Origin of the sequence: Neisseria sp. HMSC067G12, assembly GCF_001812725.1 — a bacterium.
GTDB lineage: Bacteria > Pseudomonadota > Gammaproteobacteria > Burkholderiales > Neisseriaceae > Neisseria > Neisseria perflava.
In genome coordinates this window covers 1-84,756 of sequence record NZ_KV810215.1, presented here as the reverse complement: position 1 = coordinate 84,756, position 84,756 = coordinate 1, and the positions used below count along the sequence as shown (strand labels likewise).

The following is an 84,756-nucleotide window of genomic DNA, read 5'->3' as shown; positions in this document are numbered from 1 at the left end:
AGACGATTGGGTTTTCAGGCTGTACAGATGTTGAGAGGGGGCTGAATTTATATTTTTGAAGTTTGGTTTTCAGACGGCCTGTTGTCGAGTTGAGTGTGGCCGTCTGAAAAAATCAGCTTTATTGTTTTGCTGCTTTGATATTGTCAATGAATTTGTCGAATAGATAGCCGACGTCTTGCGGGCCCGGGCTGGCTTCGGGGTGGCCTTGGAAGCAGAATACAGGTTTGTCTGTCAGTTCGATGCCTTGCAAGGTGTTGTCGAACAAGGATTTGTGGGTAATGCGTGCGTTGGTGGGCAGGGTGTCGGCATCGACGGCGAAACCGTGGTTTTGGCTGGTAATGACGACTTTGCCGCTGTCCAAATCTTGTACCGGGTGGTTGGCGCCGTGATGGCTGAAGCGCATTTTCAGAGTTTTCGCACCGATGGCGAGGCTGATCAGCTGGTGTCCCAAACAAATGCCGAAAATCGGTTTGCCGCTTTCCATCAGTTTTTGTACGGCTTTGATGGCGTAGTCGCAAGGCTCGGGGTCGCCGGGGCCGTTGGACAGGAATACGCCGTCAGGATTGAGTGCCAATACTTCTTCCGCGCTGGTTTGTGCGGGAACGACGGTCAGGCGGCAGCCGCGTGAGGCGAGCATGCGCAGGATGTTGGTTTTGACGCCGAAATCGTAGGCGACGACGTGGTAAGGCTGTTCGGAAGGGGTAACGAAACCTTTGCCCAATTCCCATTCGCCTTCGGTCCATTCGTAAGTTTCTGTGCAGGAAACTTCTTTTGCCAAATCTTTGCCGACCATGCTGCCGAATGCGGCGATGAGTTCTTGTGCTTTTTCAACGGTAGCATCTGCACCGGTCAAGATTGCACCGCCTTGTGAACCTTTTTCACGCAACAGGGTGGTTAGGCGGCGGGTATCGATGTCGGCGATGGCGACGGTTTTGTTGCGTACCAAATAGTCGTGCAGGCTTTCAGATGCGCGGAAGTTGCTGTGCAAGAGCGGCAGGTCGCGGATAATCAAACCGGCGGCGTAAACGCTGCGACTTTCTTCGTCTTCGGCGTTGGTGCCGGTGTTGCCGATGTGTGGGTAGGTGAGGGTAACGATTTGTTTGCAGTAGGAAGGGTCGGTCAGGATTTCCTGATAGCCGGTCATGGAAGTGTTGAACACGACTTCGCCGGAAGTCGAACCTTCGTAACCGATTGATGTGCCGTGAAATACGCTGCCGTCAGCGAGAACGAGAAGAGCCGGAGTGGTCATGATGGAATCCTGTTTGCCTGATGATGGTCGGTTCGAAAAAAATGGTCAGGCCGTCTGAAAAATAAAAATTGTTTACAAAAAAGACAGCCTTCGGAAATCTCGGCTAAAAAAAAACACGCTCCGCAGCATTGATTTTGCTGTGTAACGTGCTTTTTCAGACATAGCGGTCTATGCCGTAGAAGCAGTGTATTTTAAGTCAAAGTAATAGGAATTTCAAGCGTAGAGCCAATAATCGATAATTTAAAAACGTTTTATCTTTACGGTACAGTCCCTTGCTTTTGGAATGCCTGATGAATAAGGTTGAACTAAATATTCAGTCAGGCCGTCTTAAAACTGAGCAGGCAGATTGTTTCATTTTTGTTGTGTTTGAAATGCAGGTGTCGGGAAATTCAGCCGAATCAAACATGAAACAGGCTGTTTATGCTAGAATCGTAACCTTATAAAAAATAAAAACAACGTCATTTTTAGCTGAGATTATCCGATGAAAAAAGAACACATTATGCAAAACGCTCCATCAGGCCGCCATCGCCTCATTCATGCAAGCGTCGCTTCCGCTTTAGCGCTTATCAGCATTTCCGTTCAGGCAAATACGCAGCAATTTGCCCAAACTCCTTTTTACCTGCAAAACAAAACCGACGTCAGCGGCCAACCCAAAGTCAAACACAATATTATGTTTTTGATTGATGACTCGGGCAGTATGCAATGGAATGTACAAGGTAAGGAAACATCTGTACGGGCTGATAAAAGAATAACGATTACTAAGGAGGCCCTAAAATCGGTATTGAAAGAGTATGGCGAAAAACAACGATTCCAGTGGGGTTTGCAAACTCTGCATAACAATGGTCGTACTGATACTCCAGATGAGGGGGGCTTTACCGATGATTGGAAGGATGTTCAAAGGAGGGTAGATGGCATTGATCCTGGCCATGCTACGCCAATCACGCGCCGCTACTATGAAGTAGTCAAAAACTTTGTGATGCCCAATATCAAATACCGTTGTCAGAAGTCTTATGTGATTGTGATGTCGGACGGCGATGCCAATATGAGTTGTAGTAACCAGATTCCAGGTGAAGATCCTCGTTTATCTCGTAATACTAACTTCAACTACGATAGGGATTATTACTATTCAAACTATTACCGCGATATTGAACGTAGTGCGGGTACGTCTGCATACCAATATTTTGGTCCGTCTGAAGTGAAGGCTAATGATGATAGCTATGGGAAAGGTAAATTCTTTAATGGTGGAGGTCGTATCAAAGGATACTTTGATTTTCTACCTTATCAATATGATAATGATTTTGGCTTGCCTGAGAATGAAAAGAAATTGCTATGTCAATCTAGTAAATATAAGCATGAGTATGATCCTAATTATGGTAGGTATATGTGGGTAGCTGCAGGCGAAATTATTGTTCCTTATTGGGATAGGAACTATAAGGATGAAAAACGCGGTATGCGTTTCTTTAGCCAGACTTTGGCAGAAAAAGACATTAAAACAGCAAAAGACGGTTCAGATGCTGCGGGTAAGAGCTGGGATGGTGATCCAAGCGATCCCAAAGGCATAGATTACAGCAAGCAATTGGTTCAGACTTTTACTGTGGGTTTTGGTGAGGGGATCTCTGAAGTTGGGAGAGAGTATCTGGAAAAGGGTGCGAGCCGTCCAGACTGGTATTTTAATGCTGCGAAAAAAGAAGATTTGCTTGAAGCCTTTAAAACCATTGTCGACAATATTGAAAATGACAGCAAAAATACGAAATTTGAAGGAGTATCCTCTACTGCTCCGGCAACGACCAGTATGGGTATTCCCGATATGGCGGCAACGGTTCATTTGAATACCGGCTCTTGGAGTAGTCAATTGCGGTTTTATAAATTGAACCGTGATGGTACACCTATCAATACGACTGAGTTTGTTCAGCCATCATTTAATAACCGCCTTACTTTGGTTAATGACGGCAGTAAGACCTATTTCATCGATAGAGTTGCAGATAATGAGGCTTCAAATGCCGATTTTGGCATTTCAGACGGTAGTGCGAAAGATAAGTTGGAATGGAAAAATGCATTGCTGAAATGGACTGGCCGAGTAGGTAGTGATGAAACCATCAAAGCGGATGCAGAGACAAAAGGTTATAGCCAGTCTTATCGAATTCGTCCGACAGATTCTGCTGATTCAAGTAAAGATGAACGTAATTTAGGCGATATTTTAGATGGTTCGGTTGCAGCTATTGGCGATAAGCGCGACAACCGTCAAGAGTTTTTGGTCGCGGCTGCCAATGATGGTATGGTACATATTTTCCGTAATGGTACGTCTAGCAACCCTTATGACTTGAAACTCAGCTATATTCCGGCAGGTATGGAGCGCGAGGACGATCAAGGTCAAACGACAACTTTGGGCAAAGTTCTGAAAGATATTGCACGCGATGGTTACGGCTCCGGCACGCCACACCGTTATATGGTCAATGGTGGCTTTGTTCTTCGTCAAACACCTGATAAGCAAACCTTTATGTTTGGTGCGATGGGTCAGGGCGGACGCGGTGCGTATGCGTTGAATATTGGTGCAGTGGCTAATAGTGATCGTAGTGGTTGGAATACGACTGTGCCTCTGTTTGAAACAGAAAAAGGCTCTGGTAATAAGCTGGGTTATACCATTGGTTCGACGCAAATCGGCCGTGTTTCCATCAAGCGCGATACCACTCCGGTCAATCTCAAATCTGATGTGCGTTATGCGGGTTTCTTGGCCAGCGGCTATCGTACTGAAGATGTGAATAGTGCCGATAATGAAACGGCTTTGTATATCTATGATATGACAGGTAAAGAAGCGGGTACGCAAGATACCGGTAAAAGTGTTTCTAGTGCCGGTAATCTCTTGGCCAAAATTTCCGTACCGAATGGCAAAGGTGGCCTCTCTACTCCGACTTTGGTAGACACTGATTTTGACGGTATTGTCGATATTGCTTATGCCGGTGACCGTTACGGCAATATGTTCCGCTTTGACTTGAGTGGTGAAACACCGTCTGAATGGTCGGTGCAAATGATTTTCCAAGGTTCGGGTAATCAACCGATTACGTCTGCGCCTGCGGTATCACGCCGCAGTAAAGACAAGTATGTCGTTATTTTTGGTACGGGTAGCGAGATTTATCAGAATGAATTAGAAGGTACCAACGGCCAAATCAATGCCGTTTACGGTATTTACGACGATGTGTCTACTGATGAATCCAAAAAAGCAGTTTTGGCAAACAGCAGTGAGTTGGAACAGCAAACCAGAGAAAGTGACGGTGAACACATTTATGTCAGCGACAATAAGGTTGGTGAAGGCAAAAAAGGATGGAGCCTTACTTTGGGTTCGAATGAACGTGTGACCGTCAAACCAACGATGATTTTGCGTACTGCTGTTGTGACCATCCGCAAGTATGAAACTAAAACAACTCATACTGATTCTTCCAGTACCGATGTTTGTTTGCCGGACAGTACGTCCACACAAACGACAGCGAAAACGATTATTTTGGGTGTAAATGCTGAAAACGGCGGCCGTTTGGGCTTGCGTGATGCGCGTATTTCCAGCAAGGATCGCACATTTATCAAACGTGAAAATAATGGCCAGATTTATTACGCCAACGGTATGACTTTTGATGGTGTTATTAACTTTACTTATATGAATTCCAGCAAAGCCGACGATTCTCCGGTTACTGCCGATGGCGATAGCGGCGGCACAGGTACGGATAAGGAGTTGAATGCTACGCCGAGCGTGCCAAACAATAAATGTTTTGCAACCAAAGGCGATCGCAGTCTCTTGTCCAATCAATTGGACAGTCTGGAAGTTCAAGGCCGTACATGTGGACTCAAACGCATCAGCTGGCGTGAATTGTTCTTTTAATCTGTAAGGCTTAAGTATCGAGGCCGTCTGAATTTTTCAGACGGCCTTTTCTGTTGAGTGGTAATAATGAGAGATGCTGGATTAAAAAAATGGAAAAGTTTGTTTGTGGATATAACAGGGTTTGATCAAATTGAAAGCTTGGATAGAGTCAAACGGCAAGCTCTGGCCGTTTCTTTTTCTGCTTTCTGTTATTGGTTTGGGAAGTTAAAATGCCGTCTGAAAATATCTTTTCAGACGGCATTTGATTTAAAAAGAGCCAGTCAAGGAATGCATTGTTAGATGCTGTTTTTAATGATTTTCCGCAGGGTGGACAGTTGTCGGCGGCTGACGGGTAACGGGGTCGGAATATCGAGAATTTTAGCGCCCCATGTGGATGCGTATTCGTCGTTTTCGTCATCGTCCAGTCGAATCAGGCTGTCGAGGGTGTGGCGGAAGACGAGGGCATTGCGGTGGATGCGGATGACTTTATCGCCCAGCAATTCTTCCCAGTAAACCAATGTCTTCAGTAATTCGTAGCTGTGGCCGTCGCCGGTAAACAGATAGACGGTTTTGTGTTCCGCCATCAGGTAACGCGCCTGTTGCCATGGGATTTCAACCATACGCTCGCGGTTGTACACTTTGAAATGAGTGAAACTGTCTGCTTTTTCGCGGTTTTTCTCGATGATGCGGTCAAGCGCGGTTTGCAGGCGGGTCATTTTGATCGGTTTGAGCAGATAGTCTGCGGCAGCCAGCTCAAACGCGCGCAGGGCGTGTTCTTCGTAGGCTGTGGTGAATACAATTTCCGGCTGGCGCTTGGCGGTACGCTTAATGCGTTCGACAAATTCGAGACCGTCGATTTCCGGCATGCCGATGTCGGCAAAGACGATGTCGACTTCGTGGACGCTCAGCCACTCCAATGCTGGCATGGCATGGTGAAAGACGTTCAGCAGTACGACATTGCACTCTTCCAATAATACACGTAAGCGTTCTGCTGCTAATACTTCGTCTTCTACAATAATGGCACTTGGCATAGCGGTATTCTTTTTGTTGTATCGTGGGAGATCTGCCGCGTTTTGTCATCCTCAATAACGCGTCAGCCGTATGTTGTTACAACCTTGAAATTATCAGTTTGTGACAATTTTAGGAAATTTTTGGAATATACATGATTTCTTCGCTTCTTGGGCATGGTTTGGGATGAATCGGAAGATTACTTACATAATTTTATGAAATATTGTAATACCTAGAGTAATTTTGTTGTAATCATGCTAATTCAGTCCGTGATAATGGACGATTTTGGGATTTTGTCCATTTGCCAGTGTGTCACCGCCCAATCAAGCAATTCCTGCGGACGGTTCACAGCAGGTGCATCAGGTAGGTTGAGATAGGTTAGGACTTGGCGGAGAAGCTGTTCTTTTTGAGTCAAATCCAAAGCCGGGGCAAGGGTTTGTTTCGACCATTTTTGCCCTTGGCTGTTGGTCAATAGGGGAAGGTGGGCGTAGGCCGGTGTGGGAATGCCGAGGCATTGTTGCAGATAGATTTGGCGCGGCGTGGAAACGAGCAAATCTTGACCACGGACAATATGGGTTATTCCTTGATCGGCATCATCGGCAACCACGGCAAGCTGATATGCCCAATAGCCGTCGGCACGAAGCAGGACAAAATCGCCGATGTCGTGTGCCAGATTTTGTGCGTAATGTCCGACAATGCCGTCTGAAAAACCGATTACGCGATCGGGAACTTGAATGCGCCATGCCGGAGTTTTGTTTTGCGTATCGGGTCTTTGCTGAGGATTGCGGCAACGGCCGTTATATACAAATCCGTCTGCGCCATGTGTTGCCGCCGCCTGCCAGTCTTTGCGGCTGCAATAGCAGGGATACACCAGCCCGGCTGCTTTGAGGCGGTCGAGGGTGTCTTGATATAGGTCGTAACGGCGGCTTTGATAGGCGACTTCGCCGTCCCACTCAAAGCCAAAAGCTTCAAGCGTGTGCAAAATGTCGGCAGCGGCGCCGGGCATTTCGCGCGGGAGGTCAAGATCTTCAATGCGGACCAGCCATTTTCCCTGATGAGCGCGCGCGTCGGCATAGGAGGCGACGGCGGTCAGTAGGGAGCCGATATGAAGCAGGCCGGTAGGGCTGGGGGCGAAACGTCCTATATACATGGCAGGGTGGTTTTGTAGGGCAGGGGCAGTATGCCTGCACGGTATTCAAATCGTGATAGAAAAGGGCGTGCCGTACACGCCCGAATTTGGTTTTCAGACGGCCTGAGACTTTTCAAAATGATTTAAGTTTTTCGGCCGTCCGTTCAATCCGCTTAAGCCAAGGGAGCCAGTAGTTTGGCGAAAGCGTCTTCAAATTGTTTCAAACCGTCTTCCTGCAAACGAGTTGCCAAAGTTTCGACATCAATGCCGAGTTTCGCGGTTTCGGCAAGCTGCGCTTTGGCTTCGTCCACACCTTCGGTCAAAGTAGCTTTGGCGGTGCCGTGGTCGATAAAGGCTTTGAGTGTGGCATCGGGAACGGTGTTGACGGTATGGGCGCCAATCAGGCTATCAACGTACAACGTGTCAGGATAGGCAGGGTTTTTCACGCCGGTAGATGCCCATAAAAGTTGGACGCGGTTGGCACCTTTTTCGGCAAGTGCGGCAAATTCGCTGCTGCCGAAGTATTGCGCCCAATCTTGATAGGCGGCTTTGGCCAGTGCAATGGCGACTTTGCCTTTGAGGTGGTCGGGCAGGGTGGCGTCCAATGCGGCATCGACACGGGAAATAAAGAAGCTGGCGACAACTTGGATATGGGAAACGTCGTGTCCTGCTTCCAAACGTTTGGCAATGCCGCGCGTGTAGGCCGCATAGGCTTTGAGGGTTTGGGCGCGGGAGAAGAGCAGGGTCAGGTTGACGCTGATGCCGTCTGAAACGAGGATTTCAAGCGCTTCGATGCCTTCGTCGGTTGCCGGTACTTTAATCATGACATTTTTACGGCCGATGGCGGCGTGCAGGCGGCGCGCTTCTTCAACCGTGCCTTGTGCGTCTTTGGATAATTCAGGCGAAACTTCGAGGCTGACGAAGCCGGTTTTGCCGCCGGTGGATTCATGTTCGGCAAGACATACGTCGCAAGCGGCTTGTACGTCGGCAACCGCCATGGTTTCGTAGCGTTGTTTCGGGGTCAGGTTTTGCTGTTTGAGTGCGGCTACTTTATCGGCGTACAGGGCATCTCCGGCAAAGGCTTTTTGGAAAATGGCAGGATTGGAAGTTACGCCACACACACCTTGCTTCAGCATTTCTGCCAATTCGCCGCTTTGTACCAGCGAACGGGAGAGATTGTCCAACCAGATTTGTTGTCCTAATGCTTTAACGTCCGATAAAATAGTCATCTCTGATTCCTTTTACATAATAGGTTTGTTTGTGAAGTGGCGGTAATGCTACGCCGATTCGATGAATTTGAACAGTTTACAGCCGATTAATTTGGGCAAAACAAACCTAAATTCAAGCACGAAAGGTGGCTTTGATGGCGGAAAACACACTTTATCTCGACTGGGCGCGCGATGTATTGGATACGGAAGCCGAAGGTTTGCGCGAAATTGCGGCGGCTTTGGACCATGATTTTATCCGTGCGGCGGAAGCATTGTTGCACTGCAAGGGCAGGGTCGTCATTACCGGCATGGGTAAGTCCGGACACATCGGCCGCAAAATGGCGGCAACCATGGCTTCTACCGGCACACCTGCGTTTTTCGTCCATCCTGCCGAAGCGGCACACGGCGACTTGGGCATGATTGTGGACCACGATGTCGTGGTTGCCATTTCTAATTCCGGCGAAAGCGATGAAATTGCGGCGATTATTCCGGCGTTGAAACGTAAAAACATCACGCTTATTTGTATCACTGCCCATCCGACTTCGACCATGGCGCGTCATGCCGATATCCATATTACCGCGGCGGTTTCCAAAGAAGCTTGTCCGCTCGGCCTTGCACCGACTTCCAGTACGACCGCCGTGATGGCCTTGGGCGATGCGCTGGCGGTGGTATTGCTGCAGGCGCGAGCGTTTACGCCGGATGATTTTGCTTTGAGCCATCCGGCCGGAAGCTTGGGCAAACGCCTGTTGCTGCGCGTGGCGGATATCATGCACAAAGACGAAGCCCTGCCAGCCGTTTTGTTGGGCACGCCGTTAAAAGAAGCCATTGTCCGCATGAGTGAAAAAGGCTTGGGTATGTTGGCGGTAACCGATGCCGAAGGCCGTCTGAAAGGCGTATTTACCGATGGCGACTTGCGCCGTCTGTTTCAAGAACGCGACAGCTTTGCCGGTTTGAAAGTGGACGACATCATGCACGCCTCTCCGAAAACCATCTCTGCCGATCGTCTCGCCACCGAAGCTTTGAAAGCCATGCAAAGCGGCCATGTGAACGGTTTGCTGGTGGTCGAAGAAAACGGCGTGCTGATTGGCGCGCTGAACATGCACGATTTATTGATGGCACGAATTGTCTGAATCGACGGCAAAAACGTTTTCAGATGGCCTTATGCTAGAATAGGCCGTCTGAAACAAGGAAACCTTATGCAAAACCTCTCTTCCGACCTGCAACAACGCGCTTCAGGCATCAAACTGCTGATACTGGATGTGGACGGTGTTTTGACCGACGGCCGCATTTTTATTCGCGACAACGGCGAAGAAATCAAATCGTTCCACACTTTGGACGGACATGGTTTGAAAATGCTTCAGGCCAGCGGCGTGCAAACGGCGATTATTACCGGCCGCGATGCGCCTTCCGTCGGTATCCGCGTGAAGCAGCTCGGTATCAACTATTACTTCAAAGGCATTCATGACAAACGTGTCGCCTACGCCCAATTACGCGAACAGGCCGGTGTGGAGGAGCATGAGTGCGCCTTTGTCGGCGACGATGTTGTCGATTTGCCCGTGATGGTGCGTTGCGGATTGGCGGTCGCCGTCCCGGAAGCGCATTGGTTTACTTTGCAATACGCCCATTATGTAACCCGACGTTCCGGCGGCGCAGGCGCGGTGCGTGAAGTGTGCGATTTGATTATGCAGGCGCAAGGTACGCTTGAACCTGCTTTGAAAGAGTATGTACGATGAAAATCAGATGGCGTTACGGAATCGCCTTTCCGCTGGTGTTGGCCGTTTCACTCGGCGCACTGGCGGCGTGGCTCGGCCGCATCAGCGAAGTGCAGGTCGAAGAAGTCGTCCTCAATCCGAATGAGCCGCAATATTCGATGAAAGGCATCAACGGCAAACGTTTTGACCAAGAAGGCCGTCTGAAAGAAAACCTGAGCGCGGTCGATGCCGTCCAATATCCGAATAGCGCAGACGTGCATTTGGACAAACCACATCTTTCGTTTTACCGCGACGGCAGCCTGCTGTACGAAGTCGGCAGTGACAAAGCAGCGTACAATATTCAAAACAAGAAAGTCGTTTTTGAACAGAATGTTGTCTTAAACAAAGCGGCAGATGCCAAGCGTTTGGCCGGCATCGTCAAAACCGAACGCTTGAATGTCGATACCGAGGCGCAATACGCCCATACCGACAGCCCCGTTACTTTCCAATACGGACAGTCCAGCGGTCAGGCAAACGGCATGACTTATGATCACAAAACCGGTTTGCTGAATTTCCCTTCCAAAGTGAAAGCCACAATTTATGATACAAAAAATTTGTAAAACTTTAGCCCTTGTTGCCGTTTTTGCCGCCAGCCCGGCCTTTGCCCTGCAAAGCGACAGCAAGCAGCCGATTCAAATCGAAGCCGACCAAGGCTCGCTTGACCAAAACAACCAAAGCACCACCTTTTCCGGCAACGTCATCATCAAACAAGGCACGCTCAATATCCGTGCCGGCAGCGTGACCGTTTCGCGCAACGACAAAAGCGAGCAGTTGATGAAAGCCACCGGCTCGCCCGTCAAATTCAGCCAAGAGTTGGACGGCGGCAAAGGCGTAGTCAACGGCCAAGCCAATACCGTCATGTATTCTTCCGCAGCCAACCTCGTTACTCTGTCCGGCAATGCCAAAGTACAGCGCGGCGGCGATGTGGCCGAAGGTGCGGTCATCACTTACAACACCAAAACCGAGGTTTACACCATCAACGGCAGCGCCAAATCCGGTGTGAAATCCGCCGCCAAATCCGGCCGCGTCAGCGTTGTTATCCAGCCGTCCAGTACGCAGAAAAACAAATAAGAAAACACACAAAAAGGCCGTCTGAAAAAGTTTCAGACGGCCTGAGGTCAATATCGAAAGTCAACAGAATATGAGCGCAAACAACAGCCGTCTTGTGGTTCAAAACCTGCAAAAAAGTTTCAAAAAACGCCAAGTCGTCAAAAGCTTCTCCCTTGAAATCGAAAGCGGCGAAGTCATCGGCCTGCTCGGCCCCAACGGCGCGGGTAAGACCACCAGCTTTTACATGATAGTCGGCCTGATTGCCGCCGATGCAGGCAGCGTAATGTTGGACGGCCAAGAATTGCGCCACCTGCCCATTCACGAACGCGCCCGCCTCGGCGTTGGCTATCTGCCGCAGGAGGCCTCGATTTTCCGCAAAATGACCGTGGAACAAAATATCCGCGCCATTTTGGAAATCAGCATGAAGGACAAAAGCCGCATCGATGCCGAACTTGAAAAACTGTTGGCAGATTTGAATATTGAGCGCCTGCGCAACAACCCTGCGCCGTCCTTGTCCGGTGGCGAACGCCGCCGTGTCGAAATCGCGCGCGTGTTGGCCATGCAGCCGCGTTTCATTTTGTTGGACGAACCTTTTGCCGGCGTTGACCCGATTGCCGTCATCGATATTCAGAAAATCATCGAGTTCCTCAAATCACGCGGTATCGGCGTATTGATTACCGACCACAACGTGCGCGAAACCCTCAGCATCTGCGACCGTGCCTACATCATCAGCGACGGTACGGTATTGGCTTCAGGCAAGCCGGATGATTTAGTCAACAATGAACAAGTCCGTTCGGTTTATTTGGGTGAAAATTTCAAATATTGAATGCATATTTGACGGTATATGAGACCCTCATTTCAATTGAGGGCGGCTATAAATATTGGAATAATCACTAAAAATACAAATATAATACCGATAAACTAATCTTTCAGACGGCCTGCCGTATAAAGGCCGTCTGAAAAACTATCCATACATTTCGAATTAAACACTATGTCTTCACTCGTCCTTAAACTCAAACAGACCCAGCAGCTCAACCAGCGGCTGCAACAGTCTCTGCGCATCTTGCAGATGTCGGGTCTTGAGCTTGAGCGCGAAGTGGAAGACTGGTTGTCAGACAATCCTCTGCTTGAGCGTCCGGAAAGCGATGAATTTGCCGATAGCGGGCTCAACCGTGCGGTAACCATGCCGCGCGCAGGTCAGCAGTTGAGCGGCGACGATGCCGAAGATATTTGGAGCAACATCGCCGAAGAAGAGGATTTCAAACACTATCTGCATGCCCAAGTGTGCGAGCATCCGCTCTCGCAAGTGGAAGCGGCCTATGTTCACGTCTTGATTGATTTTTTGGACGAACAAGGCTACCTCACCGACAGCCTCGAAGAAATTATCGACCACACGCCGTTGGAATGGATGCTGGACGAAGAAGCCCTGCAAAACGCGCTGGATGTATTGCAAACCTTTGAGCCGCCCGGCGTGGCGGCGGCGGATTTGACCGAGTCGCTTATGTTGCAGTTAATGCGTTTGCCGGCTTCTCCTGCCCGACAAATGGCCGCGCATTTGGTGCAAAGTTCGCTTCAAGACTTAGGCAAAAACCGCAAACAAAACGTTCTGCGTTTCCGCAAACTTTATCCCGATACCGACAGCAAAACCATAGAAGCCGCGCTCGATATGATTGCCGGGCTCAATCCCTATCCAGCCTACGGCTTCGCCTCTGCCACGCCTACGCCTTATATTCAGCCTGACGTTTGGGTCAAAGAGGGCAAGGACGGCTGGGAAGTCATCAGCAACGAAGCGGCTTGGCCGAAGCTGCAGCTCAATCAGGAATATTGCGACCTGATGAAATCAGAGGAAGAGGGCGCACCGGAGTGGAAGGAAAAAATCAACGAAGCCAAGCAGCGCATTGATTCTTTGGAGCTGCGTAAAAGCACTGTCCTCCGCCTTGCCGAGTATATCGTCAAAAATCAGGAAGATTTTTTCATCTTCGGAGAAATCGGCCTGTCTCCCATGCTGATGAAAGATGCCGCCGCCGAATTGGGTTTGGCGGAAAGTACCATCTCGCGTGCCGCCAATCAGAAATATTTGTCTTGCCCGCGCGGCCTGTTTGCGTTACGCTATTTCTTCACACAGGCAGTCAATGCCGATGATGATGGCGAAGGGTTCAGCCAAGGCGCAATCAAAGCCGTATTGAGCCAGTTGATTGAAAGTGAAGACAGCAGCAAACCCTATTCGGACGAGACCCTCGTCAAATTATTAAAACAACGCGGCATTGAAATTGCCAGACGTACAGTTGCTAAATATAGAGAATCATTAGACATCCCACCGGCACACAAACGAAAATTTACCGAGTAGATATATTCCGATCCGTTTTGACGGACTAACCAACCGAAGGAGCTGTATCATGAATCTGAAAATCACCGGTCTGAATTTTGATGTTACCGAAGCCATCAAAAACTACGTTTCCGACAAGTTGGCACGAATCAGTCGCCACGCCGACAACATCATTTCCGTGACCATCACGCTCTCGGTGGAAAAAGTCAGCCAGAAAGCCGAAGCCGATGTGCATTTGGCAGGCAAAGATTTGCACGTTGAAGCGATTGAACAGGATATGTATGCCGCGATTGATGTTTTGATGGACAAACTCGACCGCGCTGTTTTGAAACATAAAGAAAAAAGCGGCGATGTCCGCAGTACTGTCAAACCTGCTGCCGAATAAAGTTTTTGTATGATAAAGGCCGTCTGAATATTCAGACGGCCTTTTGTTTTGCTAGATGTTTTAGACTGGCAATCTAGTTACTCACTTTTTCACCATTCCACGGTGCCACTTTAAACAGCAGCAACATGCCCGGTATGCCCAAAGCGAAACACAGCCAGTAGAAATTGAAGTAGCCCATCGCTTCAATCAGATAGCCTGCCGAAGCATTGATAAATGTACGTGGAACGGCTGACAGGCTGGTAAAGAGGGCTAATTGTGTGGCCGTAAATGCAGGATTGGTTTCACGAGCCATGTAGGCAACAAACGCCGCTGTACCCAGACCTACGCCCGCTGCTTCTGCCCCAATCACGGCCGCAAGCATCATTTGCTCTGTCAGTGTGATGGTTTCAAACTTGCCAAAATTTGCCAACCAAGCAAAGCCTAGAATAGTAACCCATTGCGCCACGCCGAAAATCCACAAAGCTCTATTGATACCGAGCTTTATCATCCAAATACCGCCTACAATACCGGCAATGACAGCAGGCCATAAACCGGCATTTTTGGCGATGAGGCCGATGTCGGTTTTGCTGAAGCCTATGTCCAGATAAAAAGGTGTAGCCAAAGAAGTGGCCATGCTGTCGCCCAGTTTGTAGAGAAAGATAAACAGCAATACCAATATGGCCTGTTTGATTCCTTTGCGGGAGAAGAACTCACTGAAAGGGTCAGAGACTGTTTGGGCAAATGTACGCGACACAGATGGTGGAATGTCAGGCTCTTTAGCTAAAAACAAGGTCATCAGCAGACCGGGCAGCATAAATAGTGCAGTAATGATGAATACGTTGTGCCAAGGCATCAAGTCGGCCAAAATCAAGCTGAGCGATCCGGGTACCAAAGCGGCGATACGGTAGGCGTTGACGTGGATAGAGTTGCCTAAGCCTAATTCTTCATCTGACAAAATTTCGCGGCGAAATGCATCCAATACAATATCTTGGCTGGCAGAGAAAAAAGCGACCACCAACGATAAGCCCATAATTACATATAAATGCTGAGCAGGATTTAGGAAGGCATAAATGAGCAAGGTCAGCAGCAAACCAATTTGCGTAACCAGCATCCAACCGCGTCGCCGTCCTAAAAAAGGTAATCTGACCAAATCAATGACGGGAGACCAGATAAATTTCCAAGTGAAAGGCAGCCCGATAAGTGCCATCAGGCCGATGGTTTTCAAATCGACATGTTCGCTGCGCAACCATGCCGGAATCAGGTTGATCAGAAAATAAAGCGGCAACCCCGAAGTGAAGCCTGTGAAAATGCAGATCAGCATTTTGCGCGAGAAAATTCGCTGCATAGTGCTGGTTTGGGGTGCGTTGGTCATAGTGGAATCAATAAAAAAGAAAAGGGATATTGTAGCAAAGATGGGGGATATGGCGAATGAACTTCTGCTATCTTTATTGAATAATAAAAGGCCGTCTGAAACTTTGACAAATTAAGTTTCAGACGGCCTTTTGTTGGAACAAGCCGATAGGTTTTTGAAATGTCCGTAAGACAGGCAGATATGTTTGTTTTACGGATATTTTATTTTCAGACGGCCTTCGATGCTGCGTTGCAGTTGCGGTAGAAGGCAATCAGACCGTTGGTGGAGCTGTCGTGTGCCGGGGTGCCGCGTTCGAGTTCGGGTTCGATGGTTTTGGCCAGCTCTTTACCGTATTCCACGCCCCATTGGTCGAAGGGGTTGATACGCCAAATTACGCCCTGAACGAAGGTGCGGTGTTCGTAGGCTGCCATCAGCATGCCGAGGTTGAAAGGTGTCAGGCTGTCGATGAGCAAGCTGTTACTCGGACGGTTGCCGGGGAATTCTTTTTGCGGCGCAAGACGGTCGCGTTCGTCTTGGGGCAGTGCGGCCAATTCGACTTGTACTTCGTCTAAGGTCTTGCCTTTCATCAGCGCTTCGGCTTGGGCGAAGGCATTGGCAACAGTAAAGCGGTGTTGGCGGTGGTTGCCGTAGATTGTGGTCATGGGGACGATGAAATCAACGGGAATCAGACGCGTACCTTGGTGCAGAAGCTGGAAGTAGGCATGTTGGCAGTTGACGCCTTCATCGCCGAAGACAATGCCGCCGGTGGTGCAGGAAACGGGTTGGCCGTCTGAAGTACGCTGTTTGCCGAGGCTTTCCATATCGAGCTGGTTGAGCCATGGGGTAAAGAGGCGCATATTGTGGCTGTATGGGACAACGGTTTGGCCGTCTGAATGTTGGAAGTTGTTGTACCAAACATTGATGAGTGCCATCAGGACGGGAATGTTGCGGCGGAATGGGGCCTCGAAGAAATGGGTGTCCATCGCGTGTGCACCGGCCAGCATTTTGCGGAATGCTTTTTCGCCGACTGCAACCATCAGCGGCAGGCCGATAGGCGACCAGACGGAATAGCGGCCGCCGACCCAGTCGGACATAGCAAAGACTTTGTCGGGGGAGATACCGAAATTTTGGGCTACGGCCACATCGGCGGAAATGGCGCAGAAGTGGCGGTAGATGCCGGAATCAGGCAAACCTGCATCACGGTACCAAGTACGCGCCGCATAGGCATTGAGCAGGGTTTCTGGTGTGCGGAATGATTTACTGGCAATGCTGAATACGGTGGTTTCGGGGTTGAGACCGAGAAGGGTTTGGGTCAGGTCGGCATCATCGGAGTTGCTGACAAAGTGGACGCGGATGTTCTGCCAATAGGGTTGCAGCGCCTGTGTGGCCATGCGCGGGCCTAAATCGGAGCCGCCGATGCCGATGTGAACCAGGTCGGTAATCGGTTTGCCGGTAATGCCTGCGTGGGTGCCGTCTAAAAGTTGGCGTGCGAACTCGAGTGCGCGGTTGAGTTCGTGATGAACATTGGGCACGATGTTTTCGCCGTCAACGTAAACAGGTTTGGCATTGGCAGGCAGGCGCAGAGCAGTGTGGAGAACGGCGCGGTGTTCGCTGGTGTTGATTTTTTCACCGCTGCTCATGGCCTGCATATATTGTGGCAAATCGGCTGCTTCGGCCAGTTGGCACAATAAATCAAGGGTATTTTCATCCAGACGGTTTTTGCTGTAATCAAATAACAAACCGTGCAGAATTTCGTGCATATTGTTGAAACGTTCGGCATCTGCAGCGAAACGTTCGCGCAGGGTAACGTGTTGCGTATCGGCATGATGGGCTTCCAAGGCCTGCCATGCGTCTGAGTATGCGGTCATCTCGTTTCCTTAGTATGTAACGGTAAAATAAGCAGGATAGATAGGTATTTCCTGCTTTTTTGTAGTGGCTTGTAGTTTAACAAATTTGAACAGGTTTTGGGGGGGGGCGGGGGTGTTTTTGTTTAAGAAATGTATGCAAAATGAAAAAGAAATGATTGATTATCATCAAGTTTCTGTAAAAAAAAGGGGTATGACACCGATGTCTGCTGTGTTATCCTATGTAACATTATTGAAATCTTGTCGGGACGGGTCCGTAAGATGGCTACAATTTATGATGTCGCTGCTTATGCCGGGGTATCTCCCAAGACGGTCAGCCGGGTGATTAACGGCGATGCGCCGGTCAGTGATAAAACCCGTTCTAAAGTAGAAACAGCGATTGCTGCTTTGGGCTATATCCCGTCTTCTGCGGCGCGGATTATGCGGTCACACCGTTCCGGCTTGGTCGGTCTGATTACCGGCGCCATTTCGCGGACAGGCGAGAATACGGGCGGACACGGCATACCGGATATGTTCTTGATTAAGGGCATTCAGCAGCAGATTCGTGCACAAGGCAAGATTTTGATGATTGCCGACATCGACAACAAGCCAGGGCAGCCCGGTCAGATGGAGCCGCTGATCCGTACCTTTATGGAGCATCGTGCCGAGGGGATTTTATATGTGGCCGGTTTCCATCAGGAAGTATTGCTGCCGGAAGTGCCCAACCGTTGCCCGATGGTGTTGGTCAACTGTTTCGATTTGGCAGGTACGCCGTCGGTTTTGCCGGACGATGAAGCAGGGCAGTATGGCTTGGTGCGCCGGATTATCCAAAGCGGACACAAACGGATTGCTTATGTGACTTTGCAGCCGGGCGTAGAAGCAACGAGATTGAGATTGGCCGGATACCGCCGGGCTTTGGCGGATGCGGATATTGTCTTCGATCCTGATTTGGTGCAAACTGGTTATCCTGACTTCAGCAATGACAGCGGATCTTTGATTTCGGCTATTTTGAAACTGTTGTCTTTGACGCTTCCGCCGACGGTCATTTGCTGCGGTAACGATGAAATGGCAGTACGCGTGTACGGGATTTTGAGGACGCGCGGCGTGCGGGTTCCCGAGCAAGTTTCGGTTGCCGGCTATGATAACCACAGCGCGATTGCGGAGACGCTGTTTCCGCCGTTGACCAGTACCGAGCTGCCTTATCTGCGCATGGGCGCGATGGCGGCGGATTTGCTGTTTCAATACATTGAACACCCGACCGGCTCGGTTCAGTCAGTCAAGGTCGTTGGGGAAACCATCTGGCGTCAGTCTGTGATTAATAAATAGTTTCAGACGGCCTGAAAATAAGCTTTAAACAACGCAAACACACATCAAAATAAGATTATGTAAACGGTCAAAATAAAGGCCGTCTGAAAACAGGATTGCCTCATTAAAAAGGCGGCCCAATACAATAAAAGCGTCATACCGCTGAAATTGGAGTTTGTTGTTTCCATAGTTTATTATCCAGGAGTAGCCTTACTATGAAAATCTCCCCACAAGTGGCGATGACACTTCGCCAGATTATGCTGATGAACTTCGGTTTCTTCGGTATTCAATATAGCTTCGGGTTGCAGCAAACTGCGATTAACCCGATTTTCAGCTTTCTTCATGCCGATCCGAGCCAATTGCCGATTTTGAATATGGCAGGCCCGATTACCGGTTTGCTGGTGCAGCCGATGATTGGTGCGATGAGTGACCGCACTTGGGTGCCCGGATTGGGCCGCCGCCGTCCGTATTTCTTGATTGGCGCCATTGGTTGCAGTCTCTGTCTCTTTATCTATCCGCACGTTACCGCCTTGTGGGTGGCCGTATTGCTGCTGTGGCTCTTGGACATCAGTAATAATACTGCAATGGAACCTTTCCGTGCCTTCATTGCCGATACCGTTCCTGAACACCAGCAATCCACCGGTTTCTTGATGCAGTCTGTGTTTACCGGCTTGGGCATTACCCTGGCCAACGTTTCCCTCTATATCTTCCAACAAATCGGCTGGTTGCAACAAACTTCCGAAGCAGGCATTCCGTATTGGGTATTCGGTTCGTTTTATATTGGTGCGGTCTGCTCCATCGGTTCGGTTTTGATTACCGTTTTATCAACGGCCGAACGCGAGCCCAGCCCTGAAGAAATGGCGGCCATTAAAGCCCAGCCGAGCGGTCCGGCCCATGCTGTTAAAGATATTGTCGTTGCCGTGCGCGAAATGCCGACTGCCCTGTGGCAACTGGCCTTGGTGTATCTCTTCCAATGGTACGCGCTCTTCATCTACTGGCAATATATTTCCCACAGTATCGTCCAATCCGTCTGGGATTCGACCGTTGAAAATACCGAAGCGTATAGCCAAGCGGTTGCATGGACCGGCCTGGTAAACGGTTTTTACAACGTGATAACCTTTATCTCCGCCTTTGGCCTGATGTGGATGGCGCGCAAATACGCCGCCAAATATGTTCACGCCTTTGCCGTAACCCTTGCCGCACTAGCCTTGCTCACCATTCCGCACATCGGCAACAAATACCTGATGTTTGCGCCGATGATTGGTTTCGGTGTCGGTTGGGCAAGTATGATGGGCGTGCCGTTTATGATTGTGGTCGGTTCTATTCCGAAAGAACGTTACGGCGTGTACATGGGTATTGTGAACATGATGATTGTGATTCCAATGCTGATTGAAACCGTATCTTTCGGCTGGGTGTACAGAACTTTCTTGGGTTCAAACCCTGCCAACGCGATGACTTTTGCCGGTGTTTCCCTGGCCATTGCCGCAGCGGTGACCTTAACCATTAAAACTGCGGCCAAACCGGCTACTGCAGAATAACGAAGTTTTGATTTAAAACCAAAATGAAAAGGCCGTCTGAAACATGAAAGGGTTTCAGACGGCCTTTTTTGTCGAAACGGATTCCATTTGCTGACCTGATTCGGAAAGCCTTATTGTCGCTGCGCTACCGTTCATCACTCAAATTGGCTATGACTACCGATTTTGCTTTACAATATCCTTCTTTAATTTATTTCGTTTTACCATCCTGATGACAGAACACATTTCCGCTCCAAGTCCATCTCCTGTCGGTGAAGACTACCTGCTGTTAGGTCAATACGCCGAACGCGCCTATCTCGAATACGCCATGAGCGTGGTCAAAGGCCGCGCGCTGCCTGAAGTTTCAGACGGCCAAAAGCCTGTACAACGGCGTATTTTGTTTGCCATGCGCGATATGGGTTTGACGGCGGGGGCGAAGCCGGTGAAATCGGCACGCGTGGTCGGCGAGATTTTGGGTAAATACCATCCGCACGGCGACAGTTCTGCCTATGAAGCGATGGTTCGCATGGCGCAGGATTTTACCTTGCGCTATCCCTTAATCGACGGCATCGGCAACTTTGGTTCGCGCGACGGCGACGGGGCGGCGGCGATGCGTTACACCGAAGCGCGGCTGACGCCGATTGCGGAATTGCTGTTGTCCGAAATCAATCAGGGGACGGTGGATTTTGTGCCGAACTACGACGGCGCGTTTGACGAACCTGTACACCTGCCCGCCCGTCTGCCTATGGTGTTGCTCAACGGTGCGTCGGGCATTGCGGTGGGTATGGCGACCGAAATCCCATCGCACAATTTAAACGAAGTCACACAGGCGGCGATTGCGTTGTTGAAGAAACCGACGCTGGAAACCGCCGACCTGATGCAGTATATCCCTGCGCCCGATTTTGCCGGCGGCGGTCAAATCATCACGCCGGCAGACGAATTGCGTCGGATTTACGAAACCGGCAAAGGCAGCGTGCGCGTGCGTGCGCGTTATGAAATCGAGAAGCTGGCGCGCGGACAATGGCGCGTGATTGTGACCGAGCTGCCGCCGAACGCCAATTCCGCCAAAATCCTTGCCGAAATCGAAGAACAAACCAACCCGAAACCGAAAGCGGGAAAAAAGCAGCTCAACCAAGACCAGCTCAACACCAAAAAGCTGATGCTGGATTTAATCGACCGCGTGCGCGACGAGTCAGACGGCGAACATCCTGTGCGTCTTGTATTTGAACCAAAATCCAGCCGCATCGATACGGATACTTTCATCAACACGCTGATGGCGCAGACTTCTCTGGAAGGCAATGTGTCCATGAACTTGGTAATGATGGGTTTGGACAACCGCCCTGCGCAGAAAAACCTGAAAACGATTTTGCAGGAATGGTTGGATTTCCGCGTCGTTACCGTAACACGCCGTCTGAAATTCCGTTTGAGTCAAGTGGAAAAACGGTTGCACATCCTCGAAGGCCGTCTGAAAGTCTTTCTGCACATTGACGAAGTGATTAAAGTCATTCGTGAATCAGATGATCCGAAAGCCGATTTAATGGCGGCGTTCGGGCTGACCGAAATCCAAGCCGAAGACATTTTGGAAATCCGCCTGCGTCAGTTGGCGCGTTTGGAAGGTTTCAAACTCGAAAAAGAATTGAACGAGTTGCGCGAAGAACAAGGTCGTCTGAATATTCTTTTGGGCGACGAAAACGAAAAACGTAAGCTAATTATCAAAGAGATGCAGGCGGACATGAAGCAGTTTGGTGACGCGCGCCGCACGCTGGTGGAAGAGGCCGGACGCGCCGTGCTGACACAAACCACCGCCGACGAACCCATCACGCTGATTCTGTCGGAAAAAGGCTGGATACGCAGCCGTGCCGGACACAACCTTGATTTGAGCCAAACCGCGTTCAAAGAAGGCGACCGCCTCAAGCAAACCATCGAAGGCCGCACGGTTTTACCCGTCGTCATCCTGGATTCATTGGGCAGAACCTATACGCTTGATGCCGCCGAAATCCCCGGCGGACGCGGCGACGGCGTGCCGGTTTCATCCTTAATCGAGCTGCAAAACGGCGCGAAACCCGTCGCCATGCTCACTGGTCAGCCCGAACAGCATTACTTGCTTTCAGGCAGCGGCGGCTACGGCTTTATCACCAAGTTGGCCGATATGATCGGACGCGTGAAAGCGGGTAAAGTGATCATGACCGTGGACAGCGGCGAAACCGTCCTGCCGCCGGTTGCCGTCTATGCTTCTTCGCTGATCAATCCCGACTGCAAAGTCGTACTGGCCAGCAGCGACCACCGTCTCTTGGCGTTTTCCATCGGCGAACTCAAAGTCATGCCTAAAGGCCGCGGTTTGCAGCTGATGTCGTTGGCTGAGGGTGCATCTTTGGAACACATTATGGTGACGACCTCTCCTGAGTTTACCGTTGTATCGGTCGGCCGACGCGGCGCAGAACATCAGGAAAAACTGCGTATTGCCGATATTGACGGCAAACGCGGTAAAAAAGGCAAGGTATTGGAAATATCAGGCCGTCTGAAAAGTTTGTCCTGAAACAAGAACAAATATATCTAAATAAATTAAATTTATACGACATTGCATGATAATAAAAAAGGTTCACTTATGAACAGAGCCAATCTTCAAGAACTGGGTAATCTGAGGGAGCGGATTCCCGGTGTAATCAACATTGCCCGAATAGCCATCGTCTTGCCGCTTTTGGTTTTGCACGCGTTCGGCAGCTACACGGGTGGCAACCTGATTGGCGTTTCGTTGCCGGCCGTTGAGTTTTATATCTGGGTAACGCTGTATTTCTTCCTGATTATGCTCTCCGTGCTCCGCCCGGGCTGGCAGTGGCAGTCTTTGGATTTGCCCAATGCCAGTGCCGTGGTCGACATCACCATGATGATGGTTTTGGTGTATATCTCCGGCGGTACGGCTTCTGGTTTCGGAATTTTGGTTTTGCCGTTTGTCGCCACGTCGTGTCTGCTCAGTTATGGCCACTATCCTATGCTGTATGCAGGCTATACGGCAATGTTGTTTATTTTGAACCTGTTTTTAGACGGCAGTATGCGTTTCGATTCATTTAATTGGGATGCAAAATCAGTGGCGAATTCTTTGATGCTGATCGGCGCCAGCTATCTGGTGGCGATGCTGACCTCGTTTGCCGCCCGTTATCTGGAGCAGGCCACAGAGTCCGCCAGCCGCCATCAACTGGCCTACCGCCGTATCAGCGGCTTGAACCATTTGGTTTTGAACCGCGTACAGGAAGCGGTTGTGGTGATTGATGCGACCCAACGCGTGTGGCTGTTTAACAAACAGGCAAAAATCTATTTCCCCAGCCTGATTATCGATCAGCAGGAAATCGTGTTCGGCGAACTGGTGGCTCGCTGGCAGCGTCAACCCGACAAACCTTTTGAAACCGATATCCATATTTTCCAACACGCCATGCACGTCCGAGCCGTTCCGCTGATTCAGGAGCAAACCGAGCTGCTGATGTTGTACGTCCGCTCATTGCGTGAAGTGGCTGCGGAGGCCATGTCCACCAAGCTGACTTCGCTCGGACAGTTGACTGCCAACCTCGCCCACGAAATCCGCAACCCGATGTCCGCCATCCGTCATGCCAGCGATTTGTTGCAGGAAGGCGATGAGGCAGATCCGCTCAAGGCCAAGCTCTACAACATCATCGACAGCAATATCCAACGTATCGACAAGATGTTGGAAGACGTATCCCTGCTTAACAAACGAGACAACATCAGCCGCCAGCCGATTAATCTGATGAAATTCTGGTTAGAGTTCAAGCAGGAATTTACCTTGAATAATCCCGATGCCATCGGTTGTCTGCGTATGAATATGGACGGCAACAATCTGACCGTATTGGTTGACCCCATGCATTTGCAGCAAGTGATGTGGAACTTGTGCAACAACGCTTGGAGACACAGCCGTCAGGACGAAAACGCCATTACCGTCCTTATCCGTTCAAGCGGCAGGATGCATATTTCCATCGTCGTGGCGGACAACGGCAAAGGCGTGCCGCCCGATGTACGAAATCATTTGTTCGAGCCGTTTTACACCACCGAAAAACAAGGCACCGGCTTGGGGCTTTACGTCGCACGCGAGTTGGCACACGCCAATATGGGGCAGCTGCATTATCACCCTGAAATGAACGGGTTTGAATTGATTTTACCGAAGGAGCAAGCGCAGGATGAATAAATTGCAAGAGCCGGTTTTGGTTGTCGATGACGAGGCAGACATCCGCGACCTGATGGAAATGACCCTGATGAAAATGGGTCTGCACGTCGATACTGCGGCTGGTGTTGAAGAGGCTAAAGACAAGCTGGACAACAACGATTATTCGCTGGTGTTGACCGATATGCGTATGCCTGACGGCTCCGGCCTCGAGGTTGTCCAATACATCGATGAACTGATGCTCGATACGCCCGTCGCCGTGATTACGGCTTTCGGCAATGCCGACCAAGCTGTTGAAGCCTTGAAAGCAGGGGCGTTTGATTATCTGCAAAAACCGATTACGCTGTCGCAGTTGCGTTCATTGGTTAAATCGGCAGTGTCGGTTTCAGACAATACTGCCGAACCCACGCCGTCTGAAAAAGTCAAATCGCAGCCTGCGCCTGTTTCTGCCGCCCTGTATAAACCCGAACCTCAGCCGGCTAAGCCTGTCGTTACGCCTCCTAAGAGCGTACAGAGTGAATTTAACCGGCCTTTGACTGTTCCGGAAGGGCTCAATTCCTTAAAAGAGCGTTTTTCGGCCGGCAGCATCAATCCTGCTTTGCAACAAGACGCACCTGTATTGGAAGGCGAGGACGATATGCCGCGCCTGTTGGGTACTTCGCCGCAAATGGTCGAAGTACGCCACCTGATTCGCAGATTGGCCCGCAGCCTTGTTCCTGTTTATATCTCCGGTGAATCCGGTACGGGTAAAGAGCAGGCGGCGCGCACGATTCACGAGCTGTCCGACCGCGCCGACAAACCATTTATTGCCGTCAACTGCGGTGCCATTCCTGAAAACCTGATGGAAAGCGAATTTTTCGGCTACAAAAAAGGCAGCTTTACCGGTGCGGATCAAGACCGTTTAGGTTTTTTCCAACACGCTGACGGCGGCACTTTGTTCCTTGATGAAGTTGCCGATTTGCCACTTGCCATGCAGGTCAAACTCCTGCGCGCCATTCAAGAAAAAGCCGTGCGTCGTATCGGCGATGCGCGGGAAACCTTTGTGGATGTGCGCATTATTTGTGCGACCCATAAAAACCTCGAAGCTTTGGTTGAAAGCGGCGCATTCCGTCAGGACTTGTATTACCGCCTCAACGTAGTCTCTCTGCATATGCCGCCTTTACGCGAAATGCGCGAAGACTTGGGCGCGCTGATTCTGTATCTGCTGTATAAACACCGTCACGGCAATCAAACCTACAAACTCAGCCCGAAAGCCCAAGAAGCCCTGTTGCATTACAGCTATCCCGGCAACTTCCGTGAGTTGGAAAACATCCTCGAACGCGCCGTTGCGCTAACGGTAGGCCAAGTGATACAAGTGGACGACTTGCAGATTCAAAATGCTCCGCAGGTTAAGGCAGAACGCAGCGGCTTCTCTTTTGACGATATTGCCGAACCCGACGCGCGTGAAACTACGCTCAATCACAGTCCCATTCCACCGTTTGATCCACGCACCATGCAGATACAGGATTACCTCGACCAAGTGGAACGCAGCATCATCGAGCAGGCTTTGCAGCAAACCCGTTACAACCGTACCCAAGCCGCCAAGCTTTTGGGCATCAGCTTCCGCTCTATGCGCTACCGTATGGAACGCTTGGACATCAATTAAAACGTTCAGACGGCCTGAGTTTTCAAGGCCGTCTGAAACATAAGCCTTATGTACAAGATTTATTTTGACGAAACCGCATCTACCGAACTTCGCAGCCTTGCTGCACCTTTCGGGCTGACCGTTATTGATCGGCAGCCTGAAGAAGGCAGTTTCCTTATCGCTGACGAAAGCGGCATCAGTTTGTGCCGCGCCGGTGAAAAAGGCCGTGTTCGCGTTGATTTTGATGGCGGTGCCGCCCATTATCGGCGCACTAAAGGTGGAGGCGAGTTGATTGCCAAAGCCGTCAACCATACTGCGCAACCGACTGTCTGGGACGCTACCGGCGGACTGGGGCGCGACAGTTTTGTGCTTGCCTCGTTGGGCTTGAATGTACAAACTTTTGAACAAAATCCTGCTGTTGCCTGTCTACTTTCAGACGGCCTCAACAGGGCAGGGCAAAGTGAAGAGACACGGGAGATTGCCCAGCGAATTATTTTGCACTTCGGCAATGCCGTTGATTTAATGCAGGAATTGTCCACGCAAAACGGCAGCCCCGATGTGGTGTACCTCGACCCGATGTATCCGGAGCGTCGCAAAACCGCCGCTGTGAAAAAAGAAATGGCTTACTTTCACGATTTGGTCGGTGCGGCACAAGACGAAGCCGAGCTTCTGAACGTTGCATTGAATACCGCCAAAAAGCGCATTGTCGTCAAACGCCCGCGCTTGGGTGAATTTCTCGATAGGCGCAAACCTGCTTATCAATATACAGGCAAAAGCACGCGTTTTGACGTTTACCTTCCGACAAGGCCGTCTGAAGACTAAAAGCAAACTTGCAACATATCAAAAGAAACCGCCGGCGTTATCAGCGCGGCGGCAAAGTGTGATATAAATACCCTTTCCCAAACTTCATTGGAGCAAACTATCATGGAATTAGTATTCATCCGTCACGGACAAAGCGAATGGAACGCGAAAAACCTTTTCACCGGCTGGCGCGACGTCAAGCTGAGCGAGCAAGGTTTGGCAGAAGCCGCAGCAGCAGGTAAAAAGCTGAAAGAGAAAGGCTACGAGTTTGACATCGCCTTTACCTCCGTTCTGACCCGTGCCATCAAAACCTGTAACATCGTTTTGGAAGAATCCGACCAACTGTTTGTTCCACAAATCAAATCATGGCGTTTGAACGAACGCCACTACGGTCAGCTGCAAGGTATGGATAAAAAACAAACCGCAGAAAAATACGGCGACGAGCAAGTCCACATTTGGCGCCGCAGCTACGACACCCTGCCTCCGCTGCTCGATCCTAAAGATCCTAACTCCGCCCACAACGACCGCCGCTATGCCAACCTGCCTAGCGATGTCGTACCTGATGGCGAAAACCTCAAAGTTACCCTCGAGCGCGTCCTGCCTTTCTGGGAAGACCAAATCGCTCCGGCCATCTTGAGCGGCAAACGTGTATTGGTTGCGGCACACGGCAACTCCCTGCGTGCGTTGGCAAAACACATCGAAGGCATTTCCGACGAAGACATCATGGGCTTGGAAATCCCAACCGGTCAGCCGCTGGTGTACAAATTGGATGAAAACCTGAAAGTGATTGAAAAATTCTACCTGTAAGGTAAAGAGAAAAAAGGACGTGTTGGACACGTCCTTTTTTGTACTTGTCAGTATCGAGGCCGTCTGAAGGCAGTTGATGGCGGGTGACATGAAAAAAGGACGCGTAAAGCGTCCTTTATGGAGATTAAACCCTGTATTACTGGTTTTTCTCGATAATTTCTTTGAGGTGAGGCATAGGGCTGTAACCGCTTTGGCTGCGGCCGTTAGGGAAGACCACGGTCGGTGTGCCGTTGAAGCCGAATTGTTCGCCCAATGAAGTGGTTTCTGCAACAGGGTTTTCGCAGTTTGCTTTGCCGCTTGGGAGTTTGCCTTTGCGCATCCAGTCGATCCATGCCTGGGTCGGATTAGGTTGACACCACAACAGCTCGGCTTTGCGCGCGGCATCAGGGTGCAGGCTCGGAATCGGCATCATGAATGTATAAATCGTGATGTCGGTCATTTTTTCAAACTCATGCTCCAAGCGTTTGCAGTACGGGCAGTCCGGATCGGAGAAAACAGCGACTTTCAGTTTGCCGTTGCCGCGTACTTCTTTGATGGCTTTATCCAAAGGCAGGGAAGCGAAGTCGATTTTGTTCAAATCGGCGGCGCGTTCTTCAGTCATGCTTTGGCGCGTATTGACGTTGATGAGGTCGCCAACGAGCATATAGTCGCCTTTAGCATCGGTATAGATGATTTGTTTGCCGCTGACGACAACTTCATAAATGCCTTTAATCGGTGTTTCACTGACGCTCAAAACTTTCAAATCTTGGGCGGCATAGACTTTTTCCAGACGCGCTTTCAAAGAAGCGGCAACGGATTTGTCGGCAGGCGCTTCCGCTTTGGCGGCCGGAGCAGGCGCCGCATTGGCGTTGGATACGGCAGGTTGACCGCATGCCAACAAAGGAAGGACGGCAAACGGCGTTAAGATTTTGATTAACTTGGTTTTCATGCGAGAGACTTGCGTGTGTTGAAAGTAAGGCATTGTATCAAACCTCTGTCATGTCTGCATTGTACTAAGGCTCAAATTATCGTCTGAAAATAGCTTTCGGCTGTTAAAATACGAAAAAATGATTTGATTGTTTGTATGATCTACCACCGTATTGCCGTAAACGTGCCGCTTTCAGACGGCCTTTTGACGTATTCCTATTCCGAGCCGCTTCCTCCGGGAACGCGGGTGCTTGTGCCTTTCCGCAATAAAACCGTTGTTGGGGTTGTGTGGGAAACGGATATTGCGCCGGATATGGATACGGCGCGGATTTTGAGTGTTCAGACGGCCTTTATGGAAGAAAAGCCGTTGCCTCAAAGCTGGCGTGATTTGTTGGCATTTACGTCGCGTTATTACCACTATCCGACCGGGCAGGCGGTGTTTGCCGCATTGCCGCAAGGTTTGAAGGAAACGCGCGTGGTGGAAATGCCGCAGCCGCCGTTGTTTTACGCTTTGAACGAAGCGGGTAGGGCGCAAACGCCGCCGCCGTCTCGGTTCAACAAAAAAGCGGCTTTGTGGGACGCGCTGCTGTCGGGCGGGATGACGATGGCGGCGTTGAAGCAGGTGAACGCGCAGGCGGCGAAATTAATTGAAGATTGGGCGGAACAGGGTTGGATTGAAACTATGGAAGCGGCGAAACCCGTTTTAAGGTCGTGCAATGGGCAGGCTTCGCACTCTGAATTTGTATTAAATGCTGACCAGCAGAAGGCTTCCGATGAAATTCAGACGGCCTTCGGTAAATTTCAGCCGTTTTTGCTGTACGGCATCACCGGCAGCGGCAAGACCGAGGTATATTTCGATGCGATGGCGAAAGTGTTGGCGCAGGGGCGGCAGGTGTTGTTTCTGTTGCCCGAAATCAACCTCACGCCGCAGCTTTTGAAGCGGGTGGAAGACCGTTTTGCCGATGTGCCGACCGCTGTGTTGCACAGCCAAATGGCGGCAGGCAAACGCACGCAGGATTATCTGCGCGCGATGTTGGGACAGGCGAAATTGGTCATCGGCACGCGGCTGGCGGTGTTCACACCGATGGATGATGTCGGGCTGATTGTGGTCGATGAGGAACACGACGGCTCGTTCAAACAGGACAACGAATTACGCTACCACGCCCGCGATTTGGCGGTGTGGCGGGCGAAGCAGAGCGGCTGTCCCGTCGTCTTGGGCAGCGCCACGCCCAGCTTGGAGAGCTGGCACAAGGCGCAAAGCGGCGCGTACCGCCTGCTGCAACTGACCGAACGCGCCCATACCACTGCGCAACTGCCGCAAGTAGACATCCTCAACGTAGGTCGTCTGAAACTCGACAACGGCTTCTCGCCGCAAGCCTTGCAGCTTTTGAAACAGAACTTTGAAGCAGGCGGCATGTCGCTGGTGTACCTCAACCGGCGCGGCTTCGCGCCCGCGCTGTTTTGCGGCGACTGCGGCCATACCTTCGGCTGCCCGAACTGCTCCGCCAAGATGGTGCTGCACCAACGCGCCCGCCAACTGCGCTGCCACCACTGCGACCACCGCGAACCCATCCCATTCAAATGCCCCGACTGCGGCAACCAAGACCTGACCGCCGTCGGCCACGGCACGCAGCGCGTCGAAGAAACCCTGCGCGCCTTCCTGCCCAAGGCCGCCGTCGTCCGCGTCGACAGGGACAGCACCGCGCACAAAAATGACTGGGCGGATTTGTACCGCCGCATCGCCGACAACGAAATCGATATTCTGGTCGGCACGCAGATGCTCGCCAAAGGTCATGATTTCGCGCGACTCAACCTTGTTATCGTGTTAAACGCCGACGGCAGTCTATACAGCGCGGATTTCCGCGCGCCGGAAAGGCTGTTCGCCGAGCTGATGCAGGTGTCCGGCAGGGCGGGGCGCGCCGACAAACCCGGCAAGGTGTTGATACAGACCCAACTGCCCGAACATCCCGTCTTCGCCGCCGTCAAAGCGCAGGACTACGCCGTGTTTGCCGAAAACGAATTGAACGAGCGACAAATGTTCGCCATGCCGCCCTTCGGTTTCCAGACTGCCGTCCGCGCCGACGCGCCGCGCGTTGCCGATGCGATGGAGTTTCTCAACGCCGCCAAAGAAACCATTGCTCCGCTTTTGCCTGAAAGCGTCTCCCAGTTCGGCGCCGCCCCCATGCTGATGGTGCGCCTTGCCGAACGCGAACGTGCGCAAGTTTTCCTCGAATCGACATCTCGACAAGATTTGCATCGCGCCGTGAGTTTGTGGGTACAAGTGTTACAGCAAAACAGGGACGGCAAAATCCGATGGTCGGTGGACGTTGATGTGCAAGAGGCTTGATTGAAATGATTCAATCAATATAGAAATAAAAGGCCGTCTGAAAATCTGTTTTTCAGACGGCCTTAAGTTTTGGAATCAGTTTAGAAGAATTTTGCAGCGATATAGCCGAGTGCAAGCAGACTCAAAACGGCGAATACGATAGCCATTGTAAGCAGAAACTGTGTTTTCTTCCTTGCTGCAAGTGCGGCCAGCTCAGGATTTTGGCCTAACTCTTCGCGTAGTTGGGATTCCAATTCAGCACGGATTTTCTTGCGCAGCTTTTTCTCTTCCTGCTCGCGTTCATATTTGAGCTTGTGGGCAATTTCGGTTTGTTTTTTATGCTCGAAAGAGATTTTTTCCTGCCATTCAATGCGCTTGCGCTGGATGGCCAGCTCATTTTTTTCTGTCAAATCAAAGTGGCAGGTTTTACATTCCTGTGCGTCGAGTTCGTCGATAATCGTCATGCAGACTGGGCATTGGATAGGGTCGGGCGTGTTGACTGCCAACACGGGTTCTTCTTCAACCGCTTCCAACTCCATAGCCTGACGGACGATTACGTCCAAACCTAAATAGCTGAAGTAATGCTGCGCATTTTCGCGCTCGTCTTGGGTGCATTTCTCGGCCACAATAGCTTGCGGACGCTCGGCCAAAGCTTGAATCAGACTCTCGACTTCGTTTTCAGGCAGGTTGTCATACAGGCAGGCATGGATGCGCTCCCTATCCGTGTTCGGCGGATAGGAAACGTATACGTCGAAAAATTTTTCTTGTTTGCTCATTGATATCCCATGAATATTTCGACTGCATCAACCAAATGGGTTGGGTCTGAGGTTTTGTTATTGTGTTTGAGCTGTTTTGGCTTGCGATGCAGGCAAAAACAGAGGCCGCAGTCTTAGGCAGACCGGATAGGGGGTGCCTTTGTGTCGTTAATCGGCTGGACAATGATTTTTTATTTATATGGCAATATGCATGTCCAATGTTATGTCTATTGTAGAGTAAATATTCACGCCCGATATTATTATTATAAGATAAATCCAATATTGTTTAAAATAAATTCACACAAAAGGCCGTCTGAAGATACAGACGGCCTGTTTTTCATGAAGAAACGGATTATTTATACGGAGAAGGACGAGCCGCAACCGCAAGTTGTTTCGGCATTCGGATTGCGGATGACGAATTGAGAACCTTGCAGGCTTTCGGTGTAGTCGATTTCTGCACCAACCAGATATTGGTAGCTCATCGGGTCGACCAAGAACGTCAGGCCGTTTTTTTGGATTTCGAAATCGTCGTCGTTTTTGATTTCATCAAAGGTAAAACCATATTGGAAGCCGGAGCAACCGCCGCCGTTGACGAATACGCGCAATTTCAAATCGGGATTGTTCTCTTCGGCGATCAGGTCGGCAACTTTGGTGCAGCAGCTGTCAGTAAAGATAATAGGGCTTTCGTCTGACATGATGTGATTCCTTTTATATGAATATTTTTACTATTGTCGCTCAAACCGTTAGCCAAGGCAAGTTTGTGCAGACAGGGTCTGCCAGCTTACATGGAGGGCATGGCAGAAATTTCAAGCACCAGTATGTCAGATTTAGATGCTTCTGCCAAACCATTCTACACGGCCGATGATGGCAACGTCGTCGGTCGGGTTTTTCAAGTCGATTTCAAAAGTAGGGTAGGCTTCGTTGGCAGAAATGACGTTGACGATGCCACCGGGTATCAGTTGCAGGCGTTTGACCAAAAGGTTTTCATTGAGGCGTAAAACATAGAGGCCGTCGCGCGGCGTGGTTTGGCCGTGGTTGATGAGGATGGTGTCGCCATCATTCAGCACGCCTTCCATCGAGTCGCCTTTGACTGAGATAACGGAAAGGTTTTTGATGTCTCGCGTTACATAATTTTCAATCCAATAGCGTCGGAACGCCATGGCGAATATGGGTTGCTCATCGCCGACGAGCTGGCCGTGTCCGGCCGCGGCCTGGATGTCGTAACGCGGTACGAAGACAAATTCGTCTATATCGACAGGGTTGCCTAGTGTGTCGGTTGCTGTGGCCTTTGGGGCTTCGGAATCAGGGAAGGGAGAACCTTCGCCTGTTAAAAGCCAGTCTATGCTGCAGCCTTTAAGTTGTTTGATTTTTTTTAGCGTTTCCGATTTCGGCAGGCCTCCTTCGTTCCAGATACGGCTGAATCCGGCGATGGTCATATCGATGTCGGCGGCAATTTTGGCTTGGCGGGCTTCATCTTTCCATAAGAAAGCCAGGCGGTCTTTAAAGGTATCCATGTTTATGCCTTTGTGGAGGTATGTTTTTTATATGGTTTGGACGATTTGAGTGTATTTTACCTTAGTTTTTATAAAATTGTAAGAAAAAAATTACTTCATCTAAGAAAAAGTATTGCATATTCTATTTTTTCTTAGTATTATTCGTTTTGTCTTAGATAAATCGATATTTCTAAATTTCTGTTCGATTTTTCTTAGTTTAATTTTATTTGGTTTAGTTTTTCTGATTTAAACCTGCTATATGATTATGATGAGAGGTGTGAAATGACTCGTTCGCGTAAAAATACTTTTTGGGTGCTGCTGGCGTTGGTACTGGGTTTTTTTGCTCTGCCTTTCGGATCTTCGGAGGCGCATGAGGCGGACGGTAATCTGACGGCTTCGGAATGCGAACGCTTGGGCAGCTTGAGTCTGGATCAGATGGACGGCAGGCTGCTGGCTTTTGCCAAAGAATGCGATATGGTGGAGGCTACCCACGATTGGGAGCAACAGTACGGCAACTTGAATGAAGAAGAAATGCTTGCCGGCGTAGTGTATGAGTGATGTTTGTGAATGAATCGATAAAGGCCGTCTGAATGATCAAAGTTTCAGACGGCCTTGTGTTTTTAATAATGATGGCTTAAGGCATCAATGGTGCATTAGTCAGGCCGGTGGTTTCGGGTAGGCCGAACATGATGTTCATATTCTGCACGGCTTGACCGGCTGCGCCTTTGACCAAGTTGTCGATGACGGAAAGAACAATCCACACATCGTCTTGTTCGGGCGCTTTTTGAACGCTGATACGACAAAGGTTGGCGCCGCGCACGCTGCGGGTTTCAGGTGTCGAACCTGAAGGCAGGATATCGACAAAAGGACTGTCGCGGTAGTATTCGCGCAGTAAGGCTTCAGGATCGGTATGTTCTTGCAGGTGCAGATACAGGGTGGCGTGCATACCGCGTATCATTGGAACAAGGTGTGGCACGAAAATCAGGCCGTCTGAAACATGGTCTTGCAGCCCGGACAGGGTTTGTCGGATTTCAGGCAGATGGCGGTGGCCGCCGACGCCGTAGGCTTTGAAGTTGTCGCCTGCTTCGCACAATAGGGCGTGGGTGCTGGCTTTGCGGCCTGCACCGGAAACACCGGATTTACAGTCGGCAATCAGCGGCGCATTGGCTTTCAGACGGCCAGCCTGAAGCAGTGGCAATAAGGGCAGGGAAACGCAGGTGGGGTAGCAGCCCGGATTGGCCACCAGCATGGCTTTGGCGATGTCGTCTTTGTGAAGTTCGCACAAACCGTACACTGCTTGGGAAACGAGTTGCGGCGCGGCATGGGTCATTTTGTACCATTGTTCCCATGTTGAGATGTCGCGGATGCGGAAGTCGGCAGACAGGTCAATCACGCGTACGCCTTTTTCGACAAGGGACGGTGCTTCTTTCATGGCCACGCCGTTGGGTGTGGCGAAGAACACGAGGTCGCAACGGTCAAGCCCGGCATCTTCGGGCGTTTGGAATGCAAGGTCGTAAATGCCGCGCAGGCTGGGAAAGTAGTCGGCAACCGCAATACCGGCTTCGCTTCGGCTGGTGACGGCAGTGACTTCTGCGTTGGGGTGGCTGCTGAGCAGGCGTAACAATTCAACGCCTGTGTAACCGGTTGCACCGACGATACCAATTTTAATTTTTGTGGTCATGGTGTGGCTCCTTTGTAGGGATGATGATGCGTTTGATTATATAGTAATTAATTGCCGTCGGTCAGAGGTGCTTGTGCCAAGCTTTGCAATAGAGGGTTAAACAGGCTGTCTGAAATATGGCATGAATAATATTCGAGAGCGGGTTTCAGACGGCCTGAGCGTTTGGAAAACGCAGTTTGCGGTTCGATTTGTTTGTTGATTTGTGGTGGGTGTTTCGTCTTTATCCTATCCATACGAACACAAAATAAAAATGTAAAAAAATGCCCCCGGGTTGGAGGACCGGAGGCAAGTATCCAAGGAGTATCTCTCATCAATAAGAACTAGTTATTTAGTACTATATCTCTTGTTAGGATTGAAAGCAAGCGTTTTGCACATTTTAACATTTAAATAATTTTTTCATTCAAATTCAGTGAGTTATCAGATAGGGATTGAATCTTGAGATGATGGTAATAGAGGATAGGCTAAGGACAATTAAAACGGCAGGCATCAGTGATTGGGAGCAGCCATACTCTGAGCATTACTCTGATGTGTGTGTACATGGCCATATTGATTGAGTCGGTCGGGGGGGGAAAGCTGAAATCTCCTGACTAACCGAATTGAGTTAAAGTGAGGGCTTCTTCAAACTGTTAGATAAAATAGCTGCAAGGCATGAAATGCGTGCGCAGATGAGGAAGGGTTTGTTTTTAAATATAGATCCCTGAATCATTTTATTTCATTTAAATTTGATATTGTCAAACCATCGAGCCAAAAAAAAGGTTGCCACCGGAAAGGAAGTCGTTGGCAACGAATGGAGGTGGTAATGCAATGAAAGCTAGATATAAGGAGTAGTGCCAAACTAGCTATAAGTAACTATATCGAAACTGTAAGAAAAATCAACACAAGTTGCCTGTTACTGGCAAAAATTTTTAGTCGGCTTGCCTAAAATCAAATTTTTGAGTAATTACTTGGTTGATGCAGGGGTTGGTAGCTCTAGCTGAATTTGTTTCCAGGCCGTCTAAAAATTTTCGGGGTGGTTGGCTATAATGCTGTTTTGGTTTTTTAAGGTCTTCGCAAAAATACGGTTTCGGGGTTTTAGGCTGAATGTGTACCCGATCTGTTTGCAAAGGTTTTGGGGTATGAGGAGAATGAGATGAAGAAAGTTTTGGTGTTGCAACATGGGGATTTGGGCGCGTGCGACTGGTCGGCGTTTGGCGGTTTGGTGTCTGCGCCATCAGGGAAGTCGGTGTTGCGTGTGCCGGTTTCGGATGATTTTGAATTGACGGACGAGATGCGTGCGGCGTTGATTGCGCAGCAGATAGATGGCGCGATGTTGCCGGATATGGCTTTTGCTGATTTGAGGCTGATTGTCAGCGATATGGATTCGACGCTGATTACGATTGAGTGCGTGGATGAGATTGCGGCCGGTGTCGGGCTGAAAGATGAGGTGGCCAAGATTACGGAGCAGTCGATGCGCGGCGAGCTGGACTTTGAGCAGTCTTTGCGCAAGCGTGTGGCTTTGCTGGCCGGTTTGGACGAGCGCGTGTTGGAAGAGGTGTACGAGAATGTGTTGCAGCTGTCGCCGGGCGCGGAATTTTTGTTGGAAGAGTGTAAACGGAATGATGTGAAGTTTATGCTGGTGTCGGGCGGATTTACGTTCTTTACGGAACGCCTACAACGGCGTTTGGGCTTGGATTTCCATTTTGCGAATGTGTTGGAAGTGGAAAACGGCAAGCTGACAGGCCGTCTGAAAGGGCGGATTATCGATGCACAGGCTAAGACGGATTTGTTGCGTGAATACCGTGAGCGTCTGGGTTTGGCTCCGTGGCAGGTGGTGGCGATGGGTGATGGTGCGAACGATATTCCGATGATAAGGGAGGCGGGATTCGGCATTGCTTATCGGGCGAAACCGAAAACTGAGGCGAATGCGGATGCGTGTGTGCGCTTTGGTGGTTTGGAGCGGATACGCGGTTGGTTTGCGTAAACCGGTTGAGGATATTTGTCAGTCAGGCTGTCTGAACAATCGGGAAACCGGTTTTCAGACGGCCTGATGTTTTATAAGGCGATAAAACGGTAGCCTTCGGCATCGACTTCGAGAATGGAGGCGTAATTGTCGCGCCAGTCGCCAAGTACGATGCGGGTGTAATCGGCGTTGCGATGGATGTTTTCGCGGTGGGTATGGCCGTGGATGAGCAGGGGCGTGTGGAAGCGTTGGACGGTTTCGTGGGTAAAGGCCGGATTGACATCCATGATGTCGGCGGTTTTGTGTTGCTTGTCCTGTTTGCTCTGTTTGCGGATTTTGGTGGCGATGTTCAGTCGGAGTGTGAGCGGCAGGAGCAGAAACAGGCGTTGCAGCCATTTTTGATGGACGGTACGGCGGAATTTTTGATAAGAATGGTCGTCGGTGCAGAGGGTGTCGCCGTGACAGAGCAGGGTGGGTGTGCCGAACAAGTCGATAACGGCGTACTCGGGCAGTAAGGTCATGCCGGTATCGCGGGCGAAGGTTTTGCCGATGAGGAAGTCGCGGTTGCCGTGGATGAAATAGCAGGCGACACCACGCTCGGTCAGGCTGCGGATGGTTTGCTTGATGATTTGAACCAAAGGGCTGTTTTCGTCATCGCCGATCCAAAAATCGAAAAGGTCGCCAAGAATGTATACGGCTTGGGCATGAACGGCTTTTTCTTGGATAAATTTCTGGAAGAGTGCGGTCAGTTGAGGATGGGATTCGCTCAGGTGCAAATCGGCGATGAAGTAAATCGGCATGATGATGTGGGACGTGTGGGAAGGGTTTTATTATAACTTGGGTTGTCGCGTTTGGTTGGGTTTGGTGTTTTTCGTTTGTAATGTAGTGATTTTATTGTTTTGATTTGGTGTGATAAAGGCCGTCTGAAACATCTTTTCAGACGGCCTTTGTGGTTTATAGGGCTTTGCCCTGATAAGTGATTTGTTTCAGCGTATCTTCTTGGTACAAGTCGCTGATGGGGACGGTATAGAAGAATTCGTTGCTGCGGACAAAGCGGTTGACCAAGTCTTTGTCGAGATGGAGGACATGGTGTCGCAGTTTGTTTAGGCCTTTGAATATCATGGTACTCCAACGCATATAGCCGTCTGAATTAGGACGGATGTCGTTCATGGCGTCAAGGGCGAGAAGTTTGCGGTTTTGCTCTTCTCTATCCAAAGGATGGGAATAGATGCTTTGGAAGTAAAACGGTTGCTCGGAGGATGGCGGCAGGCTGAGGGAAGAGCCTACTTTGCCGATAGGGAAGTCGTCGCTCAGATAATGTATGGTGTGCAAAAACAGATTGCCGCGGCGGTAATCGATTTTGCGCAGGGCTTCGATGGCGGCCAGCGCAGTATGTTGGTGGTCGGGATGCGCATCAATATTGGGGGACGGCGACACGATAATATCCGGCTGGAACGTTTCTATCAGATAGCCAAGGTTGTCTACCAAGCTGTTCCAAGTTGAGCCGGGTTTGAGGTGTTTCGCCAATGGGGATGTATTGGCACGACGGAAAATATAGACGTCGGTCGTATCGATCTTGGTCGATTTAATCTCTTTTTCCGGATTTTGGCGCATGGCGGTCAATGTGCTGTCGAAGTAGCCCAGTTGCAGGATGTTTTCAGACGGCACACCGGCCAAAAGGGGAACGGTCAGGCTGTTCCAAACGCGCATCCGGCCTTTTTGCAGATATTGTGCCTGGGTGTCGCAGTCGCACGTGCTATAAAGGTTGCCATAGTGGAAGCTGCCGCCTTCGCTAGCGGTTAAGGTGCAGATCATTGAATTGGCGGCGTGTTTTTCGTACAAACCGTATGCGCTGAGTTCAGCATCGTCGGCATGGGGCGCGAGGACAAGGATTTTTTTGCCGTCGAGGTTTTCACGCGGATAAACGGAGAGTTCGATTTCTTGATCGGGCAAGGACAGGTATTTGCCTTCCAAACGGATGGTTTTGTCACTGTCGGAGAAGGTGTCGCTCAGATTGATATAGCGCACGCCTTTTGCGCCGTATTCGAAATATTGCTTCCATTTGCCTTTGGATGAAATGGTTTCGATAAAAGGCAAGAACAGCAGTCCCATCCAGTTGGACTTGATACGGATTTTGGCAATGACGGTATCCTGTCCGCTGACAGTGGCGGGCAAGGTTAGGCTGCCGCCTTTGAGGGTAGCATGCGCGGTAGAGGGAAGGGAGGGATAGTTATAGTCTTGGTGTGTGTTATAGGCAAACTGTTTTTTGTGAATAATTGAAGTAATAATAAACAACAAAATAAAAAAAGTCAGTATCAGCCCCGTCAGTATCAGAAACATTGTTTGGTTCCTTTATTGTTGTAACAGTCATGATAGTGCTTGTGGAGCTTATTTGTTTGTTTTTCTTACAAACGGTTGTTTTTCATACTCTAACGTCATTAAAGTGAACATTTAAAATAAAACAGTTTGCGGGTTGATTATATATAAACGACCAAAATGTAGAAAGGCCGTCTGAAAAATTTGAAAGAAATTTCAAAAATTTCAGACGGCCTTGATATTTTAAAGGTTAAGCCGGTAAATTATGCTTCTTTTGTTTCAACTGCTTTCTGACGCAGACGTAGGCTTAACTCGCGAAGTTGTTTGTCGTCGACCACATTAGGTGCATTGGTCAGCAGACATTGTGCACGTTGTGTTTTTGGGAAGGCAATCACGTCGCGGATAGATTCTGCACCGGTCATCAGGGTAACCAGACGGTCGAGGCCGAATGCAAGGCCGCCGTGCGGAGGCGCGCCGAATTTCAGGTTGTCCAAGAGGAAGCCGAATTTCTCTTGTTGCTCTTCAGGGCTGATTTTCAGCGCGGCAAACACTTTCTCTTGTACGTCTGCGCGGTGGATACGGATAGAGCCGCCGCCGATTTCCCAGCCGTTCAATACCATGTCGTAGGCACGGGCCAGGCAGTTTGCAGGGTCGGAAACCATCAGGTCTTCATGACCTTCTTTAGGCGCTGTAAACGGATGGTGTACGGCTACGTAGCGGTTGGCTTCTTCGTCGTATTCGAACATTGGGAAATCGACAACCCACAAAGGTTTCCATTCGTCTACGAAGTAGCCGTTGTCTTTACCGTGTTCCAAGCCGACTTTAATACGCAATGCGCCGATGGCTTCGTTCACAACTTTGGTTTTGTCTGCGCCAAAGAAGATGATGTCGCCGTTTTGCGCGCCGGTACGCTCGATGATTTCTTTCAGGGCGTTTTCGGACAGGAATTTCACGATTGGAGATTGCAGGCCGCTGTTTTCGCCGTTGGAGAGGTTGCTGACATCGTTTACTTTGATGTATGCCAGACCTTTCGCGCCGTAGATGCCGACAAATTTAGTATATTCGTCGATCTCTTTGCGGCTGAATTTCGCACCGTTAGGCACGCGCAGAGCGACTACGCGGCCGCCTTTCATGTCGGCTGCACCACGGAAGACTTTGAATTCTTCGGTCTTCATTAGGTCGGTCAACTCGGTGAATTTCAAGTTGATGCGCATATCCGGTTTGTCAGAGCCGTAGTAGAACATGGCTTCAGAGTAAGGCATGCGAGGAAAGTCGCCCAAATCTACGTTTAAAGCATCTTTGAAGACTTGTTTGGCCATGCCTTCAGTGATGTCCATGATTTCATCCTCGTTCAAGAACGAGGTTTCTAAGTCGATTTGAGTAAATTCAGGTTGGCGATCGGCACGCAAGTCTTCGTCACGGAAACATTTGGTGATTTGGTAGTAACGGTCGAAACCGGCAACCATCAGCAATTGTTTGAACAATTGTGGAGATTGCGGCAGCGCGAAGAATTCGCCCGGATGAACGCGGCTTGGTACGAGGTAGTCGCGCGCGCCTTCCGGAGTGGAGCGGGTCAGCATCGGTGTTTCGATGTCGATGAAGCCTTGTGCGTCCAAGTAGCGGCGAACGCCCATGGCCACTTGGTAACGCAGGCGCAGGTTGCGTTGCATGGCAGGACGGCGCAAGTCGATAACGCGGTTGGTCAGGCGAACGTTTTCGCTGATGTTTTCATCGTCGATTTGGAACGGAGGCGTAGCGGCAGCGTTCAAGACTTCGATTTCTTTGGCAAGGATTTCGATTTTGCCGGAAATCATTTTGTCGTTGGTTGTACCTTCTGGACGGTTGCGTACGCGGCCGGTAATGCTTAAAACGTATTCGTTGCGGGAAGAGTCGGCAGCGGCAAATGCTTCCGGAGTATCAGGGTCGATAACGACTTGAACGATGCCTTCGCGGTCGCGCAGGTCGATAAAAATCACACCGCCGTGGTCGCGTCGGCGGTGTACCCAGCCTTTGACGGTAACGGTTTGGTCTAAGTATTGCTCGCTGATAAGGCCGCAATAGTTGGTACGCATAAAATCACCTTTTTATATTGTTCAATTTGAAAAGAAGGAAAGGCCGTCTGAAAAAAAAGAAGACCTTAATTGTTGTGTTCGGTATCACCGTCTTCAGACGGCTTTTGGGCAGGTAGGGCTTTAACTGGTAAGTCGTCCGGCATCACCATGCCCAGTGAAATTACATATTTCAATGCCTGATCCACACTCATGTCCAGCTCGCGAACGTCGCTTTTTTTAACCATGATGTAGTAGCCGCCGGTCGGGTTGGGCGTGGTTGGGACGTAAACGGAAATATAGTCGTCATCTTGCGGCAGGCTGCCTTTGAGTTTGTCGGGGATATGGCCGGAAACAAAGGCTATCGTCCAAATGCCCGGTTGCGGAAAGGGAACCAGTACGGGGGTTTTGAACGAGCGGCTACTGTCGGAGAGCAGGGATTCGGAAACTTTTTTAACGCTGGAGTAGATGGATTTGACGACGGGAATGCGTCCTAAAAGGCTGTCCCATGCGCCGAGAATCCGTCTGCCCAATACGTTGGCGGCGAATACACCGGTAACGAACAAGACGACTGTGGCGGCGACGATGCCCAAGCCGGGAATGTTGAACCCCCAGAAATGCTGGGGCTGCCAGCTTTCCGGTAATAGGTTGATCAGTTTGTCGGCGGCGGAGATGATATAGCTCATCGCCCAGATGGTTACGGCAATCGGCAACCAAACCAGCACGCCTGTAATCAGGTATTTCTTTAAAGCCTTGGCGATTTTTCCGCTTTCGGCTGCGGCTTCTGTCATCTTTGTTTCATTCCGGCAAGTTTTGCCCAAACTTTGCATTATACGCGTTTGGACGCTAGGAAACGAGTATTTTAAACGAATGGCTTGTTTTGTTTCATTGTTTCAGACGGCTGCCTTGATTGCAAAGGCCGTCTGAAATAATATGGGGTCATTTAGATGCCGTCCCAGTCGTTGAACATCAGGCCGAAGCCGATGCCGTTTTGTTTGTGGTTGTAGTCAATCAGACTTTCGCCGTAGCCGTGGAAGCCGCGGACAACGCCTTTGAGTTTGCCTTTGATGGGGAAAGTATAGGCCGCTTCAACGGCACCGCGTCCGCTTTTCGGGTTGTAACGCAGGACGGAATAAACATTTTGCTTATCGTTGAAACGGTATTGGACTTTTAAGTCGCCGTAGCCCATGTATTTGTTGATGTCCGGATTGTCATCGTCATCCCCTTTTTGGTCGAAGGCACGCACCCAAACTCTAGGAATAACGGTCAGCTTGCCCCATTCCATACCGGCCATGGCGTAAACGCGGTTCCATGAGCGTGATTCGGGGCGGCTTTGACCGTTGGATTGGTGAACAAAACCTGCGCCAACCATGCGCAGTTTGCCGCAGAAAGGCAGGTCTGCTTTAACGGGTTGGGTAATGAAGATTTCAGGCTCGTAGTCGGTATTGCGGAACGGAGCGGATTTGCGGCCTTGGTTAAAGATTTGCCAGTCGGATTTTTGGGTGTAGCCAAACCATACGTCGGCACGGGTCTTGAATAAATCTTCGGCAATCTTGCTTTTGAAGGAAACCTGCATTTTGGTTTCGAGGCGTTTTTGCTCGCTGAATTTTTCCTGTGTGGTTACGCCGCGGCTGGGGGATTCCGGGTAATAGTTGGGGCTGCTGTTGTACCAAACGGGCATGAGGTACATAGGGTTGTGCTCGCGTACGCTCAACAGGCCGCGTGTGTCGTTTTTATCCAAATCGTACATCAGGCTTAAAGGTGTGTAGCTGTCGGTAGTTTCGCTTAATACGTCGTCTGAAATATTCGGATGGGTAGGGTTGTCGAATACGATGGCCGCTTCTTTTTTCTCGATGCTCTTGCGGACGCTTTGTTCGAGGTCAACTGGTGTTTTGGCGGTTTCGGTTTGCGCTTGCGGCAGTGGGAATTGAGGGGGGAGTTGCGCCGAGTAGATGTTGTCGTAACACGCCAAACGGGTGGCGTTGTCTTGAATGGTGGTGCAGTGTAGGGCGGTATCGGCGGCGGCCAGCGGGGCGGCGGCAATGAATCCGATACTTAGGGAATGTTTCAACATCTTGTTCATGAGAGTTTCCGTTGTTTTCCAGACGGCCTGATGAAAGGGTAAATGGTTTTATTTAGTTGGTTTGGACTGTGAATACGGCAATGCCCCTGAAAGGCAAGACCTCAGGGGCATCGTATCAGCTCGATTATCCTGCTTTGGTTATCAGGACTTCCAGCATCTGCATCAGTATTAAGCCAAAGCTTTTACTTTAGCAGACAGACGGCTTTTGTGACGGGCTGCTTTGTTTTTGTGGAATACGCCTTTGTCAGCGATACGGTCGATGACTTTAACGGATTCTTGGTAAACTGCTTGAGCAGCAGCTTTGTCGCCGGCTTCAACTGCTTTCAACACTTTTTTCACAGCGGTACGGAATGCAGTACGCAGGCTGGCGTTGTGGGCGCGTTGTTTAACCGACTGGCGGGCACGTTTGCGGGCTTGTGCGCTGTTTGCCATATTGAATATCTCCTGAAAAATAAATTCTGTAAACGCGCAATTTTAAAGACAGATTTCCTTATATGCAAGCTTTTTCTCTATAACGCGCGCAAATCAGCCGTATTTTGCCCAAAAACTACAGCCGGTGCAACGCTTTTGGTAAAAAGATGGTGTTGCTTTGCCTTATTTCAATAAAAATCAGATGGATATTGCTTTGCGTTTGCTTACGTTTCCATTACAATAACCTAACTCTGCGCCGGGGTGTTTATGGGGTGCAGGGTTTCTTATTTATTGACATTAACCACTCTTTCATCAGGAATCTGCCCGTATGAAAAAATCCGTATTAGCCGTATTGGCCGCATTGTCTTTGGCCGCGTGCGGCGGTGGCGAGAAAAAAGCCGAGCAACCTCAAGCAGGCAGCGCGCCTGCTGCCAATACCGAAGCAGCCGCCACCGATACTTTGAATATCTACAACTGGTCAAACTACGTTGACGAAAGTACAGTCGAAGACTTCAAAAAAACCAACAATTTGAAGCTGACTTACGATTTGTATGAAAACAACGAAACGTTGGAAGCCAAAATGCTGACCGGCAAATCCGGCTATGACTTGGTTGTACCCGGTATTGCCTTCCTGCCGCGCCAAATTGAGGCAGGCGCATACCAAAAAATCAATAAGGATCTGATTCCGAACTACAAAAACATCGACCCTGAATTGCTGAAGATGTTGGAAACCGCCGACCCTGGCAATCAATACGCCGTTCCATACTTCTCAGGTGTGAATACGATTGCGATTACGGCGAAGGGCAAAGAGCTTTTGGGCGGAAAATTGCCTGAAAACGGCTGGGATTTGCTGTTCAAACCCGAATACACCAACAAGCTGAAATCTTGTGGCATCGCTTTGTGGGATACCCCGAGCGAAATGTTCCCAATCTTGTTGAACTACTTGGGTAAAGATCCTAAAGGCTCGAATCCTGAAGATTTGAAAGCGGCGGCGGAAGTGTTGAAGTCTATCCGTCCTGACGTGAAACGTTTCAGCCCTTCCATCATTGACGAATTGGCGCGCGGCGATATCTGCTTGGCGGCAGGTAACGGCGGCGACTTGAACTTGGCCAAAGCGCGTTCCGAAGAAGTGAAAAACAACGTCGGCATTGAAGTGTTGACACCGAAAGGCATGGGCTTCTGGATTGAATCTTGGTTGATTCCGGCTGATGCAAAAAACATCGCTAATGCCCACAAATACATCAACTACACACTTGATCCCGAAGTGGCTGCGAAAAACGGTATTGCCGTGACCTTCGCACCGGCCAGCAAACCGGCACGCGAAAAAATGCCTGCAGAGCTGGTGAATACACGTTCTATTTTCCCGAACGAGCAAGACATGAAAGACGGTTTCGTCATGCCTCAAATGAGCGCAGATGCGAAAAAACTGTCTGTCAACTTGTGGCAAAAAATCAAAGTCGGTTCAAATTAATTGTGAGCTGATTGTTTGAAGCAAAGCAAAGGCCGTCTGAAATTTTTCAGACGGCCTTTTTTGATGTCCCAATTTTTATCGTTTCAAAGCCAAAGTCAATACGCCTGCGGTTACCAAGCCTAAGCCTATCCATTCCTGCGTGCTTGGGCGCTCGTCTAAGAAAACGACGGCCATCAGGGCAACCAAGACCAGGCTGAATTTGTCGACGGGCGCGACTTGTGAGGCGTTGCCCAGTTGCAGGGCTTTGAAGTAGGCAAGCCAAGATGCGCCGGTAGCGAGGCCGGATAGGATGAGGAATGTCCAGTTGCGGCCGGTAAAGCCGTTCACACCCTGCCATTTGCCGGTGTAGGTTAAAAACAATACCAAAGCGGCGAGGATGACCAAGGTGCGGATAAAGGTGGCGAAATCTGAATCTATGCCCTGTAAACCCATTTTGGCGAAAATGGCGGTCAATGAGGCGAAGCCTGCCGATGCCAATGCCCAAAACAGCCATGCGTTACTGCTCATGTTTTATTCCTTTGTTTCAAATTGTTGACAATATGAATCCGCTTGTTGATGAAATATCGAAATTTTCACTGCGGTTTGTCTTTGGAAAACGCTATAATAGAACTAATATTCTTTTTCTTCCAGCCGTCTTTATTATATTGTTTCAGACGGCCTTTCCCTCTCTCAATAAAGGAAAATCATGAGCTTCAAAACCGATGCTGAAATTGCCCAGTCTTCCACCATGCGCCCGATTGGTGAAATTGCCGCCAAGCTGGGTTTGAACGTTGACAACATCGAGCCCTATGGTCATTACAAAGCCAAAATCAATCCTGCCGAGGCATTCAAGCTGCCGGAAAAACAAGGCCGTCTGATTTTGGTTACCGCCATTAATCCGACTCCTGCGGGTGAGGGTAAAACCACCGTAACCATCGGTTTGGCGGACGCATTGCGCCATATCGGCAAAGACTCGGTTATCGCCCTGCGCGAGCCTTCTTTGGGTCCGGTGTTTGGTGTTAAAGGTGGTGCGGCAGGCGGCGGCTATGCCCAAGTTTTGCCGATGGAAGACATTAACCTGCACTTTACCGGCGACTTTCACGCCATCGGTGCGGCGAATAACCTGCTCGCCGCCATGCTCGACAACCATATCTATCAAGGCAATGAGTTGAACATCGATCCGAAACGCGTGCTGTGGCGTCGCGTGGTCGATATGAACGATCGTCAGTTGCGCAACATTATCGACGGTATGGGCAAACCTGTTGACGGTGTGATGCGTCCCGATGGTTTTGACATTACCGTTGCGTCCGAAGTGATGGCAGTATTCTGTCTTGCCAAAGACATCAGCGATTTAAAAGAGCGTTTGGGCAACATCCTTGTCGCCTATGCCAAAGACGGCAGCCCTGTTTACGCCAAAGATTTAAAAGCGAATGGCGCGATGGCGGCATTGCTTAAAGATGCGATTAAGCCTAACTTGGTACAAACCATCGAAGGCACTCCGGCCTTTGTACACGGCGGCCCGTTCGCCAACATCGCCCACGGCTGTAACTCTGTAACCGCTACCCGTTTGGCGAAACACCTTGCCGATTACGCCGTAACCGAAGCAGGCTTCGGCGCGGATTTGGGCGCGGAAAAATTCTGCGACATCAAATGCCGTCTGGCGGATTTGAAACCTGATGCGGCTGTTGTCGTGGCTACCGTCCGCGCTTTGAAATACAACGGCGGCGTGGAGCGTGCCAATCTCGGCGAAGAAAACCTCGAAGCCTTGGCAAAAGGCCTGCCTAATCTGCTGAAACACATTTCCAACCTGAAAAACGTATTCGGCCTGCCTGTGGTGGTTGCCATCAACCGCTTTGTGTCCGACTCCGATGCCGAGTTGGCCATGATTGAAAAAGCCTGTGCGGAACACGGCGTCGAAGTTTCCTTGACCGAAGTGTGGGGTAAAGGCGGCGCGGGTGGTGCAGACTTGGCGCACAAAGTCGTCAACGCCATCGAAAATCAACCGAATAACTTCAATTTTGCCTACGATGTTGAGTTGAGCATTAAAGACAAAATCCGTGCGATTGCCCAAAAAGTGTACGGCGCGGAAGATGTCGATTTCAGCGCAGAAGCGTCTGCCGAAATCGCTTCACTGGAAAAACTGGGCTTGGACAAAATGCCGGTCTGCATGGCGAAAACCCAATATTCTTTGAGCGACAACGCCAAACTCTTGGGCTGCCCTGAAGGCTTCCGCATTACCGTGCGCGGTATTACCGTTTCTTCCGGTGCGGGCTTCATCGTTGCGCTGTGCGGCAACATGATGAAGATGCCGGGTCTGCCGAAAGTTCCAGCTGCCGAGAAAATCGATGTGGATGCAGACGGCGTGATTCATGGCTTGTTCTGATTTAGATTGATTTTGAAATAGATAAAGGCCGTCTGAAACGAGGTTTCAGACGGCCTTTTATAATTTAAGTGAATTTCAACCGGCTTTTTAAGAAATTGAAGAAATTGTCTATCATGTCGAACATCGTATTGCGGTCTTCGCCAAACAAAGAAATGCTGCGGTCCTTACTGATTCTGTCATACGCGGCAAAAATGGTTTTCAGCTCTTCGGTGGTCAAGCGCAGTTGCTTTTCGTACAAGATGCGGCTTAAGAGCGTTACTTCCGTCGCGTTCAAATCAGGGAAGAGATGACTGATCCACAACTCCATGGTGTATTGGACGGATCTGTTGATTTTGTCTCTTTTTTTGCTTTCTTGATTTGTGTGTATCCTGTATGACAACAAAGACTCGGGCAGGTTGGCAAAGGTTTTGCCATGTAGGGCGCATTGTACCCACATATGGAAATCGGGAGCGGTTTCTGTCGCGGTGTAGTTTATCCCAAGGTTTTTAATGCTATCGTGCCGCCACATGGTGGTGGGGTTGAACATGTTTTGGGCGGCAAAGGAGAGAAAGGCTTTAATGTCTTTGTCGAGCAGGGGGAGGTCGCTTAAAACGGGTTCTCTTCCGGTTTGGTCGTCGAAAAAGATGGTGGCTTGGCTGCCGACAATATCGATTTCGGGATGGCTGTCTAAAAACTGAATCTGTTTTTCAAAACGATCCAAGGCGCAAATATCGTCTGCGTCCATTCGTGCCACATATTCGACCTTTACGTCTTTGAGCATATCCATGGCAAATTGGCAGGCAAACGGCTCGCCCCTGTTTTCCGGAAGGTGGAAAACCTGCAAACGTGAATCTTTAGCTGCGTAAGCCTCGAGGATTTCGCCGGTTTTGTCTGTTGAAGCATCGTTGATGGCGATGACGAAAAAGTCACGGAATGTTTGATTCAATACCGAATCCAAGCATTCGGGCAAATAAGCTTCGGCACAATAGGCCGGCAAAATAACGGCGAGTTTCATGTTTGCTTTCGATGTGTTTTGATGTGTAGTCGGTGGAAGATTTTACTATAAATTTCCCAAAAGCTAAGGCCGTCTGAAACCTTATTTTCAAGTTTTCAGACGGCCTTAGTGTGAATCCGAGATACGGATTATTTAACGATTTGGTTCAATTCGCCTTTGGCGTATTTGGTTGCCATTTTTTCCAAAGAAATCGGTTTGATTTTGTCGGCTTGGCCTTCGCAACCGAATGCGAGGTAGCGGTCAAGACAGATTTGTTTCATGGCTTCGACGGTTTTGCTCAAGTATTTGCGCGGGTCGAATTCGGATGGGTTTTCTGCCATGAAGCGGCGGATGGCACCGGTAGAGGCGAGGCGCAAGTCGGTATCGATGTTGACTTTGCGCACGCCGTGTTTGATGCCTTCGACGATTTCTTCTACGGGTACGCCGTAGGTTTCACCAATTTTGCCGCCGTGTTCGTTGATGACTTTCAGCCATTCTTGCGGAACGGAGCTGGAACCGTGCATCACGATGTGGGTGTTGGGCAGGGCTTGGTGGATTTCTTTGATGCGGTCGATACGCAATACGTCGCCTGTGGGCGGACGGGTGAATTTGTATGCACCGTGGCTGGTACCGACGGCGATAGCCAATGCGTCCACGCCGGTATCTTTAACGAAACGTACGGCATCTTCGACGCTGGTCAGCATTTGGTCGTGGGAAAGTTTGCCCACTGCGCCTACGCCGTCTTCTTCGCCGGCTTCGCCGGTTTCGAGGTTGCCCAATACGCCGATTTCGCCTTCAACGGACACGCCGCAAGCGTGGGAGAAGTTAACCACGGTACGGGTGGCGTTGACGTTGTATTCGTAGGTGGACGGAGTTTTGCCGTCTTCGAGCAGCGAGCCGTCCATCATCACGGAGGAGAAGCCCAGTTGGATGGAGCGTTGGCATACATCAGGAGATGCGCCGTGGTCTTGGTGCATCACGACGGGGATGTGCGGGAATTCTTCGACTGCGGCCAAAATCAGATGGCGTAGGAATGGGGCACCTGCGTATTTGCGTGCGCCTGCGGATGCTTGAACGATAACGGGGGCGTTGACTTGGTCGGCCGCCTCCATAATGGCGCGCATTTGTTCGAGGTTGTTAACGTTGAATGCGGGCAGACCGTAGCTGTTTTCGGCGGCATGGTCCAACAGTTGGCGCATGGATACGAGTGCCATGAGAAGCTCCTGAAGTAGTGAAGGGTAAATTTATCCGATAAATTATAATGTTTTTTGCTATGAAAAACTACAAGCCGCTACATTGTTTTTATATATTAACGAACAGGGTCTCGGTTTATAATGGCAGAGTATTGAAAACGGGTGTGCAAAATGGATAGGATTTCGGTGGCCGAATGTGATAAGCCTTTGTTTCAGACGGCCTTGACGGTGCAGGTGGGCGATGTGAACTATGGTGGCCATTTGGCGAACGATGCGGTGTTGCGTTTGTGCCATGAAGTGAGGATGCGTTGGCTGGCGAAGCTGGGTTGGAGTGAAATGGATGCCGGAGGGGCTGGCCTGATTATGGCGGATGCAGCGGTACAGTATTTGGCGCAAGGTCATCATGGCGATGAGCTGTCGGTGGAGATGGGTGCGGCAGGCGTGGCCGGTGTAGGTTTTTCTTTACTGTACCGTATCCGCAGGATTTCAGACGGTCTTGTGCTGGCGAAAGTACAGACAGGCATGGTGTGTTTCGATTATGGCAAGCAGCGTGTCTGCCGTTTGCCTTCGGCATTGAAAACGGCGTTGGAGGCCGTCTGAAATGGCGGAATCAAGCAATTTTACGCTTCATCTTGAGCGCTATCTGAAAACCTTGCTACAACAAGGCAAGTCGGAGCATACCGTTTCCGCTTATCGGCGCGATTTAAGTGAGTTGATGCGCCTGTTGCCCGATAACCTGGGAAACGGCCTGCCGACGCGCCGTGATTTTGTGGCGGTATTGAAAAAGCTGTCGCAAAAGGGCTTAAGCGAAAGTAGCTTGGCGCGGAAATTATCGGTGTGGCGGCAGTATTGCAGTTGGCTGGTGCAGATAGAAGTCATGGAAAGCGACCCGACATTTAATATGAAAGCGCCGCGCCTGCCCGAACGCCTGCCCAAAGCGCTGCCGCAAGAACCTTTAAACCATATCCTTGACCATGCGCCGGTTGATGATGAGTTGGACGTGCGCGATAAGGCCATGTTTGAATTGATGTATGGTAGCGGTTTGCGCCTGAGCGAGATACAAGGTTTGAATCTGGACGGTATCGTTTTGGACGAAGGCTGGGTCAGTGTGAAGGGTAAAGGCGGCAAGCAGCGGCAAGTGCCTTTGGTGGGCAAGAGCATTGCGGCATTGCGTGATTATTTGGCAGTGCGTATTGCCAAAGAGGGCGAGCAGGCCTTGTTTACTAATAAGAACGGCGGCAGGCTGGGGCAACGTCAAATTCAAAAACGCCTGCAGGCGTGGGCAGTGCGCGTGGGCAGCGCCAGCCATATCTCGCCGCACATGATGCGCCACAGCTATGCAACCCATCTTTTGCAGGCATCGGGCGATATCCGCGCCGTACAGGAATTGTTGGGTCACAGCAACCTTTCCGCTACGCAAGTTTATACAAAGCTGGACTTTGACCATTTGGCGCGCGTTTATGATGAGGCGCACCCAAGGGCGAAACGGAAAAAATGATTTTGTTTGAATCAGGCCGTCTGAAAGAATGTTTTCAGACGGCCTGATGTTTTATACAGATGATTTGAAACCATTTGAATTTTGATCGGTCTGATGAGGTTTCGATATTGGTTTAATGTGCGGATAGCATAAACGCCGGAAGAATAGGCTGTTTTGTCTTACCGTTTATCTTTTAAAACGACCTTTTGTTTGATAATATTAGTAATGAGAGCTAATATCATATTATGATATGCAGCCTTTAAAACAGCAGGTCTATAAACTTTCTCTATAAGCATTAATGCTTATTTTGACTGTAAAACGACTTGCAAACGGGAATTGTTGCTATTAACATAACGGAATTATGGATAAAAAACGAATTTTAACTCCAGCCGTCGTGACTTCCGTTGCGTTGATTCACGTCGGCTTGGTTGCACTTTTATGGCACGCGCACAAACCGCCTCCTGTCGAAATGGCGAATATTGAATTTGTCGATTTAGGCGATTTCGGCGGTGGCGACGGTAGTCCTGAGGGCGAAGGCGCACCTGCAGCCCCCGAGCCTACTCCAGAACAACCGAAACCCAAGCCGAAACCCAAACCTAAGCCTGTCGAACCGCCCAAACCTGTTATCAAACCTGTGGTAACGAAAAAAGAAAAAGCGGATATCGTGCAGCAAAAGGAAAAACCGAAACCTATCGAGAAACCTAAGCCCGAGCCTAAGCCGGAACCCAAACCTGAGCCGAAGCCCGAGCCAAAACCTGAACCAAAACCAGAGCCGAAGGCAGAACCTAAACCATCTCCTAAAGCATCTGAATACTCAGGCAGCAAAACCGGGCCGAACACTGCTGAAAACGGTAAAGGCAACGGCGAAGGCAAAGCCTTGAGTGGAGAAGGAAAAGGCAACGGCGGCGGTACGAAAGGTACAGGCAGCGGCCGTGGCGAAGGCGGCGGATCCGGTAGCGGCGGTGCGAAAGGCGAACATGGTTCCGGTACCGGTGGCGGAGGTGGTGGCAGCGGTACAGGTGCCGGCAGCAGTAAAGGCAATCCGGCAAAAGGAACCTGCCATATTCCGAGACCTCCGTATCCTTCACTGTCCACTGAAAATGGCGAAGAGGGCTTGGTTGTTTTGAAAGTCTTGGTTGGTCCCGGCGGTAAAGTGGATTCAATTAGTGTGAATAAATCAAGTGGTTATAGTCGTCTGGATAATGCAGCGCGTAAAGCCGTTAAAGATGGTAGCTGTCATGCAAGCGTTTGGACTGAATTTAAAGTACCTGTCAAATTCACGCTTGAATAAGTATCTAGGACTAAGCTGATTGATTGGAAAATATATGCTGTTGGGGAATATTTTTAAATGACCCGATAGAAATTTTAATTTTATTTTTAACTTGGAAAAATTATGGATTTAAGTTTAGTTTTCAAATCAGGTGATGTGGTACTGATTGGTGTATTTGTCCTGATGTTGTTGATGAGTGTGGTGACTTGGAGTGTCATTGTGATTCGCTGCATCAAATACCGCAAAGCGAAAAAAGGCAATGCTCAGGTAAAAGAGTTGATGTTGAATGCGTTTACGCTGGCTGATGCCGTACAAAAAGCCAAAGCGGTAGAAGCACCGATGAGCAATGTTGCCGATGAGTCTCTGCGCGCATACCAAAACTACCGTCAAACGACAAGCAAATCGCTGATTGACGAATTGCCTTTGAATGAATACTTGGTCGTTCACATCCGCAACAGCATGTCACAAACCATGCGTCAGTTCGACTATGGCATGACCGCGTTGGCCTCCATCGGCGCAACCGCTCCGTTTATCGGCCTGTTGGGTACTGTTTGGGGTATTTACCATGCCCTGATCGGCATCAGCGAAAGCGGTCAAATGAGCATTGCTGCGGTAGCCGGTCCGATTGGTGAGGCTTTGGTATCGACTGCCGTCGGCCTGTTTGTAGCGATTCCGGCTGTATTGGCATACAACTTCCTCAATCGCGGTACAAAAACCATCGCGCAAGATATGGACGCATTTGCACATGACCTGCATGTCCGCCTTCTGAATCAAAAGGATTAAATCATGGCTTTCGGATCAATGAATTCTGGCGATGATGCGCCGATGTCGGATATCAACGTTACACCTTTGGTGGACGTGATGCTGGTGTTGCTGATTGTATTTATGATTACCATGCCGGTGCTGACCCACTCGATTCCTTTGGAGTTGCCGACTGCTTCGGAAAAAGCGGCGAAAGAGGATAAGCAGCAGCCTAAAGATCCTTTGCGTTTGAGCATTGATGCCAATGGTGCTTATGTTGTTGGCGGAGATTCGGATAACAAAGTGGATTTGGCAACGGTAACTGCCAAGCTGAAAGAAGCCAAAGCGAAAAACGAAGATGTGATTGTGGCGATTGCGGCGGATAAAGCGGTTGAATACGATTATGTCAACCAAGCCCTGCAAGCGGCGCGCGAAGCCGGTATCAGCAAAATCGGTTTTGTAACGGAAACCAAAGCGCAGTAATCTTTTGAATACAGTAAAGGCCGTCTGAAATTTGAGTAAAGTTTCAGACGGCCTTTTGTTGTATTTGGTAACTATATGTCCAGGCTGTATAATTAGCGGATTAAATTGAATAATGACAATACAGGAACCACTATGACAGAAACCATCGAGCGCGACAGTATGCAATACGATGTCGTGATTGTCGGCGCAGGCCCGTCGGGTTTGTCTGCCGCCATCAAACTCAAGCAGCTTGCCGAAAAGAATGGACGCGAAATCAGCGTTTGCGTGGTGGAGAAGGGTTCGGAGGCCGGTGCGCACTCGCTTGCCGGTGCCATCATCGATCCGATTTCTTTGAATGAGCTGATTCCTGATTGGAAAGAAAAAGGCGCGCCGCTGACGCGTACAGTGACGAAGGACAGGGTTTTGTTCCTGACCGAGAAAAAAGCCTTCAACTTGCCGGTTACCCCGAATTTTGACAACCATGCGAACTATATTGCCAGCTTGGGCGAAGTCGTGCGCTGGCTGGCGGAGCAGGCGGAAAATATGGGCGTGGAAATCTATCCGGGCTTTGCCGCTGCCGAAGTGCTGTATCACGAAGACGGTTCGGTCAAAGGTATTACGACCGGCAATATGGGCGTGGGCAAAGACGGCGAACCGACCGATTCATTCCAGCCCGGCATGGAGCTTTGGGCGCAGCAAACCATATTTGCCGAAGGCTGTCGCGGCTCGCTTTCCAAGCAAGTCATTGAACAATTTAAGCTCGACCAAAACAGCGAACCGCAAACTTACGGCTTGGGCATTAAAGAAATTTGGGAAGTGCCGTCTGAAAAACATCAGCCCGGTTTGGTCATGCACAGCGCAGGCTGGCCGTTGGACAGCAAAACCTATGGCGGCTCGTTTATTTATCACTTTGACGAAAATAAAGTCGCTGTCGGCTTTGTGGTCGGTTTGGATTATCAAAACCCTTATCTGTCGCCGTTTGAAGAGTTCCAACGTTTCAAAACCCATCCCGAAACCCGCAAACCCTTTGAAGGCGGCCGCCGTATCGCGTATGGTGCACGTTCGCTGATTGAAGGCGGTTTGCAAAGCCTGCCGAAACTCTCGTTTAAAGGCGGCGTTTTGGTCGGCGATGCGGCGGGTTTCCTCAATATGCCGCGCATCAAAGGCATTCATACCGCGATGAAATCCGCCATGCTCGCCGCAGAAGCCGTGTTTCCTATGTTGGAAAATCTCGAAGAAGTGGAAAGCTTTGACAGCGGCAAAGAAGCGGCGGATTATCAGCAACGTTTTGAACAAAGCTGGCTGTATCAAGAGCTTTACGCCGCGCGCAATGTCCGTCCGTCATTCAAATGGGGCGTTTACCTTGGCTCGATCTATACCGGTATCGACCAAATGATTTTCAGAGGCAAAGCCCCTTGGACTTTGAAACATCACGGAAAAGACAACGAGCAGCTCAAAAAAGCCGCCGAATGTAAGCCGATTGATTATCCGAAGCCCGACGGCATTTTGACCTTCGACCGCTTGAGCAGCGTTTTCCTTGCCAACCTTGCGCACGAAGAAAATCAGCCCGACCATTTGGTACTGAAAAATCCGCAGGTCATGATAGACGTAAACTACAAAGAATACGCCTCGCCCGAAACGCGCTATTGTCCGGCCGGTGTATATGAAATCGTCGAAGAAAACGGCAGTCCGCGTCTGCAAATCAATGCCGCCAACTGCGTTCACTGCAAAACGTGCGACATCAAAGACCCGACGCAAAACATCACTTGGATTTGTCCTGAAGGCGCGAGCGGACCGAATTACGGCGGAATGTAATTTACTGTTTGAAGTCAAAACCTAAAGACCGTCTGAAAAATTTCAGACGGCCTCTATCCTATTATTTCATCAATGGACGCATTATGAACACACGCATTTGGCAGGCAGGCCGATTTGAAATCGCCTTGGACAAACCGAAAATCATGGGCATCGTCAATCTGACCCCCGATTCATTATCCGATGGCGGCACCTATTCGCAAAATGTCTCAACAGCATTGGCACATGCCGAGCAGCTGCTGAAAGACGGTGCGGATATTCTCGATATCGGCGGTGAATCTACCCGTCCGGGTGCGGATGATGTTTCTCTCGAAGAAGAATGGGCCAGGGTGCAGCCGGTTTTGGCGGAAGTGGCAAAGTGGAGTGTTCCCGTCAGCTTGGATACACGCCACACGGCGATCATGGAAAAAGCCTTGGCACAAGGCGGCGTCGATATTATCAACGATGTTGCCGCATTGAGTGATGAAGGCGCAGTCGCCTTGCTGGCGCAACAGTCGAAGACAGGCGTGTGTCTCATGCACATGCAGGGTTTGCCTAAAACCATGCAGCTTAATCCGCAATATCAAGATGTCGTCGAAGAGGTCGCGCGTTATTTAAAAGCACGCGCGGCAGAATGCGTTCAAGCAGGCATTGCCCCTGAACGCATCACACTAGACCCCGGCTTCGGTTTCGGCAAAAACCTGCAACACAACATCACCCTGATAAAACATTTGCCTGAGTTGATGGAAGCAACCGGATTCCCCCTTCTGATCGGCATATCGCGCAAAAGCATGATTGGCGAGCTGACAGGCGAACAAGATGCCGCCAAACGCGTACACGGCAGCGTGGCAGCCGCTTTGGCCACAGTCGCCCGAGGCGCGCAAATCATCCGTGTTCACGATGTCAAAGCAACATCGGACGCTTTGAAAGTTTGGGAAGCATTGGGCATATCGGCATAATACCCGAATAGAAAACCAACAGGCCGTCTGAAACATTGGCCCGGTATCTTGAACAAGAAACAAGTTATGCTATAATCCGCATCTACTCTTGACGGGTCTGTAGCTCAGGGGTTAGAGCAGGGGACTCATAATCCCTTGGTCGTGGGTTCGAAACCCACCGGACCCACCAAATATTAAAAATGCCCGAGGCTTTTGGCTTCGGGCATTTTTGTATTTATTGGTTTGCGAAAGATTGGAATATAATGTCGACAATAGCAATTGGTTATGTCGTCCAATATGTTTTTTAGGGAAAATTCTTTTTAAAAAAGAAGGAGTAGTTTGGTGGAGTTATTGCCTTATTTTCTGTTTTGTTTAGTATTTTTGTATTTTATTGCAATTATAATTAATCTAGTAATGCTATATAAAATATTAAAATCAGAAGGGATGGATATAGGTTTTTTTGAATATCTATTTACTCATAGAAGTATGCAATTAAAATTTTTCAAGATACTGTTTGGAATGCAAAAAATATCCAATAAATTTTATCTGAAAATATTAAGAATAAATTTTACGGTTGCTATGATTATTCTTATTTTATGTTTTTCTATTGTCTTATATTCAACATATTTAGCATAAAAATTAACCTATCGAATGAAAGTCAGCTATTTAAGCTGTAGAGTGTTTTATAAAAAAATGCCGTCTGTAAATCTTCATTTCAGACGACATTTTTTATTTTTTAAGTAATACTATTTCAGTATGGCTGGATTGTTTTCAGACGGCCTGAAGATTTAGTCGGCCGTTCCGCGTATTTCGTTGATTGGGATGCGCGGTGTATAAAGTATGTCGTAAGTCGGCTTGTCCAGCAGATCTTGCAGTGAGTATTGATCTAAATGATTGAAGAAGGCTTTGATGGCTCCGGTAATGATACCGGTCAGTCGGCAGGAAGGGGTGATGAGGCATTCGTTGTTGTCGCCCATGCATTCGACAACCTGCATCGGCTCAAGATGGCGCACTACTGCACCGATATTGATGTTTTCAGGATTGTCTGCCAAGCGCAAACCGCCGCCTTTGCCGCGCACGCTAACCAGAAAACCGCCTTTGACTAATGAGGTAACCACTTTCATCAAATGGCTTTTGGAAATATTGTAAGTCTCGGCAATAGTGCCGATATTGACGAGGGTGTCGTCGTTGATGGCGGTATAAACCAATACGCGCAATCCGTAATCGGTATGTTGGGTCAGATACATGGCTGGCTCTTTAGATATTTTTATTATATGTCAAAAGCGTAGTGCTTGGTGAGGGGCTGTTTGACTTTATGTGGGATTGGGTTTCATAATATCTGAAACATTTAAATTAATCCAGTTTGACAAACTGTTACCATTATAACGAACTTATGAAGCCCTTGAAACGCCATCCTGCCTTAATAGAACTTTCCCGCGAGCATCATGGCTCGCTGTCGTTGTGCGTCCGTCTCCTGCGTACGCCGGAGCAAAGCCATCAAGAGGAGCTGGATCCTCATTTTGTGGAGCTTGAGCCACATTTTTTGGAGGAGGAAACCATGTTTGCGCCGTATTGGGATAAGCTTGATCCGGCGTTGAGGCAGCGTTTTGAAGGCGATCATGCCAAGTTACGTGCGATGATGGCTCATCCTGAATATATGAATGAATCATGGAATAAGGATTTTGCGGTGACTTTGCGCGATCATGCGCGTTTTGAGGAACGCGAGCTTTTTCCTGCGATTGAACCTTTTTTGCCTTTGCCTGAGAATGTGTAATAGGAAAGGGAATTGATGGCCGTCTGAAAAATTTCAGACGGCCTCTGTTGCTGTTTTATGATGATATAAAAATTGAAGGAACCACCATGAACGATTTGTTCAAACATCCTGTATGGGCAATGGCCTTCCGCCCGTTTTACTCGTTGGCGGCTTTGTATGGCGCATTGTCTATATTGCTTTGGGGATTCGGCTATCAGGGTACGCCTGAGTTGCCGGGTTTATATTGGCATGCCCATGAAATGATTTGGGGCTATGCCGGATTGGTTGTCATTGCATTCTTGCTGACTGCCGTGGCAACTTGGACTGGCCAGCCACCGACACGCGGTAAGGCGTTGGCCGGTTTGACCGCATTTTGGTTGCTTGCGCGTTTGTGTGCGTTTATTCCCGGCTGGGGTGCGACGGCAAGCGGTATATTCGGTACGATCTTTTTCTGGTATGGCGCGGTGTGTATGGCTTTGCCGGTAATTCGTTCTCAAAACAAGCGCAACTATGTTGCCGTATTTGCTATTTTTGTTTTGGGCGGTACCCATTTCGCGTTCCATATGAAAATGCAGCCGTTTGATGCCATTGCGCTGATGACCGGTTTGCAATCCGGTTTGATTATGGTGGCCGGCTTTATCGGTTTGATCGGTATGCGGATTATCTCGTTCTTTACGTCCAAACGCCTGAACGTGCCGCAAATCCCCAGCCCTCAATGGGTAGCGCACGCTTCACTTTGGCTGCCTATGCTGACCGCCATGCTGATGGCGCATAACATTTTACCGGGACTGGCCGCGTTGTTTGCTCTGGCTGCCGGTGTGATTTTTACCGTGCAGGTGTACCGCTGGTGGTATAAAGCCGTGCTGAAAGAGCCTATGCTTTGGATTTTGTTTGCAGGCTATCTGTTTACAGGTTTGGGCTTGATTGCTGTCGGCATTTCTTATTGGGTTCCAAGTTTCCTGAATTTGGGCGTGCACCTTATCGGCGTTGGCGGTATCGGCGTGCTGACTTTGGGTATGATGGCGCGAACTGCGCTTGGCCATACCGGCAACTCTATTTATCCGCCGCCTAAAGTAGTTCCTGTCGCCTTTTGGCTGATGATTGTCGCAACGGTTATCCGTGTTTTGGCTACCTTTGTGAGCGGTACGGCATATACGCACAGTATCCGCTGCTCCGCCGCTTTGTTTGCTGCTTCTTTGCTGTTGTACGCATGGAAATATATTCCTTGGCTGATCCGTCCGCGTTCGGATGGTCGTCCGGGTTAACGGTTTGGCAAAATGAAAAGGCCGTCTGAAAAGTTTCAGACGGCCTTTATTTATTGATAACAAAAAAGCCTTTCAAAGTATGAAAGGCTTTTATTGAAACTGTGGCCTCGCCAACAGGAATCGAACCTGTATTTTACGCTTAGGAGGCATACGTTCTATCCGTTGAACTATGGCGAGGCGGTAAAGGAGGGGATTTTAAACCTTTCCGGCAAAAAAAGACAATAAGCCAGCGGCAATCAAAGGGCCGACCGGAATGCCGCCGACAAAGGCAACGCCGATGACCGTGCCGATTAATAATCCGGTTACCAAAACAGGCTGTTTGCTCATCAATGGAACGCCGCGTCCGGCAAGCCAGGCAACCAAAATGCCGATAAGGACGGCGGCAATCATTTTAAAATTGATAAACTCGGAAACCGGCGGAATCTGGATTTTACCGGAAACCAGCGGGCTCAATACGCCGATGGTCAGCAGGATGATGCCCAGATGCAAACCGTGTTTTTCCACCAAGGGAAGATATTGCGACAAGGCCGTCTGCTGCATGAGCAGCAATACCGCCGCCGAAATCGTAATCGAGTTGTTGTTGCTGACGACGCCCAAAAAAATCAGCGTAACCAGAAACAAAGGGACAAAGCTGAAATTCATCGGATTAAGATACTCGGGCCAAAGATTCTTTTGCCAGTTGGATCATGGCTTCTTTGACTTCGCTGTCAGGCAATACGTCCAATGAAGCGATGGCTTTGTCGACAGCTTTTTTCGCTTCGGAAATCGAATATGGCAAAGCATCGGAGTTGACGACATAGTCGTGGATTTTTTCAAAATAGCTGCGGTCGGCATTTTCCAAAGCATGGCGCACATCGTTGGCGGCCTGCTCGGAGCCGTTTCGCATCAGGTAAATCAATGGCAGGGTGGGTTTGCCTTCGGCCAGATCGTCGCCAACGTTTTTGCCGATTTCTTCGGTTTCGCCTGAGTAGTCCAAAACATCGTCAATGATTTGGAAAGCCGTACCGACGTACATGCCGTAGTCTTTCAAGGCTTGCTCGTGTTCGGGGGAAGCCTTGCCCAAAATTGCGCCGACTTGCGCGGCCGCTTCAAACAATTTTGCTGTTTTGTATTGGATAACTTGGACGTATTGCTCTTCGGTAATATCCGTATTGCCGATGTTCATCAGCTGCATGACTTCGCCTTCGGCGATGATGTTGGTCGCATCGGCCATCACTTCCAAGATACGCATGCTGCCTGAACCAACCATCAGTTGGAACGCGCGTGTATAGAGGAAGTCGCCGACTAAAACGGCTGCCGCGTTGCCGAAAAGGTTGTTTGCGGTTTTACGGCCGCGGCGCAATTCGCTTTCGTCAACGACATCGTCGTGCAGGAGGGTGGAGGTGTGGATGAATTCCACCATCGCCGCCAGCGAATACAGCTTTTCATCGTCATGCCCAACTGCTTTGCCTGCCAAAATGGTAATAATCGGACGCAGTCGCTTACCGCCCGCGCTGATGATGTATGTGCCGATTTGCGAAATTAGCGCGACATCGGATTGAACAGCTTGGTTGATGACCGCGTTCACTTTGGCAAGGTCATCGGGCAGGTGGCGTTGGAAGTAAGGCAGGTTTTCGAGCATAAAACATTCTCTGTTGATAAAACGGAGCGGAGGCTCCAATGAATCTGTTTAAACCCGTACATTCGGTCGGGGTAGTGATGTTGCATAAAGATATCAGCAATCCAGCGCGTGATTATATCAGTTAAAAAGCATGCAACATATCTTTCAGACGGCCTTTTCAGTTGTAAATAAAATAAATTTTGACAAAACAGGCAAATAGAAATAGAATAGCTCGTTTCGCACATGGTGTGCGGAATGTTAACCTAATTCTCATGGAGTTGAGTATGTACGCGGTCGTAAAAACCGGCGGTAAACAATACAAAGTTTCCGTTGGCGAAAAATTGAAAGTAGAACAGATACCAGCCGAACTCGACAGCCAAATCGAACTGACTGAAGTTTTGATGATTGCTGACGGCGAATCTGTAAAAGTAGGCGCACCTTTTATCGAAGGCGCAAAAGTAACAGCTAAAGTCGTTGCTCATGGTCGTGGCGAGAAAGTACGCATTTTCAAAATGCGTCGTCGCAAACACTACCAAAAACGCCAAGGCCATCGCCAAAATTTCACCCAAATCGAAATCGTGGCAATCGCCTAATTTCAAGTAAGTTCAGGAGTATTACAAATGGCAAGTAAAAAAGCAGGCGGTAGCACCCGCAACGGTCGCGATTCAGAAGCCAAACGCTTGGGCGTTAAAGCCTACGGCAACGAGCTGATTCCGGCAGGCTCCATCATCGTTCGTCAACGCGGTACTAAATTCCACGCAGGTGACAACGTAGGCATGGGCAAAGACCACACTTTGTTTGCTAAAGTCGACGGTTACGTTGAATTCAAAACCAAAGGCGCGCTGAACCGTAAAACCGTCAGCATCCGTCCTTACACCGGTTCTGAAGAATAATCGTTTTACGATTGAAAGCCGCATTCCCTTTTCGGAATGCGGTTTTTGTTTATCTGAATGTTTGTCCGTTTGATAAAATCCGTATGTCGTGAAGCTTGATTTATATTAAGGCCAAAGTAAAAACGCGCTTACAATTGATAACATTTGTTTTATTCTATCAATGCTTTCTATATAATCTATCAAATGCCTTTGATTTACCCTCATGTAGCTAAACACAGTAAACTTAAGGCCGTCTGAAAAAATCCGTATCAGTTGAATACAAGGAATTCCTCCCATGAGCTTACACAGTGATATTCTCGTCGTCGGCGCAGGCCCTGCCGGATTAAGTTTTGCCGCAGAGTTGGCCGGAAGCGGGTTGAACATAACCCTGATTGAAAGAAGTCCTTTAGAAGTGTTGCAAAATCCGCCGTATGACGGCCGTGAAATCGCACTGACGCACTTGTCGCGCGAAATCATGCAGCGATTGGGTATGTGGGATTTGATTCCAAAAGACGAAATTTATCCTTTGCGCGATGCCAAAGTGTTGAACGGTCATTCCGATTACCAGCTCCACTTCCCGCAACCGACTCAGGCGCGCGGCGAGCCTGCGGACTGCTTGGGCTATTTGATTTCCAATCACAATATCCGCAAAGCCGCTTATGAAGTCGTGTCCAAATTGGACAACGTGAAAATCCTGACCGGCACCAATGTTAAAGAAGTCAAAACTTCTGACGATGAGGCGCAAGTTATTTTGGAAAGCGGCGAAGTATTGACCGGCCGTCTGTTGTTGGCCGCCGATAGCCGCTTCTCACAAACGCGCCGTCAATTGGGCATTTCTTCCGATATGCACGATTACAGCCGCACCATGTTCGTGTGCCGCATGAAGCATACTCTGTCCAACCTGCATACCGCATATGAATGCTTCCACTACGGCCGTACCATTGCGTTGCTGCCTTTGGAAGAGCATTTGACCAATACGGTGATTACGGTGGACAGCGATAAAGCCGAGACGATTAAAAACATGTCGCCGGAAGAATTGGCAGCCAGCGTGAAAGAGCAACTCAAAGGCCGTTTGGGCGATATGGAATTGGTCAGCACCATTCACAATTATCCTTTGGTCGGCATGATTGCCCAACGTTTCTACGGCAAACGCAGCGCGTTGATCGGCGATGCCGCGGTTGGTATGCATCCGGTTACTGCGCACGGTTTCAACTTGGGTCTGGCAAGTGCCGATCTTTTGGCTAAATTGGTTCTCGAAGCCGAGCAACGCGGTCAGGATATTGGTGCGAAGAGCCTGCTGGAAAAATACAGCACCAAGCATATGCTCCACGCCCATCCGATTTACCACGGCACCAATATGCTGCTGAAACTCTTTACCAATGAAACTGCTCCGGCGAAACTGCTGCGCGGTTTGGTATTGCGTGCAAGCAATAACTTCCCTCCGCTGAAAAAACTGATTACCAAACAATTGACCGGTTAATTGTTTAAAACATAAAAGGCCGTCTGAACGATTGAAGTTTCAGACGGCCTTGTTTTTTATCTATTGCTTATTCGGCTAAAACCGATTCGGGCATTTCTTGACGGACGTTTAAGGAAGTCAGTTTTTTGGTCAAGATGCTCAATACGATGCCGTAGGCAGGCAGGAAGAAGAGGGTGCAGATGGCAAGTTTGAACAGATAATCGACAAATGCAATGCCCTGCCAATTTGCCGCCATAAATTCATCGTTGCTCGCGTAAAAGGCAACGGCAAAAAACACCAGCGTGTCCAAAGCGTTGCCGACGACGGTGGAAGCAGTAGGGGCTACCCACCATGATTTCAGACGGCGTAATCTGTTGAACACGAAAATATCGAGGATTTGCCCAAGCGCATAGGCGGAAAAGCTGGCCAATGCGATGCGGCCGACAAAGGTGTTAAAGTCGGCCAAAGATGCCCAGCCTGTCCAGTTGCCGTCATGAAAGAGGACGGAGAAGACGTAAGAGAGCAGCAGGGCGGGGAACATCACCCAAAAAATAATCCGTCTCGCCAACGGCGCGCCGAAAATGCGCACGGTCAGGTCGGTAGCGAGGAAGATAAAGGGGAAGGAAAATGCGCCCCAGGTGGTAAAAATACCGAAAATCTGAAAGGGGAACTGCACCAGATAGTTGCTGGCGGCAATAATAAAAATATGGAAAAGCACCAGCCAGAAGAGCGCTTTCTTCTGCTGTGCGGCGGTAAATTCGTACATGGAAATCTTTCGGAAGTTTTTCAGACGGCATGAAGCCTTGCGAGACTGTGCAATAAATAAAGTCTTGCAATGAAAAAGGTGTTAGGCCGTCTGAATAGGATTATTGTGCATCGTGTTCGAACAGGCGTTTGCGTGCCAAGGCTTCAAACTCTGTACCTGCTTTGCCGTAGTTGGCAAACGGATGAATGGCGATGCCGCCGCGCGGTGTGAATTCGCCGAATACTTCGATGTATTTCGGATCCATCAGGGCGATGAGGTCTTTCATGATGATGTTGACGCAGTCTTCATGGAAGTCGCCGTGGTTGCGGAAGCTGAAGAGATAGAGTTTCAGTGATTTGCTTTCCACCATTTTGATATGGGGGATGTAGCGGATGTAGATGGTGGCAAAGTCGGGCTGGCCAGTCATCGGGCAGAGGCTGGTGAACTCGGGGCAGACGAATTTGACGAAATAGTCGTTGTCTGGATGTTTGTTGTCGAACGCTTCCAAAATTTCAGGCGCGTATTCGCTTGGGTATTGGGTTTTCTGGTTGCCCAAAAGGGAGATGCCTTGCAGCTCTTCGTTGTTGCGGGACATGAGGTTTCCTTAGTTTTTTAATGTGGGAGGTTTTCGAACCACGGGGTGCGGATTGTAATATAAATTGCATGACTTGTGCGGATTTTATAGCGATGAATCAGCAGGATAGCTTTCAGACGGCCTGTTTTGTATTTTATGAAACCTGTTTTCCGCTTTACAATAGCAGCCAATCAACAGGCCGTCTGAAAGTTTTGTATGTCTTTAGCCCAACCCAAACGTATTCTGATCATCAAATTGCGCCATCATGGCGATGTGCTTTTGAGCACGCCGGTGGTCGATGCGCTGAAAACCCGTTTCCCCGATTGCGAAATCGATATGCTGGTGTATGCCGGTACGGAGCAGCTGATTGCTGATAATCCGCAGATTGCGCAGATTTTGACCATTGATCGAAATTGGAAGAAGCTAGGCGTATTCAAGCAGTTGGCGTGTGAGAAAAACCTTTTGTCTAAGCTGAAGGCGCGCGATTACGACTGGGCTTTCAACCTGTCCGACCAATGGCGCGCGGCAATAATCGCCAAACTGTGCGCCCGTTGCAGTGTGGGTTTTGACTGCATCAAGCGCGACGGTTTTTGGTGGCGTTTCTGTCATGATTTTATCAACCATGAGCTTGATCCCAGCCATCATATCGTTGAAAACCAATTGAATATCCTTGCGCCGCTTATCCAGCCTGAAGACGTCGCCGATGCGAAGGTACGCCTTTGGGTAGCACAAGATGCAAGGGAAAGCATGCAGCAGAAATTGCGTGAGCAGGGGTGGAGCGGTGAAGATTATGTGTTACTGCACCCGGGTGCGCGTTGGCATTTCAAATGTTGGGAAGACGGCAAAAACGCCGCCATCGTACAACTTCTGCTCAACAGCGGACAGAATGTCGTATTGACTGCTTCTCCCGACACTGTCGAACAATACATGCTTCAGGAAATTATAGGCCGTCTGAATATTCCGGAAGGCAGAAAAGTATATGTGTTGTCCGGATGTTTGAGCCTGCGTGAATTGGCGGCGGCCATTGAGGGCGCCAAGCTGTTTGTCGGTGTCGATTCCGCACCGATGCACATCGCTGCAGCTTTGGATAAACCGCAAATCGCTTTGTTTGGCGCATCATGGGTGGATAAATGGCGTCCGTATTCCGAGCAGGCCGAAGTCATTTATGCCGGCGATTATGCCGAACTGCCTCACCCCGACAGTATCGATACCAACGATCCGACACGTTTGTTGAAAGCGATTCCTTTGCAGGATGTGTGGGATAGAATTTCTGCCAAATTGGAGGCGTTGGAGGCTTAAAACCGCTTACCACGATCCGTTAAACGTTTTAGCTTTGCGCCAAAATGCCCATTTGGAACGGCGGCCGATTTCCAGCGTGCCGCCGTTTTCGCCGTCTGTGGTAATGCATACAGTTTTCAGACGGCCTGAGGCGAGTGCGTCCCATAAAGGCGAAAACCAACGGGTTTCCCAGCTTTCCAAAATATCTTTGTATGCCCAAACATCGCCTGTCTGTAAGGTGGAAACCAAGTCGTCCAAAAAGATAAGGCCGTCTGAAACTGTGCTGCCTGTTTCTTGAACCATCTCAAACCAAGCCTTCAAATCATACGGCGCATCGAGTTTGGGCGTATCTAAAAAACGCGCCCATGCGCTGTCTGAGGCGACAATATCCGCAGACTGTGTGCCGTTCGCATCGTTCCACAGCCACAAACCGTTGATTTCCGGCAATCCTTGTTGTTCACGCGCTTGGTTAATCGGATGCGAGTGGAGAAACATTTGGATTTCCGTCTGCACGGCCAACCAAGACACCGCATCTTTGCCGTGCGCCTGACCGTCCATTTCCGGCTGCCCGCACACATCCAAAACACATTCCGCCCCCCAATCTTCTATCGTCGGCATACTGAGCAGCCACATGCTTTCGCAAAGCGGCTCGAATTGCCAATCTTTATCTTGATAAAACGCCGACAAGTCCGCACATAACCGTTGCGCCTCCTCTTTTTGGATGCCGATAAACTCGCCACTGATAATGTTGACATGGTGCATGCCCATCTGTTGCCAAACCGGAGAGGCAAAAGCGGCTGTGCGTTTTTGGCTTGTGTGGCGTAAACGTTGCACTTGGGCAATGAGGCTGCCGCCCCACAAATGGCGTCCGTAAAATTCAGACGGCCTGAGTGTTTCTTTGCGTAATGTGCCGTAACGCAAAAGACGGTTAAAAGCAGGTAAGGCAAGCTCAGGGACGGATTCGTCGGCAAAGCGGTTGAGTGAGGGGAGGGCGAGGGTCAGCTTCATAAGCGCAAATAGATAGAAAAACCGTTATTTTACGCGACAAATGATGCGTTTCGGAACCTTGCCCTCACGTACTCAAAAAGAGCCGTTCAGACGGCCGGTTTGGAAAAAACGGGCTGTCATGCTAGAATGCGTGGCGTAAATTTCAGAAAAACAGGGTGTAAATCAACACAATAGCCCTGATAATAACGTCAATCTCAAACACGACCTCATTCATTCCGAATGAAAACCTGATTTTCAGATCGGAAAAAAGACTCCAAGTCCTTTATCCCCAAAACTGTTTAAACCAGCAGGCGGTCGCCGCAGACCGGATATGCCGGCATTCTGCAAACCTCAAAAAACAGACCGCCCCATTAAGGATAACGCGTGATTAAAAACAAATATTCCACTCGATTCAAAGCAACCCTCTTAGCGTTTCTGCTGCCGGCTTCAGGCATCATGACCGCATACGCCATTACCGACCCTCAACCAGCACAAACCGATTTTAAAGTCGAGCGTATTTCCGAAGAGCTGCCTGCCGTTTATGTGGAAACCAATACCTATCAATCCAGCTATTGGGCGCAAGAAGTCGTCCAAGCCGGCGACTCTTTGGCAGACGTTTTGACGCGCATGGGTGTCAATCAAGAAGACATCAAGCAAATCATGGCGAAAAACAATGCCAACCTCGACATGAAAAACCTGCGGACCAACCAATCCGTCAACATCCGCATCGATTCTTCAGGCCAAGTGACCGACGTTCAATTCTTTACCGATGAGGAATTGGAACGCAACTTGGTGGCTTTGGAAAAAGTCAAAGGCAAATGGCGCATTTCCAATGCTGAAATCGACATGAAAACCATGCCGACCCTGCGCTCCGTGCAAATCCGCACTTCCGCCATCGGCGATATGCTCCGTGCCGAAATTCCTTCCGAAGTGTATATCCAGCTCAAAGAAATCTTTGCCGACTCGTTCAATATGAGCGATTTGAAAGAAGGCGATACCGTACGCCTTTTGTACAACAGCATGTATTTCCGCGGCCAGCAAATGGCGGTCGGCGATATTTTGGCGGCTGAAGTGGTTAAAGACGGCAAAACTTACCAAGCCTATTATTACAGCCAAGGTAAAGGCGACGAAGAAAGCGGTAGCTACTACGACCAAAACGGTAAGTCCCTGCAACAAAAAGAAGGCTTTAATACCGAGCCTGTTGCATACACGCGCATTTCTTCCCCGTTCGGCTACCGTGTCCATCCGGTTTTGCATACCGTCCGTATGCACACCGGTATCGACTATGCCGCGCCGACCGGTACGCCGATTAAGGCCGCTGCCGACGGCGAAGTGATTTTCAAAGGTTGGAAAGGCGGCTACGGCAATACCGTGATGATTCGCCATGCCAACGGTGTGGAAACCCTGTACGGCCACATGAGCGCGTTCAGCCCGGCCGACGGTAGAGTCCGCGCCGGCGAAGTGATTGGTTTTGTGGGTACAACCGGCCGTTCTACCGGTCCGCATCTGCACTACGAAGCACGCGTCAATGGCCAGCCGGTCAACCCGACTACCGTCGCCCTGCCGACGCCGAAATTGACCCCGACCAATATGGCCGCGTTCCGCAAACAGCAAAAAGATGCCAGCACGATGTTGTCTGCCGTCCGCTCTTTGCCGGTTTCCGTAGCGCAGTTGGATTAATAAGATAAAGGCCGTCTGAATAAGGTTTCTTTCAGACGGCCTTTTCCATTAAAATCGATACCTCAACGCCCACGTTTACTCAGAGAAAGCTTATGTCTGCTCATCAGCCTATTATCCAATCCCTGCTTGATACCGACCTGTACAAATTCACCATGCTGCAAGTCGTGTTGCACCAATTCCCGCAAACCCACAGCCTTTACGAATTCCGCTGCCGCAACAAAGAGATGGTGTATCCGCTGGCCGATATTCAAGAAGACTTGGAACGCGAACTCGACGCCCTGTGTCAGCTGCGCTTTACCCATGACGAACTCGACTATCTGCGCAGCCTGCGCTTTATCAAAAGCGACTTTGTCGATTATCTCGAACTTTTCCAACTCCAACGCCGCTTCGTCCAAGTTAGCCCTGACGATCAAGGCCGTCTGAACATCCGCATCGAAGGCCCGATGATACAGGCGATGTTCTTCGAGATTTTCATTCTTGCCATCGTCAACGAACTCTATTTCCGCCGCTTGGAAACGTCTGCCGTCATTGAAGAAGGCGAGCGCCGTTTGCAGGCCAAAGCGCAACAGCTGAAAGAAATTGCAGCTACACAAAATCCGAATGATCCGCCGTTCCTTATTTCCGATTTCGGCACGCGCCGCCGCTACACCCTTGCATGGCAGGAACACGTTATCCGCACCTTGTTAGAAGCCGCTCCCGATATCGTGCGCGGTACTAGCAATGTTTATCTGGCCAAAAAACTCGGCATCACACCAATCGGCACCATGGCGCATGAGTTCCTCCAAGCCTTCCAAGCCTTGGACGTACGTTTGCGCAATTTCCAAAAAGCCGCGCTGGAAAGCTGGGTACACGAATACCGCGGCGACCTCGGCATTGCACTGACCGACGTGGTCGGCATGGATGCCTTCTTGCGCGATTTTGACCTTTATTTTGCCAAACTCTTCGACGGCCTGCGCCACGATAGCGGCGATCCTTATGTTTGGGGCGACAAAGCCTACGAGCATTACAAAAAACTCAAAATCGACAGCCGCACCAAAATGCTGACCTTTTCAGACGGCCTCGATATTGAGCGTTCATGGGCGTTGCATCAATACTTCAAAGACCGTTTCAAAACCAGTTTCGGTATCGGTACCAACCTGACCAACGACTTGGGACACACGCCTTTGAACATTGTCTTGAAGCTTGTCGAGTGTAACGGCCAATCCGTCGCCAAGCTCTCCGACTCCCCGGGCAAAACCATGACTACCAACAACACCTTCCTCGCTTACCTGCGCCAAGTGTTTGACGTACCTGAGCCGGAAGAGAAAGCCTAAAAACAAAGGCCGTCTGAAATGTTCAGACGGCCTTTTTAATTAATCCATATCGCTTTCAGGCAATTCTGCCGAACCCATGCGGCGCAGGATGATATTGGTTTTGTTGTGCATCCGTTTGCTCTTAGGATGGTCTGCGTAAAACAGCGGAGCCGGAACGCGTGCCGTGAGTTTGGCGGCTTGTTGGCGGGTGAGGGCGGAGGCAGGTTTCTTGTAGAAATACTGGGATGCAGCTTCCGCGCCGAATACGCCGTAGTGCCATTCGATTGAGTTTAAATACAGTTCAAAAATGCGGTCTTTGTCGGTAACGGCTTCCATCATTGCCGTAATCGCCGCTTCTTCGCCTTTGCGGATGTAGCTTCGGCTTTCGTTGAGAAACAGGTTTTTCGCCAGTTGCTGGCTGATGGTTGAACCGCCGGCTTTAACTTCGCCGCTTTGCTTATTGCGTTTCATGGCGTATTTGATGCCGCTCCAGTCAAAGCCGCTGTGTTCGGCAAAGTTGGCGTCTTCGGAAGCAATCAGGGCTTTTTTGAGGTTGACGGAGATTTGGTCGTAAGGCACCCAGTGGTAATCCAGCTCGACATCGCGGCCTTCTTTTGCAAACTGACTCATGCGCATGGACATAAAAGCAGTTTTGCTGGGCGCGACGGCGCGGTAGGTAATGATGTTGCCGTACACATAAGCGTTGAAGAAAATGAAGATGCCGATGGGCAGGGCAATCAGCCATTTGATGATGCGGAACATGGTTACAGGGCTTTCATGTATTCGATAACGGGGCGGATATCGGGCGTAAATCCGCGCCAAATATGGTAAGAAGCGGCAGCCTGACCGACCAGCATGCCCAGGCCGTCTGAAACTTCGGCCGCACCATTGCTTTGGGCAAAGTTCAAAAACGCCTGCGCCGCGTCGCCGTAAACCATATCGTAGGCAAGGCGGCAGTTGTGGAAAATTTCAGGGCTGACAGCAGGAAGCTGACCGCTCAAGCCGCTGGACGTGCCGTTGATGATGATATCAAAACTGCCGTTCAAATCCGCCATCGGGACGGCTTCAATGCCGAAAAGCTGCGCCAATTCCTCGGCTTTGGCATGGGTACGGTTGGCAATGACGATACGGGCAGGGTGGTGTTCTTTCAAAACCGGAATCACGCCGCGCACCGCGCCGCCTGCGCCCAAAAGCAAAATGGTTTTGCCCTCAATGGCAATATTTTTAACCTGCGTGATGTCGTTGGCCAAACCGATACCGTCAGTGTTGTCGCCGCGTATTCTGCCGTCTTCCAACCACACCAGCGTATTGACCGCGCCGGCAGCCAAGGCGCGTTCGGAATGCTCGTCCGCCAGTGCAAAGGCTTCCTGCTTGAATGGGACGGTTACATTCGCACCTTGCCCGCCCTCGGCGTGAAACGCCGCAACAGCCTCGGCAAAACCGCCGATTTCGGCACAAATGCGCTCATATTCAATGGCCGCGCCTTTCTGCAGTGCAAACTGTTGATGGATTTGCGGCGATTTACTGTGTGCAACGGGATTGCCGAAAACGGCGTAGCGGGGGAGGGTAGTCATGGTCGTGTTCCAAAAGATGGGACGGCTATTTTATAACGGCGGCGTACAGATGGAAACGATGCCGTCTGAAATGGTTGTCAGGTAGTATGATGGAATATTTTTTCTTGAAAAAAAAAGTCATTTTTTTTACAATTTAACTTTATTTTTTTACAATTTAATTTTATTTTGTTGACAAGGACGAAAGGGGTGGACATGAAAAAGATGTTGTGCTTGGCAGTATTTGCATTAGGGTTAGCAACGCCGGCGGTGGCGGCGGATTGGGTGTTGGTAAGTACTGACAGTAACGAGGCTTATACTATCATTGGTGATGCAGACAGCCGTACGGACGATAGAGCATGGTTTGAAATAAGGTACGCCAAGCCGCAAAAGATTGGCGATGGAAAAATTTATAATACAACTAAATCGTTGGACGAAATAGATTGCAGTGGTAAACGTCATAGGATTTTGACGATAACGGCGTATTCCAAATCGGGAAACTCTATCGTTTCTTATACCCCATCCTATGCCGAATGGCGTTATGTTATTCCCGGTACGGTTGGAGAGAGTATGTACAAATTTGTCTGCAACGGCTATCCTCGCTGACCGTTTTCAAATCAAACAACAGATGCCGTCTGAACTGCTTTCAGACGGCATCTGTTTTGTCGGCATTCGGACAAAAGGGCGGGCATTCCGCTTTTGAACAGACAAACCGAAGCATATTGTTGACAATCTTGCCGTCTGAAACTATATTTCAGTGCGTAAAAACGGGCGCCCTGATGTATTTCAGACGGCCTTACCGTGATAGAATAACAAATTAAACCCAATCCCTCAGGAGCTGAAGATGTCCATCAAAGACGCTGTAAAACTGATTGAAGAAAGCGAAGCCCGCTTCGTAGATTTGCGCTTTACCGATACCAAAGGCAAGCAGCACCACTTTACCGTACCCGCCCGCATCGTCCTCGACGATCCCGAAGAATGGTTTGAAAACGGTCAGGCGTTTGACGGTTCGTCCATCGGCGGCTGGAAAGGCATTCAGGCTTCCGATATGCAGTTGCGTCCCGATGCATCTACAGCCTTCGTCGATCCTTTCTACGACGATACCACCGTTGTCTTTACCTGCGACGTTATCGATCCGGCCGACGGTCAAGGCTATGACCGCGACCCTCGTTCTATCGCACGCCGCGCCGAAGCCTATTTGAAATCTTCCGGCATCGGCGACACCGCCTACTTCGGTCCTGAGCCTGAATTCTTCGTTTTTGACGGCGTAGAATTTGAAACCGACATGCACAAAACCCGTTACGAAATCACGTCCGAAAGCGGCGCATGGTCAAGCGGCCTGCACATGGACGGTCAAAATACCGGCCACCGTCCGACCGTCAAAGGCGGTTACGCGCCTGTTGCACCGATTGATTGCGGCCAAGACCTGCGTTCTGCCATGGTCAATGTTTTGGAAGAACTCGGCATCGAAGTGGAAGTCCATCACGCCGAAGTCGGCACCGGCAGCCAAATGGAAATCGGCACCCGTTTTGCCACTTTGGTTAAACGCGCCGACCAAACCCAAGACATGAAATACGTGATTCAAAACGTTGCCCACAACTTCGGCAAAACCGCTACATTTATGCCTAAACCGATTATGGGCGACAACGGCAGCGGTATGCACGTTCACCAATCCATTTGGAAAGACGGTCAAAACCTGTTCTCAGGTGATGGCTATGCCGGTTTGTCCGATACCGCCCTTTATTACATCGGCGGCATCATCAAACACGCCAAAGCCTTGAACGCGATTACCAATCCGTCCACCAACTCTTACAAACGCCTCGTGCCGCACTTTGAAGCGCCGACCAAACTGGCCTACTCCGCCAAAAACCGTTCCGCTTCCATCCGCATTCCGTCCGTGAACAGCAGCAAAGCACGCCGTATCGAAGCGCGTTTCCCTGATCCGACCGCCAACCCATACTTGGCATTTGCCGCTTTGTTGATGGCCGGTTTGGACGGTATTCAAAACAAAATCCATCCGGGCGACCCTGCCGATAAAAACCTGTACGACCTGCCACCGGAAGAAGATGCATTGGTGCCAACCGTTTGCGCTTCTTTGGAAGAAGCACTGGCCGCCCTCAAAGCCGACCATGAATTCCTCCTGCGCGGCGGCGTGTTCAGCAAAGACTGGATCGACAGCTACATCGCCTTTAAAGAGGAAGATGTCCGCCGTATCCGTATGGCGCCGCATCCGCTGGAATTTGAAATGTATTACAGCCTGTAAAACAGCTGAGGCATTTTAAATAGTAAATCAAAGGCCGTCTGAAACTGGATTTGAAGTTTCAGACGGCCTTTAGGCTTGAAATAAATGGGGTGCTCGAATTGGGTATGATAGCGAGAAGCAATGAATCATGCTGTTTGAAAGCCTTTATGGAATTGGTACTGCGTGTTAAATTTCAGCATGACAGGCCTTTTATTAAAGATATTCGCCATTACTTTATAGTGAACCAGTCTTCAAGCTGAATCCGCAAGGTAAGGGCATTACTTGGGAAGAGCTGAAAGAGTCTTTCGATTCGGATAAGACAGAAGAAGATTAAAGCCTCAGGCCGTCTGAAAGGATATTTAAGGATATTTTCTGTTTTCAGAGGGCATGTTTGATAAGGAAAACCATGTTTGCAAATTTTGATTTAGGCGTATTTCTGCTGGCAGTATTGCCCGTGTTGTTGGCCATTACCGTGCGCGAAGTGGCACGCGGTTATACGGCGCGGTATTGGGGCGACCATACCGGCGAGCAGTTCGGGCGTTTGACCCTCAATCCGCTGCCGCACATCGATCCTGTCGGTACGATTGTTGTGCCGCTGGTGTGTCTGATGATAGGCAGTTTCCTGTTCGGCTGGGCGCGTCCCATGCCCATCGATTCGCGCAATTTCCGTGATCCGCGCCGCGCGTGGCGTTGGGTGTCGATTTCAGGCCCGATTGCCAATCTGATTTTGGCGTTCTTTTGGGGCTTTGTCGTCGTACTTGCCGCATATGTGCCTGAGTCTTATCAAGCGCCCTTGGCGCAGATGGCCGGTTACGGCGTGATGGTGAACTCGATTTGGGTCGCATTCAGCCTGATTCCGATTTTGCCTTGGGACGGCGGTATTTTTATTGATACCTTCCTCAACGCCAAGCAGTCCATGCAGTTCCGTAAAATCGAGCCATACGGCACATGGATTATCCTGATCCTGTTGTTTACCGGCCTGCTGGCCAAACTGATTTGGCCGATTATTGCCATGATTCAGGCCGCAGTACAGATGGTTGTCATGCTGTTTATTTAAATGTTGTGGCTGAAAAGGCCGTCTGAAACTCAGTTTCAGACGGCCTTTTTCATTGTGCAACATGTAAATACGATTGGAAAAGTTGCTTAAAAATTGTACAATCTCAGCCCTTTCAATTTGGCGCACACATCATGCACATCGGCGGCTATTTCATTGACAACCCCATCGCACTTGCCCCCATGGCAGGTATTACGGACAAACCGTTCCGCCGGATTTGCCGCGAGTTTGGTGCAGGGTGGGCGGTATGCGAAATGCTAATCAGCGATCCGAGTTTGCGCCATACCAAAAAAACCTTGCGCCGCAGCGATTTTGAAGGCGAGGGCGGAGTGGTGGCCGTGCAGATTGCCGGCAGTGATCCGCAGCAGATGGCGGAAGCTGCGCGGTATAACGTCGGCTTGGGCGCGCAGGTCATTGATATAAACATGGGCTGTCCGGCCAAAAAAGTCTGCAATGTTCAGGCAGGCAGCGCATTGATGCAAAACGAGCCTTTGGTTGCCGAAATCTTGGAAGCCGTTGTCAACGCGGTGGACGTACCCGTTACCCTCAAAACCCGTTTGGGCTGGCACGATGAACATCAAAACTTGCCGACCATTGCCAAAATCGCCGAAGAATCAGGCATTGCAGCCCTTGCCATCCACGGCCGCACCCGTACGCAGATGTACAAAGGCGAAGCGCGTTACGAACTGATTGCCGAAACCAAAGGCCGTTTGAACATCCCCGTTTGGGTCAACGGCGATATCACTTCGCCGCAAAAAGCCACCTCCGTACTCAAGCAAACCGCCGCCGACGGCATCATGATAGGGCGCGGCGCACAAGGCAGGCCGTGGCTTTTCCGTGATTTAAAATATTACGCCGAACACGGCGTTTTGCCGCCGGCCTTAAGCTTGGCAGAATGCAACGCCACCATTTTGAACCATATCCGCGCCATGCATGAATTTTATGGAGAAGTGGCCGGCGTACGCATCGCCCGCAAACACATCGGCTGGTATATCGATGAAATGCCCGACGGCGAACAAACACGCCGGGAAATCAACCACTTGGACAGCGCCTCAGCACAATACGATACCCTTGCCGCCTATCTTGAGATACTTTCAGAAAAAACCGACCACTGGGTATGCCACTATCGGGAAGGCTAAAGAGTTTCAGACGGCCTCATCATTTAAAAACAAATCTAAAGAAAGACATGACGATGAATCAAACGACTACTGACATTGCGCAATGTATTGAACAAAACTTACGACAATACTTCAAAGACTTGGATGGTACGGAACCTTGCGGTGTGTATGATATGGTATTGCATCAAGTGGAAAAGCCGATGCTTGCCTGCGTGATGGAGCAATGCGGCGGAAACCAGTCTAAAGCGGCCGTTATTTTGGGTTTGAACCGCAATACCCTGCGTAAAAAATTACAACAGCACGGTATGCTGTAATACGGCAGGGCAATCCGTCCTGACGGTCGAAGGAGAAATAACAATGCAAAATCCGAATAAATTAAATATCCATTTCATCTTGCACGAGGCATTTGAAGTGCCGGGAGCATATTTGAAATGGGCGCAATGGCGCGGACATAACATCAGTACAACCAAAGTGTACGAAAGGGAAACCCTGCCTGACAATGTGGACGATATAGATTTTTTGATTGTGATGGGCGGGCCGCAATCGCCTGATGAAGACAGGCAGGCATTCCCGTATTACGACCCCGAATCCGAGCTGCTCCTGATGCGTCAGGCGATGGCGGCGGATAAATATATTGTCGGCGTATGTTTGGGTGCGCAGCTTTTATCCGTTGCCTACGGCGCGCGCCACACACGCAGCCCTGAGCGTGAAATCGGCATTTATCCGATTGAGTTGACGGCGGAAGGTTTGGCGGATGCCCATGTTTCCCTGTTGGGCAAAACCCTGAATACCGGCCATTGGCACGGCGATATGCCCGGTTTGACGGATGAGGCGGTTGTGTTGGCAACCAGCAAAGGCTGTCCGTGCCAGATTATCCGTTTTGCGCCCAAACATTATGCCTTCCAGGCCCATTTGGAGTTTGACCGTGAAGCCGTCGGGCTGCTGATTGCGGCGGACGGACGCGAAAATGTGGCCGAACAAAGCCAAGCCCAAACTTATGTCCAGCATCCGGATAAAATCGAAGCGGCGGATTTCAGTGAAATGAATGCCAAACTCTTCGACTTTTTGGATTCGCTGACGAAGACAAAATAAAAAAGGCTAACTCTCCAGGCCGTCTGAATAATAAATATAGAGAAGAAACGATTAACCCTTTTTAAAAGGTCGGACCATGTTCTATCAAATACTTGCCCTGCTGATTTGGGGCAGCTCTTTTATCGCTGCCAAGTATTCTTACGAGATGATCGACCCTGCGTTGATGGTTGAGGCACGGTTGTTGATTGCCGCATTGATGGTGCTGCCGTCGTGCCGCCGCCATTTGGGTAGGATTCCGCGGAGCGAGTGGAAGCCGTTGTTGTGGATTTCCTTTGTTAACTACGTTGTCGTTTTGATGCTTCAGTTTATCGGTTTGAAATACACGTCTGCCGCCAGCGCGGTTACCATGGTGGGGTTGGAGCCTTTGCTGGTGGTTTTTGTCGGTCATTTCTTTTTCAACGACAAAGCGAAAATTTACCACTGGATTTGCGGTGCGGCGGCGTTTGCAGGCGTGGGCATGATGGTAATGGGCGGCGCGGAAGAGGGCGGTACGATTGACTGGTTCGGCTGTCTGTTGATTTTGCTTGCGGGATTGGGTTTTGCAGGCGTGATACGACCGAGCCAGCAGATGATTGCCCGCATCGGTGCGCCTGCATTTACCGCGGCTTCCATGGCTGTGGCGGCGGTGTTGTGTCTGCCGTTTTCGCTGGTGTTGGCAGACAGTTATCAAATCAACTGGTCATGGGGCGGTACGCTGTCGATTTTGTATATGGGCATCGGCTGTAGCTGGCTTGCCTATCTGTTGTGGAACAAAGGCATGAACAAAGTCCCTGCCAACGTCTCCGGCCTACTGATTTCGCTTGAGCCTGTCATCGGCGTTATCATGGCGGTGCTAATTTTGGGCGAACATTTAAGTGCTATGTCTGCGATGGGCATTACCGTCGTTATTGCGTCCACTTTTGTCGCCGGTATGTTGGCGCGTGTCAGCAACAAACACAAAAAGGCCGTCTGAAACGGTTTCAGACGGCCTGAAGTAAGCAGTATCTTTTTTCAATAAAACATTTTGGGAAAATTTCTATGAAACGCATTATCTCCCTGCTTTTGCTTGCCTGCCCTATCTTGGCGTCGGCTGCACCCGATAACGACAAAGCCGCCGTACAGGCCGTCATTGCCAAGCATTACAACCGACCGCTTGCCGCGCACAAATGCCAGCTCGCCAAGCCGCCGAAAGACAGTGAGACAGCATCTGACAATATTATGTATTGCATGAAACCCGTTGCCGATCATACCGTAACGCGCAACGGCAAAGCCACGCGCTATGTGTTGTACACAGGTTTTGCCTACGATATGCAACAAAAAGTAAAACAGGACGCGCATGCTTCTTCGGGTCTGGCAGAATTGTTTGTTTTGGAGAAAGCAGACGGCAAGTGGGCAATCAAACAGCACGGAAAAGATAAAATCGGCGCATGGGGCGAGCCGCCGGAGAATAAGGAATGGAAGTTTGTTCAGGTGGGCGCACAAAACTGGGGCTACACTGTCGAGTCAGGTTATACAGGTCAGGGTGAAACGACAACCGGAGAAAATTTCCTGTTTACCGATAATAGCAACCGTGTCCGTAAAAGCTTAATTATCAGCGGTAATGATAACGGCGCATATTTTGGCGATTGCGATGAATGGAAAGGGCGCGAAAAACGCCTCTGCGAAGACACGTTTGTCAGCCTGGAAGCCAAAATTGCTTTTGACAAAAGCCGTCCTGCCGTATCCGGCGTATGGGCGTTGGCTGCAAAACTCAGCGGCGTATCAAGAAAGAAAAATTATAAAAATCAGAAATATATTTTCCCTTATAACGGCCAAACCCACGTCGCCCCCAAGAACTATCCCTTAGGCGGACAATAGTCTCCTTAAAAAACGCTTTGATTAAACCACTACTACCTCAAGTCAAATCCCGTGAAAGAAACGCATAAACTTTGGACCGCCCTCATCATTACCGGCATTATCGGCGGCATGGTCGGCATTGTATTAACCGAAATCATGCACACGATTCAACATCTTGCCTACGGTTACGGTTCAGACGGCCTATACGTTTCTTTCCGCGAGGGCGTATCGCAGGCAAGTCCGGAGCGGCATATCGGCGTGATGACCTTTTGCGGCGCGGTGGTCGGCTTGGGGTGGTGGTTGCTCAAACGCTACGGCAGGCCGCAACCGAGCATTAAAGCCGTGGTTAAAAATCCGCTCGTCGGTTTTCCGTTTTTTGAAACCGTCAGCCATGCTCTGTTGCAAATCATTACCGTCGGGCTTGGCTCGCCGCTCGGCCGCGAAGTTGCGCCGCGCGAAATGACTGCTGCCTTTGCTTCAGTAGGCGTCAACCGTTTCGGGTTGAGCGAAGACGACACAAGGCTGGTCATCGCTTGTGCCTCGGGTGCAGGTTTGGCAGCCGTGTATAATGTGCCGCTCGCCTCCACACTTTTCATCCTCGAAGCCATGCTGGGCGTATGGACGCAGCAAGCAGTTGCCGCCGCATTGCTGACTTCAGTCATCGCCACCGCCGTTGCGCGCATCGGCTTGGGCGACGTGCAGCAATATCATCCGGCCAACCTTTCCATCAACACCTCATTACTTTGGTTTTCCGCCATCATCGGCCCAGTACTGGGCGCAACCGCCGTCTTTTTCCAGCGCACAGCCCAAAAGTTTCCCTTCATCAAGCGCGACAACATCAAAATCATTCCCTTGGCCGTCTGTATGTTTGCACTCATTGGTGCGATTTCTGTTTGGTTTCCCGAAATTTTGGGCAACGGCAAAGCAGGCAACCAACTGACCTTTGGCGGATTGACTGACTGGCAACACAGCCTTGAGCTGACCGCCGTCAAATGGCTGGTCGTCTTGATGGCACTTGCCGTCGGCGCATACGGCGGCCTGATTACCCCGTCCATGATGCTCGGCAGTACCATTGCCTTTGCAGCTGCCGCCGCGTGGAATACTTTCTTTCCTGCCATGTCCTCCGAAAGCGCGGCCGTTGTCGGCGCTGCCGTTTTCCTCGGCGTTTCCCTTAAAATGCCCCTGACAGCCATAGCCTTTATTTTGGAGCTCACCTACGCCCCCGTTGCCTTGCTCATGCCATTATGTGCAGGCATGGCAGGCGCAGTATGGGTAGCAAAGAAAATGGGATTTAAATAGGCAAAAGCAAAAGGCCGTCTGAAACCAAGTTTCAGACGGCCTTTTACAATAAAATTGTTAACAATATCTATAAAAACCTACTGCCAAAAAGGCGAAAATAGCGGATAATACCGCCCTGAAAATTCATCCCATATCGATTAAACCTTCAACAAAGGAAATCCAAATGTCTTCCATCAAACGCGCCCTGATCAGCCTATCCGACAAGACAGGCGCAGTCGAATTTGCCCAAACCCTGACTAAGCTCGGTGTTGAAATCCTCTCTACCGGCGGTACAGCAAAGCTCTTGGCTGATGCAGGCGTTCCCGTTATCGAAGTTGCCGACTATACCGGTTTTCCCGAAATGCTCGATGGCCGCGTGAAAACCCTGCATCCGAAAATCCACGGTGGTATCCTCGGCCGTCGCGATTTGGACGAACACGTCACCAAGATGGAAGAACACGGCATCGGCAATATCGACCTCGTGTGCGTCAACCTCTACCCCTTCGCCGCCACCATCGCCAAACCAAACTGCACACTGGAAGACGCGATTGAAAACATCGACATCGGCGGCCCGACCATGGTGCGCTCTGCCGCGAAAAACTGGAAACATGTCGCCATTGTTACCGACACAGCCGATTTCCCGGCCATCGCCGCCGAACTCGAAGCCAACAACGGCGCATTGAGCGACAAAACCCGTTTCAACCTCTCACGCAAAGCATTTAGCCATACCGCCCAATACGACGGCATGATTTCCAACTACCTGACCTCCCTTTCAGACGACGTCTTAAGCGGCCAGCCCCAAATCGGCGAATTCCCAAGCCAGTTCAACCAAAGCTGGATTAAAGTGCAAGACATGCGCTACGGCGAAAACCCGCACCAACGCGCCGCGTTCTACCGCGATATTTACCCCGCCGCAGGCAGCCTTTCCGCCTACAAACAACTGCAAGGCAAAGAATTGTCGTACAACAACATTGCCGATGCCGATGCCGCATGGGAAGCCGTCAAATCCTTTGACGCGCCGGCCTGCGTGATCGTGAAACACGCCAATCCGTGCGGCGTAGCCATCGCCTCCAATACCTTGGATGCCTACAAACTCGCCTACGCTACCGATACCACCAGCGCATTCGGCGGCATCATCGCCTTCAACCGCGAAGTGGACGGCGAAACTGTCAAACAAATTACCGACAACCAATTTATGGAAGTCCTCATGGCGCCGAAGTTCACCGCCGAAGCCCTCGAAATTGCCGCCGCCAAGAAAAACGTACGCGTATTGGAAGTGCCGCTTGAAGCAGGTGCCAACCGCTTTGAACTCAAACGCGTCGGCGGCGGACTGTTGGTACAAACCCCCGACATCCATCGCATCAACCGCGCCGATTTGAAAGTCGTCTCCAAACGCCAACCGACCGAGCAAGAGTGGAACGACCTGATGTTTGTCTGGAACGTCGCGAAATACGTCAAATCCAACGCCATCGTCTTCGGCAAAGGCGGTCAAACCTACGGCATCGGCGCAGGCCAAATGAGCCGCGTGGACAGCACCCGCATCGCCGCCCGCAAAGCGCAAGATGCCAATCTCGACCTCAACGGCGCATGTGCCGCTTCCGATGCCTTCTTCCCATTCCGCGACGGCGTAGATGTCATTGCCGAGCAGGGCATCAAAGCCATCATCCATCCGGCAGGCTCCATGCGCGACCAAGAAGTCTTTGACGCAGCGGACGAACACGGCATCGCCATGGTCGTAACCGGCATCCGCCATTTCCGCCACTGATAAGCTGATATAAAATAAAGGCCGTCTGAAAACAAAGTTTCAATATCATGAAACCCGTTTTCAGACGGCCTTCTTTAATCATCAAACAATTTAGCGGCCTAACTGTAAATCAAGACAAAGCAACCAAGCCACAGCCCATCCGATTCATACGGCAACAAAACGTCCTAAGTCTAAAACCAACCCACTCAGAGAAAAAATATGAAACACATCCTCCTCATCCTCGCCCTCGCCACACTCACCGCCTGCGCCTCCAGTCATACCGGTGGCTACGGCTATGCCGGCAACAACGGCGCTTCCGCAGGCGTGACCCAAACATTCCGTTGGTAAGGCCGTCTGAAAAAACAACACAGTTTTCTACAATAGAGAACAAGCAAATCCCAAACGTAAAGGCAAGTTTTACACTTGCCTTTTTAACATTGTCCATCGGCTCAATAGCGCATAAATTCGTGTCATTTGCCTGCTGTTTGCTATGTTAGAAAACGTCAAAGGCCGTCTGAAAACAGGCGATATAAACCCATCGCACGGTTTAAACCGATCCTCGATACAAATCTCATTAATTCTCTAAATAAAAGCTGACATCTAAATCTATCACTAAAATAACTATCCTGTTAACATATTATTTAATAATCATTATTGTTTGAAAATTTCAATAAAAATCATATAATTATAAAAAAGCGTTTAAAAAAAGCAACAAGTAAATCTAACCAGCATGACCGTTGAGGGCGAAAAAATAACACTTTATCGGAAGAGTTGATTTGTAAAACCAAACGCATATAAAATTTGGACAAGGATTCCGAATGCATTGAAAGAAGCTGACAAAAAGTGACTTGTTAAGAAACAAGCTGACAAAAAACGGCACATCGTTTCCCAAACTTCACAAGCTTCCCAAAATGTATCAGCATAAAATCCCATAAAACAGGCTTTTAGCTGTTATTCGGCCGAGTGGAGACTTTTGGCACGGGAATTGCATACAGGAGATTACGGCATGAAACCGCATAAAGGGGAGACTCTGAAATGCGGCAAATGTGTGGACAGGCGGTTTACAGCCGAGCAACACGTCCCAAAAGAAATCAAACCCCTTACAGGAAAATCGATATGAATAAAGTCTTTAAAGTCATTTGGAACCACGCGACCCAGACATGGACCGCGGTTTCCGAAATCAGCCATGCACACGGCAAAAAATCCGCTTCTGACAAGCGTAAAGCCGTAGCTGCTGCAGTGGTTGCAGCAGGTGCTTTGATGGCATCTAGCGGAGCAGAGGCCGATGTAAAATTGGGAGGTAGTGCAGTAAACATTACTCCAAATGGTACTTACAACGGTTCTAACAGAAACGTTGGTGTCAACTCTGTTGTAGTGGGTTATCAAAATACTGCGAGCGGTGAAGACGGTACTATTGCTTACGGTGCTAACAATACTGCGACTGCAAACGCAGCATTGGCTGTGGGTAATAACAATATCGCAACCGGCGGTGCATCGACTGCAATGGGTGTAAGCTCTGTTGCAAGTGGTGAAGCTTCTGTTGCAATCGGTAACGTAGCCCAAGCAACGCAAATTCGTGCGACTGCAGTAGGTAACCGTGCAACTGCTACTCAAGACTCTGCAAGTGCATACGGTAACCGTGCAAATGCTGGCGCACAATTTGCAACGGCTATTGGTGATAACTCCAATGCAAATGCTGCTGCAGTTGCTGTAGGTACGCATGCGAACGCTGAAAAACAAGATTCTATCGCTATTGGTAACAACGCTCACGGTGCTTGGACTAATGCTATTGCTGTCGGTAAAGATAGCGTAGCAAAACAAGACCACGCGATTGCAGCAGGTACTAGCGCAAATGCGTCAGGTATTCAAGCTGTCGGTGTTGGTTCATATACAAAAGCAGAAGGTAATCTGACAGTTGCGGTTGGTCCATATGCACAAGCCAATAAAGAAGCTGCAATTGCCGTAGGTTCTAACGCTACTGCTGCTGAGTCTAATGCTATTGCTGTGGGTCAAACTGCTACTGCGGCTAATAATAACTCCATTGCTGTCGGTACTAAAACAGTTTCTAGAGGTGATAACGCAATTGGTATCGGTGCTTATGCTGAATCAACTGCTGCACGTGGTACCGCTATCGGCGTATTGTCTCAAGCGAATGGCGAAGGCTCATTTGCCGGTGGTGCATCTGCTCAAGCAACAGGTGAAAATTCTGTAGCTATTGGCGGTGCGAAAGATGGTACTCTGGGTAATAAAGCAGGTTCTGCTGCTAAAGCCGTTGGTAATAACTCTATTGCAGTAGGTTCTAAATCAAATGCTTCTAAAACTGCTGACGTTGCAGTAGGTTATGCTGCTACAGCAAATGGTACTTCTACCGGTTCTGATGGCGACGGCGTAGTAAATAATGCCGGTTCGGCAATGGCAATCGGTACTGAATCTCAAGCAACCGGTATCGTGGCAACTGCTATCGGCCAACGTTCTCAAGCTCTGGCAAACGGCGCGGTAGCATTGGGTGGCGACGCTCAAGCTAAAAAAGGTTCTGCCGTAGCAATCGGTCGCGGTTCTGTAGCGGACGGTATTTCTGCCGCTGCATTCGGTCCTGCTGCTCAAGCAACTGGTAAATACTCAGTAGCTTTGGGCGTACAAAGCCAAGCCACTTCAGAACAAGCCATCGCATTGGGCCGCCTCTCTCAAGCCAACGGTAAGTTTGCAACTGCCCTGGGTAACAACGCTCAAGCAACAGCCCAACACACTCTGGCTTTGGGCTCAGAAGCTAAATCTACTATCGAAAACAGCGTAGCCCTGGGTAACGGCTCTACAACCAGCGCATTCGTACCTACCAATACTGCTACTGTTGGCAGCTACACTTACAGCGGCTTCGCAGGCGCAACCAGCGGCTTGGGCAACGGCGCAGTATTGTCTGTAGGTTCTGCAGGTAACGAGCGTCAAATCCAAAACGTTGCCGCAGGCCGTATTTCTGCAACTTCTACCGATGCAATCAACGGCTCTCAATTGTACGCTGTTGCAAACCGCATCGAAAACCTGAATCCGTTTGTATTCTCAGGCCATAATGGTAGCGGTAGCTCACCAGATGTAGGTACATACAAATACGATCCTAAATCAAATGCCAATAACACCCTGAAACTGATCGCAGGTGACGGTCTGAAGATGACTTCAAACGGCACTAACGAATACACCCTGAGCGTAATTGGTGGTGGTTCTACTGGTTCTACCGGCGCAACTGGTGCAACTGGCCCTAAAGGCGATACCGGCGCAACTGGTGCAACTGGCCCTAAAGGCGATACCGGTGCAACTGGTGCTACTGGCGCAACTGGCCCTAAAGGCGAAAAAGGCGATACTGGTCCTGCTGGCCCTAAAGGTG

Annotated in this window: 77 protein-coding genes, 2 tRNA genes and 1 riboswitch; of the genes, 49 read left to right on the top strand and 30 right to left on the bottom strand. The window is 49.9% G+C overall.

Features of this window, described 5'->3' with window-relative positions; translation table 11 throughout:
- Window positions 1-118 precede the first annotated feature (118 nt).
- Window positions 119-1,249 carry a glutamine-hydrolyzing carbamoyl-phosphate synthase small subunit gene (carA, locus tag HMPREF2871_RS09690; RefSeq protein WP_049344523.1) on the bottom strand — a complete coding sequence of 377 codons (1,131 nt, stop codon included), beginning with the start codon at window positions 1,247-1,249 and terminating at the stop codon, window positions 119-121.
- Window positions 1,250-1,730: 481 nt separating this feature from the next.
- Here carA and pilC point away from each other — a divergent pair, with 481 nt between their 5' ends.
- Together pilC and HMPREF2871_RS11990 are read left to right on the top strand one after the other, a co-directional pair.
- Window positions 1,731-5,117 (top strand): PilC family type IV pilus tip adhesin, encoded by a 3,387-nt coding sequence (gene pilC, locus HMPREF2871_RS09685; RefSeq protein WP_049344521.1) that lies wholly within the window; start codon window positions 1,731-1,733, stop codon window positions 5,115-5,117.
- A 66-nt stretch (window positions 5,118-5,183) separates the two neighbouring features.
- Entirely contained in the window at window positions 5,184-5,396 is a 213-nt protein-coding gene (locus HMPREF2871_RS11990) for a hypothetical protein (RefSeq protein ID WP_049344519.1), read from the top strand.
- Here HMPREF2871_RS11990 and HMPREF2871_RS09675 read toward each other — a convergent pair.
- The 3 genes from HMPREF2871_RS09675 to tal form a co-directional block, all read right to left on the bottom strand.
- Entirely contained in the window at window positions 5,393-6,127 is a 735-nt protein-coding gene (locus tag HMPREF2871_RS09675) for a LytR/AlgR family response regulator transcription factor (protein WP_049344517.1), read from the bottom strand. The two genes, HMPREF2871_RS11990 and HMPREF2871_RS09675, sit on opposite strands and share 4 nt — an antisense overlap.
- Window positions 6,128-6,366: 239 nt before the next feature.
- The gene (gene gluQRS, locus HMPREF2871_RS09670; protein WP_049344515.1) at window positions 6,367-7,254 is read right to left on the bottom strand and encodes a tRNA glutamyl-Q(34) synthetase GluQRS; all 888 of its coding nucleotides are present in this window, start codon (window positions 7,252-7,254) and stop codon (window positions 6,367-6,369) included.
- Between the two features lie 152 nt (window positions 7,255-7,406).
- A complete protein-coding gene (gene tal / locus HMPREF2871_RS09665; RefSeq protein ID WP_004518856.1) occupies window positions 7,407-8,462 on the bottom strand; it encodes a transaldolase in 1,056 nt (351 codons plus the stop codon).
- A gap of 134 nt (window positions 8,463-8,596) precedes the next feature.
- On the opposite strand from tal, the gene HMPREF2871_RS09660 reads away from it, so the two are divergent.
- From HMPREF2871_RS09660 to raiA, 7 genes are all read left to right on the top strand, one after another.
- Window positions 8,597-9,571 carry a KpsF/GutQ family sugar-phosphate isomerase gene (locus tag HMPREF2871_RS09660; RefSeq protein ID WP_004518855.1) on the top strand — a complete coding sequence of 325 codons (975 nt, stop codon included), beginning with the start codon at window positions 8,597-8,599 and terminating at the stop codon, window positions 9,569-9,571.
- A gap of 66 nt (window positions 9,572-9,637) precedes the next feature.
- Window positions 9,638-10,174 (top strand): KdsC family phosphatase, encoded by a 537-nt coding sequence (locus tag HMPREF2871_RS09655; protein ID WP_004518854.1) that lies wholly within the window; start codon window positions 9,638-9,640, stop codon window positions 10,172-10,174.
- The gene (gene lptC / locus HMPREF2871_RS09650) at window positions 10,171-10,752 is read left to right on the top strand and encodes an LPS export ABC transporter periplasmic protein LptC (protein ID WP_004518853.1); all 582 of its coding nucleotides are present in this window, start codon (window positions 10,171-10,173) and stop codon (window positions 10,750-10,752) included. The genes HMPREF2871_RS09655 and lptC overlap by 4 nt, the downstream gene beginning before the upstream one ends.
- The gene (gene lptA, locus HMPREF2871_RS09645; protein ID WP_004518852.1) at window positions 10,733-11,263 is read left to right on the top strand and encodes a lipopolysaccharide transport periplasmic protein LptA; all 531 of its coding nucleotides are present in this window, start codon (window positions 10,733-10,735) and stop codon (window positions 11,261-11,263) included. Before lptC ends, lptA begins: the two co-directional genes overlap by 20 nt.
- A gap of 70 nt (window positions 11,264-11,333) precedes the next feature.
- The gene (gene lptB, locus HMPREF2871_RS09640) at window positions 11,334-12,068 is read left to right on the top strand and encodes an LPS export ABC transporter ATP-binding protein (protein ID WP_003679854.1); all 735 of its coding nucleotides are present in this window, start codon (window positions 11,334-11,336) and stop codon (window positions 12,066-12,068) included.
- Between the two features lie 165 nt (window positions 12,069-12,233).
- Window positions 12,234-13,589, top strand: a complete 1,356-nt coding sequence (rpoN, locus tag HMPREF2871_RS09635) for an RNA polymerase factor sigma-54 (RefSeq protein WP_004518851.1) — start codon at window positions 12,234-12,236, stop codon at window positions 13,587-13,589.
- 49 nt (window positions 13,590-13,638) lie between these two features.
- A complete protein-coding gene (gene raiA, locus HMPREF2871_RS09630; RefSeq protein ID WP_004518850.1) occupies window positions 13,639-13,953 on the top strand; it encodes a ribosome hibernation-promoting factor, HPF/YfiA family in 315 nt (104 codons plus the stop codon).
- 73 nt (window positions 13,954-14,026) lie between these two features.
- On the opposite strand, the gene HMPREF2871_RS09625 is transcribed toward raiA, so the two are convergent.
- Both HMPREF2871_RS09625 and pgi read right to left on the bottom strand, forming a co-directional pair.
- Entirely contained in the window at window positions 14,027-15,304 is a 1,278-nt protein-coding gene (locus tag HMPREF2871_RS09625; RefSeq protein ID WP_224783385.1) for an AmpG family muropeptide MFS transporter, read from the bottom strand.
- Between the two features lie 206 nt (window positions 15,305-15,510).
- Window positions 15,511-17,151, bottom strand: a complete 1,641-nt coding sequence (gene pgi, locus HMPREF2871_RS09615) for a glucose-6-phosphate isomerase (protein ID WP_049344513.1) — start codon at window positions 17,149-17,151, stop codon at window positions 15,511-15,513.
- Window positions 17,152-17,409: 258 nt separating this feature from the next.
- Here pgi and HMPREF2871_RS09610 point away from each other — a divergent pair, with 258 nt between their 5' ends.
- From HMPREF2871_RS09610 to HMPREF2871_RS09580, 7 genes are all read left to right on the top strand, one after another.
- On the top strand, window positions 17,410-18,453 hold the full coding sequence (locus tag HMPREF2871_RS09610; protein WP_049344511.1) for a LacI family DNA-binding transcriptional regulator: 1,044 nt from the start codon (window positions 17,410-17,412) through the stop codon (window positions 18,451-18,453).
- 194 nt (window positions 18,454-18,647) lie between these two features.
- The gene (locus HMPREF2871_RS09605; protein WP_049344509.1) at window positions 18,648-19,970 is read left to right on the top strand and encodes an MFS transporter; all 1,323 of its coding nucleotides are present in this window, start codon (window positions 18,648-18,650) and stop codon (window positions 19,968-19,970) included.
- Window positions 19,971-20,178: 208 nt separating this feature from the next.
- A complete protein-coding gene (gene parC, locus HMPREF2871_RS09600; RefSeq protein ID WP_004518843.1) occupies window positions 20,179-22,482 on the top strand; it encodes a DNA topoisomerase IV subunit A in 2,304 nt (767 codons plus the stop codon).
- 69 nt (window positions 22,483-22,551) lie between these two features.
- On the top strand, window positions 22,552-24,138 hold the full coding sequence (locus tag HMPREF2871_RS09595; RefSeq protein ID WP_004518842.1) for a two-component system sensor histidine kinase NtrB: 1,587 nt from the start codon (window positions 22,552-22,554) through the stop codon (window positions 24,136-24,138).
- Window positions 24,131-25,759 carry a sigma-54-dependent transcriptional regulator gene (locus HMPREF2871_RS09590; RefSeq protein WP_004518841.1) on the top strand — a complete coding sequence of 543 codons (1,629 nt, stop codon included), beginning with the start codon at window positions 24,131-24,133 and terminating at the stop codon, window positions 25,757-25,759. Before HMPREF2871_RS09595 ends, HMPREF2871_RS09590 begins: the two co-directional genes overlap by 8 nt.
- A gap of 48 nt (window positions 25,760-25,807) precedes the next feature.
- A complete protein-coding gene (locus HMPREF2871_RS09585) occupies window positions 25,808-26,560 on the top strand; it encodes a class I SAM-dependent methyltransferase (protein ID WP_004518840.1) in 753 nt (250 codons plus the stop codon).
- A 102-nt stretch (window positions 26,561-26,662) separates the two neighbouring features.
- Window positions 26,663-27,346 (top strand): 2,3-diphosphoglycerate-dependent phosphoglycerate mutase, encoded by a 684-nt coding sequence (locus HMPREF2871_RS09580; protein WP_049337039.1) that lies wholly within the window; start codon window positions 26,663-26,665, stop codon window positions 27,344-27,346.
- 136 nt (window positions 27,347-27,482) lie between these two features.
- Here the strand turns inward: HMPREF2871_RS09580 and HMPREF2871_RS09575 are convergent, their stop codons facing one another.
- Entirely contained in the window at window positions 27,483-28,274 is a 792-nt protein-coding gene (locus HMPREF2871_RS09575; RefSeq protein ID WP_004518838.1) for a DsbC family protein, read from the bottom strand.
- Window positions 28,275-28,409: 135 nt separating this feature from the next.
- On the opposite strand from HMPREF2871_RS09575, the gene HMPREF2871_RS09570 reads away from it, so the two are divergent.
- Complete coding sequence (locus tag HMPREF2871_RS09570) at window positions 28,410-30,599, top strand: primosomal protein N' (RefSeq protein ID WP_004518837.1); 2,190 nt, start codon at window positions 28,410-28,412, stop codon at window positions 30,597-30,599.
- Between the two features lie 80 nt (window positions 30,600-30,679).
- Here HMPREF2871_RS09570 and HMPREF2871_RS09565 read toward each other — a convergent pair whose 3' ends face one another.
- The 3 genes from HMPREF2871_RS09565 to HMPREF2871_RS09555 form a co-directional block, all read right to left on the bottom strand.
- Window positions 30,680-31,354, bottom strand: a complete 675-nt coding sequence (locus tag HMPREF2871_RS09565) for a hypothetical protein (RefSeq protein WP_004518836.1) — start codon at window positions 31,352-31,354, stop codon at window positions 30,680-30,682.
- A 335-nt stretch (window positions 31,355-31,689) separates the two neighbouring features.
- Entirely contained in the window at window positions 31,690-32,028 is a 339-nt protein-coding gene (gene erpA, locus HMPREF2871_RS09560) for an iron-sulfur cluster insertion protein ErpA (protein ID WP_003680162.1), read from the bottom strand.
- A 132-nt stretch (window positions 32,029-32,160) separates the two neighbouring features.
- On the bottom strand, window positions 32,161-32,847 hold the full coding sequence (locus HMPREF2871_RS09555) for a S24 family peptidase (RefSeq protein ID WP_004518834.1): 687 nt from the start codon (window positions 32,845-32,847) through the stop codon (window positions 32,161-32,163).
- Window positions 32,848-33,108: 261 nt separating this feature from the next.
- On the opposite strand from HMPREF2871_RS09555, the gene HMPREF2871_RS09550 reads away from it, so the two are divergent.
- On the top strand, window positions 33,109-33,384 hold the full coding sequence (locus HMPREF2871_RS09550) for a hypothetical protein (RefSeq protein WP_003680156.1): 276 nt from the start codon (window positions 33,109-33,111) through the stop codon (window positions 33,382-33,384).
- Window positions 33,385-33,460: 76 nt separating this feature from the next.
- Here HMPREF2871_RS09550 and argC read toward each other — a convergent pair whose 3' ends face one another.
- Together argC and HMPREF2871_RS11780 are read right to left on the bottom strand one after the other, a co-directional pair.
- The gene (gene argC, locus HMPREF2871_RS09545) at window positions 33,461-34,507 is read right to left on the bottom strand and encodes an N-acetyl-gamma-glutamyl-phosphate reductase (RefSeq protein WP_004518832.1); all 1,047 of its coding nucleotides are present in this window, start codon (window positions 34,505-34,507) and stop codon (window positions 33,461-33,463) included.
- A 47-nt stretch (window positions 34,508-34,554) separates the two neighbouring features.
- A complete protein-coding gene (locus HMPREF2871_RS11780) occupies window positions 34,555-34,740 on the bottom strand; it encodes a hypothetical protein (protein WP_004518831.1) in 186 nt (61 codons plus the stop codon).
- 896 nt (window positions 34,741-35,636) lie between these two features.
- On the opposite strand from HMPREF2871_RS11780, the gene serB reads away from it, so the two are divergent.
- Complete coding sequence (serB, locus tag HMPREF2871_RS09540; protein ID WP_039861844.1) at window positions 35,637-36,467, top strand: phosphoserine phosphatase SerB; 831 nt, start codon at window positions 35,637-35,639, stop codon at window positions 36,465-36,467.
- 71 nt (window positions 36,468-36,538) lie between these two features.
- Here serB and lpxH read toward each other — a convergent pair whose 3' ends face one another.
- From lpxH to rpsT, 6 genes are all read right to left on the bottom strand, one after another.
- Window positions 36,539-37,249, bottom strand: coding sequence for a UDP-2,3-diacylglucosamine diphosphatase (gene lpxH / locus HMPREF2871_RS09535; protein WP_198400576.1), 711 nt, complete (start codon window positions 37,247-37,249; stop codon window positions 36,539-36,541).
- 151 nt (window positions 37,250-37,400) lie between these two features.
- Window positions 37,401-38,786 carry a PIG-L deacetylase family protein gene (locus tag HMPREF2871_RS09530; RefSeq protein ID WP_004518827.1) on the bottom strand — a complete coding sequence of 462 codons (1,386 nt, stop codon included), beginning with the start codon at window positions 38,784-38,786 and terminating at the stop codon, window positions 37,401-37,403.
- 239 nt (window positions 38,787-39,025) lie between these two features.
- Complete coding sequence (gene aspS / locus HMPREF2871_RS09525) at window positions 39,026-40,834, bottom strand: aspartate--tRNA ligase (protein ID WP_004518826.1); 1,809 nt, start codon at window positions 40,832-40,834, stop codon at window positions 39,026-39,028.
- 65 nt (window positions 40,835-40,899) lie between these two features.
- Window positions 40,900-41,601, bottom strand: a complete 702-nt coding sequence (locus tag HMPREF2871_RS09520; protein WP_039861915.1) for a DUF502 domain-containing protein — start codon at window positions 41,599-41,601, stop codon at window positions 40,900-40,902.
- Window positions 41,602-41,753: 152 nt separating this feature from the next.
- Window positions 41,754-42,893 carry a phospholipase A gene (locus HMPREF2871_RS09515; RefSeq protein ID WP_070629631.1) on the bottom strand — a complete coding sequence of 380 codons (1,140 nt, stop codon included), beginning with the start codon at window positions 42,891-42,893 and terminating at the stop codon, window positions 41,754-41,756.
- A 168-nt stretch (window positions 42,894-43,061) separates the two neighbouring features.
- Window positions 43,062-43,325, bottom strand: coding sequence for a 30S ribosomal protein S20 (rpsT, locus tag HMPREF2871_RS09510; protein ID WP_002212556.1), 264 nt, complete (start codon window positions 43,323-43,325; stop codon window positions 43,062-43,064).
- Window positions 43,326-43,632: 307 nt separating this feature from the next.
- Between rpsT and HMPREF2871_RS09505 the strand changes: the two genes are divergently transcribed.
- Window positions 43,633-44,775 (top strand): extracellular solute-binding protein, encoded by a 1,143-nt coding sequence (locus HMPREF2871_RS09505; RefSeq protein ID WP_004518822.1) that lies wholly within the window; start codon window positions 43,633-43,635, stop codon window positions 44,773-44,775.
- A gap of 75 nt (window positions 44,776-44,850) precedes the next feature.
- On the opposite strand, the gene HMPREF2871_RS09500 is transcribed toward HMPREF2871_RS09505, so the two are convergent.
- Window positions 44,851-45,282: an EamA family transporter gene (locus tag HMPREF2871_RS09500; protein ID WP_003680126.1), complete on the bottom strand. Its 432-nt coding sequence runs from the start codon at window positions 45,280-45,282 to the stop codon at window positions 44,851-44,853.
- A 178-nt stretch (window positions 45,283-45,460) separates the two neighbouring features.
- On the opposite strand from HMPREF2871_RS09500, the gene HMPREF2871_RS09495 reads away from it, so the two are divergent.
- Window positions 45,461-47,137, top strand: coding sequence for a formate--tetrahydrofolate ligase (locus HMPREF2871_RS09495; protein ID WP_004518820.1), 1,677 nt, complete (start codon window positions 45,461-45,463; stop codon window positions 47,135-47,137).
- 64 nt (window positions 47,138-47,201) lie between these two features.
- Here HMPREF2871_RS09495 and HMPREF2871_RS09490 read toward each other — a convergent pair whose 3' ends face one another.
- Window positions 47,202-48,131 carry a glycosyltransferase family 2 protein gene (locus HMPREF2871_RS09490; protein ID WP_004518819.1) on the bottom strand — a complete coding sequence of 310 codons (930 nt, stop codon included), beginning with the start codon at window positions 48,129-48,131 and terminating at the stop codon, window positions 47,202-47,204.
- 128 nt (window positions 48,132-48,259) lie between these two features.
- Window positions 48,260-49,324 carry a class II fructose-bisphosphate aldolase gene (gene fba, locus HMPREF2871_RS09485; RefSeq protein WP_049344505.1) on the bottom strand — a complete coding sequence of 355 codons (1,065 nt, stop codon included), beginning with the start codon at window positions 49,322-49,324 and terminating at the stop codon, window positions 48,260-48,262.
- Window positions 49,325-49,474: 150 nt separating this feature from the next.
- Here fba and HMPREF2871_RS09480 point away from each other — a divergent pair, with 150 nt between their 5' ends.
- The 8 genes from HMPREF2871_RS09480 (at window position 49,475) to HMPREF2871_RS09445 (ending at window position 56,172) form a co-directional block, all read left to right on the top strand.
- Complete coding sequence (locus tag HMPREF2871_RS09480; protein ID WP_049344503.1) at window positions 49,475-49,903, top strand: acyl-CoA thioesterase; 429 nt, start codon at window positions 49,475-49,477, stop codon at window positions 49,901-49,903.
- Between the two features lies 1 nt (window position 49,904).
- Entirely contained in the window at window positions 49,905-50,801 is an 897-nt protein-coding gene (locus HMPREF2871_RS09475; RefSeq protein WP_049344501.1) for a tyrosine recombinase XerC, read from the top strand.
- A 340-nt stretch (window positions 50,802-51,141) separates the two neighbouring features.
- On the top strand, window positions 51,142-52,071 hold the full coding sequence (locus HMPREF2871_RS09470; RefSeq protein ID WP_049344498.1) for an energy transducer TonB: 930 nt from the start codon (window positions 51,142-51,144) through the stop codon (window positions 52,069-52,071).
- A 102-nt stretch (window positions 52,072-52,173) separates the two neighbouring features.
- Entirely contained in the window at window positions 52,174-52,833 is a 660-nt protein-coding gene (locus HMPREF2871_RS09465) for a MotA/TolQ/ExbB proton channel family protein (RefSeq protein ID WP_049332314.1), read from the top strand.
- A gap of 3 nt (window positions 52,834-52,836) precedes the next feature.
- Window positions 52,837-53,274 (top strand): ExbD/TolR family protein, encoded by a 438-nt coding sequence (locus tag HMPREF2871_RS09460; protein ID WP_049344497.1) that lies wholly within the window; start codon window positions 52,837-52,839, stop codon window positions 53,272-53,274.
- A gap of 132 nt (window positions 53,275-53,406) precedes the next feature.
- On the top strand, window positions 53,407-55,068 hold the full coding sequence (locus tag HMPREF2871_RS09455) for an electron transfer flavoprotein-ubiquinone oxidoreductase (RefSeq protein ID WP_070647865.1): 1,662 nt from the start codon (window positions 53,407-53,409) through the stop codon (window positions 55,066-55,068).
- Window positions 55,069-55,151: 83 nt separating this feature from the next.
- Window positions 55,152-56,003 (top strand): dihydropteroate synthase, encoded by an 852-nt coding sequence (folP, locus tag HMPREF2871_RS09450; protein WP_070629627.1) that lies wholly within the window; start codon window positions 55,152-55,154, stop codon window positions 56,001-56,003.
- 93 nt (window positions 56,004-56,096) lie between these two features.
- Window positions 56,097-56,172, top strand: a tRNA-Ile gene (locus HMPREF2871_RS09445).
- A gap of 598 nt (window positions 56,173-56,770) precedes the next feature.
- Here the strand turns inward: HMPREF2871_RS09445 and HMPREF2871_RS09435 are convergent.
- The gene (locus tag HMPREF2871_RS09435) at window positions 56,771-57,229 is read right to left on the bottom strand and encodes an RrF2 family transcriptional regulator (protein ID WP_004518811.1); all 459 of its coding nucleotides are present in this window, start codon (window positions 57,227-57,229) and stop codon (window positions 56,771-56,773) included.
- Between the two features lie 146 nt (window positions 57,230-57,375).
- Between HMPREF2871_RS09435 and HMPREF2871_RS09430 the strand changes: the two genes are divergently transcribed.
- Together HMPREF2871_RS09430 and HMPREF2871_RS09425 are read left to right on the top strand one after the other, a co-directional pair.
- Window positions 57,376-57,756 (top strand): hemerythrin domain-containing protein, encoded by a 381-nt coding sequence (locus tag HMPREF2871_RS09430; protein WP_070629624.1) that lies wholly within the window; start codon window positions 57,376-57,378, stop codon window positions 57,754-57,756.
- Window positions 57,757-57,842: 86 nt separating this feature from the next.
- The gene (locus HMPREF2871_RS09425; RefSeq protein ID WP_070629622.1) at window positions 57,843-59,000 is read left to right on the top strand and encodes an NnrS family protein; all 1,158 of its coding nucleotides are present in this window, start codon (window positions 57,843-57,845) and stop codon (window positions 58,998-59,000) included.
- 102 nt (window positions 59,001-59,102) lie between these two features.
- Here HMPREF2871_RS09425 and HMPREF2871_RS09420 read toward each other — a convergent pair.
- The 3 genes from HMPREF2871_RS09420 to ispB all read right to left on the bottom strand — a co-directional run bounded on the left by HMPREF2871_RS09420 (window position 59,103) and on the right by ispB (window position 60,621).
- Window positions 59,103-59,177: transfer RNA gene (locus HMPREF2871_RS09420), tRNA-Arg, on the bottom strand.
- An 18-nt stretch (window positions 59,178-59,195) separates the two neighbouring features.
- Window positions 59,196-59,642, bottom strand: a complete 447-nt coding sequence (locus tag HMPREF2871_RS09415) for a DUF441 domain-containing protein (protein WP_049337019.1) — start codon at window positions 59,640-59,642, stop codon at window positions 59,196-59,198.
- A 4-nt stretch (window positions 59,643-59,646) separates the two neighbouring features.
- Complete coding sequence (gene ispB, locus HMPREF2871_RS09410) at window positions 59,647-60,621, bottom strand: octaprenyl diphosphate synthase (RefSeq protein WP_003748423.1); 975 nt, start codon at window positions 60,619-60,621, stop codon at window positions 59,647-59,649.
- 263 nt (window positions 60,622-60,884) lie between these two features.
- Between ispB and rplU the strand changes: the two genes are divergently transcribed.
- From rplU to ubiM, 3 genes are all read left to right on the top strand, one after another.
- On the top strand, window positions 60,885-61,193 hold the full coding sequence (gene rplU / locus HMPREF2871_RS09405; RefSeq protein ID WP_002216394.1) for a 50S ribosomal protein L21: 309 nt from the start codon (window positions 60,885-60,887) through the stop codon (window positions 61,191-61,193).
- Between the two features lie 27 nt (window positions 61,194-61,220).
- On the top strand, window positions 61,221-61,493 hold the full coding sequence (gene rpmA, locus HMPREF2871_RS09400; RefSeq protein ID WP_002212328.1) for a 50S ribosomal protein L27: 273 nt from the start codon (window positions 61,221-61,223) through the stop codon (window positions 61,491-61,493).
- Between the two features lie 274 nt (window positions 61,494-61,767).
- Window positions 61,768-62,952 carry a 5-demethoxyubiquinol-8 5-hydroxylase UbiM gene (gene ubiM / locus HMPREF2871_RS09395; protein ID WP_003680095.1) on the top strand — a complete coding sequence of 395 codons (1,185 nt, stop codon included), beginning with the start codon at window positions 61,768-61,770 and terminating at the stop codon, window positions 62,950-62,952.
- 67 nt (window positions 62,953-63,019) lie between these two features.
- Here the strand turns inward: ubiM and HMPREF2871_RS09390 are convergent, their stop codons facing one another.
- Both HMPREF2871_RS09390 and queF read right to left on the bottom strand, forming a co-directional pair.
- Window positions 63,020-63,697 (bottom strand): 7-cyano-7-deazaguanine/7-aminomethyl-7-deazaguanine transporter, encoded by a 678-nt coding sequence (locus HMPREF2871_RS09390; protein WP_070629620.1) that lies wholly within the window; start codon window positions 63,695-63,697, stop codon window positions 63,020-63,022.
- A gap of 100 nt (window positions 63,698-63,797) precedes the next feature.
- Window positions 63,798-64,271 (bottom strand): preQ(1) synthase, encoded by a 474-nt coding sequence (gene queF / locus HMPREF2871_RS09385; protein WP_003748427.1) that lies wholly within the window; start codon window positions 64,269-64,271, stop codon window positions 63,798-63,800.
- A gap of 3 nt (window positions 64,272-64,274) precedes the next feature.
- A riboswitch (PreQ1 riboswitch) is annotated at window positions 64,275-64,319 on the bottom strand.
- 147 nt (window positions 64,320-64,466) lie between these two features.
- Here queF and rfaQ point away from each other — a divergent pair.
- A complete protein-coding gene (rfaQ, locus tag HMPREF2871_RS09380) occupies window positions 64,467-65,549 on the top strand; it encodes a putative lipopolysaccharide heptosyltransferase III (RefSeq protein ID WP_049337016.1) in 1,083 nt (360 codons plus the stop codon).
- Window positions 65,550-65,555: 6 nt separating this feature from the next.
- On the opposite strand, the gene HMPREF2871_RS09375 is transcribed toward rfaQ, so the two are convergent.
- Window positions 65,556-66,536 (bottom strand): hypothetical protein, encoded by a 981-nt coding sequence (locus HMPREF2871_RS09375; RefSeq protein WP_049337014.1) that lies wholly within the window; start codon window positions 66,534-66,536, stop codon window positions 65,556-65,558.
- A gap of 363 nt (window positions 66,537-66,899) precedes the next feature.
- Between HMPREF2871_RS09375 and HMPREF2871_RS09370 the strand changes: the two genes are divergently transcribed.
- Both HMPREF2871_RS09370 and pncB read left to right on the top strand, forming a co-directional pair.
- Window positions 66,900-68,195, top strand: coding sequence for a M23 family metallopeptidase (locus HMPREF2871_RS09370; RefSeq protein WP_049344487.1), 1,296 nt, complete (start codon window positions 66,900-66,902; stop codon window positions 68,193-68,195).
- 92 nt (window positions 68,196-68,287) lie between these two features.
- The gene (pncB, locus tag HMPREF2871_RS09365) at window positions 68,288-69,508 is read left to right on the top strand and encodes a nicotinate phosphoribosyltransferase (RefSeq protein ID WP_049344485.1); all 1,221 of its coding nucleotides are present in this window, start codon (window positions 68,288-68,290) and stop codon (window positions 69,506-69,508) included.
- Between the two features lie 39 nt (window positions 69,509-69,547).
- On the opposite strand, the gene mtgA is transcribed toward pncB, so the two are convergent.
- Together mtgA and aroE are read right to left on the bottom strand one after the other, a co-directional pair.
- Window positions 69,548-70,249 (bottom strand): monofunctional biosynthetic peptidoglycan transglycosylase, encoded by a 702-nt coding sequence (gene mtgA / locus HMPREF2871_RS09360; RefSeq protein ID WP_049344484.1) that lies wholly within the window; start codon window positions 70,247-70,249, stop codon window positions 69,548-69,550.
- A 2-nt stretch (window positions 70,250-70,251) separates the two neighbouring features.
- Entirely contained in the window at window positions 70,252-71,061 is an 810-nt protein-coding gene (aroE, locus tag HMPREF2871_RS09355) for a shikimate dehydrogenase (protein ID WP_049344482.1), read from the bottom strand.
- A gap of 192 nt (window positions 71,062-71,253) precedes the next feature.
- On the opposite strand from aroE, the gene HMPREF2871_RS09350 reads away from it, so the two are divergent.
- The 12 genes from HMPREF2871_RS09350 to HMPREF2871_RS09300 form a co-directional block, all read left to right on the top strand.
- On the top strand, window positions 71,254-71,643 hold the full coding sequence (locus HMPREF2871_RS09350; protein WP_049344479.1) for a surface-adhesin E family protein: 390 nt from the start codon (window positions 71,254-71,256) through the stop codon (window positions 71,641-71,643).
- Between the two features lie 238 nt (window positions 71,644-71,881).
- On the top strand, window positions 71,882-73,300 hold the full coding sequence (gene glnA / locus HMPREF2871_RS09345; protein ID WP_049332295.1) for a type I glutamate--ammonia ligase: 1,419 nt from the start codon (window positions 71,882-71,884) through the stop codon (window positions 73,298-73,300).
- A 385-nt stretch (window positions 73,301-73,685) separates the two neighbouring features.
- Entirely contained in the window at window positions 73,686-74,336 is a 651-nt protein-coding gene (locus HMPREF2871_RS09340) for a site-2 protease family protein (RefSeq protein WP_049344477.1), read from the top strand.
- A 131-nt stretch (window positions 74,337-74,467) separates the two neighbouring features.
- On the top strand, window positions 74,468-75,472 hold the full coding sequence (gene dusB / locus HMPREF2871_RS09335; RefSeq protein ID WP_049344475.1) for a tRNA dihydrouridine synthase DusB: 1,005 nt from the start codon (window positions 74,468-74,470) through the stop codon (window positions 75,470-75,472).
- Window positions 75,473-75,525: 53 nt separating this feature from the next.
- Window positions 75,526-75,765, top strand: a complete 240-nt coding sequence (locus HMPREF2871_RS09330) for a Fis family transcriptional regulator (protein ID WP_003684241.1) — start codon at window positions 75,526-75,528, stop codon at window positions 75,763-75,765.
- A 43-nt stretch (window positions 75,766-75,808) separates the two neighbouring features.
- Window positions 75,809-76,543 (top strand): glutamine amidotransferase-related protein, encoded by a 735-nt coding sequence (locus HMPREF2871_RS09325; RefSeq protein ID WP_049344473.1) that lies wholly within the window; start codon window positions 75,809-75,811, stop codon window positions 76,541-76,543.
- Window positions 76,544-76,619: 76 nt separating this feature from the next.
- Window positions 76,620-77,495 carry a DMT family transporter gene (locus tag HMPREF2871_RS09320; protein WP_049344471.1) on the top strand — a complete coding sequence of 292 codons (876 nt, stop codon included), beginning with the start codon at window positions 76,620-76,622 and terminating at the stop codon, window positions 77,493-77,495.
- Between the two features lie 65 nt (window positions 77,496-77,560).
- A complete protein-coding gene (locus tag HMPREF2871_RS09315) occupies window positions 77,561-78,379 on the top strand; it encodes a hypothetical protein (RefSeq protein WP_049344469.1) in 819 nt (272 codons plus the stop codon).
- 108 nt (window positions 78,380-78,487) lie between these two features.
- Complete coding sequence (locus HMPREF2871_RS09310) at window positions 78,488-79,657, top strand: chloride channel protein (protein ID WP_049344557.1); 1,170 nt, start codon at window positions 78,488-78,490, stop codon at window positions 79,655-79,657.
- Between the two features lie 163 nt (window positions 79,658-79,820).
- The gene (gene purH / locus HMPREF2871_RS09305; protein WP_049344467.1) at window positions 79,821-81,401 is read left to right on the top strand and encodes a bifunctional phosphoribosylaminoimidazolecarboxamide formyltransferase/IMP cyclohydrolase; all 1,581 of its coding nucleotides are present in this window, start codon (window positions 79,821-79,823) and stop codon (window positions 81,399-81,401) included.
- A gap of 198 nt (window positions 81,402-81,599) precedes the next feature.
- Window positions 81,600-81,728 (top strand): hypothetical protein, encoded by a 129-nt coding sequence (locus HMPREF2871_RS12165; RefSeq protein ID WP_273620690.1) that lies wholly within the window; start codon window positions 81,600-81,602, stop codon window positions 81,726-81,728.
- A 768-nt stretch (window positions 81,729-82,496) separates the two neighbouring features.
- On the top strand, window positions 82,497-84,756 hold a 2,260-nt coding region (locus HMPREF2871_RS09300; RefSeq protein WP_283116995.1), incomplete at its 3' end, for an ESPR-type extended signal peptide-containing protein.

Excerpts from the sequence above, each read along its gene's own strand:
- carA (WP_049344523.1), bottom strand. The coding sequence starts at position 1,249 with ATGACCACTCCGGCTCTTCTCGTTCTCGCTGACGGCAGCGTATTTCAC.
- pilC (WP_049344521.1), top strand. The coding sequence starts at position 1,731 with ATGAAAAAAGAACACATTATGCAAAACGCTCCATCAGGCCGCCATCGC.
- HMPREF2871_RS11990 (WP_049344519.1), top strand. The coding sequence starts at position 5,184 with ATGAGAGATGCTGGATTAAAAAAATGGAAAAGTTTGTTTGTGGATATA.
- HMPREF2871_RS09675 (WP_049344517.1), bottom strand. The coding sequence starts at position 6,127 with ATGCCAAGTGCCATTATTGTAGAAGACGAAGTATTAGCAGCAGAACGC.
- gluQRS (WP_049344515.1), bottom strand. The coding sequence starts at position 7,254 with ATGTATATAGGACGTTTCGCCCCCAGCCCTACCGGCCTGCTTCATATC.
- tal (WP_004518856.1), bottom strand. The coding sequence starts at position 8,462 with ATGACTATTTTATCGGACGTTAAAGCATTAGGACAACAAATCTGGTTG.
- HMPREF2871_RS09660 (WP_004518855.1), top strand. The coding sequence starts at position 8,597 with ATGGCGGAAAACACACTTTATCTCGACTGGGCGCGCGATGTATTGGAT.
- HMPREF2871_RS09655 (WP_004518854.1), top strand. The coding sequence starts at position 9,638 with ATGCAAAACCTCTCTTCCGACCTGCAACAACGCGCTTCAGGCATCAAA.
- lptC (WP_004518853.1), top strand. The coding sequence starts at position 10,171 with ATGAAAATCAGATGGCGTTACGGAATCGCCTTTCCGCTGGTGTTGGCC.
- lptA (WP_004518852.1), top strand. The coding sequence starts at position 10,733 with ATGATACAAAAAATTTGTAAAACTTTAGCCCTTGTTGCCGTTTTTGCC.
- lptB (WP_003679854.1), top strand. The coding sequence starts at position 11,334 with ATGAGCGCAAACAACAGCCGTCTTGTGGTTCAAAACCTGCAAAAAAGT.
- rpoN (WP_004518851.1), top strand. The coding sequence starts at position 12,234 with ATGTCTTCACTCGTCCTTAAACTCAAACAGACCCAGCAGCTCAACCAG.
- raiA (WP_004518850.1), top strand. The coding sequence starts at position 13,639 with ATGAATCTGAAAATCACCGGTCTGAATTTTGATGTTACCGAAGCCATC.
- HMPREF2871_RS09625 (WP_224783385.1), bottom strand. The coding sequence starts at position 15,304 with ATGACCAACGCACCCCAAACCAGCACTATGCAGCGAATTTTCTCGCGC.
- pgi (WP_049344513.1), bottom strand. The coding sequence starts at position 17,151 with ATGACCGCATACTCAGACGCATGGCAGGCCTTGGAAGCCCATCATGCC.
- HMPREF2871_RS09610 (WP_049344511.1), top strand. The coding sequence starts at position 17,410 with ATGGCTACAATTTATGATGTCGCTGCTTATGCCGGGGTATCTCCCAAG.
- HMPREF2871_RS09605 (WP_049344509.1), top strand. The coding sequence starts at position 18,648 with ATGAAAATCTCCCCACAAGTGGCGATGACACTTCGCCAGATTATGCTG.
- parC (WP_004518843.1), top strand. The coding sequence starts at position 20,179 with ATGACAGAACACATTTCCGCTCCAAGTCCATCTCCTGTCGGTGAAGAC.
- HMPREF2871_RS09595 (WP_004518842.1), top strand. The coding sequence starts at position 22,552 with ATGAACAGAGCCAATCTTCAAGAACTGGGTAATCTGAGGGAGCGGATT.
- HMPREF2871_RS09590 (WP_004518841.1), top strand. The coding sequence starts at position 24,131 with ATGAATAAATTGCAAGAGCCGGTTTTGGTTGTCGATGACGAGGCAGAC.
- HMPREF2871_RS09585 (WP_004518840.1), top strand. The coding sequence starts at position 25,808 with ATGTACAAGATTTATTTTGACGAAACCGCATCTACCGAACTTCGCAGC.
- HMPREF2871_RS09580 (WP_049337039.1), top strand. The coding sequence starts at position 26,663 with ATGGAATTAGTATTCATCCGTCACGGACAAAGCGAATGGAACGCGAAA.
- HMPREF2871_RS09575 (WP_004518838.1), bottom strand. The coding sequence starts at position 28,274 with ATGAAAACCAAGTTAATCAAAATCTTAACGCCGTTTGCCGTCCTTCCT.
- HMPREF2871_RS09570 (WP_004518837.1), top strand. The coding sequence starts at position 28,410 with ATGATCTACCACCGTATTGCCGTAAACGTGCCGCTTTCAGACGGCCTT.
- HMPREF2871_RS09565 (WP_004518836.1), bottom strand. The coding sequence starts at position 31,354 with ATGAGCAAACAAGAAAAATTTTTCGACGTATACGTTTCCTATCCGCCG.
- erpA (WP_003680162.1), bottom strand. The coding sequence starts at position 32,028 with ATGTCAGACGAAAGCCCTATTATCTTTACTGACAGCTGCTGCACCAAA.
- HMPREF2871_RS09555 (WP_004518834.1), bottom strand. The coding sequence starts at position 32,847 with ATGGATACCTTTAAAGACCGCCTGGCTTTCTTATGGAAAGATGAAGCC.
- HMPREF2871_RS09550 (WP_003680156.1), top strand. The coding sequence starts at position 33,109 with ATGACTCGTTCGCGTAAAAATACTTTTTGGGTGCTGCTGGCGTTGGTA.
- argC (WP_004518832.1), bottom strand. The coding sequence starts at position 34,507 with ATGACCACAAAAATTAAAATTGGTATCGTCGGTGCAACCGGTTACACA.
- HMPREF2871_RS11780 (WP_004518831.1), bottom strand. The coding sequence starts at position 34,740 with ATGGATAGGATAAAGACGAAACACCCACCACAAATCAACAAACAAATC.
- serB (WP_039861844.1), top strand. The coding sequence starts at position 35,637 with ATGAAGAAAGTTTTGGTGTTGCAACATGGGGATTTGGGCGCGTGCGAC.
- HMPREF2871_RS09530 (WP_004518827.1), bottom strand. The coding sequence starts at position 38,786 with ATGTTTCTGATACTGACGGGGCTGATACTGACTTTTTTTATTTTGTTG.
- aspS (WP_004518826.1), bottom strand. The coding sequence starts at position 40,834 with ATGCGTACCAACTATTGCGGCCTTATCAGCGAGCAATACTTAGACCAA.
- HMPREF2871_RS09520 (WP_039861915.1), bottom strand. The coding sequence starts at position 41,601 with ATGACAGAAGCCGCAGCCGAAAGCGGAAAAATCGCCAAGGCTTTAAAG.
- HMPREF2871_RS09515 (WP_070629631.1), bottom strand. The coding sequence starts at position 42,893 with ATGAACAAGATGTTGAAACATTCCCTAAGTATCGGATTCATTGCCGCC.
- rpsT (WP_002212556.1), bottom strand. The coding sequence starts at position 43,325 with ATGGCAAACAGCGCACAAGCCCGCAAACGTGCCCGCCAGTCGGTTAAA.
- HMPREF2871_RS09505 (WP_004518822.1), top strand. The coding sequence starts at position 43,633 with ATGAAAAAATCCGTATTAGCCGTATTGGCCGCATTGTCTTTGGCCGCG.
- HMPREF2871_RS09500 (WP_003680126.1), bottom strand. The coding sequence starts at position 45,282 with ATGAGCAGTAACGCATGGCTGTTTTGGGCATTGGCATCGGCAGGCTTC.
- HMPREF2871_RS09495 (WP_004518820.1), top strand. The coding sequence starts at position 45,461 with ATGAGCTTCAAAACCGATGCTGAAATTGCCCAGTCTTCCACCATGCGC.
- HMPREF2871_RS09490 (WP_004518819.1), bottom strand. The coding sequence starts at position 48,131 with ATGAAACTCGCCGTTATTTTGCCGGCCTATTGTGCCGAAGCTTATTTG.
- fba (WP_049344505.1), bottom strand. The coding sequence starts at position 49,324 with ATGGCACTCGTATCCATGCGCCAACTGTTGGACCATGCCGCCGAAAAC.
- HMPREF2871_RS09480 (WP_049344503.1), top strand. The coding sequence starts at position 49,475 with ATGGATAGGATTTCGGTGGCCGAATGTGATAAGCCTTTGTTTCAGACG.
- HMPREF2871_RS09475 (WP_049344501.1), top strand. The coding sequence starts at position 49,905 with ATGGCGGAATCAAGCAATTTTACGCTTCATCTTGAGCGCTATCTGAAA.
- HMPREF2871_RS09470 (WP_049344498.1), top strand. The coding sequence starts at position 51,142 with ATGGATAAAAAACGAATTTTAACTCCAGCCGTCGTGACTTCCGTTGCG.
- HMPREF2871_RS09465 (WP_049332314.1), top strand. The coding sequence starts at position 52,174 with ATGGATTTAAGTTTAGTTTTCAAATCAGGTGATGTGGTACTGATTGGT.
- HMPREF2871_RS09460 (WP_049344497.1), top strand. The coding sequence starts at position 52,837 with ATGGCTTTCGGATCAATGAATTCTGGCGATGATGCGCCGATGTCGGAT.
- HMPREF2871_RS09455 (WP_070647865.1), top strand. The coding sequence starts at position 53,407 with ATGACAGAAACCATCGAGCGCGACAGTATGCAATACGATGTCGTGATT.
- folP (WP_070629627.1), top strand. The coding sequence starts at position 55,152 with ATGAACACACGCATTTGGCAGGCAGGCCGATTTGAAATCGCCTTGGAC.
- HMPREF2871_RS09435 (WP_004518811.1), bottom strand. The coding sequence starts at position 57,229 with ATGTATCTGACCCAACATACCGATTACGGATTGCGCGTATTGGTTTAT.
- HMPREF2871_RS09430 (WP_070629624.1), top strand. The coding sequence starts at position 57,376 with ATGAAGCCCTTGAAACGCCATCCTGCCTTAATAGAACTTTCCCGCGAG.
- HMPREF2871_RS09425 (WP_070629622.1), top strand. The coding sequence starts at position 57,843 with ATGAACGATTTGTTCAAACATCCTGTATGGGCAATGGCCTTCCGCCCG.
- HMPREF2871_RS09415 (WP_049337019.1), bottom strand. The coding sequence starts at position 59,642 with ATGAATTTCAGCTTTGTCCCTTTGTTTCTGGTTACGCTGATTTTTTTG.
- ispB (WP_003748423.1), bottom strand. The coding sequence starts at position 60,621 with ATGCTCGAAAACCTGCCTTACTTCCAACGCCACCTGCCCGATGACCTT.
- rplU (WP_002216394.1), top strand. The coding sequence starts at position 60,885 with ATGTACGCGGTCGTAAAAACCGGCGGTAAACAATACAAAGTTTCCGTT.
- rpmA (WP_002212328.1), top strand. The coding sequence starts at position 61,221 with ATGGCAAGTAAAAAAGCAGGCGGTAGCACCCGCAACGGTCGCGATTCA.
- ubiM (WP_003680095.1), top strand. The coding sequence starts at position 61,768 with ATGAGCTTACACAGTGATATTCTCGTCGTCGGCGCAGGCCCTGCCGGA.
- HMPREF2871_RS09390 (WP_070629620.1), bottom strand. The coding sequence starts at position 63,697 with ATGTACGAATTTACCGCCGCACAGCAGAAGAAAGCGCTCTTCTGGCTG.
- queF (WP_003748427.1), bottom strand. The coding sequence starts at position 64,271 with ATGTCCCGCAACAACGAAGAGCTGCAAGGCATCTCCCTTTTGGGCAAC.
- rfaQ (WP_049337016.1), top strand. The coding sequence starts at position 64,467 with ATGTCTTTAGCCCAACCCAAACGTATTCTGATCATCAAATTGCGCCAT.
- HMPREF2871_RS09375 (WP_049337014.1), bottom strand. The coding sequence starts at position 66,536 with ATGAAGCTGACCCTCGCCCTCCCCTCACTCAACCGCTTTGCCGACGAA.
- pncB (WP_049344485.1), top strand. The coding sequence starts at position 68,288 with ATGTCTGCTCATCAGCCTATTATCCAATCCCTGCTTGATACCGACCTG.
- mtgA (WP_049344484.1), bottom strand. The coding sequence starts at position 70,249 with ATGTTCCGCATCATCAAATGGCTGATTGCCCTGCCCATCGGCATCTTC.
- aroE (WP_049344482.1), bottom strand. The coding sequence starts at position 71,061 with ATGACTACCCTCCCCCGCTACGCCGTTTTCGGCAATCCCGTTGCACAC.
- HMPREF2871_RS09350 (WP_049344479.1), top strand. The coding sequence starts at position 71,254 with ATGAAAAAGATGTTGTGCTTGGCAGTATTTGCATTAGGGTTAGCAACG.
- glnA (WP_049332295.1), top strand. The coding sequence starts at position 71,882 with ATGTCCATCAAAGACGCTGTAAAACTGATTGAAGAAAGCGAAGCCCGC.
- HMPREF2871_RS09340 (WP_049344477.1), top strand. The coding sequence starts at position 73,686 with ATGTTTGCAAATTTTGATTTAGGCGTATTTCTGCTGGCAGTATTGCCC.
- dusB (WP_049344475.1), top strand. The coding sequence starts at position 74,468 with ATGCACATCGGCGGCTATTTCATTGACAACCCCATCGCACTTGCCCCC.
- HMPREF2871_RS09330 (WP_003684241.1), top strand. The coding sequence starts at position 75,526 with ATGAATCAAACGACTACTGACATTGCGCAATGTATTGAACAAAACTTA.
- HMPREF2871_RS09325 (WP_049344473.1), top strand. The coding sequence starts at position 75,809 with ATGCAAAATCCGAATAAATTAAATATCCATTTCATCTTGCACGAGGCA.
- HMPREF2871_RS09320 (WP_049344471.1), top strand. The coding sequence starts at position 76,620 with ATGTTCTATCAAATACTTGCCCTGCTGATTTGGGGCAGCTCTTTTATC.
- HMPREF2871_RS09315 (WP_049344469.1), top strand. The coding sequence starts at position 77,561 with ATGAAACGCATTATCTCCCTGCTTTTGCTTGCCTGCCCTATCTTGGCG.
- HMPREF2871_RS09310 (WP_049344557.1), top strand. The coding sequence starts at position 78,488 with ATGGTCGGCATTGTATTAACCGAAATCATGCACACGATTCAACATCTT.
- purH (WP_049344467.1), top strand. The coding sequence starts at position 79,821 with ATGTCTTCCATCAAACGCGCCCTGATCAGCCTATCCGACAAGACAGGC.
- HMPREF2871_RS12165 (WP_273620690.1), top strand. The coding sequence starts at position 81,600 with ATGAAACACATCCTCCTCATCCTCGCCCTCGCCACACTCACCGCCTGC.